Source organism: Nocardia sp. NPDC059195 (genome assembly GCF_042754695.1).
GTDB lineage: Bacteria > Actinomycetota > Actinomycetes > Mycobacteriales > Mycobacteriaceae > Nocardia.
In genome coordinates this window covers 114,324-223,469 of the sequence record NZ_JBHZBG010000012.1, presented here as the reverse complement: position 1 = coordinate 223,469, position 109,146 = coordinate 114,324, and the positions used below count along the sequence as shown (strand labels likewise).

Here is a 109,146-nt window from a genome sequence, read left to right as displayed (position 1 = left end):
CGCCATCAGCGCGTAGCCTCTTTGGAGGCCTTTGCCGGCCAGGGGGCCCAGAAGCGTCTGACCGCTGCTCAAACTAACCGTTACCGATTAAGTAGGGGGCCCGATGACCGGGCCGAATCCGGTCGATCGCGGTAAATCGGGCTCGAAACTGCACGTTTTGTCCGACCGGGCCGGGATACCGCTGACAGTGGCAGTCTCGGCGGCGAACACTCCTGACGCGGCTGCGTTGCGTCCGTTGGTGCGGGCGATTCCCGCGGTGAGGTCCAGGCGCGGTCCACGTCGGCGCAGACCGGGGAAGCTGCACGCGGACAAGGCGTATGACAGTCGCGAGTTGCGGGACTGGGTGCGTGATCGCGGCATCGGTGTCCGCATCGCCCGCCGAGGGATCGAGCCGAGTCAACACTTGGGTCGGCACCGGTGGGTCATCGAACGCACCATCGCCTGGCTGGGCGGTTACCACAGGCTCTCGATCCGCTACGACCGCAAGGACACTCACTATTGCGGGTTCCTCACGCTGGCAGCGGCGTTGACCTGCTACAAGAAGCTGACGAAGGCCCGAGCAGCCACATGAGACACGCTCTAATACTCCAGCCGCACTTCGTGATGTAATCGGTGTCGCCGCTGGTAGTGGGCTTGTTTGGCCCGGTATTGGTGGCGTCGCCGCCAGATCGACCATTGCCAGACCAGGTCGAGGGTCGGGTCGGTAGTGATCAGGTGTGCCAGGAGACGTCGAACTTCGCCGAAGGTGAGCGAGATGAGGCCGCTGCCAATGCTTTTGGGGCAATAGCGGCCGTCACAGCGAGGTAGGTATGGGCGAGCATGGCGAGAGTGACATGCCGATACCAGGCGTCGTAGCGCCGGACCTGATACTGGTCGAGCCCGACCTCGGTTTTCGCGGTCTGGAAACAGTCCTCGACAGCCCAGCGAGCACCGGCGACCCGGACCAGTTCCTCATCACTGGTACCGGTCGGCGCGCAGCACATGTAGTACGCGATCTCCAACTCGCCCTTGGGATTCGGAGACAGAGCGCGGCGGGCGAGTAGCCACCGGCTCCATCCTGGTGCAGTGGTCCACTCATAGACCGGCAACGACGCGACGGCCCAGTCGAACATCCGTGGCCCTTTCGCGCCCGCCCCGCAGCTCAACCGTTTCCACGCCTGCTGTGGGGCGTGCGCAACAAGGTGATCTGCGCGGGTGCTGCCCGCGGTGACCGGGATCGTCTGGTTCTTCGGGACGGCGACCACGTACCCGATGCGGCGGTCTTCGAGCCAGGTCCGGAACTTGTAGTCACCGCCGTAGGCTTCATCCGCGGTCACCCACCGCGCCGGCACTCCAGCATCCAGCGCTCGGGCCAGCATCTGTTTGGCCAGCGTGGCCTTCGTAGCAAACTCCACGTTATCGGGCACGTATGCCTCGCGGCAGCGGTCACGATCACCAGCCCACGACTTCGGCAGATACAGTTCCCGGTCGATCAGCGTGCGACCCTTGCCGGTGGTGTACGCGCAGAACACCCCGAGTTGGCAGTTCTCGATACGACCCGCCGTTCCGGAGTATTGGCGCTGTACCCCAGCTGATTTCAGCCCCTTCTTGATGAATCCGGTCTCGTCGACCACCAGAACACCGTCCGGGTCACCCAGGTACTCGACCGCGTAGGCGCGCACGTCGTCACGTACCCCGTCGGCGTCCCAAGCTGCATGGTTCAACAGCCGCTGCATCCCATCCGGCGTCTGGTCACCGGCGGCTTCGGCAATTGTCCAGCCATTCTTCCCGGCCAGCGGCGCCAACAGGCCGCGCACGTACGCGCGGGCCCGTAATCTCGGCTCTGCCCGGTAGAAACGGCCAGCGACTCGCCCGAACAGGTCATCCAGCCCGGCCACCCACGCGACCAGGTCCTCATCGATCGACACGACGGAAGATGTTACCGCACAACATAACTAAGTGCGGCTGGAGTACTAAGCGGCATGCGCGGATACGCGAGAGATCACGCCACCAATCGATACGTGTTTGAGTTGACGGGCGAGAGCAGACATCGATGGCGCAGTCCACATCGCCTGCATCGCAGGCGGATTCGGCTGGACGTGGACCAAGCCGGATGTGACGCGCTTCTGCCACGCCACGGGATGGAGCCTTCTCCACGAAGATCGAGGCCACGGTCCCACCTTGCGAACAAACCTCGACGTCCACACGCCGCAATGCAGCGTCGACTTCAGCAGCCGAATCGTGGATCGTCAGCCTGGAGGCGGCGGGCTCATCGACGAACTGGCCGTCTACGTCGCAGGTTCCGAACGGGTGAAACCCGCGAAAGCCCAGTCTGCCGCAGCTCATTGCCAACTCCGGGATCGTCTAATCGAGGAGTTGGGACCAGTATCCGAATATGTCTTCAGCTTCCATTGCTTCAGCGTCGAACAGATGTGAAGCAGGCTCCAGACTGTTCTCCACATAGTCAGCTACGGCCCGCGCAGTAGGCGGGCGAACAAACCGAAGCGGAATCCCCTGCTCCGCAGTCGCACCCGAAGCGAGGGACTCCGCCCCGAATACTGCGATCTCGGCCAACCCGGCTGGATTGCGTTCTTCCTGCTTCCGACGGTTGGGCGCAAGCAACCAGTACACTGCGTCCCACGCCCGAGTGGAGAAAGTCCGGTCAAGAATGCCAGGCCGCTGCCCCACGATCTGACGAGCGACCGGGGCCAGCTCCACCCAGATCGGGTCATTCCAGTACTGCGAATCCGCGCCATCGCTCGTAGCCAAACTGCCGAAGAACTGGATGGCGTTCTCGGCGGCTCCACGATCGCGCATCGCGCGTTCGAGCAGCGGTTCGTAAGGAACTGCCTGGTATCGAGCATCGAGGGCCATCCCCAGACCATAAGACTCAGCTCGAGCAGGCCCTACCCGACATCACATAATCGGCATGAGCGGATCTTCGACGACGAAGCCGTCGACGGCCGCTCCGAGTGTCACCACGTTGTCACAAGTACCCCGAACAACCCCAAATGTGGCCGGACAGAATCGGCAGGTCACGGTACGTCGGAAGATTGACGAGTACCGTCATGAACGGTCCGAGGCTGCCTCCGGAGCAGAAGGCCGCAGGTTCGATATGAGCGGGCGGGCTGCGGTGCTCGCACGGACACGATCCCCTATCGGCGAACACGATTGGACACTACGGCGGCGGCGATCAGCGCTACATAGTTGTCGGTCCAGCAGTCCGATTCCTTGGTAGCGACATCGATACCGCAGCCTGCACAGACGAGGTTGGGGCCGTCCTGGCCGTCGAGCCCGCAGCAGCCGTTGCACCGCTTGGAGTCGGGATGGCGAACCGTTCCGGGCGCGTCGTCGGGATGCAAAATGAACTGCGTGGAGTCGTAGTTGATCGCATAGGTGCCTTGCGCGACTAGGGGGTCAGCGATTCGGTGGTCGGACAGGTTATCGCCGGACTCGAAGCACTGCGATTCTTGGAGATCGCCAGTGAGAGGGTGCTCGCACTCGGTGCAGGCGAAGAAGATCACCGGGCCAGTATGACGGGCACGCAGCTCGACGACTGCATCGGCCGCTTCAATCGGCCCGTCCGCAGTCCGTCCGCAGCAATCACGGATGTGCCCACATACAGCCAACGATGCCACCAGTAAAAGCCAGGTTCCATGCCGGTCACCGAGAACGCGGCAAGCGGCAGAAACGGATGGTCGAGTTGGGCTGTCGTAGTGTTGAGTGTGGGGTGATAGTCTGGCGCGCAAAGGAACTCGGATTCTGCACGTGGACGGGGAGCGTTCAGGCGCATCTGCTACTGCCGTGTTAGCGTCGGGCACGTGGGGACAACAACGCAGCAAACTGACTCCGGCGGCGCGGCCGCGTACGACTCGATCGCCAAAGCCTACGCCGAGGAGAACGCGACGAGCCTCCTCAACGAGTACTACAACCGGCCTGCGATCCGGAACCTGCTCGGCGATGTGACGGGTAAGCATGTGCTGGACGCCGGGTGCGGCTCGGGTCCCACGCTCGTCGACCTCATCGAAGGCGGAGCGACTGCGGTCGGAATCGACGGCAGCCAGGTCCTGATCGACATCGCCACAGCCAGAGTTGGGGGCGCCGCAGAGCTACACGTCGGGGACCTGGCTGACCCTCTTCCGTTCGGCGACAACACATTCGACGCCGTTGTCTGCTCCCTCGCGCTGCACTACCTCGAGGACTGGCACTCCCCGCTGGCGGAGATGCGCCGCGTGCTCAAGCCCGGAGGCCGCCTAATCCTCTCGGTCGAGCACCCGCTGGTCATGTGGTTCACGCAACTTCAGGCCGGCGAGACCACAAACTATTTCGCCACGCGCCAACGCAAGGTGACCGATATGGCCGGGCAGACCGCGGACCTCACATTCTGGGATCGGTCCTTGTCGACGATGTTCCAGACATTCTTCGACAGCGGATTCCGTATCACCCGCGTCGAGGAACCGGCACCTGCCCCGGAAGCGGTGGAGCGGTTCCCCGAGTTCTTCCAGGACCGCGAGGACCCGAGGTTCCTGGCCTTCCTGTTCCTGGTGTTGGAGGCCTGACTTCTACGCTGCGGCGGGCCGGTTCTGGGCGATCATCGTGCCGCGCACGGCTTCTGCGATCGTCGCTTCGCCGTGCACCCGGCTCCATCTGATGGTGTGGCTTGAACCTTGCGTAGGAATCAGGCCGGTCTGGCCCCAGCCCGCCGAACTCCGAACAGTCGGACAAGCTCGCTCATCGGCAGTTGAGTGCGTTCGTCGAGTGGTGCCGCGGCCCTCAGGATCGCTCGATCAGCGGCAAAGTAGTGCGGCAAGTCAGTGGACCTTCTGGCCAATTGCCCGCAGTACCTCCGAGAGCCAAACCAGGTGGTATCCGATCGCTCGATCCGGATCGGCCAGTAGATCCGTCAGATGCTCCCACGACCACGAGAGTTGGCCCAGCGCCAGATCGGCCGGAGTGTGGTTGACGTCGTACAGCGCATCCGGCGGAATCGACCAGAAGTAGTCCTGGTCCAAGCGGATAGCGTCGCCGTCGGTGGCAGCCTCGACATGATCCATGAGCAAGTCGATGGACCTGCGCAGCTCAACCAGGGACACATGCAGTTGCCATTCGGTCACCAGCACAATCATCCCCGGATCCAGACAACGCCCTGAAGTGGAGCCATGAGCGGCTTTCGACCGTGGGCAACTCCACTGGAGGACGCCTCCCTCCGTGCCCCATTCGTGCCCCGAGCCAGGGTCAAAGGCGGTGAATCCGGGTACCCCACGCGCAACCTACAGACCAGGTCAGACCGTTATTCCGGCCTGTTCGCCTGCTTCCCAAGGGGATGGCGCGTACTCACGTGCGATCGAATTGCTGAACAGAATCCGCGGTGAGGTTGGTGTGGTCAGCAGTTCAGGTCGCAGCTGGGGGCGAGACCGCGACAGATGCTGTTGTCGCCCAGCTCGCGCCCGTCACGCTTCGAGAAGATGTCGAAGCGTGACGACCAACTTGACGAGAACGCCGACCAACGTCTATAACTGCTGGTCATAGGGGTAATGCGTTGAAAAGCGTTGTGTCCGGAGGCGGTATCGACCAGTACACCAATCACCTGGAAGATCGAAAACTGCCGGTCATCGGCATATAGCGCGGCGAAAGCCAGTGCCCTGGAAGGTCCTGGCGGACGTTTCTGTGCCGGCCAGCACAGCCTGCGCGCTGGGACGTCGTTGCTCGACCGTGGATGCCGCGGCCGCGCGATGGCCCGTCCGACTCGAAATACCGTCTCGTCGACGAGTGCGTATGCTACGTTCTCGTCTGGTCTGGTCAGAAGGCGTCACCCTTAGCTGGGAGGTCGAGACATGGATCAACAAACACTGTTGCAGCTCGCTGCTGACGAGCTTGCGATGCGATCGCTCAAGTATCGCGAGATCGAGGTTCTGGACTACGTTCCTACGCAGCCTGATCGCGCACTGCTTTGCATGCCCGGATCCGTCAGGGTTTTCGTCGCTGCCCAGGATGATCCGATACTGCAGCGAGTTCGAGATGCCGCTACCCTACGAAACGGCGAAGATGTCGCACTGGTCGAGAACGAGCTCCGGCCCCGTTTCGAGGGTCGCACGAGACTTTCGACTTACCAGGCTTGGCGTCTACTTCAACGTGCTCCCGTATTCGCGAGCGTTCGATATGGCGGCCGGACCCTCGCAACGAACATCTTCCCGCCGGACGACCTCGGCGTAGTTATCCTGGACAATCCATACAACGGTGGACAGCTGAGCCCGGAATCTCTGACTCTCGTCGAGCACCGACGTGACGGTACCGACGACGCATTGGCGGCCGTAGCCATCAAACACGAGCCGCCGCTGACCCCTGCTGAACGGGCTGCGTTGGCGCAGGTGCCGGAGGATCAGTTGGAGGCGAACCTGACGGCGGACGCAAGTTGTTGCGAGAACGGCACCTTTGTCGCGTGGGCTGCCATGGCCGTCACCGTCGCTGTCCTATGCACGGCAGCTGTCATGGCCGCAGAGGAAGAAGAGCGGCACCTTTCGGACGAGCAAATTCAGAGATTGGGCCCGGCCACAACGGCACGGGAATTGCTCGATATCCGCCGTGAGGCTCTCGGGCATGTGCATTGATCAAGATGGCGATCGACCATATGGTATTCGCTGCGCTTGCCATATTTCTGTTGGTGTGGTTCTCAGTGTCTGCCATCTGTCAGATACCCAGTAATGTCGAGAAATGGGAAGCTGGCAGAGCGGAGCAGTGGGTTCGCGCGCACGACGTATTCGGATTCATACCGCGCTGGAATTTTTTCGCGCCTACACCGGCGACGGACGATCTTCATCTGCTGTACCGCGATCGACTGCCGAATGGACACATAACTCGTTGGTGCGAGGTTCGTCCGCGCACGTCTTCGAAGTGGATAGGACCGGTCTGGAATCCCGAAAGGCGGCATAACAAGGCGCTGATCGACGTGACAGTCGAACTCGTCAAGGCCAGCTTGTCACTGAACCGTGACACCGCCCAGATGCAACTCACCCTGCCGTATATCGCGACGCTCAACTTTGTCTGCAGTCTGCCCCGAGACTATTGCGCCCAGGCCACCCAGTTTCTCATCATGCGGTCACAGGGGGCTGACGAAGATTCGGATCATCACGTGGTTTTCTTGTCGACCATGCATCTGTCAGAACAGTTGCTCCGCGAGAGGTAAGCAGCCGATGTTCACCAGCTCGGATGCTCTGCATCTTTCGGCGGCTATCGGCTCCGTTGCCGTCATCATCGGGTCGATGGAGAGGCTAGCGATGCATCGGCATCTTTCCGATGGCGCCCTCGCCAGCTGGCCTGTCTCGACTACGAGTGTCGCCATGCTGACGAGAAGGCCCTTCCAACGCAGTGCCGGACGACTGCTGGCGTATCCGAGAGTGCTCGGCCTTGTGGCCGTCTGCCTGGCCTGCGGGGTCCTCTTGGCGCTCCGCCCCTCGTCGGTCTTCAACTCCTTGGCTGCCGGCATGATTGCCGTGACCTACATCTTGCTGAGTATGCGCTCGCGCTTCGGAGGCGACGGGGCAGACCAGTTGACAATCATCGTCTTCGCCTCGTTGGCTCTCGCCTTCGGCATCGGGCAAGAGCGCGCCAACGAGATCGTTCTCTGGTTCTTGGCAGCACAAGTATGTCTCGCGTACTTCACGGCAGGCGCGGCGAAGTTGGTCAGCCCGTCGTGGCGCAGCGGAGCGGCATTACCAGGCATCTTGACGACGCAGGCCTATGGGCACCCGCAGGCCGGCAAGATCCTGGTGCGCCATCGAGGCATCGCGACGGCGGCGTGCTGGTCGGTCATCCTGCTGGAGTGCGGTTTTCCCTTGGCGCTCCTCGGCATTCGACCGCTCACCTACGCCCTCTTGATCAGCGGAGCTCTCTTGCACATCGGTACCGCAGTCCTCATGCGCCTGTCCACTTTCCCCTGGGCCTTCGTCGCCACGTACCCGGCAGTAATCTTCTGCGCGACTGGCACAGGGATGTGACAGTGTCCCAATGCTGTCACCACCGCGGCACGGTGGGCAACGTTGCTTGACGCGGCACTAGCTCCGATCCCGCGCCCCGAACGTCGCGTTCACCCCCACGAGCCGGGAAGCGAAGCTCGCGCTCTGGACGGACACGTCACAATTGAAGCAACGCCGCTGTTCGTTCTTCCTCGATGTGGATACTCTGGAAGACCACAACATCCGCGGTAGCTTCGGTTGATCCTGGGAGGTCAACGGTGCCTTGGAACACGAACATCATCGACTCCGAGATTCTGGCTATCCACGCATCGTTCTTGAATTTCGATCAGCTCGTATACTTCGGTGGAGATCAGCACGATCCGGAATTCAACAAGACCGGAAACATCGACGCGATTCGGCTGTTCGACTGTAACTCGTTCTCGATCCATAAGGTGAAACTCGATCTGTTCGACACCTTTTGCTCCGGTCACGCCCTGACCTACGGCGGGATACTCCTGGTTGCAGGCGGCACGCGAAGATTCCCGGACAAGGTGGCGGCGGGTCCACATCACATACACTTCCCCGGGCTTCGAGACAGTGCAGTGATCAGGCTGGATGAGAACGCGAAGTACCAGGCAAAACGGGTAGCCTCAATGAACCGAGGGCTCCCCTACCGACCCCCGAGTGAACCTCCGGCCGAGCATATCGACCACAGGGGGGATACCGGCGGCAGGTGGTATCCGACGCTGGTCACCCTGCCATCGGGCAACGTGCTGGCTCTCAACGGCCACCCGGGCACCGATGACGCCTGGCACACCAACTACATCCCAGAGGTCTTTACGCCGAACCCTCTCCCGAACGGGCGGTGGCACCGGTTGGGCGATCCTGAGAACGTAATGACACGGGCACATTTCGAGCAATACGACGCCGTCACCTTATATCCGCGGGCCTACGTGATTCCCGGGGGGAAGGTATTGATCGCCAGCCCCAGCAAGGGATACAAGACTGTGACTCTAGCGATCGACGAAAGCGCGATGAAGGGCCAGTATCAGGAGCTGGGTGACTTTGCCCCAGGGCCAACCAATCGGTACGGAGCGTTTTGGGAGTCCTCGGTACTCCTTCCCATGCGGTGGGACTCGACCGAGGCACGTGTCCTGATCACAGGCGCTGAGGACTCCTGGATTTGCACCGTTCCATCGGGTCCCGGTATCCCGCTCTGGCGCAGGACCGCACCGCGCCAGCTGGCCGGCCACCCCAGAAGGATTCACGGACAGGCTATTCTGCTTCCCAATCTCAAAGTTCTCCTGGTGGGCGGGGTCGCGGGAACGCCCCCGGATGCTGCGACACTCGATGCGACGGCGGTGAGGACACCAGAGATCTACGATCCCGAGGTGAACCGGGACGGCGCGACTCCCGGCAACTGGAAAGCGCTCACGCATGCCTCTGAAAAGCAGAGCCAAGTGAGGAACTACCACTCCACCGCAATTTTGATGCGAGACGGTAGGGTCTGGGTCGCCGGCGGGGACAAGGACGGTGCTGCCGGAATCGCCAATGCCAATCTGACAATCGAGATCTACGAGCCCTCCTACTTCGGGAACCCTAACAGGCCGGAGATCCTCGCCGCACCTAACCGCTGGCTCACCGGAACTACGTTCGAAGTCGAATCAACGCAGGTGAGCGAGAACAATATTGAACACGTGATCATCGTCCGGTGTGGGAGCGTGACCCATGCATTCAACGCCGACCAGCGATTGATCCAGTTGGGGTTCAACCGAATCGACGGAGACCGGTTGAAAGTGACCGCCCCCAAAGACGCCACCATCGCTCCACCGGGCTTCTATTTCATGTTCACAGTCAACAAGCAGAACCTGCCCAGCCTGGGAATCAAGGTATACATCACCGAAATACCCGAGTCCGACAGCGAACGCGCCTGGAACGGACTGTTCGCAGGGAGATGACCCGGACCGACTTCAAACCAGCGTGGATCCGATAGCGTCGGCCATCCACTGGACCAGGCGCTGTGGGATGAAGTTCGTGCATGTATCCATGACGGTTCCGGTGTTGACAGGGGAACGGCCGGGACAAAGAGTGGCGTCGGGGTACTCGTCGGGCAGGCCGAGCATGTGCCCGAACTCGTGGGCTGCAAGGTTGCCCGGCGGATTATAAGCGGTGTACCAATCTTTTTGGTCCCACCGGAAGGGGGCCGGAGGCGGCGGTTGGGCATGGACGCGGACGATGTGATCAAAGAGCCCGGTTTCGAAGTGCACTCGAAACGACACGCGGCACGGGACCTCTTTGCCCTTCCCGCATTTCCACTGCTGAGGTGGCGCACCGGGGGTCCGGACGGGGTTGTTCCAGGTCGTTTCGATATCGGTTTTCCACAGTAACCGCAGGGAGTCCATGACGGCGGACGCGATCCCCGCGTCCGGCACCGTCGCGATGTGGACGTCGATATGCGTCCACGTTCGGGTGAAGGCGATCCTGCCGACGACGTTGTCGCATACGGTCTGCGACCATTCGCCCGGTCCGAAGTACTCGCGGGCCAGGGTCTCGAGCGGCGCTCTGACAGAGCCGACGGACGAGCCAAGGACGTCTTTGCCGACACGGAAGTTGTTCAGGTCGCCCACGATGGCCGGATCGGCGGTTCCGTAGAAGTCGATGGCGGGTTCGACCACGTGTCGCCGGTAGATGCCCCGAACGCTGAGATCTCTCATGGTCGACCCTTTTCAGAAGGTTCGCCGAATGCCAGGATCCAGAACTGCTGCAGCGCGCGATCCATCACCGGGGTGATGAATGTGGTCCGGGTGGCGCGCTTCTCCCGTTCGGGCACGAAGCGGAACGACTCCTCCGCGCCGTCCACGACGATGGTCAAGGTACCCATCAATCCGTCGGGGACCCACTGCATGTGTTCCTCCGTAGGTGCCAGGCTCTGCAGACCGTGCCTCACCTCCCGGAACAAGTCGGCAACGTCGAGCCGATCGGGTGATATGGACTCGTATTCAGTGCGATCAGAGATTTGGGTGTTGAGACGTGAAATATCCGCTCCACGCACGGCATCCAGAGTGACGGTGCAGTCCACGCGTTGGGACGGCATACCGCCCGCAACGTGGTAGCGGACCTGAACCTCCGCGCCCAGTTCGCCGCGTTCGATCCTGGCGGCGAATTCCCGCAGTGTGCGCTGATCCATTCGGACGCCTCCCCCGTTCAGCCCAGCAGTACGAGAGTGGGAATCAGGCCGCGACCGCCGTCCCATGGGGCCAAAGCCTTTCCGAGCACGGATCCGAAAGTCCGGTGAGGGTCACTGGCTTTCATGGCACACCCGGGGGTCGGCGAGGTGGTGAGCAGATCACCCGCCACGATGGGTCCGTGCGAGCCGTCGACCTTGCAGAACACTTTGCCGATGAGGGCCACCGACAGCCGCTGCCCTGACGATGGCTGTTGGTCAAGGATCATCCCTGGCCGGTAGTCACCGGCTCCCGATACGACGCCGGCGACCCGGGTGTCGTACTCGGTGTCGCTCTGTCGTAGACCACCGCCGTCGGCGATGATCAGGACGGACCCGGGTTCGATGGGCTCCCCGTCGGGGACGTCGAACTGTTCGGCACAGTCCGCCCCGGAGAGGAGGATGTCGCCGAGAACCTTCACATCGCCGCGGAAATCTGCGACGAATTCCTTACCCGGGGCGACGGCGAGCAGTCCGCCGATCGCGTAGACGCCTGGTTGGTCGTTGGCGCCGGCAAAGCCGACCACTCCGGCTCCAACGTCGCTTACACCGAAGACCCCAGCACGCCCCCCGGCGACGGAGGCGGCCGGCATCGATGTCAATACGTTGGGATCGCCATGAACACCAAGGACACCGCCGTCGCTATTGGCAAACCCAATGACACCAGGACCTTTGCCGTTGCTTCTTCCAAGCACGCCCGGACCAAGGCCCGACGGGTCCGTAGCTATGCCGGCCACACCTGCAATCATTCCGGATGGACCGAATCCCGCCGGATTAATTGCCGCCGTTTCGCCTCTTATGGCTTCCTCATTGGCAGCTTTAATTGTAAACTTCGCCATTCCAAATACCTCCGGATAGCATATTTGCTCAGCGGGTCCGCTCAAGTCCTCCGATGGCAGCGTGCGACCGACTTGTCCGGTCAATGGCGGCCCAGCGGTGGAACGTCCTGGGGTGGTATTTGAACCACCGGCATGTTGCAGGTAGCGAATCCAGTAAATTCAACTTGCTGCCAAGTCGCTGGACCGTCCGAACTTGCCGCTTTGGTGCAGAACCAGACGCTGGCCTTACCTACCTTGGAGGAGTCGAACTCTCCGTGTTTCAAGGGCGTCAGGATCAGCAGATCCCCTACCTCCCCCTCGCAGGGAACAGTGACTTGCTCGAAAGAGGGCTTGAAGTTGAATTGCTCGCCAGTCATTGCAGGCCTTCCAATGATAGCGGGTCTGGATATGACTCAACGTTCTGGATATGACGCCCTAGTCGGCCCATGCGGAAGCATGGAACCGGGACTCCACATAAGATCATTCTTGTTCTAACTCGATAATCCCCCCTATTGCCACCTGTGTCACGGATCCTTAGCTTCCCAAATGAGTTCCTTCGTCTACTGCGTTGGGCGAACAATCGATGCGGGATCCTTCCCCGGTCGACCCCGTGTGACTTCATCGAGCGACGCCGCGACTCTGCACCTCGCGGCCGCCCTGCGTGTCAGGGCGACCTTGACCCTCCGACTGCGCAGATTGCACCCAATGGTGCGAGCCGACGACGGTCGAGACAACTGGCGAAGCGCTCCCGGTCGGCGTTCTGACACGCGTTGCCAAGGACGGGGCAACGTGCAGGTCCGGGTTGGGACAACCGGTTACGATCAGCCACGACTTCCACCGGATACCCGATTTGACCTTCGATTCGACGGTATTTCCGCCGAATGACTAGCGCGTCTGCTGAGCAGCATGTCCTCCCGCAGCGTGCAGGCGCCGTCATCGATCGCCGTAGAGAGGATTTCCGGCAGCGGTTCGGGAACCATCGAGGAGCTTGCGAAGAAGTTTTCGCTCCTCGTCGAGTGAAGACCGCCGCGTCCTTGTCGGTGATCGGGAGACCGATTCGATGGCAGGGCGATCGGTCGATCGCGGCGTACCTGCTCGGCGCCTTGCCAACACTTCTCAGGCGTGTCGCGTCAGACTTTGTGGCAGGGCCCGTTGTTTGCTGGTTTGACCAGTGAGAGTCTGAATCATGGCTAAACCATAGGCTGTTCCGGCCGAGGAGAGACTCGGATCGTGTTGTCGGTCCTGGCCGGGAGCTCACCGTGGCCGAGGTGGCCCGGCGGGCGAAGGTGTCCGAGCAGTCGGTAGGAAACTGGAAGCGGCAGTTCCTCGAAGCGGGCCGCGCGGGGCTGACGGCCGGTAAGTCCGGGGTCTTGACGCGTGAGCAGCAGCTCGAGGCCAAGATCGCGGATCTGACACAGACTTTGGGGGAAACGCACCTGGCGGCGCGGGTATGGAAGAAGAAGCCCGCGGAGAGCCGGAGAGCTGTTGGGCGTGAGGTCGGAATCAGTCGCCGCCGCGGCACCGAAAGCGGCCGGAAATCGAGTAGTAACTACTCGTGTGCCTCTGCTCACCACAGGCGTACCGTCATCACTGGCGACCGACCCGAAATAAATGTCGGCACATTCAGCCGGTCAGGCGCCGATCCAGGCCGACGCGGTCAACAGGAGGAACCATGGAACACACAACGCCATGCGATACCGACTTCGCCGCATCTCCCGCTCGTCCTCGTCCGGACAGGGTTGGTGCACGCGTTCCACAAGGCTACAACCTCAACATACGAATTCGCTTCGGCGCACGGCAGGGTGCGCTGTCTTGCGTCGCCGACGAATCGCACCACCCACGGGTTGGATCCGCCGCCGCAACTACAAGATTGCCGAAGGCGCTCGTGTTCAAGCTCGAGGAATCCGACCCCAAGATCGTCAACTGGCTCGCACAGAATGCCTCGAATCGCCAACTTTTCATCGCCCAGCCGGTCGATGCGCTCGTGGCCGCCGGCGTGGAGCTGACCCGCTACGAGCGCAAGGTACTCCAACGGATTCATCGCGCGGCCGGAGAGACGAACGTCTTGCCCCCGGGGGCGGAGCTAGCCGAGGTAACAGTCACCACCGCAAAGAACCGTGGGAACAAGACAGGTGGTGACTAGCGATGGAACGCACACGTACATCCGATTTCGACGTGCTGCTACAGGTATCCGAGGACGAGCTGAACAATCAGATCGCCAACGTATTTCTCACCGACCCCCTTTTCCCCTCGATTGTATCCAGAACCGGCGAGGAAAGTCCGGTCCAAGCGACCACGTTCCTGAACTTCAGAACGCCGACCGTAGATCTGACGGACACTCGAACCGTCATACGATTGATCGTCGATTTTTCCGATTCCACCCTCATTATCGACGAACCGCAAGAGTTTGCCGGTGAAATCACTGCACTCGGTGGCACTATTCAGATTGTCGAAAGAATCAGAACGGCGGAGGAGGACGGAGAAATCTCTATTTTTCTGGACTTCACTGCTATCACTGACGACGAAATCGACCTCGATTTCGATACGGACTCCATCGATGCCTTCAACCGTCAGGGGATACCGATCGAACAGGTGCGGTCGGAGATGCGCAGAATCATAGCCGAAACGCTAAGGGAAAGCATCCGGCGTATGCCCTTGTCTCCCCCGGTTTCGGCGGAAGAAATCTCCGAAATCCAGGTGACAACCATCAACGACACGGAGTTCACGGATCGCGACTGCATTGCCCTCGGTATACGAATGTCAGCCGATTCCGGCGGTGATCCGAATGCCGGCCGCATCAACGACGTACGGCAGAACTTCATAACACCCGCCGGCTCAGCCCTGCTCATGATCAGTAATCGTTTTCTGTTCGCACAGTTCCGAAGGGAGGCCGCAGACGAACTCGAAATACCACCGGACAGTTTCGCGGCTCCGTTCGAACTGAGGTCCCCGGTGACCATCGAAGATATTACGATAAGAAGATTTACTGGGCGCGTAGACGGTAACAGAATTCGCTTCGACGGGTTCGCAGAGCACACCACCCGCCTCGCAGACATCGAAGCGACCTTTACATTCTTCGCCGATTTCTCGGCAGAAGACGGTGACGTCACCATTTCCTTTACGAGACCGGATGTCGACATAGAAATCGAGCTCCCGCCGAGCGCCTATATAGTAGGAGGCCTGTTCGGTTTTTTATTTCCCGGAGTGGGAACCGCGATCGCGGCATCAATACTCATAGTTCTGCGAGCCGGCGTCGAGTTTCTGGAAATACTCTTGGAACAATTTGTCAACAGACTTTCACGCGGCTCCTCTTCCGGCCTGAGCAGCCTGTTCGGCGGATCTCTGCGAATCGATGGCATTGAGCTCGACGATCTGGAGCTGCGCTGCTCGATCATCCCGGAGGACCGCATACTTGCACGGGAAGAAAGAAGTCATTCCTCCCGAACCGGATTCGCTGTCGATCTCGACTCGGGAACCATCGGCCCGGACACATTTTCGGGCGCCGATCTGGTTTGGTCGCCAATCCGAGGAATTTCCACCGTAGACGGAGCGCGATTACGGATCGTAGCGATATCGTACGAACAGTTGACACCGGAGCGAATGAGTCGGCTAGAGTTTACGGATCGCCGGATACCGCGGACAGATATCCCGATCGGAGGTGAGCAATTCGTTCTCGACCTCGGACGAATATTCCTCGGCGGAGTTGTCTTCGCCGTTCGCACGAGCGCGGGGCGCTTTGCCAGAGTGCGGGCTTGGCAGGATGACGATATCGACCGAGTCCACATGACCTGGGTAACCTACGACAACCCCATTCCGCTGATCGATCTTCGATCTCAATTCTCCGTGCTCGCCAAGGGCGATCAACTCAATCCAGGGGCAACACTCTGTCAGAAGTTCAGCGTACGCTCCCGAACAGCGCTGCATGCCGAGCCGCAACTGATGGCGCTGCCGATCGACTTCGTATGGTCGCTGAACGGCGAGGTACTGACCACTGAAAGGGGTAGCGTCACCGTTCCGAGCGGAACCCTCGACTACACGTTGTCCGCGGAGCGTGATCGGTTGACCGTCGAGACGACCGAGATCGGGCAGATAGTCGACTGCCCGCTGTGTGTGACCGGTACGGACGCCCGTCGACAGGAGGTCGTGACGTGCACCGATCTGCGGCCGACTCCGATCGTCTTCGAGAATTGCAAGATCCCGGATCCACCCCGTCCAATTCCTCGACTCCGGATTATTCCGGCCGGACCGCTGGTCGCGACTTGGCGGCCCCTCCTGCCTGAAATTGCGAAGGCACTTGCGAAGAGGCCGACCTGACCGAATGCCTAAGGGGTGTGCCGTAAGTCGTTGAGCAGCAACAGGTATCGTCTCACCGGTGGTGATCTCGGCAGCTGACCCGGTGACGGTGGAGTTCTTCTCCGGCCTGCGGCCAGCCACGTTCGCTCGCCTGATCACATAGTTGCGGCGCGAGGGCGCTGACCGACCGTTGCGCTGCCGACCGTGGGGCTTGTGCTTCGAAGACCGGGTGCTGCCTACTGGCGAACCAACCTCACAATGCGACAACTCGCGGCCGTGTTCGGCGTCTCGAAATCGGCCGCGGCCCAGGTGATCGAGGACCTCGGAGGATGTGGTGTTTTCCATCCTGCCGCCGGGAGATCTGTCCCCTCAGCTCTCCCCTGCCCGGGCGTCAACAACCTCATGACCTACAACACCTAGCCACGGTCGCCCGCAGCGGACTCGATCGGCAGATATCCTCCACGGTTGGGAGGGTCCATGGCCCGCTGATGTCGCCGGTTTCTTGAGGATCTCTCAGATTGACCCGTGTTGAACCCCCACGGGCTCCTACCTGCGGTTTTGCGATTTTCTCGACTTGACGAGACCGCCGACCAACGTCTATAACTGCTGGTCAGAGGGGTGATGCGTTGAAAAGCGTTGTGTCCGGAGGGGGACTTGAACCCCCACGCCCTAATACGGGCACTAGCACCTCAAGCTAGCGCGTCTGCCATTCCGCCACCCGGACTTGCTGGTGTGCCAAAAGATTATCCGACGCGCTGTCGGAAACCAAATCGCCTAGATGACCTGCTGTTTTGTGTGGGGTCGGCGTGATGTCGATCGGCCCGTAGAGCGGTATCTGAGATTGACGGCGCACCGTGTTGCGGCAGGCGCAAGAGTGCAGCCGGTGCAGCATGGCCGATGATGCCGGGGCTTCGCGCGCAACCGGGCATAGCCCGCGTGTCGGCGGTCGCTGCTAGTGTCGGTCGAGTTCTGACACGGGGTGCTTCGCATAGGGCGAGGCTGAGAACAGACCCGGGAACCTGTTCAGGTAATGCTGACGAAGGGATGTCACGGTGTTGCGCGCCCACACCACGAGTACCGATAGCTTCACCGCCCGCCTATGGGATCAGACGAAAGCCCTCCGTGGCGCGATCGACGACCTGGAGTTCCTGCGCCGCCTCGGCGAGGGCACTTTGCCGCTCGAGGTGTTCCGCACCTACATCGAGCAGGATTCGCTGTATCTCACCGGGTACTCGAAGGCGCTGGCGATTCTCGCCGCCAAGTCGCCGGACCCGCAGACCGCGGCCTTCTGGGCGACCTCGTCCGCGAACGCCGCCGCTGTCGAGTCGGCCATGCACGACCAACTGCTCACCGGTGGCGCGCTGCCGCCGCGGCAGGGCGAGCCGGAGCGTTCGCAGACCTGCCTGGCCTATGTCTCCTACCTGATCGCCGCCGCCGCGACCGAGTCCTACGCCGTCGCCGCGGCGGCCGCGCTGCCCTGTTTCTGGATCTATGCCGAAGTGGGGCGCGACCTGGCCGAGAGCGCCGCGCAGGTGATCGCCGCCGACCCCGCCCACCCGTACGCCCAGTGGGTCACCACCTATGGCGCTGCGGAGTTCCAGCAGTCCGCGGCCACGGCTCGAGCGCTGGTCGACGCCGCTGCCGAGTCGGCGAGCGAGCATGAGCGGGCGGCGATGGAGAAGGCATTCATCCTCGCCGTGCGCTACGAGTTGATGTTCTGGGATACCGCCCTGCATCCGCAGCCCTGGCCTGCCGCATGACCGGGCGGTTTCGCCGCGCGCTCGCGGTCATCGCAACCACCGTCGCGACCCTGTCGCTGGTCACCGCATGCGGTTCGGGCGGCGGCTCCGACCAAACCATCCGGTTCGCGCTGGACTGGACGCCGAACACCAACCACGTCGGGCTCTACGTCGCGTTGCAGCGCGGCTACTTCGCCGACGCCGGTCTGGATGTGCAGGTGCTGCCGTACAACAATTCCTCGGTCGACACGGTCGTCGATGCCGGAAACGCGGAATTCGGGATCAGTACACACAATTCGTCGACCTTCGCCCGCGCGTCGGGTGCGCAGGTCAAGTCGGTTCTCGCTCCGCTGCAGCATTGGGCGACGGGCATCGGGGTGCGTGCCGATCGTGCCGACCTCGCGAGCCCGAAGGACCTCGACGGCAAGACCTACGCCGGTTTCGGCGACCCGGGCGAGCGGGAGGCACTACAGCAGGTCATCCGCAACGACGGCGGCACCGGCGATTTCACGTCGGTGGTGCTGGGTTCGTCGGCTTACGAGGCGGTCTACTCCGGCAAGGCGGACTTCACCGTCTCGTATCTGGCGTGGGAAGGGATCGAGGCCGAACACCACGGCACCCCGATGCGGTACTTCCGGTACACGGACTTCGGTTTTCCGGACTCCTACGCGATCGTGATCGACGCCAACGAAGGCTGGCTGGCCGAGAATCCGGACCGCGCAGCGCAATTCGTGCAGGCTCTGCAACGCGGCTACCAGTTCGCCGCCAACAATCCGGACGCGGCGGCCCAGGATCTCATCGACGCCAATCCGGGCGCGTTCAACGACGAGGCGCTGGTCTTCGAGAGCCAGCGCATGCTGGCCGCGCAGTTCATGAAGGACGCCAAGGGCAAGGTGGGCACCCAGACGGTGGAGCAGTGGTCGGCGAATTCCGGCTTCCTGTACCGGGGCGGTCTGCTGACCGGCCCCGATGGAAAGCCGGTGACCACCGAACCCGACTGGTCGACATATTTCACCAATGAGTACCTCGCCAACCCGTGAGCTGTCCGTAGCCGCGTCGCCGCTGGTCCCCACCGGCGACGACGGCGGGACGGCTCGCTGGGCAGGGATCCGGTGGGCGGCGCCGTCGTTCGTCACGGTGGCGGTGCTCGTCGCGATCTGGCAGGTCTACGTCACGAGCAGTGGTGTCCGTCCGCAGGTGCTGCCGTCACCGCTGCGGGTCGTCGAGCAGGGGTGGGCGCACCGGGACGAGATCAGTTCCCATGCTGCCGCCACCTTGCAGGTGACTCTGGTCGGGTTCGCGGTGTCGCTGTGTCTGGCGTGGGTGCTGGCGGTGGTCGTGGACTTCTCGCCATGGCTGCGGCGGGCATTGGTGCCGCTGTTCGTCGCGTCGCAGACCGTGCCGATCGTCGCGATCGCACCGTTGATGATCATCTGGTTCGGGTTCGGTCTGCTGCCGAAGATCCTGGTGGTCGCGCTGGTTACCTTCTTTCCCATGGCCATCGGCCTGATCGAGGGATTCGCCGCGGCCGACCGTGACGCGGGCGCGCTGCTGCGGAGCATGGGCGCCTCCCGCCTGCAGGTGTTCCGGTATGTGCGGCTGCCGTCGGCGCTGCCACGGTTCTTCACGGCGTTGCGGATCGGGATCACCTATGCGGTTGTCGGCGCGGTGTTCGCCGAGTATGTCGGCGCGAGCGTCGGTCTCGGCATCTATATGAGTCTGCAGAAGAATTCGTTCCGCACCGACCTGGTTTTGGCGGCGGTGCTGGTGACGGCGCTGCTGAGTATCACGCTGTACCTGTCGACGTTCGCGATCGAACGCCTCGTCGCTCCGTGGTCGCGCGTGCAGAAAAGGAGCCGACGTGACTGACGCCGGGGGCGACCGAATCGTCGTCGACCATCTCATCAAGTCGTTTCCGCAGCCCGGTCGGCGCAGCCCGGACCTCGAGGTGCTGGGCGGGGTGTCGTTCACAGTCCGATCGGGCGAGTTCGTCACCGTCATCGGGCCGAGTGGTTGTGGCAAGAGCACCGTGTTCAACATGCTGGCCGGACTCGAATCCCCCGACTCCGGCAGCGTCGGCTTCCGCGCGGCCGACGGCGAGGACACCGCATCGCATTGCGCCTACATGCCGCAGAAGGACCTGCTGTTCCCCTGGCGAACCATCCTCGACAACACCATCCTCGGCTTGCGCGTACAGGGTGTCCCGAAAGCAGAGGCCCGGCGCCGCGCCCGCGAACTGTTTCCGGTATTCGGCCTGTCCGGTTTCGAAGACGCCCGCCCGTCCCAGCTGTCGGGCGGGATGCGACAGCGGGCCGCGCTCCTGCGGACCGTCGTCCAGGAGCGCGAACTGCTGCTGCTCGACGAACCCTTCGGCGCGCTCGACTCCCTGACTCGCACCGAGATGCAGTCATGGTTGCAAGAGGTCTGGCAGCGTTACCGCTGGATGGTCCTGATGATCACCCACGATGTCCGTGAGGCGGTGTATCTGTCGGACCGCGTGATCGTACTGTCGGCGCGTCCAGCCACCGTGCGCTACGAACTGCGCATCGACCTGCCCCGACCGCGCGGGTTGTCCACGATCACCGCCCCCGAATTCGTCGCGCTGGAAGAGAAACTCCTCACGATCCTGCACGAGGAGTCGCGTCGGGCATTCACCGAACAGCGGTAGCTCGACCGATCGGTCGTGGCGGAGCCACCGTGGCGAGTAGGGCGCCTACCCCCGCACCAGCCGCGTTCATGAGGACGTCGTCCACCGAGGACACACGGCCCAGATCCAACGCGTACTGCGCGACCTCGAGTGTGGTCGACAGCAGCGCGCCGACACCGGTCATTCGAATGACACCGGACAATCGGGGAAATCGAAGGGGAAGAAGGAATCCCAAGGGCACGAACAACACGAGATTGGCGCCGACCTGCACCACGACGGTCGAGGGCGCGGCGCCCAGGGTGGCGGCCAGGTCACGCAGCGGCACCAGGCTGACCTCGCTGTCACCGGCGGCGGGCGTCAGGATCATCCAGACCCACGGCAGGATCGCCGCGACGACGCCGATTTCGGCGATCGAGTGCCGCAGCGCGATTCGCCGCGGCGTCCCCGCACCGAGCCGCCAACGGACGAGCAGCGCGGTGGCGGCCAGGACCACGGGCATGGCAAGCGCCCAGACGATCAGCACGTGCCCCCACGAATCCCATACGCTCCGCACCACTCGCTCCACCATAGTTGCGGGAGTGTGGGGCCGGCGCGACCGGCAGACAAAACACGGCGTCACCGGGTCGATAGTTGTTGGCCGTCACCGCCTGAGTGATCAGCGTGCGCCGTGCTGGTTTCGGGGGCCGCGTTGGGTGAGTCGGCCTGTGCCACCGTGGTGATCCAGAGCCCGATCATGTCGGCGGTCTGGTCGATCACCGCATCGCGGTCCATGCCCTCTTCTTCCATCTTGACCGAGCGCAGCGCGGTCGAGAAGCCCGCGTTGAGCACGATGTAGGCCATGGTGTCGACGTCGAGGCCGTGCGTCGGGCCCAGCGACTGGATCAGGTAGAGCTTGATGACCATTCGCAGCCGGGGTTCGAATTCGGGGATACCACTGCCGTAGAACTGCAGATCCGCCACCAGGGCGCGCACGAGCGGGCCGTTGGCTACGAGGATTTCGACCCCGATGCGGATGATCTCGGCAACCGCGTCGCGCCGGTGCCGGTCGACGACCGAAATGGTGAGCAGCCGACTGTATTTTTCCTCCGCCTGCACGAACAGGCTGTCGGTGAGCTCCTTGACGATCTCTTCGCGGTCGGCGAAATACCGGTACAGAGTGCCAATACTCATGCCGGCTTCCGCGGCGATCCGGTTGGTCGAGGTGTTGCTGATACCGCGATCACCGAACAGCTGAGCGGCCACCTCGAGAATCCGTGCTCGTGTCTCCTTCGCGCGATCCTGCTTGGGGCGTTTGCGCGGTGGATCGGCGTGGGTTGGCATCAGGTGGACCTCGAGAGAACGCGAAACAAAAGTGAGCGGGAACTCACATCATGATCACGAAAACGCCGAACTCGGTCAATTCCCCATGCCCGTAGTGATCTGGTCGGCAGCGACGGTGAAGCCGCGGGAGTCCGCTCAGGCGCCGCCGTCCTCAACGAAAGAATGACCACGCACGCCGGCCGCCAAGAGTCGGTGCGCGTCAGCGTTTCCGTCCAGGGCACGGCTCGTGCGGCGACGGACTCTCCAACCGTCGTCGGTACGTGCGAACAGCCAGTGATGCGCGGTTGCCCGTTGTACTACGAAGGAGCCGTCTCGGCGCAGAATCATCACCGAATAGCTTGCCGCGGTGGCGGAATCGCCGTCGACTGTGGCGTGTACCGGCCCCTGGAAATGCGCACATCCGCCTGCGATGAATCCCTGATGAGCCGACGAGCGCACCATCGCCGCGATGTCCGCCCGTCCTGACATGTAGAGGCCGTCGACATCGTAGACACCGTCGTCGGTCCAGATAGCCGCGACATCCTCGGCGGCGCCGTCGTCGACCAGGGGCCCGTAACGTGCGACGAGCCGGTGGATCTCACGCTCGTCCTCCAGTAGCCGCAGCCGTGATTCCAAGGCCGCCAACGCGTCTTCCACAGTCACTCCTTCTCCCCGTCCGATGCCTTCGGTCCACTGGATGGCTGCGACTCGAGCTGAGCCAAGTCGGCCAGCGTGGACAATTGAGCGCAGTAGTCGTCAATCGAGTCGGCAGCGATCGACACGTTCACCGTCGTGGCACCCGCGGCCACCGCTGCTTCGATGAGCTTTCCGGTCTTCGCCGGATCGCGTAATGGATCGAGCACCCCGGCGGACAAGACGACCTCGAAACCGTCCGGTAGATCCACGGATCGGAGCATCGAGTGCACCGAGGCATGCGACAGGCCGAAGGGCGCCCAGCCGTCACCTGATTCCAACGCTCTGCGAAGGGAACGCGCCGATCGACCTCCGATCCAGAACGGCACCCTGGCCTGGACCGCGTGCGGACGAACGAGCATGCCCGAAAACGCGTAGTGGCTACCCTGATATTCCGGCACTTCGTTCGACATCGCGCCACGCAGTGCGCGCAAAGCATCGTCGGCCCTTTCACCCCTTCCCGCGAACTCGACACCCAAGAGATCGAATTCCTCCGCCAACGACCCGACACCGAAGCCGAGGGTCAGCCGTCCCCCGGTGACGACATCGAGAGTGCCGTATCGCTTGGCGATTTCGAGCGGGTGGTGGTAGCCGAGCACCAGCACATGAGTGACGAATCGGATGTGCTCGGTCCGCGCCGCCAGGTACCCGAAGGTCGCCAAGGGGTCCCAATATGTCCCACCGCGTTGTTGTGCGACCTCGACGGGAACCGCGACGTGCTCGCTACAGGTCAGATGCGCGAAACCGAGGGTATCGGCGTGCGCGGCCATCCGAGCCAGGTCCGCGATGCTCGCCGTGGCTTCCCATGGTGAGTGGGCGCCGGGCACTCGAGTGACCACCGGCGTGACGATCCCGATGCGCATGATCAGCCCTGCCGACCGTCGGCCGCAGGCGCTTGCCGTGGCGGCAACAGCCGGAGCATGGCCTTGTGGTTCTTCAGGAGCAGGCCGGCGCGGTCGGGTCCGCTGCGTACCTGCACCATCTCCGCATTTCCACCAGCGATCCAGACCGGTCCGTCTCCGAGGTGTTCGAGCCCTTCCCGCGCGACCTCGTCGGGCTCGCTCACCATCATCCCGGGAATATCGAAATTCAATCCGGCCCGCTCCATGGCGGGTGTCCGTGTCACGCCGAGAATCAGTTCGAGAACGTCTACCCCGTGATCGCGCAGTTCCAGCCACAACGACTCCGCGAAGATCCGCCCGAAGGCCTTCGCTCCACCGTAGATTCCCTGCTGGAATCCGCCGAGGTAGCCACTCATCGAGCCGACCAGCAGCAGACCTCCTCGGCCCCTCCCCCGCATCTGGGCGCCGAAGTGGTGCGCCAGTGAGAGTTGCGCCGTGACGTTCAGATCGATCACGGTGCGGAACCGGTCGAGGTCGCCGAGGACGAATTCGGCGCCGCCGTAGCTGTTGGCGCCTGCGTTGAAGATCAGCAGTCCCACCTCGATATCGGAGGTGGCCGAGATGATCTCGGCGATCGACTCGTTCTCGGTGAGGTCGAGCGAGAGCGTGCGTACTCGAACGCCTTTCTTCCGCGCTCGTTCGGCGGTCTCCTCCAACGGCTGCGGCTTGCGCGCGATGAGAACCAAGTTGAGCCCGGCATCAGCGAGTAGATCGGCGAACGATGCGCCTACTCCCTCCGAACCGCCCGCGATCACCGCCCACGGTCCGTAGCGCCTCAGGTCGGTCACATCGCCTCCTCGTCGTTGCCGCTGTCGCCCGTCAGCATGCAGGGACTCGGCAGCGGCGGAAGGCCGTGTTCCCGCTGAACGGGACCTGAATTCCGTTCGTACCCCGAGGCGCGACGACGGAAGTTTCCGGCGACGGCTTCGGTCATGGGCACCCGATGAAGTACCCGAATCCTCCGAATCGGTCCCACACCGTCTTATGAGTGGTAGCGTCGCGCCATCAGTAACATGGTTACTCGTGGACGCGACTGAGCTGAGCCGCGTCTTAATACTGCAGCCGCCCAACATCTTCCATGAAAGGCGCCCCCACTCACGGGGCCGAAACCAACCCATGACTTCCTTGTTCACCCGGACGGCCCGACGCTGCGCCGCCGTTGCGGCGGTATCGCTGCTGATGCCCCTCGGTGCGGCGTCCACCCAGCCCGCCGCCGGTACACCGCCGGTGCAGGCAGTGGGCCAGGCGGACTGCCTACCCGATTCCCTCCCGGAAACCGGACTGCAGGGTGATGTGCCCGCCGCCGACCGTGACAGCGGGCGCACCCGTGACGGATTCCGATGCAATATGCGCCTGCTCGGTAGTTCGGCAGGCCGTGGTGGCGGCATCACCTCGGTGACCTACGACCACTGCGCCTATATCGGCACCTTCTTTCCTGGCAATCTGCTCGGTCCCGACATGGGTGTGCGCGTGCTCGATGTCGCCGATCCGACCGCGCCGGTACAGACCACGACCCTCACCGAACCAGCCATGCTCGCGGGGACTTGGGAGAGCCTCAAGGTCAACACGGCGCGAAAACTGTTGGTGGGCGCGGGTGTTCCCGCCCTGACCGGTGCCGGCCTGCTGTCGGTATACGACATCTCCGACTGCGCGCACCCGCGACTGCTCAACCCGGGTCCCGGAACCGATCTGGCGCTGCCGGTGCCGATCACCGCCCATGAGGGCGGCTTCTCCCCCGACGGGCGAACCTACTGGGCATCGGGAACGGCGCCCGGGCTGCTCAGCGCCGTCGATCTCACCGATCCGGCGAGCCCACGCGTGATCTGGCAGGGCCTGGCCGGGTTGTCGATGCACGGATTCGGTATCTCACCCGACGGCAACCGAATGTATCTGGCGAACAACATCGGCGGGATGAAGGTCCTCGATGTCAGCGCGGTGCAGCGGCGTGACGCCGAACCGCGCGTGCAGGAACTGGCCGACATGCCGTGGACCGACGGCTGGGCCACCCAGCATGCCATTCCCGTGACCTATCGGGGCGCGCCGTACGTCTTCACCGTCGACGAGGCAGGCTCGGGCGGGGTCAAGCTCATCGACGTCACCGACGACCGCCGACCCCGGCTGGCGCAGTCGATCAAACTCGCGATCAACCTGCCGGAGAACCAGGACAGCATGATCGCCTCAGCTTCGGGCGGCTCACTGTTCGCCTACGACGCGCACTACTGCGCCGCCGACCGACCGGCCGACCCCACCGCGCTGGCCTGCAGCTGGACCTCCTCTGGCATCCGCGTGTTCGACGTGCGCGACCCTGCGGCGATTCGCGAGATCGCCTACTTCAACCCGCCCGCGCGCACCAACGAGCACGCCGAACTGTGGAACTCACCGCACGCGCTCGCCTCGATCATCGGACCACCGCTGCTCGCGGCCCCGACCGTGGCCCAGGCGATGTTGCAGGGGCAGTTCGATCCGCAGCAGGCACTCAGCTCACGCACCGGCACACTGACTTTCGGCGATCTGTCCACGGACTGGTGCTTCTCGCCGCCGGAATGGCGTGGGAACCAGCTGTCGACCACCTGTGCCGACAACGGTTTCGTGGCACTCGAGCTCGCACCGACGGTGTACACCCCGCCTGCCGATCAGGCATCGACCACCGGGTCATGAACCGGCACAGGCTTTTCCGTGTGGCGGCTATGGCCGGTCTCGCCGCCTTACTGCTCGCGATGGGCATGGCGGTGCGGCCGGTGCTGATCTCGGATGAACCCCCGCGGCAGCCGGTGCTGAACGCGACCGAAATCTGCTTCGTGCAGGACATGGTTACCCATCACAGTCAGGCACTGATGCTGGTGCAGCGGCTCGACCCCGGTGTCGAGCCATCGGTGGCGACGTTGGCCGACCAGATAGCCGACACGCAGCGCACCGAGCTGGGAATGCTGCTCGGCTGGTTGCGGCTGGCCGGCGCACCGGTCACCGCCCCACATCCGATGGCCTGGATGCAGCAGTCCGGATCACACCCTCATCGGGCTGCCGCCGCATCACCGGACTCGAGCATGCCGGGAATGGCGACAATCGCGGAACTCGACCAGCTCGCCGCCGCCAGAGGCCCACAGGCCGAGGTGCTGTTCTTACGGCTCATGCAGCGCCATCACTATGGCGGCATCGAGATGGCCGCCGCCGCCGATGCGCTGCTCACCGGCGGCGAGGTTGAGCGCACAGCGCGCGGAATGCTGACCGAGCAGGGCCGCGAGGCCGGTCTGCTCGACCTACTACTCGCTCGACGTGGCGGCTGAACCTCCGCTCCTGTTCGTCGAACTACCCCTGACAATGAAAGTTGCTGACATGTCCGAGTTCACCCGCCGCTCACTGCTGACCGGCGCCGCGGCTGCCGGGCTCGCCCTGGCCACCTCGCGCACCGCCTCGGCACACAGCGGCATCGCGGTCCGCACCGGCGGCGTGCCGCTGACCAGGCACGAGCGCCGGGCCGTCGTCATCGGTTCCGGATTCGGCGGCGGCGTGACCGCGCTGCGGCTGGCGCAGGCCGGCGTCGACGTGCTGATGCTCGAACGCGGCAGGAGATGGGCGACCGGCCCCAACGCGGAGACCTTCCCGCGCGCCTCCCAACCCGACAAACGCCTGCTCTGGCACCGCTCCAACCCGGTACTGTTCGGCCGCCCGCTGGTTTTCGAGCCGTATGCCGGTCTGGTGGAGGCGGTGGCCGGGGCCGGGATGACCGCGTTGTGCGCCGCGGGCCTCGGCGGCGGCTCGCTGATCTACCAGGGCATGTCGCTGCAGCCCACCCGCGAGGTGTTCGAGACGCACTTCCCGGCCGAGCTCGACTGGGGGCTGATGGACCGGGTTCACTATCCACGGGTCGCCCGCATGCTCGGCCTGGCCACCGCGCCCGACGAGCTGGTCAACCACGAGAACTACCTGGCGGCAAGGATTTTCGCCGATCGCGTGCGCGCCGCGGGTATGCCGCTGTCGAAGATCCCGATGCCCATCGACTGGGACTACGCGCTGGCCGAACTGCGCGGCGAGATGAAGCCGTCCTATACCAACGGCGACGGCGCGATGGGTGTGAACAACGGCGGCAAGAACTCCGTCGACGTCACCTATGTCGCGGCGGCCGAGGCCACCGGCCGGGTCGACGTGCAGACCCTGCACGAGGTCACCGATATCGAACGCGCCCCCGACGGCCGTTGGGTGGTGCGGGTCGATCGACTCGACGTCGCGGGCACCGTGCTGGAGAACAAGATCATCACCACGCCCACGCTGGTGCTCGCGGCAGGCAGCCTCAACACCACCCGGCTGCTCGTGCGGGCGGGCGCGAAGGGCCAGATCCCCGACCTGCCCGATGGGCTCGGCGGCGGCTGGGGCACCAACGCGGACCGAATCTATGTGTGGCGCAACCCGTCCGCCGGATTCGGCACCGCACAGGGCGGACCGGTCGTGTACGGCAGCCTGAACTGGGACGACCCGAAGTCGGCGTTCACCGTCATCCAAGCCTCGATTCCGCCGCTGGCCGTCGATCCGGGCAGCACGATGCTGGTCGGCTACGGCGTGAGCAGTGGGCGCGGCGAGTTCGTCTACGAGTCGGGCACCGACAGCGCGACCCTGCGCTGGCCAGGCGACGGCGACCGGGCAATCCAGGACGGTCACATCGACCCCGCCGTGCGCCGCATCGCCGGACCCGACAGCATGCTCCTCGACACCAACTCCGTATTCCCCTCCACCTGGCATCCGCTCGGTGGCGCGAATATGGGCACCGTCTGCGATCTGGACGGCCGGGTGCTCGGTCAGCGCGGTCTCTACGTCATCGACGGCGCACTCATGCCCGGAAACACCGCCGCGTGCAACCCGTCGATGACGATCGCCGCCGTCGCCGAACGCGCGCTCGACAACATCGTCCACACCGACGTGGGCACGGTGATCTGAGCCGTCGACACCCGTCGCCGCACACAACTGCCTGGCGCGCGAGGTCCAGGATCACGCCGGCCCGCGCACGTCGCCGCATTGGCGAAATGCGCGGGCCGGCGCGACCTGACGTCGCGCACCCCGGTGGCCAGGTCCGCAAGCAGCGCGCGGACGAGGTTGGCCGGCCGCAGCCAGGCTCCCTGGCAAAGTTCGGCCAGACGAAGCGAGAGCAGCCTCGCACGCTCGGCCGACGGACGGCCCACAGCAGTGATGACGGCCTGCTCCCAGTCACCGCTCCCCACAATCGCCGGCCAGCGGTCCGCCATCTCGCCGACCAAGTCCAATCACTTCGGGCGACGCCCTCGACTGTGGGATAAACCTCGATATGACGTCGCACCCGAGCCCGGTACCCGGGGCCTCGCCTCGGAATTCCTCCACTGCACCCGTGAAGCACGCTCGGCAAGTCACCGAGGCCTCCAGAACTACTACGCTCGTCCCACATCGGTTCGACCACCCGGTCTCCGTCCAGCTGATGGCGGAGTACGCCAAGGAGCGTCGGTCGATGGTCGGCTTCGACGATCCCCCGAATCTCGATCGACCAGCGCAATACGAACCCCATCAAGGGCTGTTCATAATCGCGTACACCGCAGGCGAGCCGGTCGCCTGCGGCGGACTCCGCACGTCATCACTTACCGAGCGGACAGCCGAGATCCGGAAGATGTTCGTGGTGGCGAACCATCGCAAACGCGGGGTGGCCCGGCTCGTCCTCTCTGGTCTCGAGCGATTCGCGTTCGAGCACGGCGTAGCCCGGATCGTCCTGGAGACCGGCGCGTACAACCAGGCCGCTATGCGCCTCTACGCCTCGGCCGGGTACACACCGATCCCGCCCTATGTGCCAGGTCGGCCTGATTTCAACCGAGCCTTCGCTAAGCCGTTGAAATCAGAGCCCGTCCCGCACCAAACAGGAACGTGCTGAACGTATGGCTGCGGAACGCTGATTGCCCGCGACACGACGCTGACCGAACTACCCGACCCCTGGTTCGCCGAGAAGGCAGCCAGACCACAGGACACACCACGCGGCCGCTCGAGAACTCAGCGAGTCATCGGCGCATGGTTCGGACTACTGTTCATCAAACTGATAACAATACCGTTGCCCTATTGGTAGCGTCTCCGAGAGGCCTACTCGAACCCTCGTCGCGCTCGACAATGCGCCGAACCTCCGCCGAGCCGAGCTTCGCCCACGGCCGAGGCTCCCGCCAGGCGTGGGATCCCCTGTTGCATCCACGCTTGCAGATCGAGGTAGACCATGGCCACCGAACAGCGGCAACTAGATGAGTTGGGTTACTACCTATTGGCCGGCTCAGGCGAGACGGTCCGGTCCACCTCACCGACGACGCCCGCAAGGGCGAGGCACTCGGACCGGACTACCTGCCCGCGACCTCGCCTATTTCACCGGTACCAGCCTGGACCCCGACACGCGAGCGGCGTGCGAGGAAAGCCTCGTAGATGTGTACCACCGGGCACTCCTCGACTACGGCGTCACCGGATACACACCCGAAATGTGCTGGCAGGATTACAGATTCGGGATGGTGCAGGCCCCGTTGATCATCGCTCTCGGTGCCGCCTTCGCAACACCGACAGCGCGTGGCGAAGAAATCTTCCTTGTCATGTTGGAGCGTAGCTGCCGGGCGATTCGGGATCTAGGGACACTCGCATTGATCGGCGCGACGGACTGACGCGCGGGACGAAGACCGCAGCCCGATTGAAGTCGGACTTGCGCAGGGTCGTACCGTAAGGGGTACAGTAAGTCAAACGTTTACGCCCGCGATGGTCTCCCCGGAGGTCTCGACGGCGTCGTCCGTGTCGGATGCCGATCGCCCGGTTTCGACGACGGAACGGCTCCGACGGCACAACCGGTTGCGAAAGGACACAGAATGACAAAGCTGGACTATCAGGCAGTCGATGTCGACAACCACTACTACGAACCACTGGACGCGTTCACTCGCCATCTGCCCAAAGAGTTCAAACAGCGCGGGGTGCAGATGCTCAATGACGGCAAGCGGACGCTGGCGGTCATGGGCGGAAAGGTCAATCAATTCGTCCCCAACCCGACGTTCGACCCGATCATCGAGCCGGGTTGCCTCGACCTGCTGTTTCGCGGCGAGATTCCCGAAGGTGTCGATCCGGCCTCGTTGATGAAGGTAGACCGTCTGTCGGAGCATCCCGAGTACCAGAACCGCGACGCCCGCGTCACCGTCCTGGATCGGCAGAACCTCGAGACCGTCTTCATGCTGCCGACCTTCGCCTGCGGGGTGGAGGAAGCGCTCAAGCACGACATTCCCGCGACGATCGCCTCGGTGCACGCTTTCAATCTGTGGCTCGATGAGGACTGGGGATTCGATCGTCCCGACCACCGCATCATCTCGGCGCCGATCATCTCGCTCGCCGACCCGGTGGCGGCAGTCGAGGAGGTCGAGTACGCGCTGGGCCGTGGCGCCAAGATGGTGCTCGTCCGCCCCGCGCCCGTACCCGGCGTGACTCGCCCACGATCCCTCGGAGACCCGCTCCACGACCCGGTGTGGGCCCGCCTGGCCGAAGCCGGCGTGCCGGTCGGCTTTCATCTGTCCGACAGCGGATATCTCGCCATCAACGCACTGTGGGGCGGCACGGCGACATTCGAAGGGTTCGGGAAGAAGGATCCGCTCGACCAGATCCTCCTCGACGACCGCGCGATCCACGACACCATCGCCTCGATGATCGTGCACCAGGTGTTCACGCGTCACCCGAAGCTCAAGGTGGTCAGCATCGAGAACGGCTCGTATTTCGTCTACCGGTTGATCAAGCGTTTGAAGAAGGCCGCGAATACCGCGCCGTACCACTTCACCGAGGATCCGGTGGAGCAACTGAAGAACAACGTCTGGATAGCGCCGTACTACGAAGACGACGTCAAACTCCTGGCCGAGACCATCGGCGTGGAGAAGGTCTTGTTCGGCTCCGATTGGCCGCACGGCGAGGGGCTCGCCGATCCGACGACCTTCACCGCGGATATTCCGCAGTTTCCGGAGTTCTCTTACGAGGACACACGAAAAGTGATGCGCGACAACGCACTCGACCTGATCGGCTCGAATATCGGCCTGGAATCACCCAGCCGCTGATCAGCGGGATGATCGAGCGCAAGCGTGCGGCTCCCCCGTCACCGACGGGGGAGCCGCATCGCGTTTCGGGGATACTGCGGGCATCGCGTCACAGCACTCGGACAGCCGTCACTTCGCCGTGAACTTGGTGACGTCGAGAATCAGCACGACGCGATCGTCAACATCATCGGGCAGCCCGGCCTCGGTGTCACCGTACAACTCGTTCAGCTCACGATAGAAGACCCCCTCGTCATCTCCCAGGACCGTGACCAGCCATCCCTGCGTCTGCAGCGATCTGCCGGGGATCTCCGGGTCGGTGATCAGAAAGGAGTAATTCGGGTTGGCCTGCAAACTGGTGAACTTGCGCCGTGGGATCGTGTGACTCATCCGCAGATGCGCACCATCCCATTTGAAGCGCATCGGCGCCAGGTCGGGGGAACCGTGCGGGGTCACAGTTCCGAGCACACCGACGATCGGCCGCTGCAGGAGGTCTTCGTACTCCGCTGGCACTCTCGAGTTCATGAGGGACTCCACTATCGATTCGCAGTGAGATATACCGTCCCGCACCAGCGTGCTGCTCTTCGCCGCAGCGAGAATCGGTATACCGTCCTAATTACAGTATGTACTACTGTATACCATCCCCGAGGGGCGGTCGCCTGAAGTTGCCTGCTCGACCCACCAGTCGCATCGCAGGTCAACCCCCTGCGATGACCCGCTCCCCGAAGCACTTCACAAACTGCGCGGCAGCGGTCGGACTCGAGCCGTCGACGTGCACAACAGCCCAGGTGGCGCCACGCTTTTCCAGGTCGGCCAGATACACCGACGCCGCTCGCACGGTATCGGCATCGCCGAAGTCCAGGTGCGGACACACGACCTGGATGTCAACCGCGTCGGCATCTCGGCCCGCTGCCGCCAGGCCATGGCGCAGGTCAGCCACGGCGGCACCGAACACCTCGGCGTTCTCGATAGCGGTCGTTCGCATGGCGGCGGCCATGCCCGCATCGGCGATGATCGGCATCCACCCGTTCCCGTGCCGGACGACTCGACGCCGAGCCGCCTTGCCGTTGCCCCCGATCCAGAGCGGCGGGTGCGGGCGCTGCGCCGGAGGTTGCAACCACAGAGGTCCCGGTGCACCGAAATTCATTCCGGCAACAGGCGTTTCCGGGTCGGTCCAAATATGACGGAGGGCGCCGAGCGCCTGGTCGAGTAGTTCACCGCGCCGCTCATGGTCGACGCCCACCGCGGCGAACTCGGCACGCAGGTATCCAGCTCCGACACCGGCGATCAAGCGACCGCCCGACACGATGTCCAGACTGCCCAGAGCTTTCGCCGCAAGGTACGGGTTACGAAATGGCAGCACATACAGATTGGTGAGCAATCGAATACGTGCGGTGAATCCGGCCATGTAGCTCAGGGCCGCGATCGGGTCGAGAGTGTTGTGACCGCCGTTGCGCCGCCACTTCAGCGAAGGCGCCGGGTGCTCGCTGAGCGCCACCGCGGCAAATCCGGATTCCTCGGCCTGGCTGACGACATCACGGATAACCGCGGGCTCCAAGAATTCGTCGGATGCCGTCGGCAGCTCAGCGGGATACTCGAGAACGTACTTCATTGCGCGAATTCCTTTGTCCAGATCACCGCGCACGCCGTTGTGCACGACAGCGTGCCACTGGCCGACGAACCACATCGAGTGCAACAGTGGCCAACTCGGTCTCTCTTACTGTATACGTTACAGTACAAGGTCCATGCCAGAGCGGCGCGGTGACGAGCGATGATGAGGTGAGCTGTGCACATCCCTGTTCAGGACGAGTCGGGAGGTCCGCTGGCCGGGATTACCGTCGTCGCACTCGAGCAAGCGGTGTCGGCACCGATGTGCACCCGCGCCTTGGCCGATCTGGGTGCCCGGGTGATCAAGATCGAGAACCCACGCGGCGGCGATTTCGCGCGACACTACGACGACGTGGTGCACGGGCTCGCCGCGCACTTCGTCTGGGCCAACCGTGGCAAAGAGTCCATCGCTGTCGACCTCAAGCATCCGGACGGGATGGCGGTATTGCACCGGCTCCTCGCGACCGCGGATGTTTTCGTCGCCAACCTCGCACCCGGGGCGACCGCGGCACTGGGGATCTCACCGACCGAACTCGCGCAGCGGCACCCGGACCTGGTGGTGATGGAGATCGACGGATACGGCGCGGGGGGACCTCTGTCGCACAAACGCGCCTACGACCTGTTGATCCAAGCCGAGTCCGGAGTCTGCGCGGTCACCGGTTCGCCGGGAGCCCCGGCCAAGCCGGGCCCACCCATCGCGGATGTGGGCTCAGGTTTGTACGCCGCGCTGACGATCCTGGCGATGATCTGTGGCAAACGGTCATCCGCCGGGCGCACCGGCGATGGCACCGAACCCGCCCCGTTCACCCGCGCATCGGTGAGCCTGTTCGATACCGCCGCGGAGTTGATGGGCTACCAACTCACCTACACCCGCCATACCGGGGTAGATCAGCAACCACTCGGGATGAGCTCCCCCGCGGTCGCCCCCTACGGCGCCTACCGCACCGCGGACGGCGAGACCGTGGTCCTCGGCACCACCAACGACCGTGAATGGCAGCGCCTCGCCCGGGATCTGCTCGACCGGCCCGACCTTGCCGAGGACCCACGCTACGCGGGCAACCTCGACCGGGTCCGGCTACGGGCCGAACTCGACACCGAGATCGCCCGATGGTGTGCGCGCTACGACGCGGACACCATCCAGTCGCGGGCCGACGCGGCAGGAATCGGGAATTCTCGTTTCAGAACGCCGAGCGAGGTGATCGCGCACCCTCATTTGGCGGCGCGCCGCCGATGGCGGGAGATCAGCACTCCCGAGGGTCCGGTGACCGCACTGTTGCCGCCTCCGGTCATCGCGGGCTTCGCACCGCCGATGGGTGCGGTTCCCGGGCTCGGCGAGCACACCGAAACAGTCTTGGCAGCAGCAGGATTCGCACCATCCGACATAGCGGCACTCCGTGATCGCGGTGCGATCGGCACCACCACTTCCCGCCCGTCCGGCGTGACGGCGACGAAAGGATGATCCAGTGACAGACGAACCTGTGTTGCTCATCGACCACACCGCCGGCGTGCGCACGCTGACACTCAACCGTCCGCGTCGAAAGAACGCGATCAGCACCCCGCTGTGGCACGCGCTGCGGGCGGCACTGGGTGACATCGCGAACGACCCTGCGGTGCGTGCCGTTGTCCTCACCGGGGCAGGCGAATCATTCTGTGCGGGAGCCGATATCGCCGCGACCGAGGGCATGGACGAGTTCCCTGATCCGGCTCGCGAATTGCACACCATCAACGAGACCGTGCGGCTGTTGCACGAGCTACCGGTGCCGACGGTGGCAAAGGTGCGCGGCGTCGCGGTCGGCGCGGGGTGGAACCTCGCGCTGGCCTGCGATCTCGTCGTCGCGACCCCCGAGGCACGGTTCTGCCAGATCTTCGCCCGCCGGGCGCTGTCGGTGGACTGCGGTGGCTCATGGCTGCTGCCCAGGCTCATCGGCTTACAACAGGCCAAGCGCCTGACCCTGCTGACCGAGATGATCACCGGCGAACAGGCCGACGAGCTCGGGCTTGTCACCTGGCTGCAACCGGTCGAGACGATCGATGAGTTCGTCCACGACATAGCCGCCAAGCTGGCGGCGGGACCGCCCGTCGCGCTGCGACAGACCAAAGACCTGCTCAACGCCGGAACCGATCGAACGTTGTCCGAGGCGCTGGATGCCGAAGCGCGGGCCGCCGGTGTCAACCTCACCGGTGCCGACGTGATCGAAGCCTTCGCCGCCTTCGCCGAAAAGCGTGACCCGGTATACGCCGCCGCCGACCAGCAAGTCGCGCCATGACCGGTCGACAAGTCGGGCAGCCACGTCGCAGGCGCGAACGCGGATCGCTCAATCCCGCTGACATCATCGACGGCGCGTTCGAGCTCGCCGAACAGGTCTCGGTCGACGGGCTCAGCATGCCGTTGCTCGGCAAACACCTCGACGTCGGCGTCACGAGCATCTACTGGTATTTCCGTAAGAAGGACGACCTGCTCAACGCCATGACCGATCGCGCGCTGCGCCAGTTCATCTACGCGGTGCCGTATCCTTCCGTCGAAGCACACGACTGGCGGGAGTCGCTGATGCGTCACGCGCGCACCATGCGCCGCGCCTTCCTGAGCAATCCGATCCTGTGCGACCTGGTCCTGATCCGTTCGGCGCTCAGTCAGCATGCGGCGAGACTGGGCGCCGAACAGGTGGAGCGCACGGTCGCGAGCCTCGTCAAGGCCGGGCTCTCCGTCGACGAAGCCTTCACCGTCTACTCCGCGGTCAACCTGCACGTCCAGGGCTCGGTGGTCCTCCAACGACTCCACGACAAGAACCAGGAGCTCGGCAGCGACGCGACCGCCTACTATGACGTCATCCACGTCGACCCCGAGACGACTCCGCTGCTCGCGGCCGCCATGGCCAAAGGCAGGCGGACGGGAGCGCCGGACGACCAGAACTTCGAGTGGGGGCTGCAATGCATCCTGGATCACGCGAAGCGCACGATCGAGGGGCAAGATCGATGAGGCAGCCGAATGACTACGACGAGATGGTGGCCTGAGCGTCCGTGGACGAACGTACCGACTTTCACCCCGACCTCCGTCTGGCCCGATACCTGCCACACACGGCTGTCGGAGCACGGTCGGTAGGTCTCATCAGGAAACTGACCGCTCGCAGCGGCAAACGACCACCGTCGAAAGGCGTGCTCGCGCAGGTCGACACGAATGTCACGGTCCGGCTGTTCCAGCCCCGCCGCCCCCGACCGAAAGCACCCGCGGTTCTGTTCGTACACGGCGGCGGATATCTCATCGGCAATGCGGCGATGGGTGACGGATTCTGCCGACAGGTCGCCGACGAACTCGGCGCGGTCGCGGCCTCGGTCGAGTACCGGCTAGCACCTGAACACCCGTTCCCCACCCCACTAGAGGACTGCTACGCGGCGCTGCGCTGGCTGGCAGCTCGACCGGATGTCGATGCCCGGCGGATCGCGATCGTCGGCGAAAGTGCGGGCGGCGGGTTGGCCGCCGCATTGGCCCACCTCAGCACCTGGAGCACTGAGGTCCGTCCTGTTCTCCAGGTGCTGTCCTATCCAATGCTCGACGACCGGACCACCGGGCGCACCTACCCGTCCCCCGGCCGGCTGCGGATGTGGAACGAACAGAGCAACCGGCTCGGCTGGCGTTCCTACCTCGGCCCTGCCGGTGACGACATATCGCCGCTGGCGGCGCCGGCCCGCTGCGAGAACCTTGCCGCGCTCGCACCGGCCTGGATCGGCGTAGGAACCAACGACCTGTTCTACGACGAAGACCTCGTCTATGCCGAACGCCTTCGGCAGGCAGGCGTTCCCTGCACCCTGCGGGTGGTGCCCGGCGCTTACCACGGCTTCGACCTGGTCGAGAAGTGGACGCCGGTCGCGCGCGCCTTTCAGCGCGCCCGACTCGAGGTACTCGACGCGGCACTCAACGGCGATGCGGGCATCGCGCACGCCGGGTGAAGTCCGAGCCCGGTCCCGCAGCGCTTTCCCCGGGAGCCGATGCTTGCTACCTTGTTCAGCGCTGGCAACGGTAATCTCTACCGTATAGCAAACAGTATTGAGTGAAGATGGAGTGCGAGGCCGATGAGCGATATCGACTACCACGAGCCGATTACGCCCTACTCGTCCACGATCGTCGAGGTGCTGCACCGCACCGCGCGCGCTCATCCCGACAAGCCGCTGCTGCTTTGCGCCGACGAAGAACTGAAGGTTCCGACAGTGTGGGTATTGCTCGACTCCCCCGATCGCGTACCCCGCGGAACGACCGGCGAAGTCGACGTCGTCGGCCTGCGGGAAAGCCTCGCTGCCGCCCAGCCCGCGAGCACCCTCCGATGAACGAGACCGGGAGATCGGCGGCGCGGCCGTTGGCCGGGGTACGGGTGGTGGAAATCTCCAGTTTCGTCGCCGCACCACTGGCAGGGATGACCCTGAGCCAACTCGGTGCCGACGTGATCCGGGTCGACCCCATCGGCGGGGCGGCCGACTACCATCGCTGGCCGATCACCGACGACGGTGCGAGCATCTACTGGACCGGCCTCAACAAGGGCAAGCGCTCGGTCGCGGCCGACCTGCGCTCCGGCGCTGGGCAACAACTGATCTCGCGCCTGATCACCGGCGGCGGACCGGCAGGCGGAATCTTGCTCACCAACACCGTGGGGCGGAGCTGGCTCGACTACGACACGCTCGCCGCGCAGCGTCCTGATCTGATCCGGCTCGAAATCCTCGGACGTGCCGACGGATCGACTGCCGTGGACTACACCGTCAACGCCGCGGTCGGTTTTCCGATGGTTACCGGACCCGCCGAGCACGCGGGGCCGATCAATCAGGTTCTGCCCGCGTGGGATCTGCTCTGCGGAATGTACGCCGCGCTGGCGATCACCGGGGCCGTGCGGCACCGCGAGGCGACCGGGGAGGGCAGCCGGATCACGCTGCCGCTGGAGGATGTCGCGCTGGCGACGGCGGGAAATCTCGGTTTCCTCACCGAGGCGATGCTGTGCGAGACGCCGCGGCCGCGCCTGGGCAACGCCATCTACGGCCAGTACGGTCAGCATTTCACCGGGGCCGACGGTGCCACGTTCATGATCGTCGCCCTCACGTCCCGGCACTTTCACGCACTCACCGAACTCACCGGAACCCGCGCCGTCGTCGACGCGCTCGCCACGGCCTTGGACGCCGACTTCACCGACGAGGGCGCCCGGTACCACCACCGTGATGTCCTCACCGGCCTGTTCACGCCGTGGTTTCGCGCCCGCACGGGCGTCGAGATCACGGCTGCGCTGGAACGGACCTCGATCCTGTGGGAGCGCTACCGGACATTTCACGAAGTCGCCGGTGATCCACGAGTCACCGCGAATCCATTGTTCGCGTCGATGTTGCAACCGGGCATCGGCACCTACCTCGCACCCAGCGCCCCCGCTTCGGTGAACGGCTCCCACACCGCGCCGCAGCCGGCCCCACGGCTCGGCGAACACACCGAAGCCGTGCTGCGCGAGCAACTCGACCTGTCACCGACCGCCCTCGCGGAATTGCGCGACGCGGCCGTCATCGCGACCGAAAGTTGATCTCGCGGCGAGGGCGCGGAATTCCCGCATCCTCGCCGCGTGCCGCATCGCCGCGACCGAGGATCAGGCGTGCCGCCGGGTGGCGAGTAGCGCCTGCGCCCTGGCCAGATGGGGTCGATCCAGCAGAGCTCCCCGATAGCCGATCGCGCCGGCCTCGGGATCGGCGGCGAACAGATCCACGATCTCCTTGGCAGCGGCCACTTCCTGATCGCTCGGCGCGAAGGCCGCGTTGATGACCTCCACCTGGTCCGGGTGAATGGCCAGCATCCCCCGAAAGCCCTCGCGGCGGGCCTTTTCGGCACGCGCACGCACACCGTCCAGATCGCGATAGTCGCCGTAGATGGTGTCGACGGCGGCCACCCCGGCGGTCGCCGCGCCGACCAGACACAGACTCCGCGCCAGTTCGTAGGTGAAGCCGTAGCCTCCGTCGGGACCGAGGTTCGTACTGGCGCCCAGCGACTCGGCCAGGTCTTCCACACCCCAGGTGAGCGCGGTCAATCTCGGTGCGCCCCGATAGGTTCCGGTGGTGAAGACGGCTTCGGCGGATTCCGGTGCCAGCACGATCACGCCGATCTCGCCCGGTTCGGCACCGGAGGCGACCTCCAACGCGGACACATAGTGGTCCAGCGTCCGCACGTCGTGGCCACCACGTGATTTGGGCAGCATGATCCCACCCGGTCGCGCGGGCACGATCGCGGCCAGATCCGCCAGTGTGTACGGCCCGTCGAGCGGATTGACTCGAACCCACAGTCGTCGGCGGTCCGAATCCGAGTGTGCTGCGAGGAAATCCGCGGTTCGTTGCCGGGCGGCGGGCTTCTCGGCGGCCGCGACGGCGTCCTCGAGATCGATGAGCACGATGTCGGCGGGGCCGGCGGCCGCCTTGGCCATCTTTCGGGCACTGTCACCGGGGGCGAACAACCAGGACCTGGCGTCGAATCCGTTGGGTCCGCTACTGGTCATGATCTACCCCTACTGTGTCGAACACATTACTGTATTGAATACAGTAATGCATCTATCGAATGTTTTCGACGCGCTGCCGACACTGGTTCGCCCCCTCCCCATGATCGGCTCGACGACCCGATAGAATGCCCCCCGGTAGCATTTACTGTGGCGCGTACCACCGGTATCGGCGGCACAGCGCCGACAACAGGTGACGTCGGCAACCCAGGGACTTCACAAAGGTGGTTACGGCATGGTGAAACAGCAAGCGGCTGCGGAGAAACGGCAGCGGCGCGAGCGGGGCTCACTCAACCCCGAGGACATCATCGACGGCGCATTCGAACTCGCCGAAGGTGTTTCGCTCGACAATTTGAGTATGCCGATGCTCGGCAAGCATCTCGATGTCGGAGTAACCAGCATCTATTGGTATTTCCGCAAAAAAGACGATCTCCTCAACGCCATGACCGATCGCGCACTGCAACAGTATGCGAGCGCGGCCCCGTTCATCGAGGCCAGTGACTGGCGCGAAACCATGCGCAACCACGCCAGGACCATGCGGGAGACGTTCCTGGGCAACCCCATTCTCTGCGATCTGATCCTCATCCGATCGGCACTCAGCCCGCGAAGCGCGCAACTCGGCGCACAAATGACCGAGCAGGTGATCGCCGGCCTCATGGAAGCCGGTCTGCCGCTCGACGACGCCGTGGATACCTACTCGGCGATCCAGTTGCACACCCGCGGATCCATTGTCCTGCAGCGGCTCTACGACAAGAACAAGGAATCCGGTAACGAGCGCGGTGCGTACTACGAGCACCTCACCATTTCCCCGGAAGCCACACCGCTGCTGACCGACGCGGGCGCGCGAGGCCACCACAGCGGCGCTCCCGACGATCACAATTTCGAGTACGGCCTCGAGGCCATTCTCGAGCGGGCGAGCCGATTGATCGACGGGCCGCCGTCAGCGCCGAGCAAGAAGGCCACTCCTGCCAAGAAGGCGGCCGCCGGACCGGCGAAAAAGACCGTGGCCGCGAAAAAGACCGTGGCCGCAAAGAAGACCGTAGCGGCCAAGAAAACAGTGGCAGCGAAAAAGGTCGCCGCCCCGCGACGCAGCAAGTCCGCCGCCAGGGCCGAATAACGGGCGAGCTATCGGTCGCCGTCGGGTCGGCGGACGTTCCACGCCCCGGTGAAGGCGGCTTCTCGTTTCTGCGCGAACGCCGCATACGCCTCGGGGACATCGGCTGTCGCGAAGTTGACTGCTTGCGCACGCGATTCACTGGCAAGCGCCTCGTGCATCGTCCGGTCGACGCCCTCGTTGAGCAGCGCCTTGGTCTGTGCGACGGCGATCGGCGGGGCGGCCGCCAGCCGGTCGGCGACCCGGTCGACGAAGTCGTCGATCTCGGCCTCGGGGGTGACCCAGGTGAGCAGGCCGAGCGCGAGCGCCGTGGCGGCATCGATCGTCTCGGCCAGCAGTGCCAGCCGCTTGGCCTGTTGCACGCCGACGAGCTTGGGCAGCACCCACGATCCGCCGCAGTCGAGCGAGAGCCCGCGGCGGGCGAAGACCTGGGAGAACGTCGCATCCGGTGTCGCGACGACGAGGTCGCACCCCAACGCCAGATTCCAGCCGGCGCCGACGGCGACACCGCGCACTTTGGCGATGGTGGGCACCGACAGATCGTGCAGCCGCTGGGCGACCTCCGAGATCGCCTGCAGTTTGGTGAACGGCGCGGCGTAGGGATCGCTGTCGACGACGTCGGCGCCGGAGCAGAACGATCCACCTGCCCCGGTGAGGACGACCGCTCGCACGGTGGGGTCGTGCGCGATCGTGTCCAGCGCCTCGCGCAGGGCGATCCACAGACCGATATTGATCGCGTTCTTGCGATGCGGGCGATGCAGTGTCAACGTGCACACCCCGCCGCGCCGCAACTGTTGCAGCACAAGCTCTTCCGTCATCGTCTCGGACTTCCTGCGCTAGAGGAAAAGATCGACGGTCAGCGGAGCATCGCCGGGAACGGCCCGATACCTGTCGAGGTCGGTGATCCCGTGCTCGGCCAGCACCTCCTCGTCGATCAGGAAGTTGCCCGTCATGTGTTCGGCGGGCGAGGTGAGCACCAGATAGGCGGCATCGGCACAGATGGCGGGCGTGCGTGAGGTGGCGATCCGCTGCTCGCCGCCGGGCCGGTTCCGGATCGCCGCCGTGGCGATCGTGGTGCGCGGCCACAGCGAGTTCACGCCGATACCGTCGGCGCGCAGTTCTTCGGCCAATCCCAGCGTGGTCAGCGACATACCGTATTTGGCGATGGTGTAGCCGAGATGGGCACCGGCCCAGCGTGGATCGAGATTCAGTGGTGGCGACAGAGTCAGGATGTGCGGGTTGCGTCCGGCCAGCGCGGACTTCTTCAATGCCGCGAGGGCGAGCTTGGACAGCAGGAAGCTGCCTCGGCAGTTGATGTCGAGCATCAGGTCGTAGGCCTTCATCGACAGGGCCTCGGTGGTGGACAGGTCGATCGCCGAGGCATTGTTGACCACGATGTCGATCCCGCCGAAGCGTTCGACCGTCCGATCGATCGCCGCCGCGACCACCGCGTCGTCGCGCACATCACCGACGACCTTCAAAACGGTTCCACCGGCCTGTTCGAGTTCCGCTGCCGCGGTGTGCACAGTGCCCGGCAACTTCGGGTGGGGCTGATCGGTCTTGGCGACGAGGGTGATGTTCGCCCCGTCTCCGGCCACCCGCTTGGCGATCTCGAGGCCGATGCCGCGGCTACCGCCCGACATGATCAGGGTCTTGCCCGCGAGTGGCTTGTCACTGTCCGGCATCACCGGCTCCCATCTGTTCGACCTTCCGGGCCGCGCGTCGTCGCCGAGGAATGACTACGAATGCCTTCCAGTTGCCATTACAGTAATACCACCAGTCACCATTGCGCGCCAGCAGTCGGAGACCCGATCGGCCGGAGTGACTGGGCATTTCACTCTCCTGAAGGAGCAGCACACATGGCCTATGTCATCACCCAGCGTTGTTGCAACGACGCCACCTGCGTCGCCGAGTGCCCGGTCGATTGCATTCGCCCTCGGCCGGACCACCCCGAATTCGCGACGGCCGAAATGCTCTACATCGACCCCGACACCTGCATCGATTGCGGTGCGTGCGCGGATGCGTGCCCGGTCGAGGCGATCTTCCCCGAAGACAGCCTGACCGCGTCGCTGGCGCGATTCCGCGATATCAACGCCACCTATTTCCAGCATCATCCGCTCGGCCCGACGTTCGATTCGATCGTGCCCGCGACCCGCCCACCGAAGGATCTGGGCACGCTTCGGGTCGCGATCGTCGGCGCCGGACCCGCCGCGTGCTACGCCGCCGATGAGCTACGGCGTCGCTGCGCCGCCGAGGTCGAGATCTTCGACAGGCTGCCGACACCGTGGGGCCTGGTGCGCGCCGGGGTCGCCCCCGATCATCCGGGCACCAAGACCGTGACACGGTTGTTCGAGTCCGCGTTCCGTGGCGACGCGGTGGGCTTTTACCTGAATGTGGAAGTGGGCAAGCACATCTCCCACGAGGAACTCATGGTCCACCATCACGCGGTGCTCTATGCCGTCGGCGCGTCGAGCGACCGTCGGCTGGGTGTGCCCGGCGAGGATCTGCCGGGTTCGCATTCGGCCACCGAATTCGTCGCCTGGTACAACGGCCACCCCGACTACGCCGACCGCGTATTCGACCTCTCCGGGCCGCGCGCGGTGATCGTCGGCAACGGCAACGTCGCCCTCGACGTTGCCCGCGTGCTGACCGTTGCGCCGGACGAGCTGGCCGGGACCGATATCGCCGACCACGCCCTCACGGCGCTGCGCGACAGCAACATCCGCGAGGTCGTGCTACTCGGGCGGCGCGGCCCGTTGCAGGCCGCCTACACCGGTCCGGAGTTCATGGCGCTGCGCCATCTCGACGGTGTCGACGTGATCATCGACGAGGCCGATCTCGCGCTGGACCCGCGCGACCGTGCTGTCCTGGACAATCCGGACGCCGGGCCGTCCCTGCGTTTGAAGTACGCCCTGGCCGAGGAATACGCGGGCGACCGAACCGACCCCGGGAACAAGCGGATCGTGTTCCGCTACTTGACTTCTCCGACCGGGATCCGCGGCAGCGGTCGGGTCCAATCCCTCGAGTTCGCCCACAACGAACTGGTCGACCGGGACGGACAGCGGGTGGCGCGGGCCACCGATCGCATCGAGCGTCTGGAGACCGGCCTCGTACTGCGTTCGATCGGGTATCGCGGAGCCGCTGTGCCCGATCTGCCCTTCGATGAGGCCCGAGGTGTGGTGCCCAACGAGCACGGGCGCGTCATCGGCGCGGACGGGTCCTCGATCGCCGGCGTCTATGTCAGCGGCTGGATCAAGCGTGGGCCGCGCGGTGTCATCGGGTCCAACCGCGTCGACTCGGCGGAGACCGTCGAGCACCTCGTCGCCGACTTCGTCGCGGGCCGACTCACCGCGCCCACCGGTGATCGGGCCGCACTCGCGGCCCTCATCGACGAGCGGCAGCCCGATGTCGTCGACCGCGCGGGATGGAAAGCCATCGACCTGGCCGAGCAGGCCGCGGGCACGCCGGACGGCAGGCCACGGGTCAAACTCACCGACCACGACGATCTGCTCGACGCGGCACGGACAGCGAAGGTGCCGTCCTGAACGAACCGACCGCCGCTTCGATCGGCGAAGCGGCGGTCGGTCGAGTTCTGCGGGTGAACGTTATCCCGCGCTGTCGCGCCGAAATCTGTCGCAATCGGGCCGCGTCGTGCAGGTGGCGCAGCGTATCGGCCGCGACATCGTCACCGATAGACCTCCGCCATGTCGAACTCGGCCTTCTCGGCGCCGCAGTCCGGGCAGGTCCAGTCCTCGGGGATGTCGTCCCAGCGGGTGCCCGGTTCGATCCCGTCGTCCGGCCAGCCAAGTTCCTCGTCGTACTCCCATCCGCAGATGACACAGCGGTAGAGCTTGTACACCGTCGTCGTGTCGGTCATCGCTCACTTCCCCCAGGGCACGGCCTTGACGAAACCACCCGCATCCACCCGCAACTGGCTGCCGGTGATGTATCGAGCGTCGTCGGAAGCGAGGAACACCACCAGGTTCGAGACGTCCTGTGGCTGGATGTAGGGGACGGGCATGGCCTGCATCGCGGGGAAGGCAGCCTCGGCGTCGGCGCGGGTCGGAGCCTCGAGATCCGGGCGGAAGATCTTGTACATGCCGTCGTTGTGCAGCATGTCGGTGTCGACGTTGGTGGGATGCACCGCGTTGACACGAATCGACTTCTTCGCGAGCTGGATCGCCAGATCGTTCACGTAGTGCGCGACAACCTGTTTCGCGAGGCTGTACGCGGAACCGCCCGGCCCCTGCTTGGTCGAACTGCCCAGCTGCGCGGCGAGGGAGCCCGTGGCGATGATCGACGACCCGGGGCCCAGATGAGCAAGGCTCGCCTGCACGACGTTGAACACGCCGACGAGATCGGTGTCGATGGTGTCCGACCAGGACTGGATGGTCTGACCGCGCCCCAGCGGGGCGATACCCGCGTTGGCGACCACGATGTCGAGCCGCCCCAGCGCTTCGACACCCTGGGCTATCGCCTGCCAGACCGCGCCGCGCTCGCGCACGTCGACGATCACCGGATGGAAACGCGCACCTTCCTTCTCGACCAGCCTGCCCGTCTCCTCCAGGTCCTCGGGCCGCGAGAGCGGGTAGGTATTGCCTTCGAGGTCGGCGCAGATGTCCAAGGCGATGATGCTCGCGCCCTCAGCGGCGAGGTTCACCGCGTGCGAGCGTCCCTGACCTCGCGCCGCGCCCGAGATGACCGCGACCTTGCCGTCCAATTTTCCCACTGGTGACAACCTTTCCGTACTTCGATGGTGAATTGTTCTGCCCGACAAGCAATTCAGCGCTGTCGTGGCAACCGGGAGCCGATGGTCTTGGTCTCCAGGTACTGCTGGAATCCCTCGATGCCGCACTGGCGACCGACGCCGCTGTTCTTGTAGCCGCCGAACGGTGCGTCGGCGCCGTAGAACATGCCGCCGTTGACGCCGACCGCGCCGGTCCTGAGCCGACGGGCGATCCCCATGCTGCGTTCGTCGGACTGTGACAACACCGCGCCCGCCAGCCCGAAGGCGCTGTTGTTGGCGATCCGCACCGCCTCCTCGTCGTCGGAGAACGGGATCATCACCAGGACCGGACCGAAGATCTCGTCCTGGGCGATGGCCGATTCCGGGTTCTGGGTGACGAACACCGTCGGCTCGACGAAATGGCCGTCCGCCAGATGAGCGGGCAGATCGGCGGGCAGACCACCGCCGGTGACCAGCTGCGCGCCGTCACGAATGGCCTGCGCGCACGCGTCGAGTACCCGGGTTCGCTGGGCCGCGTTGATGACCGGGCCGACCAGCGTGTGCCCCAGCACCGGATCGCCCACCGGTACCGCCGCGAACGCCGCCCCGACCGCCGCGACCATGTCGTCGAACATCGAGCGGTGCACCAGCATCCGGCTCGTCGCCGCGCAGGCCTGGCCCGCGTGCACGCACACACCGATGGCGCTGCGCACCGCGTTCTCCGGTTTCGCGTCGTCGAGCACGATGAGCGCGGACTTTCCACCGAGCTCGAGGAAGGTGCGTTTCATCGTGCCCGCGCCGTGACGCAGGAGGGTGCGGCCCACCGCGGTCGAGCCGGTGAAGGAAATGAGGTCGACCCTGGGGTCGGTCGCCAGCAGACCGGCCACCTCGTTGGAGGGGGTAGTCACGACATTCACCACGCCGGGCGGGAAGTCGGTGTGCTCGGCGATCAGCCGGCCGAGTCGGGTGGCGTTCCACGGCGTGTTCGGGTCCGGCTTGAGCACGACGGTGTTCCCGGCCGCCAGCGCCGGACCCAGCTTGTTGAGGATGACCTCGATCGGGAAATTCGACGGGCAGATCGCGGCGACCACGCCCACCGGCTCCTGGACAACGGTGCGCCTGTTGCGATCACCGAACAGGCCACCGCCCTCGAGCACCCGCTCCCACTCGAAGTCATCGATCAGACCCGCCGGATACCGCAGCGCCTCGGCGAGCGGCCATTCCAATTGCGCGTTCTGCGTGGTCATCACCGGGCAGCCGACCTCGGCGACGAGTTCGGTGCGCAACAGCTCGATCTCCGATTCCAGCGCGCGCTGGAGTTGTTCGAGACACCGGCGACGCAGGTCGCCGTCGGTCGACCACGTGGTCTCGTCGAAAGCACGCCGAGCGGCGGCGATCGCGCGCAGCATGTCCTGCTCCTCGGCTGCCGCGGTAGTGCCGAGCAACAGCCCGGTGGCCGGGCTGTGGTTGTCGAACGAGCCACCCGACGCCGCTGCCGTCAACTCACCATCGATGAGCATGCGGTGCTCGGCTCCAGCGGCTGCCCGGCGACCCCACTCCGGACTCAGGGCCGTCCGCTCTTCGACGACGTCGCTCACATTGCCTCCCGATGGCCATCCTGGATGAGTAACTGTAATGATTACCGTATAGTACTTCACTACACGTATCAATCGCGGGAGAGGAGCGCCGATGTCCGGTTTGCTCAATGGCGTCACAGTGATCGAATTGGCATCGTGGACCTATGTGCCGAGTGCGGGAGCCGCACTGGCCGACTGGGGCGCGAATGTGATCAAGATCGAGGACACCAGTGGCGGCGATCCGTGCCGCAACCTGACCATCGGCGGTCTCGACGGAACCGGCACCGCGGTGCGCGCCAACTTCATGATGGAGCTCGGCAATCACGGCAAACGCAGCATCGGTGTCGACATCAAGTCCGAACAGGGCAGGCAGATCCTCGGCCGGTTGATCGCCGGTGCCGATGTGTTCCTGACCAATTGGCTGCCCGGCCCGCTCGAGCGAGCCGGATTCACCGTCGAGCAGATCCGCGAGTTCAACCCGAACGTGATCATCGCCAGGGGCAGCGGCGCAGGCAGCCGTGGTCCGGAGAAGAACCGGGGCGGGTTCGATGCCGCGAGCTATCTGGCCCGCGGCGGCGTCGCCTACGCATTGACGCCGACGAACGCCGAATTCCCGATGATCCAGGGGCCGGCCTTCGGTGACCTCCAGGGCGGCATCACCCTGGCCGGTGGCGTCACCGCGGCGCTGTTCCATCGCGAACGCACCGGACACGCCCCGCTGGTCGACAGTTCGCTGCTGGCGCAGGGCATGTGGGCTGTCGCACCGGATATCGCGGCCGCGGACTACTACGACATCGACCGCATTCCGATCGGTGTGGCAGGCACCGCCCCGAATCCCGCGGTGAACCGGTACCGAACCCGGGACAATCGCTGGGTCCAACTCGTCCTGCTCCAAGCCGATCGCTACTGGCGTGGATTCTGCGAGCGCATCGGCAGACCGGATCTCGGTGTCGACGAACGATTCGTGCCGCTGGCGAACCTGGTCGTCAACCAGGAGGCCGCGACAGCCGAACTGCGCAAGACCTTCGCCGAGCGCGATCTCGCCGACTGGCAGAAGGCCCTCGCCGACGAGCCGGGCGTGTGGGCGACCATCGCGAGCCCGCGCGAAGTCCTCGACGATCCGCAGGTCGTGGCCAACGGCTATCTCATGACGGTGACCGACAGCGCGGGCAACGACTACCGAACCGTCGCCGCCCCGGTGCAATTCGATGGACTGCCCGCACCGGCGAGCCGGGCCCCCGAGTACGGCGAGCACACCGAGACGATCCTGCTCGAGCTCGGCCTGGAATGGGACGACATCATCGCCGCCAAGGAAAGCGGGGCGATCCTGTGACCGCCGCCAGGGGCCGGGCCGAGCGATGAAGCGCTACCTGAGCTGCCCGTGCGGTGAATTCCTGAGCGGCGCCGATGAAGACGATCTGGTCGCCGCAGCTCAACGACATCTCGCCGAGCAGCACCCCGACCACGAATACAGCCGCGAGCAAATCCTGTTCATGGCCCACTGAGCCGACCATCGGCTATATTGTAAGCCTTACTGTAATAATATAAGGAGTGTGATCGTGGATAAGAACGACATGATCCTGATCAGCGTCGATGACCACATCATCGAGCCGCCGGACATGTTCAAGAACCACCTGCCCGCGAAGTACGCCGCCGAGGCGCCGCAATTGGTGCGTACCGACAACGGCGCCGACGTCTGGAAGTTCCGCGACACCGTCATCCCCAATGTGGCGCTCAACGCCGTGGCGGGGCGCCCGAAGGAGGAGTACGGGCTCGAGCCCGACGGCCTCGACGAGATCCGCCCTGGGTGTTTCGACGTCCACGAGCGCATCAAGGACATGAACGCGGGCGGCGTGCTGGCGTCGATGAACTTCCCGTCCTTCCCCGGTTTCGCCGGACGGCTGTTCGCGACCGAGGACTCGAACTTCTCCCTCGCCCTTGTACAGGCCTACAACGACTGGCACATCGACGAATGGTGCGGCGCCTACCCCGGCCGGTTCATCCCGATGGCGCTGCCGGTGATCTGGGACGCCGAGTTGTGCGCCGCCGAGGTCCGCCGGGTCGCGGACAAGGGCGTGCACTCGCTGACCTTCAGCGAGAATCCCGCCGCACTGGGATACCCGAGCTTCCACGATCCGTTCTGGAATCCGCTGTGGAAAGCCCTCGTCGACACCGACACCGTGCTCAACGTCCACATCGGATCCTCGGGACGGCTGTCGATCCCCGCGGTCGACTCGCCGCCGGATGTGATGATCACCTTGCAGCCGATGAACATCGTGCAGGCCGCGGCAGACCTGCTCTGGTCGCGCCCGGTCAAGGAGTACCCGGACCTCAAGATCGCGCTGTCGGAGGGTGGCACCGGCTGGATTCCGTATTTCCTCGAGCGCGTCGACCGTACCTTCGAGATGCACTCCACCTGGACGATGCAGGACTTCGGCGGGAAGGTGCCCTCGGAGGTGTTCCGCGACCACTTCATGACCTGCTTCATCAGCGATCCGATCGGCGTGCGGCTGCGCCACGAGATCGGCATCGACAACATCATGTGGGAGATGGACTACCCGCACAGCGATTCCATGTGGCCCGACGCTCCCGAGGTGCTCGAGCAGGTCCTCGGGCGCGAGCAGGTGCCCGACGACGAGATCGACAAGATGACCCATCTCAACGCGATGCGCTGGTACTCCTTCGACCCGTTCCAGCACATTCCGCGCGAGCAGGCCACCGTCGGTGCGCTGCGGGCGGCCGCGGCCGACCACGACGTCAGCATCCAGGCCCGCAAGCACAAGAACTCCACGTCCGAGGCCAAGCTCCAGGCGTTCCAGGCCCAGATCAAAGCGGCTACCGCCCAGAACGCGGGCTGACCGCACGACGACGCGGCCACTCTCGGCATGCACGCCAGGGTGGCCGCCTCCTTCTCTGAAACCGATGAGGTGATGTAGTGAGCATTTCGGTGATGCTCGAGATGGTCGCGGCCAGTGAACCGGAGCGGGCCGCGGTCGTCTCCGACGGCACGCGAACGAGCGCGGCGGAATTGAGCGAGCTGGCCGATCGGGCGGCCGGACTGATCGGTTCCTCGGGCGCCGAGCATGTCGCGTATGTGGGAACCGGCGGCATCATGCTGCCGCTGTTGCTGTTCGGATCCGCGCGCGCCGCGGTGGCGTTCACGCCGCTGAACTACCGCCTCAGCGCGGCGGCGCTGCGCGAGCTGATCGACCGGCTGCCCACACCGCTGATCGTTGTCGACGCCGAATACCTCGACATGGTGGCGGGTTGCGGCAAACAGGTCATCGACTCCGCGTTGTTCTTCGCCGCCCTCCGGACCGCGAGCGGGGACAACACAGTCCAGGACGCCTCACCCGATGACGTTGCCGTGCTGCTGTTCACCTCCGGCACGACCTCGCGGCCCAAGGCCGTCGAACTGACGCACGCCAACCTCACCGGCTATGTGATGGGGACCGTCGAGTTCGCCTCCGCTGAACCCGACGACGCGGCGCTGGTGTGCGTGCCGCCCTATCACATCGCCGGGGTCGGCGCGGCGCTGTCGAATCTGTACGCAGGCCGACGGACCGTGTACCTGCGGCAGTTCGACCCGGCCCGCTGGATCGACCTCGTCCGCGCGGAACGGATCACCAACGCCACGGTCGTGCCAACCATGCTCGACCGCATCGTCACCGTGCTCCGTGCGAGGCCCGGTACCGATCTGCCGACGCTGCGCACCCTCGCCTACGGCGGATCCAAGGCACCGCTGCCGCTGGTCCGCGCGGCCATCGAGCTGCTGCCCGAAGTCGGCCTGGTCAACGCCTACGGTCTCACCGAGACCAGCTCGACCGTCGCCGTGTCGACTCCCGAGGATCACCGGATCGCCCACGGCTCCGGCGATCCCGTAGTCGCCAGGCGGCTCGGCTCGGTCGGCCGGGCTGTGCCCGGTGTCGAGTTGCAGATCCGCGACGGGACCGGCACCGTCCTCGGGCCGGGCGAAGTCGGCGAACTGTTCGTCCGGGGACCGCAGGTGTCGGGCGTGTACGCCGAGATCGGTTCGGTCCTCGATCCCGACGGCTGGTTCCCCACCAAGGATCTCGCCGAACTCGATACCGACGGCTTCCTGTTCATCGGTGGACGTTCCGACGACACCATCATTCGCGGTGGCGAGAACATCGCGCCCGCCGAACTCGAGGACGTTCTCGTCGAACATCCGCAGGTGCGCGAGGTCGCCGTGATCGGTGTACCCGACGAGCAGTGGGGACAGATCATCGTCGCCGTCGTCGTGCCCTCCCCCGGCATCGCGCCGAACCCGGAACTGCTGCGCGCGTATGTGCGCGAGAATCTGCGCGGCTCGCGCACACCGGACCGAGTCGTCTTCCGCGACCAGCTGCCCACCACGCCGACCGGAAAGATCCTGCGGCGCACGCTCGTTCAGGAATTCTCGGCCGTCCCATCTACCGCCAAGGAGGCATCGTGATCAAGAGCGGCACCCGGCTGGCGAGCCAGGTCTGTCAGACACAGGTCATCGTCATCAAGTCCACCGAGGCCATCGACGGCCTGCGCTGCGGCGGCGTCCCGATGGTTCCGCTCGGCGCGGTGTCCGACACCGGCGCGGTTCTCGATCCCGCATTCGCCGGCGGTACGGCGGTCGGCAAGCGCTATGTGCACGAGACCGGCGCCGAAATCCTGGTCACGCAGGCAGGCAGCGGCACCCTCGACGTGAACGCGGTGCCGCTCGATCTCAAGGAGGCCAAACAACTTCCGTCCAGTGACTGACCACGACGTGCGCATAGGGCGCTCCTGCCTCGCGGAGGCTGGAGCGCCCTGTGTCGTCCTGTGGTCGGCTGGTGCTCAGCGCCAGGCGGCCAGCAACTCCTCGGTTGTGGTGACGGTGGCGATCAACGACAAAGTGTTGTCGATGATCGCCTCGCCGTATTCGCGCGGAATGCCCGCCACCGCATCGCGCGGCAGCACCACGTCGTAGGCGGCGTTGACCGCGTCCATCACCAGATTCGGTATCGCTACGTTCAGCGAAACCCCGACCGCCACAATGGTCTTGATGCCGAGATTGCGCAGCACCGCATCGAGGTCGGTGCCGCCCATCGGCCCGAGCCCGTGCTGGCGGCCGAGCACCAGATCGGCAGGCTCCGGCCCGAATTCGGGCAGCAGGCTAGCGCCCTCGCTGCCCGGGGTCACCGCGACGCCACGGCGGCCGAGGGCGAACAGTTTCGCATTGTGATTGGAGCCGAGGCCGTCGACGCGTCGCCACACCAGACAGTGCACGACCTGCACCCCGGCAGTACGGGCCGCCGGCAGCAGTGCTCCGATATTGGGCAGCGCCGTGCGGCGTGCCTCCTCGGCGAGCGCGGGCAGTCCGGCGGCGGCACCGACCACCGCACCCTGGCATTCCTGGGTGATCACGGCGGTGTGCGCGGGGGCCACGAGCTCGGCCAGCGGCCGGGCACTCACCCGGGCGCCGCGCCGTCTACGGCGCGCTTCACGACGACACCGTGGTGGCGTCCACCGGCGGAACATCGTAGAACTGGGTGGCCCACTTGCGCAGTGACAGATAGGGTTTGGCGTCCTTCGGCGAGAGCGGTGGTCGCTCGACGTACTTCTGGTAGCGCCAGATGCTCAGATCCTCCCAGACCGTCACCAGGAACTGTTTCTCCACCCGCGCACGAACTTCCGGTGGCGGTACGTCGGAATCATCGCCCGGATTCTTCGGCCACCAGATCGAGTAGAACAGGTCCGAGCACTCGTCGTCGACCGGTGTGGTGGCAAAGATCAGCCGATGTTTCGACGATCCATCGAACGCGCTGATCGAACCGCCGAGCCCGAACATCTGCGCGTGGATCTTCAACGCCATCTTGTCCGGATCATCGCTGCGCGCGTCGGGCCACCCGGTCAGGAAGTTCCAGGTGTGATCGACCGCGCTGTAGTCCAGCATCTGCGGGGTGACCGTCGCGCCGTGAACGTATTCGAAGTGCAGGCTGTCGGGGCCGTTCTCGAGCACGACCTGCGGGTGCACCGGCTCGCGTTCGGTCTTGCTCGAGAACTCGGGATAGGGCCGGTAGTACTGCGTGGGATCGGAACCCAGCTCAGGGAACATGGTGAGAATGTCGGGCATCTCCCACTGCGGAGCCTTTCCCTCCGGGTGGTGCCACATGAACACGCACCCGTTCTGCTCGTTGACGGGATATACCTGCAGTTTCAGGCCACGGTTGACCCGGTTCTCGCCGGGGATATTGCGATTGGTGCCGTCGGGTCCCCACCGCCAGCCGTGGAACGGGCATTCCACGCAGTCGCCGACGACCTTGCCGCCGTGGCCGATATGGGCGCCGAGATGCCGGCAATGCCCGGTCAGAATGTGTACCTCGCCCGCCTCGTCACGATAGGCGACCAGGTCCTCGCCGAAGTAGCGCAGCGGCCGGGCCTCGCCGAGCGGGAACTCGGCCGACCAGCCGACCATGAACCAGCCGGTGACCTTCCAGGTGAACGGAACTTTCACAACGCACCTCCAGTGCGGGACGATTCTTCGAGGCTTCGGCACCGGGTAGCGGACCCGGCCGGTTCATGTGGTGACGATGGTGGCGCCCGCGGTCCCGGGAGCGCCGTAGAGCAACGCGAACCCCGCCTTGGGGGCACCGGCGACTTGACGCTCCCCGGCGGTCCCGCGCAGTTGCAGGACCAGCTCGTGGAGTTGGCGCATGCCCGAGGCGCCGATCGGTTCGCCGTTCGCGATGAGACCGCCGTCGGTGTTCACCGGCAGGGAACCGGAGATCTCCGTCGCGCCCTCGGCGATCAGCCGCTCCTGGTCGCCGTCGGCGCAGAACCCGGCTTCGGCCATGTGGATGATCTCGGCGCCGGCATCGGTGTCCTGCAACTGGACCACATCGATGTCCTCGGGCGCGATGCCCGCGGATTCGAAGGCGCTGCGCGACGCGTAGACCGAGGGCGATACGTCCTCCTGCACCGGCGCGTAGGTCGTGTTGACTTCGTAGGCACCGTAGGAGCGGGTCCGTACCTCGACGGCTCGCACATAGACGGGCTTGCTCGTGTACCGGTGTGCGATATCGGCACGGCACATGATCACCGCGGCGGCACCTTCGTCCGGCGCGCAGAACATGTAGTGGGTCAGTGGGTAGTTGAACATCGGCGAATCGAGGATGTCGCGCTCGGCGATCGGCTTGCGCCGGAACGCATTCGGATTCAAACTGCCGTTGCGGTAGTTCTTGGCGGCCACCTTGGCCAGGGTTTCCTGGGAGATGCCGTGATCGTGGAGGTAGCGATTGGCCTTCATTCCGAAGAACTTCGTGGTCAGGTACTGGCCGTTCTCGCCGTACCACTTGGGCATCCCGACGAGCGTGGGATCCACGGTGAACGCCCCGCGCGGATGCTTGTCCATGCCGATCGCGATACCGATGTCGTACTTGCCGAGCCGGATCGCGTCGGCGCACGCCTCGGTGGCGCTGGCCGAGGTGGCGCACGCGTTGAAGACGTTCGTGAACGGAATGCCGGTCAGTCCCATCATCCCCACGATCGCGTCGGGGTTGGCGACCTCCCAGCTGCCGCCGACGGCGAACTGGACATCTCGCCATTGCAACCCGGCGTCGCCCAATGCGGCCCGAATCGCGTCGGTACCCATCTGCATGGCGGTCTTGTCGAATCGGCCGAAGGGGTGCATACCCACGCCGATGATCGCTACCTCGTTGGTCATCTCAGAACTCCTGTCCCTCAGACGGGTTGGAAGGCGAAGGTGATGACCTCGGCGCCTTCGGGGTCGGTGCCGAGCGACACGGTCGTGAGCTCGACGTCCATGCCGAACTCGAGCTTGGCCGGGTCGTTCTCGGTGAGCCTGGCCTCGACCCGGATCACGTCACCGAGCTGCACGAGTCCGACGCCGAACGGAACAAAGGTCTTCGGCGTCTCGTCGCCGAGATAGGGAGCGCCCGGCAGGAATCCCTGCGTCGTCCAGGCCACCAGCGTTCCGGTGCGCGGTAGCGTGATCTGCTCGATCGAGGGGAGGCTGCACCGCGGGCACAGGTCCTGGATCGGGAACACCGAGGCGCCGCAGTCGGCGCACGCGCCACCGACGAGCCGGAAGTCCTCGGCCGGCCAGTTGGAAATCTCCGGGGCGATCATTCGTTGCATCTGTGGTTCCTAAACGTCGAATTGGTTGCGAGCGGGGGCAGACCGCAGGCCGCATTCCTCCACGAACGACAGCAGGCCGAGGTGATAGGCCGCGGCGCCGAAGCCGACGCTCACGTTGTGCCCGGATCCGGCTTGCTGGTTGTGCGCGAAATGTGGTGTCGCGGTGAAGAATCCTTCGATCTCGGCACGTGCCGCGGGGTCGGTCCGCCATACCTGCTCGTATTCGGCGTCGGTCAGCCGTACCGGTACCCGCACCTGCGCCGCCAGCACCGGGAAGTCGGTCGGCCAGTCGTGCACGACGGCTACTTCGTAGCCCGGTGTACCCACGGTGAGCGAACGCCCGCCCACCACCTCGGGCGGATAGCTTTCCGCCGGACTCCACAGCAGTTCCCGAATCCCGCCAGCCTTGCGGGTCTTGCGGATCTGTTCGATGACCTGGATCGCCTCGGGGCGTTTGTGAACGCCGGTGCCCGCCAGTTCGAGACCGAGCAGTTCGTCGCCGCGATCGTCGGCGGCCATCCGTGCGGCCAGATCGCAGCCGGCCGAATGCCCCGCGAGGAATACCCCCGCGCCGCGCCCGCTCGAGCCGAGGAGCGCGTCGATCGCGGCGTAGCTCGCGTCGACGCGGCGCTGCGGCACATCGAAGCTCGCATCCCATGGCTCGGAAGCGCCGTATCCCGGCCGGTCGAGGGCGAGCACGGTGAAGCCGAGTCGTGCGCCGAGCCGCAGCAGCGACAGCCACGGCCGGCCAGGAACATCGAAGTAGCGCGCCGAGGTCGCGCCACCGTGTACCGCGACGAGCACCGCGCGCGGATCGGCGACCTCGGCGCACAGGGCCGACATCCGGATCCCCGCCACGTGGACTTCCCTGGCCACCACAGCATCCACAGCCGTCGGCTCACGCAGCAGGCCGGTCCCCTCGGCGCTCATACGTCCGCCCGCAGGAGCATGACACCGCTGGGGGTGAGTCCCCCGCTGCTGACAACGGCGACCCGCGCATCCGGAATCTGGCGCTGCTCGGCGCGACCACGCAATTGTGTGATCGCCTCGTGGATCAGGCCCATGCCGTGGGTGCGCCCGTGGGAGAGTTGCCCGCCATGGGTGTTCAGCGGTAGCGATCCGTCGCGGGCGATGTTCTTGCCGCCCTGGAGGAAGTCCTTGGCCTCGCCGATTCCGCAGAAGCCCAACGCCTCGATCCAGGACAGGCAGTTGAAGGTGAAGCCGTCGTAGAGCTCGGCGACATCGACGTCCTCGGGGCGCAGTGTGGTGCGAGACCACAGATGCGCCGCCTGACCCAGGACCTGTGGCTCGTGGGTGAGTGTGCTCTGGTCCCATTCGAGCCGTTCGATGATCTGGGTGCCGACCGCCTCCACCAACACCGGCGGTTGGGCCAGGTCGGCCGCGGTCTCGCGCGCCGAGACGATCACGGCGACCGCACCGTCGCACGGCACGTCACAGTCGTAGAGACCGAAGGGCGTGGTGACCGGTCGGGCGGACAGATAGTCGTCCATGGTCAGTGGCTCCCGGTAGATAGCGGACGGATCGAGCGCCGCGTTGGCGCGCTGATTCAGCGCGATCCAGCCCAGCGTTTCCCGATCGGTGCCGTAGCGATGGAAATGGCGTTGCGCGGTCTGCGCGAGCAGGTGTGCTGCCGAGATGGCCCCGAACGGGGCGAGCCATGGGTCGGTGATGCCGCCGGACGGTGAAATCGTCCCGGCGCGAACGTGTTCGGCGTAGCTCGACTCCCACACCGTGCGGAAGCACAGCACGTGGCGAGCCAGCCCACTCGCCACCGCCAGCATCGCCGCGATCACCGAGCCACCGGGGCCGAAGGTCTCCGCGCCGCCGTTGTACCAGGTCGGACGGATACCCAGCGCCGATTCCACCGCCGTGACGCCACCTTCGGAGAAGGGCCCGAAATCTCCCGAGCCCGGATAGGTGGACAAGCCGTCGATGTCGTCGAGGCCGAGTCCGGCATCGGCGACCGCGTTGCGACAGGCCGTCAGAGTCAACGTCAGCGGGTCGGTCATGAGCCGTCGCCCGATCCGGGACCTGCCGATGCCGGTGAGCGCGACCTTGTCCTCGAACTTCTCCCGCGACGCCATCGGCCGGACGTACTCGCGAACGGCCGCTGGTTCGATCGGATCCACCGGCAGCGGGACCGGCGGCGACTGCGGGTCCGCGGGCCGGAACAGCGGTAGCCAGGCCGTGCATGTCTGCTCGAACACCACCTCCATCCGCTGCCCGAGTACGAGATCGGCGGGGTCGCAGCCGATCACATTGGTGGTCAACCGGACCCGCGAGTCCTCCTCGAGCGCGACCTGCGCCACGACGTAGGGCGCGGACAGCCCCGCAACGGCGAATCGGTGGTTGACGGTGAAGCCGATCAGTGTGGCGAATCCGGAGACCGCGCCGACCTCGAGGTCCTCGCTACGGCAGTATCGGCACACGGGTTGCGGCGGGTGGATCAGCGCCGTACAGGACCGGCACTGCGTGATCCGCAGTCGACCGTCGGCGCCGGAAGCCCAGTAGAACTGGGTTTCCGGCGTGATCGTCGGCGGCGGCCGTTGAGTGGACTCGGCCACGGTGCTCCTTCCGAGCTGAGTCAGCTCGCCGTTGCCTTCGGCTTGGCAGGCAGCGAATAGTTGGGCCGCCCGAGCCCGAGGATGTGCTGGGCGATCATGTTGCGGAACACCTCGAGCGTGCCGCCGTAGATGCCGCACAGCGGGGCCCAGCGGTAGATGTACTCCATGGCGCCGTTGTCGACGGCGCCTTCGGTGTCCACCGGCAGCGCGGCGGCGGGGCCGAGGATGTCCATCAGGTCCGGCGAGATGTCGCGCATGGTCTGCGCGATGGCGACGCGGCCGAACATGTGCGGAGCCGACAGCGCTGCCTCCATCCGCGCGATGCTGCGGCCGAGGCGATGGGCGACCGCCCGGTCGTCGAGCAGGCGCCGACCGTCAGGTCCGGTGGCCGCCGCGATCGAGACCACCTTGTCGACCGAGGTCGCCATCATGGTGCCCTGATGGATGAGGATCGAGACATCCTGCAGGCCGTCGTCGTCGGCGCCGACCACGCCGTGTTCCTCGTTGAGCGGGCCCATCAGCACCGCCCAGCCGCCGTTCACCTCGCCGAGGCGGTACTTGTCGTCCACCCGGACATCGCTGTAGTAGACGATGTTGGTGCGGTCGCCGTCCACGGTGCGGATGTCCTGGATCTCGATGCCCGGGCTGTCCAGCGGAACCAGGAACATGGTGAGGCTCTTGTGTTTCGACCCGTCGGGGTCGGTGTTGGTGATCAGGAAGACGTACTGGCAGTTGTGCGCGCCGGTGGTGAACATCTTCGAGCCGTTGATCACCCATTGGTCGCCGTCGCGCACCGCGCGCGTCTTACACATCGCGACATCGGACCCGCCGTCGGGCTCGGTGTATCCCAGGCACAACCGGACCTCACCGCGCTCCAGTGCGGGCAGGACCTCCTTCTGCAGTTCGACGGACCCGTGTTTGCGGACGGACTTGGAGACGATCGCGGTCGTTCCCCAGGTGACCCAGGGAGTGTGGACCCGGCGCCGCTCGAGGTCCCACAACCGGCGCCGCAGGCGATTGAGCCCGCCTTCTTCCTCGGAGTTCAGTTCCGCGCTCAGCCAGCCGGCCTCGCCGAGAGCCAGGTGAACTCCCTCGTCGAAGTTGTCGCCGGTCTCGCGGTCGCGACGACGGACCTCGTCGGTGACGTGGGTGGTGAGGAAAGCCCGTGCCCCGTCCAGGAATTCCTGGTCATCGGCAGAGAGTTCGACTCGTGAGAAATCCATGTTCTACTCCGTCCTAGGCCGACGCTGCGGCGAAGAGTTCAGCGACCTGCACTGCGCTGGCGCCCAGATCGCCCGCGGCCAGCGGCCAGCCCCTGGCGCGCACCAGATACGCCGACGCGGCCGCTTCCGTCGCGACCCCGAGTCCGCCCTGCACCTGGACCGCCGTGGTCGCCGCGCGGGGCGCTTCCTCGGCGATGTAGACGAACGCCGCGGCAGGCAGACCGGGCTGCACGTCGGGCTCGTGTTCGAGGAACCACGCGGCGCGGCGGGTCAGATTGCGGGCGGCGTTGACCGTGATCGCGATATTGGCCAAGGGATGGGAAATGCCCTGCAGGGTCGAGATCGGGACACCCATGGTGTAGCGGGTGGTAGCGAATTCCGCTGCTATCCGCAGGGTCTCGTTGATCAGCCCGACCAGCGCGGCGGCAGTCAGCACGCGCCATTCGTCGAGCGCCCGGTCGTACTCGGCGAGCGCCTCGGCACCACTGGCCAGCACGGTCCGGCGGTCGGCGGCGGCCGGGTCTACCCAGGCCATCGGCAGACGACCGATGTTGTCGACCTTGGTCGGCCGGGTGTCGAAACCCAACCGCACAATGTCATCGCCGTCCCGCATGACGATGTCGTCGGCGACCGAGCCCGCGGCGATGAGCCGAATACCGGTCGCGGAGTCGACGCGGGTGTCCAGCGCGACCAGGCGCTTGCCCTCTACCACGTCGGCACTGTCGCGATCACCCACACTCAACGCACCGAGGCGAGCCAGCAGCCGCGCCGCGCACAGATGATCGATCCACGGCAGCGGCGCGATCACCCGCCCGAGTTCCTCAGCGACCAGGGACAATTCGACCAGCGTCGCACCATCGCCGCCGACCGATTCCGGCAGCGCCATCGAGGTCGCGCCGGTCGCGCACAGCTGCTCCCACAGATCCTTGTCGAATCCGGTCTCCTCGGCCGCGCGGACGGTGTCGAGTGAACACCGCGAGCGGAAGAACTTCGCGTAGACGGCTTGGAGTTCGGTTTGGTCCGCCGACAGGCTGTAGTCCTGCCGGCGCAATTCGTAACGGTCCATCATCGTATTTCTCCTGATTCCGGCGCGTCAGTCGCCGACGGATCGGTCGCCGAAGAAGAACTCCTGCGCGTTGTTGTAGAGGTAGTTGTCCAGCACGTCCGCGGGCAGATCCAGCGCTTCGGCTTCGGGCACGACCCTGCGCAGGGCGAGCACCGGCCAGTCCGAACCGAAGATCACCTTGTTCTTGCCTCGCGTGCGCATGAAGTGAACGAGACTGTCCGGCAGCCGTTTAGGCGACCACGCCGAGGTCATCAGGCGCAGATTCTCGTACTTGATGAGCAGCCGGATCGCGGTGTCCCACCACGGATCGGCGCCGTGGATCATGCACAGCCGCAGTTCGGGAAACTGGTAGCACACCCGGTCCAGATAGATCGGATTCTGCACCTCACCGGGAATCGGCGGGCCCGGGATTCCGGTGTTCATGCACAGCGGCAAGCCGATTTCGGCGCATTTGTAGTAGAGCGGGTAGTACACCGCGTCGGTCGGCGGATAGCGCCCGTCACCCCAGAAACTCGGGCCGGTCGTGGTGTAGGTGACGGGGAGATCGCGCACCAGCGCGGTGAGTTCGCGCAGCGAGGCGACCGGGCGCAGCAGATCGACGCCGTTGACCGCCAGCGAGAACCGATCCGGTCGTGCCTCGACGAACTCGAGCGCGGTCTTGGACGGTTTCACCATCGAATACATCAGGACGGCCTTCTCCACGCCCTGTTCGTCCATCTCGTCGAGCAAGGCGGTGAGTTCGACCTGGGCGTACATCGAATCGGCGCCCTTGAAATAGTCGTCACGGACTTTGAGCATCCAGCTGGGTTGCTCGAGCTCACCGAAGTGAACATTGACCAGGCAGTCGTTGACCTTGCGCATCGTCATGCTCCGATTCCTTCGGCGGCGGCCTCGCCGGCTTCTTCGACGGCCCGCCGCATCGCCCAGCGGTAGTCCGGCTTGCCGTTGCCGAGCCGACGGATCTCCTCGACATAGATCACGGCCTTGGGCACCTTGAAGCCGGCCAACCGCGATCTGCACAACTGCTGCAACGCCGTTGGACCGACCCGGTCCGCCGCGTCGACGAGGTCGCCGGCGTCGACGCAGACCAGCGCGACCACCTCGTTGCCCCATTTCGCACTCGGTCTGCCGACCACGAGCGCGTCACCGACAAGGGGATTCGAACGCAGCACCTCCTCGACCTCTTCGACGAACACCTTCTCGCCGCCGGTGTTCACCACGAGGGCGTCGCGCCCGAGCAGTCGCAACGACCCGTCGGCGTCGACGGTCGCCCGGTCACCGGGGATCGCCATCCGTACGTCGTCGATGATGGGGAAGGTCCGCTCGGTGGCCTCGCGGTCGTCGAGGTAGCCCAGCGGAACGCGGCCGGAACGGGCTGCCCAGCCGACCTCGGCCTCGCCCGGTGTCAGGAATCGGGTGCGGTCGTCGGAGACGGCTGTCCCGCCGGGCATCGGGGCGAAGCTGTCGACTTCGTTTCCCTTGGTACTACGACCGAATCCCATGCCGCCGGTTTCGGATGACCCGTAGCCCTCGACGACGAACGCGTGCGGAAGCAGGTCGAGCAGGTCGCGCCTGTGCACGGGGTTGGTCGCCGCGCCGCCGGTGCCGATCGCCATCAGCGCGGACAGATCGTAGTTCCCTTCGCGCAGCGCGCGCACCAGCGGTCCGGCATAGGCGTCGCCGACGATCGTCATGAGCGCGGCCCGTTCCTGTGCGGCCACCCGGAGTGCGTTGTGCGCGTCGAACTTTCGCTGGTCGTCGTAGAGCACGACCGTCTGCCCGGCGAGCAGTCCGGAGAACGACGTCCAGATCCCGGCCGCGTGCGACAGCGGCGACACCGCGAACCAGACGTGACCGGTCATCAGCGCCAGCTGGCGCAGACCTTCACCCGACTCGTGGTCGGCACCGTTCATCGACGAGACGTACATGTCGCTCTGGCGCCAGAGCACACCCTTGGGCCTGCCCGTCGTGCCACCGGTGCACAACATGACCAGATCGTCGGGCGAGGTCTCGATGACCGGTTCGTCGGCGCCGAGCGCCACCGCGTCTTCGTACCCGATCGCCCCTGCCAGCTCCGCGACGTCGCTACCGTCGTCGACCGACACCAGCAGTTCGACTCCCGCGGGCGCGGCCTGCTCGACCACCGGGCCGAAGGACCGGTGATAGACGATGCCACGCGGCTTGATGTAGGCCAGCAGATCCCGGATCTCGTGCGCGGTGTAATGGTGGTTGATGTTGACCGGCACGACGCGCGCCTTCATCCCGGCGAGCATCACATCGAGGTACTGGTCGTTGCGCATCACCAGCGCGATCCGGTCCTGACCGCATTCCCAGCGGTCGAGTTCCGCGCGCGGGGTGTGCGCACCGAATCCGCGCTCGGCGAGGAAGTTCGCGAACTTCCGCGTCCGCAGTGCCGTCTCGCCGAAGGTGCGGCGGCGTTCGCCACACACCGTCACGGTCCGATCCGGTACCGCCGCCGCGACCTCGTCGAACACGGCACTGATCGTCCATTCGGTCAACAGAGCGCTCCGATGTCGACGCGGGGATTCGATTGTTCTGTCTGCATGGTTCGGTCCTCGATGTCCTAACGGGAGGTGGCGGGAAAGCTTGCCGCAAACCGAATAGATATGACTACTGTATACGTAACAGTAGCGGCCTGCGCAAGACATCGGGCCAGGATTACCTCCGAACCGTTGAACGAGGAACGCGAGTACGAGCCCGCCGAATCGGCCGACGACTCAGATACCCGACGGTACTATTTACTGTATACCTAACGGTATGAATCACCGATACCGATCGACCTGGAAGAATCGGGGACGACAGTGACCACCGAGAACCCGTCCGTCGACAGCGCCGGGACCGTGGGCGTCGAGCACGGCGGACCGATTCTGCGCCTCACCATCGACCGTGCGAGCCGACGCAACGCACTGTCCCCCAGCATGATCGACACCCTCGTCGCCACGCTCACCGCCGCCGCGACCGACGCCGAGCTGCGCGTCGTGCACATCACCGGGGCCGGCGCGGATTTCTGCTCCGGTGTCGACTGGGTCGCGACCAACAGTGCGGGCGAGCGCCCACCGACCGGCGATCTGGTCCGGCGCATCCCGCACACGGCCCACCGCGTCATCGAACTGGTGCACACTCTGCATCTGCCGGTGGTGTGCACCGTCCGAGGCTGGGCCGCCGGGCTCGGGTGCAATCTCGCGATCGCCGCCGATTTCACCCTCGCCGACACCGACGCGGTGTTCTGGGAGCCGTTCCTGCCGCGCGGATTCAGTCCCGACTCCGGCTCCACCTGGCTGCTCCCTCGCTTGATCGGGCTGGCCAGGGCCAAGCGGATGCTGCTGCTCGGCGAGAAGGTCGGGGCGACCGACGCCACCGACTGGGGGCTGATCCACGAAGCCACCGCTCCCACCGATCTCGACCGGGCCACCGAGGAACTGCTCACCCGTTTGGCCACCGCGCCGACCGTCGCCTTCGGCCTGGCCAAACAGTCCATCCACCGCAATCTCGTCACCGGACTCACCGAGTCGATGGACAACGAGCTCTACGCACTCGAACTTGCCTGCCGTACCACTGATTTCAAGGAGGGGCTGGCCGCGTTCCGGCAACGCCGTGCTCCCGAGTTCCACGGCCGGTGACACCACCGGGCCGACCGACACCACTGCTCGAGAGTATGAAGAGGTAACCGATGAAGACCAGAGGCGCGTTGATCTGGGACCGCAATCAGCCGTGGTCGATCGAGGACATCGAGATCGGCGAGCCGCGAACGGGCGAGGTCAAGGTCAGGATGGAGACGGCGGGGCTGTGCGATGCCGACCACCATCTCGTCACCGGCGATATCGCCATGGCCGGCTTCCCGATCCTCGGTGGCCACGAGGGCGCGGGGGTGGTGGTCGAAGTCGGTGCGGGCGTGCACGATCTCGCCGTCGGCGACCATGTGGTGATGTCGTTCGTGCCATCCTGTGGCACGTGCCCGCCGTGCCGTGCCGGACTGTGCAATCTGTGCGACCTGGGCGCCGGTCTGCTCGGCGGCGCGGCTGTCGCGGACGGCACCTTCCGGGTCACCGCGCGGGGACGCGGAGTGCATCCGATGGCGCTGGTCGGCGCGTTCGCACCCTACGCGGTCGTCCATCGAGCGTCGGTGGTGAAGATCGACCCGTCGATCCCATTCGAGATCGCCTGCCTCGTCGGCTGCGACATCACCACCGGCTACGGTTCGGCCGTGCACACCGCACGGATCCAGCCGGGCGAGGATGTCGCGATCATCGGGCTCGGCGGCGTCGGCGCGTCCACGCTCCAGGGCGCGGTGCTCTCGGGCGCGTCGCGGATCTTCGTCGTCGATCCGGTCGAGTGGCAGCGCAAGCAAGCCGAGAAACTCGGAGCCACCGACGTCTATCCCGACCTCGCCACCGCCACCGCAGGCATCGCCGCCGCGACCGGGGGACGCATGTGTCACAAGGTGATCGCCTCGATGGGGCGGCGAGACGGTGACGACCTCGAAGCGTGGATGGACCTCACGGCCAGAGCGGGCACCTGCGTACTCACCGCCATGGGCACCACGCTGGCCGCCGAGGTGCCGCTCAAACTGTCGATGCGGACACTGTTGCAGAAGAACCTGCAGGGCAGCCTGTTCGGCGGCGGGAATCCGCACGAGGACATCCTCGAGGTGCTGGCCCTGCACAAACTCGGCGACCTCGACCTGGATGGCACCCTCACCAAGGAGTACCGGCTCGACCAGATCAACGAGGGCTACGACGAGATCCACCGCACCCACGATCTGCGCGGCATCATCCGCTTCACCGACGCCGACCGTTAGCCCACACGAAAACGGGGGCCGGACGATTCGTCCGGCTCCCGTTCTGTCGGCGGTTCAGGGGCGGTTCAGGGAATGATGACGGTGCGCTGCACCGGCGCCGCGGGGGTCTGGCGCCCGTAGAGGCCCCGCTGCAGCGATCGAAGCAGGACGTTGCGTGTCTCCTCGGGCCGGATCAGTTCGTCGAAACCCATGTGCTCGGCGGAATGGTAGGACGCCTTCAGCTCCATGTCGCGCAGTTCGGCGGCCAGATCGGCTTCGGCGTGGGAGGCGTTGCTCAACGCGGCGGCGCCCATGGCGCCCATCGTGGCGCCCGGGTAGGCGAACGTGCCCGCCTGACCGTCGAATCCGATCAGCGACATCACCATCGAGCCGAATCCGTAGGCCTTGCGCAGTGTCACATGCAGTTTCAGCGTCGTCGCCGCGGTCTGTGCGACGAACATCCGCGCGCCGCTGCGCAGCACACCTTCCCGCTCGGACTCGCTGCCGGGCAACATGCCCGGGTTGTCGGCGAGGAAGATGATCGGCAGGTGGAAGGAATCGGCGACCATGATGAAGTGGGCCGCCTTGTCCGCGGCCTCGGCGTCGATCGAGCCGGCCAGGACCTGCGGCTGATTGGCCACCACCGCGACCGGGTGCCCGCCCAGATGTGCCAGCGCGCAGATGATCGGCGTACCGCGTTCGGGCTGCACCTCGAACCAGTCGGTGCCGTCGAATACGACATCGAGCACGGCCCGCATGTCGTAACTCTGCACGTTGTCCCGGGAGACGATGTCGAGCAACTCCGGTGTCGCGCGCGGCCCCGTCGTCTCGTCGGCGAGGTACACCGGCGGATAGGACCACGCGCTCGGCGGGAAATAGGACAGGTAGCGGCGGATTTCGTCGAGGACGTCCTCGTCGGTCTCGGCGACGTTGTGGACCACACCGCTGGGCAGCGCGACGTCGGGCCCACCGAGGTCTTCTTTCGAGATGTCCTCGCCGGTCGAGACTTTCACGACCGGCGGTCCCGCGGTGAAGATACAGCCCTGCCTGCTCATGATGGAGAAGTCGGCGACCGGGGCGACCAGCGCGCCGTGGCCCGCCGAGGGCCCGAGCACGCCGGTGACCATCGGCACCTTGCCCGAGCATTGCGCCTGGGCCAGCAGGTCGGTGGGCGTTCGGCCGTAGTGGTCGCCGGTCGGCCGGAATCCGGCGCCCTCCAGCAGCATCACCAGCGGAACCTTGTCGCGCACCGCCAATTCGGCCAGCCGATACCGCTTGGAGTTGCTGCCGGGTGCGATCGAGCCCGCCAACGTGGTGAAGTCCTCGGCACCGACCATCACGGGGACACCGTTGATCAGGCCGGAACCGGTCACGATGGCGTCGGCGGCCACATCGCCGCCGACGAGGGTGCCGAACTCCTGGAACGTCCCGGGGTCGAGCAGCCGTTCGATGCGTGCTCTGGCGTCCAGTTTTCCCTTCCCCCGATGTTTGGCGACCCGGTCGGGGCCGCCCATCTCCAGCACACGCGCGCGGCGACGGCCGAGATCATCGAGGGTCTCGTTCCAGGTGTTCGCAGTTGTCATGTCGGGCCTGTCTTCCGTGATCGGGTACGCCGGAAACGGCGCGGGAATTCGGGAAAGCGGGACTGTTCGCTCAGTCGACGGCTGATCCACCCGCAACGCGGTCAACGCCGCAGGCAACCTCGCCTCGTCGGCATAGGCGGCCGGATCCGCCAGAACGTTCGCAGCCTCATCAACGATCGGCATCCCTATCAGCACCTTTTCGCGTTCCGAGCCGGCAACCCAGCAATCCACCACCTCGCACGCACCCGTACCGATGGCGTTGTCTCGGTCACAAGACTGATTTATAGTTGCCCTTACTGTCAAGCTTTCCATAACATCGGCGACCGGTCGCCCCACGGCGACCCCGGGCCGCCCGCTCGCGCCCCTCGCCTCGACAGTCGCATTGCCGACCCAGACGTCGCTCATATACTGTATGGCTTACAGTAAGTATTACTCCGAATAGTCGTACGGTGTGACGAAGCCAGAGGTGAGCTGTGAACAGCCCAGTCGAGGACCAATCAGAGACGATCGGGGAAGTTCCCGATCCCCACGATCCCTACCCCTTCTTCGCCGCGCGGCGGCGAGCGGGCGGCGTGTTCCACGGGACGGTGATGGACTACTCCAGAACCCCGAAGGAGCTGCGCCCCACCGACACCTACGCCGCCATGTCCTGGACCGCGGTGAACAAGGTCTTGCGCAACAACACGGTGTTCAGCACGAAGCTCTACGACACGACGATCGGCGTGTTCATGGGGCCCACCATCCTGGCGATGGACGGGTCGCCCCACCGCGCGCACCGCAACCTCGTGTCCGCGGCCTTCAAGCCGCAGTCGCTGGCCGTGTGGGAACCCGAGGTCGTGCGCCCGATCTGCGAGGAACTCATCGACGAATTCATCGACGAGGGTCGCGCGGATCTGGTCCGCGACTTCACTTTCGAGTTCCCCACCCGGGTCATCGCCCGCCTGCTCGGACTGCCCGCCGAGGACCTACCGTTCTTCCGCGACGCCGCGGTGGCCATCATCAGCTACGCGGGCAATGTGCCGAGGGCGCTGCAAGCCTCCAAGGAACTGAAGGAATACTTCCTCGGTCATATCGACAAGCGACGGAACGCACCCAGCGACGACATCATCAGCAATCTGGTCACCGCCGACATCGACGGTGAGAAGCTCAGCGATCGCGCGATCTATTCCTTCCTGCGCCTGCTGTTGCCCGCCGGTCTCGAAACGACCTACCGCTCATCCGGGAACCTGCTGTACCAGTTGCTCAGTCACCCCGAGCAATTCGCCGCGGTACAGCGAGATCCCAGCCTGCTCCCGCAGGCGATCGAAGAGGGTTTGCGATTCGAGACGCCGCTGACCCTGGTGCAGCGATACGTCACCGAGGACACCGAATTGGAGGGCGTCGCGATCCCCGCGGGCGCTGTCGTCGATGTCTGCCTCGGCTCGGCGAACCGCGATGAGAGCCGTTGGGAACGGTCGGAGGAGTTCGACATCTTCCGTCCCCATATCCCGCACATCAGCTTCACCGCGGGCGCCCACACCTGCCTCGGCCTGCACCTCGCCCGCCTGGAGACTCGCGTCGCCATGGAGTCACTGCTCGCGCGCCTGACCGACATCACCCTGCTGCCCGACGGCGACCCGCACATCTTCGGCCAGCCGTTCCGTTCGCCGAGCGCGCTGCCGGTGACCTTCAATGCCGTCCGAGGAGCCTTGTGACCACCCGCAACATCTTCGATCTCACTGGCCGTTCGGCGCTGGTCACCGGTGCGGCGGGCGGTATCGGCGCGGCGGTCGCCGCGGCCCTGGCCGCCCAGGGCGCCGCGGTGCTCGTCACCGATATCGACGGAGCCGCCGCGGCGGTCACCGCCGAGAAGATCCTCGCCGACGGTGGCCGAGCCGCCGCGGTGGCTCTCGATGTCCGCGACCGGGCCGCCGCCGACGCGGCGGCGAGTGCCGCCGCGGCGCTGGCCGGCGGGACACTGCACATCGTGGTGAACAACGCCGGAGCCACCGAGCCCGCGATGTTCGGCGCCACCACCGAGGAATCGGTGCTGCGGATGCTCGACATCCATCTGCTCGGCGCGTTTCGCTGCACGCAGGCCGCGTTGGCGTATCTGCCGACCGACGGCACCGGTCGCGTCATCAACGTGACCTCGTCGGCGGGGTTGGTCGGCACGCTCGGACAGGTGAACTACTCGGCGGCCAAATCCGGGATCGTCGGCATGACGAAGTCGCTGGCGCGTGAACTGGCGCGCAAGCAGATCACCGTCAACGCGCTCGCGCCTGCGGCGGCGACACCGATGACTGAAACGATCCGTACCGATCCCAAGTTCGCCGAACAGATGCTGAATCGAATTCCCCTGCGCCGCTGGGCCGAACCGCAGGAGGTGGCGGGCGCTTTCGTCTTCCTCGCCTCCGACGCGGCATCGTTCGTCACCGGTCAGGTACTGCCGGTCGACGGTGGTCTGGTGATGTGACCGCACCGAATTCTCAGGCCCGGGCCGTTCGGCCCGGGCCTGAAGTCGTTGTGTGGACGGCAGATCGCGACACGCTTTGTTGGGCCGACACGATCGTGTCGGCCCAACAAGTGGATGTCGCGCTAGCCCAGATCCGGTTCCGGCACGTGGAAGTGCGCGTCCCGCAGTCGGAATGCCTCCTTGGTGCCGTGTTCGGCTCTGGTCTTCACGAAATTGAATTCCCCCGGGGAGAATTGCAGATTGGTGCCGTAGGCGTGGAACAGATAGCTGGCCACCTCCTCGCCCTGATAGGCCTGGCTCTGCTCCACCATCCGGAACGCCTCCTTCGCGATGACGACACCGTCGGCCGGCATCTTCGCCGCCTTCTCGGCCCAGTACCGCGCACGGGCGGTGACGGCGTCCGGGTCGCAGGTCTCGGTGAAGACGCCGAGATGTTCCAGCGTTGCCGCCTCGATGATGTCGCCGGTCAACAGCATTCGGCGCGCGAGAACCGGGCCGAGCCGATGGAAGAACATGTGCAGGCTACCCAGCGCCGGACCCAGGAAACGCGCTGCGGGCATGCCGATCTTCGCGTCCCGCGCGATGACCGAGATATCGGTCATCAAGGCCATCTCGAACCCGCCACCCAGCGCATAGCCGCTGATCTCACCGACGGTGACCTTCGGGAAGCCCATGAAATTGTGATAGAAGCCGAAAGACTTGCGATCCACCGTGAGTCGCCTGCGCTGACTCGGTCTGCTCTTGGCGGGCCGGTCACCGGTGGCCGCCGGTCGCGCGCCGTACCAGCCGTAGGCGTTGTTCATATCGGCACCGGTGCTGAACACCCGCTCGGCACCGCGCAGCAACACGACGGTGATGTCGTCGTCCTCGGCCACTTCGTCGAGGTAGCGCGCGATCCCGTCGCGCATGGCCGCGTCGTAGGAATTGCGCTGCTTCGGATTGTTCAGGGTGATGGTGGCGATCCTGCGGTCCGGATCCACCTCGTAGAGCACACGGCCCTCGGCGGTGCTGGAACTGGTCATCGGATGTCTCTTCCTTCTCGTTCGAGGGGGATGTGCGCGCGCTGCCCGTAGCGCGCCGTGGTCGGTATGGCCATCAGACGACCTGCCGCTCGCGCAGGTCCGCCACCTCGTCGGGGCTGTAACCGAGATCGGCCAGGATCTGCCCGGTGTGCTCGCCGAGCAGCGGCGCGCGCCGACGAATCCGTCCCGGCGTGCGCGACAACCGGAACGGCGTTGCGACGATCGGCACCGGCTTCGACGCTCCCGGATAGTCGATCCGCTCGAGGTAGCCCAGCTTCTCGACGTGCGGGTCCTCGAGCACGTCGTGGGTGCTGTGCATCGGCGCCGCGGGCAGTTTGAACTGCTCGAGCGCCGCGAGCACCTCGGCCTTGGTGCGACCCCGGCACCAGTCCTGCATGAGGTCGTTGAGGAAGTCGCTGTGCTGCCAGCGCAGGTCGTCACCGGCGAAGCGCGGATCGTCCATGAGGTCCTCGCGACCGATCAACCGGCACCACCGGCGGAACATCGGCTGCCCGGCCACCTGGAGCAGCACCCAGCCGTCGGTGACCTCGTAGAGATCACACGGCGCGACCGAGGTCCCCCGATTGCCCATGCGCGGTTTGTCGACGCCGAGCAGGTCGCGCTCGATCAGGAACGCGTTGCTCATCATCAACGCGGTCGGCAGCAACGCGCCCTCGACGTGCTGGCCCTCGCCGGTGGCGCGATGGTGGAACAGGGCCATCATGACCCCGATGGCCAGCGTCATCGCGGTGCCGAAGTCGGTGTAGGGGACCGTGGTGCGGATCGGCTGCTCAGGCAGGCCCTGGCGGTGGGTGGCGCCCGACATGACCTGGCCCGCACCGTCGAAACCGATCCGGTCGCTGTAGGGACCGCCCTCGCCGTAGGCCGTGGCGCTGGCCAGGATGATGTCGGCCTTGACCGCGCGCAGGGTGTCGTAGTCGAGTCCGCTGGCCCGCATTCCGGCCAACGGCATGTTGGCGACGACAATGTCGGCGCCTGCCACGAGGCGCCGGGTGATCTCGGCGCCGTCGGGTGTGGTCGAGTCGAGGGTCAGCGACCGCTTGTTGCGGTTGCACTGCAGGAACGTGCCGCCCTCGCCGCCCTCGGTCACCGCCTGCACCCAACGGTCCTCACCGCCCTCGCGCTTCTCGACCCGGACGACATCGGCGCCCATGTCGGCCAGGATCGCGCTGCACCACGGGGCGGCGATGAACCGGCCGTAGTCGAGTACCCGCACACCGTCGAGAACGCCCCTGGTCGTACTCCCCCCGGCGGGCCGGTCGGCCCCCGTGCCGTCCGAAGGTGTGCTCCCGTTCTCGGCCATCGCCACTCTTTCCTCGTCGGTACTTCACGTCACCTTGGCAGAACGATAACGGTATTGTCTACTGTATATCTAACAGTATGGGCCACGCCCTGTCCCCTAGGAGGAATGCATGCCGTTCGATACCATCGGCTACGAGGTAGACGGGCACACGGCCACCATCACACTGAACCGGCCCGAGGCCCTCAACGCGCTGAGCCCGCACATGATCACCGAACTGCGCGCCGCCTACGACGAGGCCGAGAACGACGACAAGGTCTGGCTGCTCATCGTCACCGCGAACGGTCGCGCCTTCTGCACCGGCGCTGACGTCAAGGCCATCCCCGGCGACGGCAAGGTCCTCAACGAGAAGCCGTACCTGTCGACGTACGAACAGTGGGAGGCTCCGCAGGAGGGCACCCCACCCTTCCGGACCATGACCAAACCGATTCTCGTCGCGATCAACGGAATCTGTTGCGGAGCGGGTTTGGACTGGGTGACCACCGGCGACATCATCATCGCCTCGGATCGAGCGACCTTCTTCGATCCCCATGTGACCATCGGGCTCGTCGCCGGCCGAGAGGTGGTCCGCCTGGCCCGGGTGCTCCCGCGCACCGTGGCCCTGCGGATGGCGATGATGGGCAAGCACGAGCGGATGAGCGCCCAGCGCGCCTACGAGCTGGGCATGATCACCGAGGTCGTCGAGCACGACCGCTTGCTCGAGCGGGCCAACGAGATCGCCGATATCCTCAATTCCAATGCGCCGCTGGCGGTTCGCGGCACCAGACTGGCGATCGTCAAGGGCCTTGATGTGCCGATGCACGAGGCCGAGATGCTGGCCGAGTCGTTCCGCGAACGGGTCACCCGCACCGAGGACGCGCTCGAGGGACCGCGCGCGTTCATCGAGAAGCGCACCCCGGAATGGCAGTGCCGATGAGCGCCGACTACAGCACGATCACGCTCGACGTCGACGCCGACGACCGGGTCGCCACCCTCACCCTCAACCGCCCCGAACGGCTCAACGCCTTCGACCGCACCATGTGCGAGGAGGTCCGCGACGCGTGGCGCCGGATCAGGCTCGACGACTCGGTCAACGCGGTCGTCCTGCGCGCGGCGGGCACTCGCGCCTTCAGCGCGGGACTCGACATCAAGTCCGCCTACGGCCAACCCGACGGGATCTGGCATCACGAGGACCCCGGCGAGCTGTTGAGCCCCAAGTGGCAGAAGATGTGGAAACCGGTGGTCTGCGCGGTCAACGGCCTGTGCACCGCCGGCGCGTTCTACTTCGTCAACGAGTCCGACGTGGTGATCTGTTCCGACGATGCCACCTTCTTCGACTCCCATGTGTCGGCGGGGTTGGTCTGCGCACTGGAACCGATCGGACTCATGCGCCGGGTCGGGCTCGGCGAGACCCTGCGCATCGCGTTGATGGGCAACGACGAACGAGTTTGCGCCGAGACCGCGCTGCGCATCGGCCTGGTGACGGAAATCGTGACCCGCGAACAACTTTGGGAACGCGCGCACGCCATCGCCGCCGGCATCGCGGCCAAGCCGCCGACGGCGACCCAGGGCACGGTCAAGGCGATCTGGGAATCGCTGGACAAGCCCTATCGGGCCGCACTCGATCAGGGCCTCATCTACACCCGCCTCGGCAACCCGATCGCCAAAGCGGAACTCGCCGCGGCTGCGGAAGATCAACAACGCCGCGGCATTTCGACCGAACCGAGGATTCGTTGATGACCGACACCCATGACCATCCACTGAGCGGGCGCATCGCCGGAGTCCTCGAGCTGGCGCCGAGTTCACGGGCCCTCGAATTCGACGGGGCCTGGCACAGCTGGGGCGAACTCGCCGAGACCGCGCGGCGCGTCAGCGCGCTGATCACCACACCGTGCCAAGTCGGCATCCTGTTGCGCAACCGCCCCGAACACGTGGCCGCGTTCCTCGGCGTTCTGCTCAGCGGCGGCACCGTGGTCGTGATCAACCCCGCGCGTGGCGACGACCGCACCCGGTCCGATATCGCCGCGCTCGACCTGCCACTGGTGATCGGCGGGCAGGCGGACCTGGCCCGCCTCGTCGGGCCAGGGGCCGCGACCGTGACCATCGCCGACCTCGACACCACGCCGATCCCCAGCGAGTCGGTCGGCGAGCACGACGCGGGCACTCCGCTGCCGGGGATCGCCGTCCGCATGCTCACCAGCGGGACCACCGGGCCGCCCAAGCGCGTCGAGATCACCTACGACATGCTCGCGCGCAGTGTCCTCGGCACCGACTTCGAGCAGGCCACCGCACCGACCGCGCCGCGCGGTGGCGTCGCGATCGTCAATGCTCCGCTGGTGCACATCGGCGGTATCTTCCGCATTCTGCAGTGCGTCGTCGATGCCAGGCCGTTCGTCTTCCTGCCGCGCTTCGATCTCGACCGCTGGACGGCGGCGGTGCGAGCGCACCGGCCGGGCGCGGTGTCACTGGTACCCGCCGCCCTGCGGATGGTGCTGCACTCGGACCTCGGCCCTGCGGATCTGGACGGCGTCCGGGTGGTCACCTCGGGCACCGCGCCGCTGTCGGCCGCCGACGCCGACGCCTTCCAGGCCAAATTCGGCATTCCGGTCCTGACGTCGTATGCCGCCACCGAATTCGGCGGCGGCGTCGCCGGCTGGACGCTTCCCGACCACCGGCAGTTCTGGAATACCAAGCGCGGCAGCGTCGGCCGTGCCAGTGGCGGCGCCCGCCTGCGGGTAGTCGACGAGGACGGCACCGCGCTCGGGCCGGATGTGCCCGGCCAGCTCGAGGTCGCGCCCGGCCAGCTCGGTCCCACCGCCGGCTGGGTACGTACCACCGATATCGCCCGCATCGACGCCGATGGGTTCCTCTGGATTCTGGGACGTGCCGATCAGGCCATCATCCGAGGTGGATTCAAGATCATGCCCGATGATGTCCGCGCCGCGCTGGAGGAACATCCTGCTGTCGGTGGTGCCGCGGTCGTCGCCAGGGCCGACGACCGGCTCGGCGAGACCCCGGTCGCCATGGTCGAGCTGCGCGCGGGTCGCCACACCGAGGTCGATGAGTTGGCGGCCTACCTGAGCACTCGATTGGCCCGCTACGAGATCCCCACCGATATCGCTGTCGTCGACGCGATTCCGCGCACCCCGTCGGGCAAGGCAGACCTGTCCGCGGTCCGTGAACACTTCACCGCAACCCCCATCGGCCGACGGCCACATTCCGAAAGTGGTGATCCGACATGATGTCGACCATCCGAGAGATCAGCGGGCTACTCGACCATATCGGCTTCCGCAAGGCGACAGACGCCGACGGCTCGCTCGTCTGGGAGCTGCCCGTCGCGCCACACGTGGTCAACACCTCCGGTGGGCTACAGGGCGGTCTGATCGCGACACTCGCCGACATCGCGGCAGGCACGCTCGCTCTGGAGTCCCGTCCACCGAACACCGGCGTGGTCACCTCGGATCTCAGTGTGCGGTACTTCCGCCCGATCACCGACGGCACGGCGCGCGCGGTGAGCAAGGTCGTGCACGCGGGTAAACGGTCGATCGTCGTCCAGGTCGAGGTATTCGACGTCGTAGACGGCGCGCTGGCCGCTCTGGCGACCGTCAATTTCGCCACGGTGAGCTTCGCGACCGACCGATCAGCGGCAACGAACAGCTAGAACCGCAGCCGGTGCACGACATTCCGGCGTCGGTCACACGATGCGGAGGCCAGCAGTCGGCGGCGGCCGGTTGGTCGGCGGCGGCCGGATCGGAATTGCCCCGATCCGGCCTCATCGAATCCGGTTGGCGCAGAGATGCTCTGGTGGTCGGATACCGCTGACGTCACGCTGTGGTCCGGTACCGCCATCCGTCGTCCTCGTTCACTCAGGACTCGCTGGGCGCCGGTGGCCGGTAGAACAGCGCGAGCTGGCCGAGGCCCGCGGCCAGACCGAGGCAGACGGCGATGCCGAAACCCCACCAGCCGTCCAGCTGATCCGAGCCGAAGATCAGCTGATCGAGACTGATCCGGCCGGGGCCGATAATGGCCACGCTCACCGCGCCGACCGCGAGCACCAGGTTGTATTCCCAGCCTTCGCCGACGATGAAGAAGCCGTTGGACCGGTGCACGGTCCAGGCGGCCACGAGCATGAGCGCGACGAACCCCGCGGCGGCAGCCGGCGTGAGCAGCCCGAGGGCCAGCGCGATGCCGACGCCGACCTCGCTACCCGCGGCGAGGCGCGCGTGCACGATGCCCGGTTTCATCCCGATGCTGTCGAACCATCGGGCGGTACCGGGAATCCGGCCACCCCCGAAGAATTTGTTGTACCCGTGCGCGGCCATGGTGAGGCCGAGGCACACCCGCAGAATCAGTACACCCGCGTCGTACGCTGCCATCTCCACACCACTCCGTCAATCGAGGTCAACGCCGTGAGCGTAACGCTCGAAGCGATTCCCGTATCCCATACCGCTAGTATTACAGTAATGTTAGACATTGCGAGCGCGTGGTCAAGACGAGACATCGCCGGACACGCTCGCCCACACCACGCAACGAGCACGACGGCGCCAGGTCGCCGCGAACGAGGAGGCCCTGCCATGACGAGCGCACCCACCGGAGTCGGCGCTGTCAGCGCGGAGGACTTCCGCGAAATACTCGCGCAGACCAAGGATTTCGTGCGAAACGTGGTCATGAAGCGGGAGCGGGAGATCGCCGAGCAGAACCGGATGCCCGACGAGATCGTCCAACAGGCCAAAGCCATGGGCCTGTTCGGTTACGCCATCCCGCAGCAGTGGGGTGGGCTCGGGCTCGACCTCGCGCAGGATGTCGAGCTGGCCATGGAGCTCGGCTACACCACGCTCGCGCTGCGATCGCTGTTCGGCACCAACAACGGCATCGCCGGACAGGTCCTGGTCGGATTCGGCACCGACGAGCAGAAATCCCAGTGGCTCGAACAGATCGCCTCCGGCGCCGTCGTCGCGTCGTTCGCACTCACCGAATCCGGTGCGGGGTCCGATCCCGCCGCGCTGCGCACCACCGCAGCCCGGTCCGGGACGGACTGGATCATCAACGGCGAGAAGCGATTCATCACCAACGCACCGGTTGCCGATCTGTTCGTCGTCTTCGCGCGCACCCGCCCGGCCGACGAGCACGGCGCGGGCATCTCGGTCTTCCTGATCCCCGCCGGCACACCCGGCGTCGAGGTCGGCCCGAAGGACCGCAAGATGGGGCAGGAGGGCGCATGGACCGCGGAGGTCTACTTCCGCGATGTCCGCGTCGGCGACGGGGCACTCGTCGGCGGCAACGAGGACATCGGCTATCGGGCCGCGATGACTTCGCTGGCGCGCGGCCGCGTGCACATCGCGGCGCTCGCGGTCGGCACCGCGCAGCGGGCGCTCGACGAATCTGTCGCCTACGCCGCGACCGCCACTCAGGGCGGCACACCCATCGGGCGGTTCCAATTGGTCCAGGCGCACCTGGCCGACATGCAGACCGGAGTAATGGCGGGCCGCGCGCTGGTTCGCGATGCCGCGCGAGCATGGGTGGCCGAACAGGACCGCCGGATCGCGCCGTCGGTAGCCAAGCTGTACTGCACCGAAATGGCAGGGCGGGTAGCTGATTCGGCGGTGCAGGTGCACGGCGGCACGGGGTACATGCGCGATGTGGCAGTGGAACGGATCTACCGTGATGTCCGGCTGCTGCGGCTGTATGAGGGCACCAGTGAGATCCAGCGCCTGATCATCGGCGGCGGGCTGATCAGGAATGCCGAGCGAGCCGCGAAGTAGCGGACCGGCAGGGTCGGCCACCGCACGGAGAGCGGCCGACCCCGGTCGCCGGACGTCAGCTCAAGTCGAGCGGACCGTCTGCGATCGCGGCCCCCAGGCCGCTCAGATCGATACCGAGGTCGGCGGTCGCGGTCAAGCACGCCGCGACGTCCTTGCGCAGGAACGGCGCGGCGCGTTTCTCGAACTTCGCCAAACCACCGGTGCGCCGAATCGAATCGGCCGCGTAGCTGTTGCCGCTGGCCACCGACAGCGCCGCCAGCAACTGCCCTTCCTCGATTCCCAGCTGTCGGCCGACGTCGGCGGCCACGGCCACCAGTTGCGCGTTGGCGGCGAACAGCGCGTTGTTGACCAGTTTCACACCGAGCGCACTACCGAGCGCACCGGTGGCCAAAACCGTACTCGCGTAGGCGGACAGCACCGACCGGACGGCCTCGACCGCGACGGACGGACCACCGAGCAATACCGTGAGACGCCCCGCGGCGATATCGTCGGCCGATCCACTGACTGGCCCGTCGAGCAGGACCGGACCGCCGGGTCGCTCGGCGGCCAGCTCGGTGATCGTCGAGACCGCGCCGGTCGTGTGCGAAACCACGACCGCGTCGGCCGGCGCCGTCGCCAGCACCCCGTCCGGACCCGACAGCACCTCGCGTAACTGGTGATCCGAGAACAGGCACGCGATGATCACCTCGCTGGATACCGCGGCCTCCCGCACCGAGTCGACGACCTCGGCTCCCGCCGCCCGCAGCCGCTCCCGCACCGCATCCTGGCGCGCATACACCACGGCCCGATGACCAGCCGTCACCAGTCGAACCACCATCGGCTCGCCCATCTGGCCTGCTCCGATGAACCCGACAACCTTGGACATCCGCCCCGCTCCTCACTCGCGATGAACCCGTTCGCTACCGAGAACGATGCGACGAGCCGCGAATCGATAACACTCCAGTAATTCCAACTGTAACAGCGTCATCGGGCGCGTTGCAGCAGCTTCTTGCGCCGCGAACGACCGGACCATAAGGTGGCCTGACACAGTACCGTTGTCTTTACGATATGACATACGATAATGACTTCTGGTGCGCTGGTCCGCCGACACGGGATCGCGATCCCTGTCCCACACGATCCGCGATCATCCGACAGCCCCGAGGAGAACACGTGACCGGCCGACACAGCGACAAAGTCGCCTTCATCACCGGCGCAGCGCGCGGACAGGGCCGTGCGCACGCGGTACGCCTGGCGCGCGAGGGCGCCGATATCATCGCTGTCGACCTCGCGGGCCCACTGCCCGCTGCGGTTCCCTACGATTCGGCGACGCCGCAGGACTTCGAGGAAACGGTTCAGCTGGTCGAGGCGACCGGCCGCCGGATCGTCGCCGCGACCGTCGACACCCGGGACCTGGATGGGCTGCGCAAGGCCGTCGACGACGGAGTGGCCGCCCTGGGACGACTCGACATCATCGTCGCCAACGCAGGCATCTGCATCCCGCATGCGGTGGAACGAGATCACCCCCGAGTCGTTCCGCGACGTCATCGACATCAATATCACCGGCACCTAGAACACCGCGATCGCCGGGGCCGACCACATCATCGACGGTGGGCGCGGCGGCTCGATCATCCTGATCAGCTCCGCCGCCGGGCTGAAGATGCAGCCGTTCATGGTGCACTACACCGCCAGCAAGCACGCGGTGACCGGCATCGCCAGGGGGTTGGCCGCCGAACTCGGCAAACATCGGATCCGGGTCAACAGTGTGCATCCGGGCGCCGTGTTGACACCCATGGGCAGCGGGGACATGGTCGCCGCGCTCGGCCGTTCGCTCGAGTCCAATCCTCAACTCGGCCACATGACGACACCGTTCCTGCCCGACTGGGTGGCCCAGCCCGAAGATGTGGCCGCCACCGTCAGCTGGCTCGCCGACGATGAATCCCGTTACATCACCGCCGCCCAGATCGCGGTCGACCTGGGCTCGACTCAGTACTGAATGCCCGTCACGCCGAAAGGATTTACACCATGTCACTTCTCGAGGGCCGCGTCGCAGTCGTCACCGGCGGTGCGCAGGGCATCGGCCTCGCCATCGCGTCGACCTTCCTGCGTGCGGGCGCGCGGGTGGTCGTGGGTGACCTGAATCCCGATGCGGCCCGGGAAGCGCTGGGCTCGGACGGTGTTCGCGCGGTCCGCTGCGACGTGACCAGCGCCGAGGACGTCTCGGCGCTGCTCGCCACCGCGCACACCGAATTCGGTTCGGTCGACGTCATGGTCAACAACGCGGGCATCACCAGGGACGCCTCCATGCGTACGATGAGCGAAGACGATTTCGACCAGGTCGTGGCGGTGCATCTGAAGGGCAGCTGGCACGGTACAAGGCTCGCCTCGGCGATCATGCGGGAGCAGCGCCGCGGCAGCATCGTCAACATCTCGTCGCTGTCGGGCAAAGTGGGAATGGCGGGCCAGACCAACTATTCGGCCGCTAAGGCGGGCATCATCGGTCTGACCAAGGCCGCGGCCAAGGAGACAGCCCGGTTCGGCGTGCGGGTCAACGCGATCCAGCCCGGCCTGATCCGCTCCCCGATGACCACGGCGATGCCCGCCGATATCTGGGACAAGAAGATGGCGGAGATCCCGATGTCGCGAGCAGGTGAACCGGCGGAGGTCGCCGGTGTCGCGCTGTTCCTCGCCTCGGACCTGTCCTCGTACATGACGGGGACCACGCTGGAAGTGACGGGCGGGCGGTTCATGTGACCGGCTGGCAGGCACACACCGTCGTCACCGACGAATACGTCGACCCCGCACCGGTCGCGGCGCTGAGCGCGGTCCTCGACTCGGGTGCGCCGCCGATCGGTGTCGGCGATCCCCTACCGCCGCTGTGGCATTGGGCGGCGCTGGCGCGCTGGCCCGTGTCGTCGGAGATCGGAGCCGACGGGCACCCGGCCCGTGGATCCTTCCTGCCTCCGGTGGATCTGCCGCGCCGCATGTTCGCCGGCGGTGACGTGGTGCTGCACGAAGCGGTGACCATCGGGTCGACGGTGCGGCGCGTGGCGCGGGTCGTCGCGGTGACGCCCAAGAACGGGCGAACGGGGCCACTGGTGGTGGTCGATGTCGAGATCCGGCTCTACACCGGCGCGGACACCCTCGCCGTGGTGGAACGTCAGAATCTGATCTACCGCGAGGCCGTGGAGCCCGGACCGATCGGTCCCGCGACGCCGTCCGCGCCCGAGCCCGCGGGCACTCCCCTGCGCCGCGTGGCCGAATGGGACTGGGAATTGCGCACTGATCCCATCGTCTTGATGCGGTTCAGCGCCGCGACGGCCAACCCCCACCGCATCCACTACGACTGGCCGTACGCGACCGGCGTCGAGGGATACCCGGCGCTGGTGGTGCACGGACCGCTCATGACCCTGGCCATAGCCGAGACCATCCGACGGGAACGGCCCGATCCGGCGCCGGTCGGGCTGCGGCACCGCAACCTCGCGCCGCTGTTCTGCGCCGAACCGGCCCGCATCCAGCGTCGCGACACCGCCGACACCGACTTCGAACTCGCCGTCCGCACCGGTGGCGGCACCGACCGAACCGTCGAACACACCGTTCTGACCGCCGATTTCGACCATGACGGAGACCGAACCCATGCGTGAAGCAGTGATCTGCGAACCTGTCCGTACCCCCATCGGACGCTACGGCGGGGTGTTCTCCTCGCTCACCGCGGTCGATCTCGGTGTCACCGCCCTGCGCGGGCTGCTGGAACGGACCGGGATCGACCCCGAGGTCGTGGACGACGTGATCCTCGGCCACTGCTACCCCAGCAGCGAGGCTCCCGCCATCGGCCGGGTCGTCGCCCTCGACGCCGGACTACCGGTGACCGTCGGCGGCATGCAGATCGACCGGCGCTGCGGATCCGGATTGCAGGCGGTCATCCAGGCCGTCATGCAAGTCGCCTGCGGCGCAAGCGAAGTGGTGGTCGCCGGCGGTGTGGAGAGCATGACCAACACCCCGTTCTACTCGCTCGACATGCGCTGGGGCGGTGCACGAGGTGGGGTCCGCGTTCACGACGCGCTGGCTCGCGGACGTGAGACCGCCGGTGGCAAGACCTATCCGGTGTCGGGCGGCATGCTCGCGACCGCCGAGAACCTGCGCCGGACCTATTCGATCCCCCGGGAGGAACAAGATCGGCTCGCGGTGACCTCCCATCAGCGTGCCGTCGAGGCCGCGCGCAGCGGTGCCAGCGCCGAGCAGATCATTCCGGTCACGGTGTCCGCGCGCCGGGGAGATTCGGTGGTCGACACCGACGAGCATCCCCGCGCCGACACCACCCTCGAATCCCTCGCCGTGCTGAAACCGATTCGGGCGCAGATCGATCCGGACTCGACGGTGACCGCGGGCAATGCCAGTGGCCAGAACGACGCGGCGTCGATGTGTCTGGTGACCACCCGGGACAACGCCGAACAACTCGGCCTCACCCCCCTGGTCACCCTGAAGTCGTGGGCCGTGGCAGGGGTGCGACCCGATGTCATGGGTATCGGACCGGTCCCCGCCACCGGCGCCGCCCTCTCTCAGGCGGGGCTCTCGCTCGCCGACATCGACCTGATCGAACTCAACGAAGCGTTCGCGGCGCAGGCACTCGCGGTCATGCGGGAATGGAAGTTCGGCGAACGGGATCTCGACCGCACCAATGTGCACGGTTCCGGCATCTCCCTCGGACATCCGGTGGGCGCCACCGGCGGACGGATGCTGGCCACCCTCGCCAGGGAACTGCACCGTCGCGAGCTGCGCTACGGGCTGGAGACGATGTGCATCGGCGGCGGCCAGGGCCTGGCCGCTGTCTTCGAGCGGGTGGTGTGAGCATGGCCGCACGCTCCTTCACCTCACTCGTTGATCTCTCGGCCGCGATCGGCGACACCGTTGGTCCCGGACCGTGGTGCACGATCGGCCAGGACCGAGTCGACGCGTTCGCCGAGTGCACCGGCGACGATCAGTGGATCCATGTAGACCCCACCCGCGCCGCCGACGGCCCCTACGGCGCCACCATCGCGCACGGCTACCTCACCCTGTCGATGCTGCCCTTCCTCGGCCGCGACCTCTACGCCATCAAATTCGGCTCGGCGCGAATCAACTATGGCAGCAACAAGGTTCGGTATCCCTCCGCCGTGCGTGTCGGCACCCGGGTGCGTGCCTCGGCCACTCCTGTCGACTTGTCGGTCGAGACGTCGCGGTGCCTGCTCACCGTGCGATGGGTCGTCGAGAACGAAGGACAGGACAAACCGGTGCTGGTCGCCGAAACCCTCACGGTGGTCGTGTTGTGACCCGCGCCGAGCCCATCGCATCCGCCGACCCACACCGCGAAGGCGCCGATTCCACCGAACGGATCTCCCGATGAAACTCGGACAAACCCACGGCCTCACCGAGGTGCAGACCGAAATCCTCACCACTGTGCGCACGTTCGTGGACAAGGAGATCATCCCGGTCGCGCAGGAACTCGAACACGCCGACACCTATCCGCAAGCCATCGTCGATCGGATGGCAGAGATGGGTTTGTTCGGGCTGATGATTCCCGAAGAGTACGGGGGTCTCGGTGAATCCCTGCTGACCTACGCATTGTGTGTCGAGGAACTGGCGCGCGGCTGGATGAGCATCTCCGGTGTCATCAACACCCATTTCATCGTCGCGTACCTGCTCGCCCAGCACGGCACCGTGCAACAGCGGCGACATTTCCTGCCGCGCATGGCCACCGGCGAGGTACGCGGGGCGTTCTCCATGTCCGAACCCGAACTCGGCTCGGATGTGGCCGCTATCCGCACCAGGGCCGTCCGCGCGGAGTCGGGCGAATACACGCTCAACGGCCGAAAGATGTGGCTGACCAACGGATCCACGGCCACGGTGGTCGCCACTCTGGTACGCACCGATGAGGGTCACGAACGCCCGCACGACAATCTCACCGCCTTCCTGCTCGAGAAGCCCGCCGGCTTCGGTGAGGTCGCACCCGGACTGACGATTCCCGGCAAGATCCACAAAATGGGTTACAAGGGCATCGACACCACCGAGATGCTCCTCGATAACCATGTCGTGCCCGCGGACGCCGTCCTCGGCGGCGAACCCGGTCACGGCTTCAAACAGATGATGGACGGCATCGAGGTCGGCCGGGTCAATGTCGCGGCTCGCGCCTGCGGAATCGCGCTGCGCGCGTTCGAACTCGGCGCGCGCTACGCCCAACAGCGCTCAGCCTTCGGCAAACCCATCATCGAACACCAGGCCATCGGGTTCTCACTGGCCGAGATGGCCACCAAGGTCGAGGCGGCCCATCTCATGATGGTCAATGCGGCTCGTCTCAAGGATTCCGGTCTGCGCAACGATGTCGCGGCGGGCATGGCCAAGTATCTGGCCAGCGAGTTCTGCAACGAGGTCACCCAGGCCAGTTTCCGGATCCACGGTGGCTACGGCTATTCCACCGAATACGAGATCGAACGTCTCATGCGCGAGGCGCCGTTCATGCTGATCGGCGAGGGCACCAGCGAGATCCAGAAACGGATCATCGGCAAGGGTGTGCTGCGCGACTATCGGCTCTGAGATCGTCGTGGGCGGGTGACGGCCGGACCAGTCGATGGTCCGGCCGAAACCATTGCGGCTCAGACGAAGTCGGAGCCACCGTCGACATTCACATTCGCACCGGTCATATAGGAATTGCGGCGCGAGGCCAGGAATGCGGCGACCGGGCCGATCTCCTCGGGCAGCCCCGCCCTCGGCATCTGCGCGGGGTGCCCGTAGTGGTCGCCGATCGCCTCCATGAGGCGGTAGGGATCGTCGTCCTCGATGCCGACCGAGCGCGCCCAGTCGGTGAGAGCAGGGGTGACGAAGGTGCCCGGAGACACCACATTGACCAGGATCTCCTCCTTGGCCAGCAACAGCGACAGGTTCTTCGAGATACTGGTCACCATCGCCTTCGCCGCGGTGTAGGCGACCAGGGACACGGTCTGGCGCTGGGTCGAATGCGCGGAGAAGTTCACGATCCGTCCCCACTCGGCCTGGCGCAGCAACGGCAGCGCCGCGTTGACGCAGTGCACGATGGCGAGCGCCCCGTGGTCGACTGCCTCGTGCCACTGCTCGTCGGACAGTTCCTCCACCGTCCCCTGCACATTCGGGCCGACAGTGGTGGTCAGCGAGTTGAGTTCACCGCCCCACCGTTGCCCTAATCGGGTGAAGACCGATTCCACCTGCGCGAGGTCGCGCGCGTCGGCGACGAGACCGACCGCGTCCGGACTCCCCCGATCCACCAGACTCGCGACCGCGCGCTCGACATCCTCGGCGGACCGGCCGACGACCGCGACCCTGGCCCCCTCCTCCGCCAGGCACTGCGCCGTGGCCAGCCCCATCCCACGACTACCACCGACCACGACGGTCGCCGCGTCCCGCAATCCCAGATCCATACCGCTTTCCGCCTCACGTCGAGAGAGCCGCTGTTCTGGATTGGACCGCGGCGGACTCTCGTCGGCCCACGGCACGACCGAACAGCTCGAGCCACTACTGTAATACACTCAGTATGGCTTACGGGAGTTCGGTGGGGATTACCCGACGGCGTTTTCCTCGATGCCGTCGATCAGCTTCCACCGCAACGCGGTTGCGGTGTCGACGCGATCGCCGGTCAGCATCATCCATGCCGCGCGCCAGCGCCCGATCCGCCGTGGGACGCTGACGGTACCGCCCGCCCCCGGCACCAACCCCATCTCGATCTCGGGCAGTCGGAAGTAGGTGTCCGGCGCCGCGATCAGCTGCCCCGCGAAGGCTGTCATCTCGATGCCGGCCCCGATGCACGCCCCGTGCACTCGGGCGCAGACATGGTCGCGCAGTCGGTCGATGATCCGCCACGGCGCGCGTTCGAGTCGCACCTGATATGCGGCCACCACATCGACGGCGGTACCGAACTCGTCGAGATCGCCACCGCTGCAGAACACCGGACCCGCGCCGCGCAGGAGCACCCGGGCGATGCCGTCGTCGAGTTCGGCGAGCCGAAGCGCCTCCAGAAGTTGTTCGCGCAGCGGCGAACTCAGTGCGTTTCGACGCTCCGGATGGTCGAGAGTCACCGACAGCAGGTCGGCATCGCGGTCCAGCCGCACCAGCGGTCGATCGGGAAAGTTCACCGGTTTCGGCCCGCCGCGTTCGGCCAGCCACCGCTCGAACTCGCTGCCCGCCAGCAGCATCGAGTAGACCGCGGCCTCCGCTCCGAGTCCTGCGGTCGTATCCGACACCGCCGTCTGGCGCAGCAGTCGCCCCAGCGCCACACTCGCCTGCGGATTGCGCAGCACCGCTTCCGTCAGGTGCTCCACCGCGACGCCGGGGTCGGGATGTTCGACGATCATCGGCGAGGTTCCGGCGTCCTCGGCCAGCGTCAGGGTGAGCGCGCGCAGCAGCGGCACCAGGCTCGGCGAGGCCGGTCCCCGCAACACCCCGATCGACAGCCGCAGCGAACCGGCCAGCGCGTCGGCGAACCGTGCGATCCGCTCCGTCGATTCCCCCGCCCACACGTCCAGCGGGACGACCAGGATCGGGTTTCTCGGCGTGCCCTCCGGGCCGATATCCAGTTCGAGGGCATCCAGGGCCAGATCGGTAGCGTCACGGCTCACCGCGCAATAGTGACACGGTGTCGGCCCCGTAGTGACCGAGACCGCGCGGGCCCCTCGACCTAGTATCGAGCCGTGCACCCTACGACAGCGTCGGTTCCCGGTCCGCCCGCAGCGGACTGGGCGGCGAGCGGGGTGGTCGCCCTCTCCGGTCGCCCCGACGGACCGATGCTGGTGCCGCCGGGGCGCGCGGCCACCAGGGCCCGCGAGCTGACCTCGACGCTGGCCGCCGTCTCAGGCCAAATGATCACCGTCGACGGTGCCCACCTACTGGGCGAACGCGCCGCACTCGCCGACCTGCGGCGCCGGGGAGCGGTGTCGGCGGGCGGCCGTTGCCGCTTGCTGCCCACCGCCGACGGGTGGGCCGCGATCTCCTGCGCCCGGCCCGATGATCCGCTCCTGCTCGGCGCGCTGATCGGGGACGAGCTCGACGCGGCGAATCCGTGGCCCGCGCTTGCCGACTGGGTGCGCGCGCATCGCGGCGCCGAACTCCTCGAACGCGCCGAACTCCTCGGCGTGGCGGCCGGGCCGGTGCGGCATCACGAACGCGTGCACTGCCCGGCACCGATGACGCCGAGGCCGGTCGAAGGGCTGCTCGTCGTCGACTTCAGCGCCTTGTGGGCGGGTCCGCTGTGCGCCCACCTCCTCGGGCTGGCAGGCGCGCGCGTGGTCAAGGTCGAGACCCCGGGACGGCCCGACGGCGCCCGACGCGGAAACCCGGAGTTCTACGCACTACTGCACCATGGGCACGAGTCAGTGGTTCTCGATCCTGCCGACAGCGCGGGAAGGTCGGCGTTGTCGGCCCTCGTCGACGCCGCCGACATCGTCATCGAGGCGTCCAGGCCCCGCGCGCTGGCCGGTTTCGGACTCGACGCCGAGGCGGCCGTCGGACGCGGGGCGAGTTGGGTGTCCATCACCGCAGCCGGTCGAGCGTCGAACCGCATCGGTTTCGGGGACGATGTCGCCGCGGCCGCCGGACTGGTCGCCCACGAGCCCGGTTCGGGCACACCGGCTTTCGTCGGCGACGCCATCGCCGATCCACTCACCGGCCTGACCGCCGCCATGCTCGCGATGTCCTCGCCCGCCGACGGTCGCGGAGTGCTGTGGGACATCTCGATGACCGATGTCGTCGCGAGCACGCTGACAACCGATCCGGTTCCACGGACCTCACAGCGCGGCGACAGCTGGTTCATCGAGTCCGACGCCGGACCGATTCCGATCGCACAACCACTGTCTCGCACCCCGATCGGCCCCGCCGCGGATTCCGGTGCCGATACTGCGCAAGTACTCGAATCGCTCCGGATCCCAGCGCCGTGACCGATTCCCACCTGCCTGCGGCTGGCCGGACCACCATCGTGCGCGACGCAGAAATCGACGGCATTCCAGGTCTCGATCTGCGGGTGCGGGACGGCAGGATCGACGACATCGGGCCGTCGCTGTCCACGGACGGGGCCACGGAGGTGATCGACGCGCGCGGCGGTGCCGTCATCCCCGGACTGCACGATCACCACCTGCACCTGCACGCCACGGCCGCCGACGCGGCGTCGGTGCACTGCGGCCCACCGGCAGTCCTCGACCGCCGCGCGCTGGGCACGGCCCTCGCCGAGGCACCGGGAGACGACCATGGCTGGGTCCGCGGCGTCGGCTACGTCGACACCGTCGCGGGCGATCTCGACGCCGTCGCCCTCGATGCCCTGCACGCGACCCGACCGGTGCGAGTACAGCACCGCAGTGGCGCGATGTGGATCCTCAACTCCGCCGCGCTCGCCGCGGCGGGCATCACCGACGCGGCACATCCCGGTGTCGAGTGCGCTGCCGATAGCGTTCCGACCGGCCGGATCTGGCGCGCGGACACCTGGTTACGCACCCGACTGCCACCCGCGAGGCCACCGCATCTCGGCTCGCTCGGCTCCACCCTCGCCGAGTACGGCATCACCGGCGTCACCGACGCGACCCCTGATCTGTCGACCGGGTCGCAGGCCGCGCTGGTCGCCGCCGTGACCGAGGGCGACCTGCCGCAACGGTTACACCTGCTCGGAGCCCCCTTGGGCAGCGCGCCTGCGCTGCCGGAGCGGATCGGTGTCGGACCGTACAAGATCGTCATCGCCGACTCCGGACTCCCCCTGTTCGACGCGCTGGTGGAGCAGATCAGCGCGGCCCACCGCGACGGACGGGCCGTGGCCGTCCATTGCGTCAGCCGCGAAGCACTGCTCCTGCTGCTCGCGGCCCTGGATGTGGCGGGCGATTTCCCCGGCGACCGCGTCGAACACGCGGCGCTGGTGCCCGCCGACAGCATCGGCGATCTCCACCGCCACGGCCTGCGGGTGGTGACCCAACCAGGTTTCCTGTCCCGGCGCGGCGACTACTACCTCGACCATGTCGAACCCGACGACCTCGACGATCTGTACCGCTGCCGAAGCCTGCTCGCGGCGGGCGTCCCCCTCGCCCTGTCCAGCGACTCCCCCTACGGCCCGCTCGACCCGTGGGCGGTGATCGCCGCGGCCAGTCGCCGATCCACCGAAACCGGCGCGACCATCAATACCGGCGAATGCCTCACGCCCGCACAGGCGCTCGCGGGATACCTCACCCCAGCCGAAGACCCGGGCGGGCGCCCGCGCCGGATCCGACGCGGGGCGTCTGCCGATCTCGTCCTGCTGCGCGCACCGTTGGAGCAAGTACTACGCGACCCGTCGGCCGATGTCGTCGCTCGCACCCTGTTCACGCGAGCGCCGGCGCAGCTGTGATCGGCAGCTAGGTGGCGGGTAGCGCAGCCGCCGAAACCGTGTCGGCGACCTCGAAAGTCGAATCGTGCCAACCACACGGCAACCCACACGTGCGATACAGCCCGCGCTCGACCAACCCGCTGGAATAGGCGCGGACCGTCTCCGACGCCTGCGCCGCGTAGCCGCATCGTGGACATTTCGCAAAGTAGTCGAGCAGGTCATAGCTGGTGGTACGAACCACCTCGCCGGGGATCCGCGCACCGTGCTCGTAGGCCGTGCCGGGTGGCGCGGCCGATCGCGGGTGAGCGATTGTCGGTGCCCTGCGTCGCGGGTCCTTGTATTTCGTCATCGACCGATCACCTCGACACTCGCGGAAATCCCAGAGGGAGTTACTGTTGCTACGACAGTAGTCGAGAATGTTCGAGCCCGAGCGCTGATCAGGGATATACTGTAAACCTTCCCGTATGGCTTATGATCGGCATGTGCCGGATACCTGGAACGACCTCATGGCTTGCCTCGACCTCCGCTCGCTGCCCACCGATGCCACGTCGCCGAGTCCGGCCGATCCCCTTCTCGCCTTCGAGGGATCGAATCAACAGCTGCCCCATCGGCGCCTCTTCGGCGGGCAGCTACTCGGCCAGTTCGTGCGCACGGCGAATGCGGCGAACCCGGACAAGGCAGTCAAGTCGCTCCATGCGTCGTTCTTCCGGGAAGGCACATCCGACACTCCCATTCACTACATCGCCGACCCACTCCACGACGGACGCTCGTTCGGCGCGCTGACCGTGACCGCGACGCAGGGCTGCCGCCCGATCGCCACCTGCGCAGTCTCGCTGCATGCCACCGAAGCGGGCCCGACACACCAGCCGGTCCGCCCCGCCGCCGCACCGCCGGGTCCCGAGAACCGCGTCCGGTTCGACCTGCTCCCGTGGGACACCCGGTCGATCACCGATCTCGACGCCCACGACGACGGGCGAGCCGACTACGACCTCTGGATGCGAATTCCCGACACGGAGGACGCCGGAACCGCCGCCGCACTGCTCGCCTATTCCACGGACCTGAACGTCATCGGCACCGCGCTACGCCCGTTCGACGGCATCGACCAGCGCGGCAACGGCACCGCCTTCACCTCGGCTACGACCTCGCACACGGTCTGGTTCCATCGACCGTTCACCACCGGCGATTGGCTGCTCCTGCGCCACTACAGCGCGATGGTCGCGCACGGGCGCTGCTTCGGCCGAGGCGATGTCTTCACCGCGGACGGCTCGCTGGTCGCCTCGTTCGCCCAGGAGGCCCTGCTCAGGTTTCACGCCGACGCCATCCCGGCCACGTGAACCACGACTCATACTGTATGAACTACAGTAGATAAGACTGCAGTGATGGAAGGGAACCAGATGACGAACACCGCCGACCCGGCCGCAAGCTGGACCGAGGGACAATTTCGCGATGCGCCGATCTTCGACGCCGACCAGCACATGTACGAGACCCCGGACTCGCTGACGAAGTACCTGCCGGAGAAGTACGCACGTGCGGTGCAGTTCGCGCAGATCGGGCGGCAGACCCGGATCGTGATCAACAACAAGGTCACCGACTTCATCCCGAACCCGACCTTCGAGCGGGTCGCCGCGCCCGGCGCGCACGAGAAGTTCTTCGCGGGCGAGAACTCCGACGGGCTCACGCTGCGAGAGATGCAGGGGCCCGCGATCGAGGCACCCGCGGCCACCCGCAACCCGGTCGACCGGATCACCGAGCTCGACCGCCAGGGTGTCGTCGAGGCACTGAACTACCCGACGCTGGCCAGCCTGGTCGAGCATTCGGCGGCCGACGATCCACAGCTCACCCTGGCGATCATCCACGCACTCAACCAGTGGATGGCCGAGCACTGGTCCTACAACTACGCCGACCGCATCTACTCGACCCCGATCATCAATCTCTCCGAGGTCGACGCCGCCCAGCGCGAACTGGAATACATCCTCGACAACGGCGCGAAGGTCGCCTTGATCAAGCCGGGCCCGGTGAACGGCTTGCACGGCTGGCGCTCACCCGCGCTGCCCGAATTCGATCCGTTCTGGCGTGATGTCGAAGCCGCGGGCCTGCCGATCGTGCTGCACGCCAGCTACCCGCCGCTGGACGGCTACATTGCCTCCTGGGAACCGCCGCACACCGCGAACTTCATGGCGCAGAGCCCATTTCGCTGGATGGCGCTGGGGCATCGCGAGATCTCCGACATGATCACCAGTCTCATCTGTCACGGCACCTTGACCCGGTTCCCGAAGCTGCGCGTGGCCAGCGTCGAGAACGGCAGTTCGTGGATCTACCCGCTGTTCCACGACTTCGAAGACCTGTACAAGAAGATGCCGCAGAACTTCCCCGAGCATCCGCACGAGGTGTTCCGCCGCAACATCTGGGTCAGCCCGTTCTGGGAAGGGTGCGTGGCCGATGTCGTCGACACGGTCGGCTGGGACAAGGTCCTGTTCGGTTCCGACTACCCGCACCCGGAGGGTCTGGCCGAGCCGAAGGGCTTCTGGAAGTACGCCGAGGGCATGGACGTCCAGCGCACGTATGACTTCATGGGCGACAACGCCCGCCGCTTCCTCGGACTGCCCATCGCCAACCCGGATCCGAGCGCCGCTGCCCCGACAACCGCCTGATCCAGGCGACTTCAGCCGCCGCCGAATCGGATTCGGCGGCGGCTGTTCTCATCGGGTCGCCTGATGCTCAGACGCGCATGTCATCGAGAAGCGCGGCCAGCAGTGCGAGGCTGTCATGTGCCTCGACGCCCGCGACAGCCCGCGCCACGCCACAGCGGGTCACCGCCGGCGACTGCATTCGTTCGCCCGCCTCAGCGGTGCAGACGATAGCGAGCAGCAACTCGGCGATGCCGACCTTGTACAGCGTCCACAGCTGCTCCGGGTCTGCCGTGATGCCCGCGGCGTCGAGCCGGGCGGCGTAGCGCTCGACAAGTCCTCGTTCGATCTCGCGCAGCAATTCCGGCTCCAGCGACGAGTTCGCGAAGTAGGCGACATCGCGCATGCCGCAACCGGTCGTCGAGATCTGCCAGTCCAGGAAGCCCGGCGTCGAGTCTTCGAAGAACAGGTTGCCCAGATGCGGGTCCCCGTGGATCAGGGTCTGCGGTTGGTTGGCCCAGAAGGCGTCGATCTCCCTGCCACGCTGATAGAAGATCCGGATCTGCTCCCGGACCGTCGCCGGGACCAGGTCCGCGGCGTGCCCGGTGAGTGTGCCGAGCAGCCGGCGCCGGATCAGGATCCCGAGTTGGGTTTCCACCTCCGACCGTGTGGCCGACGTGGTGCCCGCCTCACCTGCTCGGTCCTGCCAGAAGGCGGCGTGCAGATCCGCCATGGCGTCGACGACGGCCTCCGCTTCGCTTCGGTCGAGCGGATCGCCGACCGTGCGAAACCGCGCGGTCGGCGACAGATCCTCCAGGACCAGCACAGCGCGACCCCGCACCGGGTCGAACCGCGTCGCGTAGCAGTGGGGCACCCGGATCGGTGGTGCGTCGCCTAATGCGCGATAGGCGTCGATCTCTCGCGCCCCGAGGCTGAACAGGTTCATCAGGACATGCTGAAAGTAGTTGCGCGGCGGCATTTTCAGGAACAGGGAGGCCGGAATATCGGCATCCGAGGTCACTTCGATGCGCGCCCGCGCCGCCGTGCCGGAATGGGCGTCCACGACCCGTATGTGGTGGATCGTCTCCGGTGCCACGCCGAAGACTTCGGCGAGCCAGGCCGCGGTCACGTCCTCCACGCGCAGCGGTGCGCGCGCACCACCCGTCGGCACAGAGCGATCGAACGCGACCCGCAATGCCTGCCCGGCCACCGAACCGATGGCTCGGGCAGTGCGGACCGAAGCCCGCACTATCTCCCTCCGCCTTCTCGGGCGATCCGCTCGTCGTGGCGACGGACCAGTTCCCGGAACCCGATGGGTTCCCAGCCGGGTTTGGGTTGGACGCTCCATTCGTCACGTGCGGTGGTCTGCCCGGCCGCTTCGGCCTGCCCGCCGAGCGGTGGTGCGTTGAAGTCGGCGGGATACTGGCATTCCAGGGTGTCGTCGGAGTAGCGGACCTTTATCATCTCGTGGCAGATCTCCTGCAGTGACAAGGTCGGCCAGCCGTACCAGATCGCGAGCGCGGGTACGGTGAACGCCCCTTCGACCACCAGCGCCACCAGGCAGATCATGATCCCCCGCTTGAGCCAGCGATGCATGCGCGCGAAAGGTGGCGTGGTGCCCAACGGAAGTTCTTCCGGCGGAACCGATCCCGATTCGGACGACGGTGTACTCATCGCGAAATTCTCCTTCAGCAGATAAATCGAGTCGAACCGCGGTCAGTCGGCGAATATCTCGCGATTGACCGTATGCAGATAGGGGATTGCCAGGAATGGCGTGATGTAGAAGATGTCGTAGAGCCACCAGCCGAACACCGGCAGCACGACACCGTCGAAGCGGATATCGGCGTACACGGTCATATTCACGATGTAGCCGACCCAGATGACCACACCGAACCAGCAGGTGACCGTCAGCCACTGATGACCCCACCGCTTCATCTGCAGGAAGGCGATCGCGGCGGCGATCCGCATCGGGAAGACGACGAGCACACAGGCGATTTCCCAGCCCTTCTCGCCAGGCGCACCCGACCCGCCGATCCACAGCTCGTTGTAGTGCCACCAGTAGCCACCGTCGAAGAAATTGCCCCAGGCGGTGAAGAAGACCCGCGTGACCAAGGTGTGGCTGGCGAAAACGTCGAGCACCCAGCCGACACTGTTGAGGAAGGCGTCGAGAATGACGAGATACCCGATCAGCGTGACGATGAGCGGGCGCACGGATAATCCTTCTCGCTGCGCTCGGCGCTGCAGCCACACGCCGCGCAGAAAGACCGGCAGACCCACCAGGCCCAAGATGTAGGTGCCCATCAGTGCCGTACCCGCGGTGAGCCAGATATCGGCGCGTCGCTGACTCGCCCGGCTTTCCGCTTCGTGCTCGTCATAGCTTCCGGCGGTCCGGATATCCGCGCTCGGTGGATTCGCCGATCCGGTGCGGCGCTTGACAAATGTCGGCAAATTCACGATTTTCTCCTACCAGTCACTGTTCATCAACATCTGCACCTGGATGAGGAACATCAGCAGCAGAAACCCATAGATGGTGATTTGGAAGACGATCAGCGCACGCTTACGTCTACGGTCTTGCTCGTTCATATGAGCGTTCTCCTCGAGGTGATCACACGGGTTCTTCGTCGGCGAGCAGACCGGCGGTGGCGATCTGGCGCAGGCCGTCACCGATGGCGGCATCGGTGCTCAGCGGCGCCAGCACACAGGCCTGCACCGCATCGATTTCGCGCGCGCCGGCGACGATGAGCTGCGCCGCCGCCACCAGCACGCGCGTCGACGGTGGCTCGAAATGGAATATCTCGTCCGCGCCACGAATAGTGTTCGCGCAGTGGACCAGTCGGGTCGCAACCGCCGGATCGACGCCGGATTCCGTCACCACCACATCGGCTTCCCGTTCGGGCGGCAGGTAGTCCATGGTGATGGTGACGAAGCGCTGCCGAAATGACGGTTTCAGCACTTTGAGTGAACTGCGGTAGGCCGGGTTGTAGGAGCAGACGAGCATGAACGATTCGGGGGCTGCCACCACCTCGCCCGCGCGGTCGAGGAACAGCGCACGCCGATGGTCGGCGAGCGAATGCAGCACGGCCAGTGAATCGTGGCGGGCCTCGATCACCTCGTCCAGATAGCAGATGGCTCCGTCCTTCACGGCCCTGGTGAGGGGCCCGTCGCTCCAGACCACGTCACCGCCGGTGACGAGCAACCGCCCGACCAGGTCCGAGCTGGTGATGTCGTCATGGCAGCTGACGGTGACCACCGGTCGACCGAGCAGCGAGCCCATGTGCTCGACGAATCGCGTTTTGCCACACCCGGTCGGCCCGGCGAGCATGACCGGAAGGCGCTGCTGGAACGCTCGTTCGAACAGTTCGACCTCGCCGCCGCCGGCGAAATAGGAATCAGATGTCATAAATCGACCAACTCTCGGTGAATATGTGCGAGAACGCGGGGAAGTTCCTCCACCCGCCGAATGCGTTGCGAGCGTGTGGGTCCGAATACCTCGGGCAGTGGATCGACGCGAACCGGGCCGATGCCGATGTAGTAGACGGCGATCCCGGCGGTGACGGCCTCCTCGACGGCATGGGCCACATCGGCCCACGCGTAGCGGCCCTCGTACCCTTCGTCGGAGATGAGGCCGTCGCCGATGATGATGAGCTGGCGACGCTGCGCCGGTTGTTCGAGCAGCCGACCGGTCAGGTGCCGCAGTGGCGCGCCGAGGCGGGTGTAGCCCCCGGCCATCAGCCCGAGACCGCCGATATCGACGAAGTTCCGGTCGTCGAAGTCCTTCAGACACCGGACTTCCACGCGGTGGCGGGTATTGCCGGTGAACACGAAGATCCCGTGCCGTTCCCTGGCGACCGTCATGGCTCGGGAGAGGGCGTCGGCGCAGGCCAGTTCCAACCGGAAGGTCGCGCCGCCGTTGATGCCGAGCGAGGAGCTGCCGTCGAGCAGCACAGCGGTCGTGACATCGCGGGCGCTGGGCAACAATTCACGAAACACCCGTGGCTGCGGCGTCGCGCCGACCTGCGTGTCGACGTAATGGCTGATGTAGCGGTCGATGTCGATATCGGACCCGTCCACCAGGCCGCCGCGCATGGAGCGGTGGGTGAGTTCCTCGAACCAGCGACGCACCTCGGGCGAGGCAGGCGCGATCGGGCTCGACGAGGTGGGTTGACGGCGCTCCATGACCGCGACGTGGTCGCGCAGGAAGCTCATCGTCCACTGGTTCCACTCCGGGTACGGAATCCCCGCGCGTTGATCGGCGCGGATCTCGATGTCCTCGTTCTCGGGTCGGCTCGGTGGCGGCATATTCGAGGCCCGGCTGCCGCCTTCACCACCGACCGGTACCGACCAGACGCGGTAGCTGTCGCTGCGATTGGATGTCCACGGCATGCGGCCGTATATCCGCCGCGCCGCGAGCGCCATGCGGCTGCGCGGCGGCGCGGCCAGTGGCACACTCCCGAGCAACGGATACTCCCCCAGAGCCCGCGGCGACCGTGCGAGCGCGACGGCGCGCTCGATGATGTCGTCGCCGGGCAGGTCGGGATCGGTGAACTCGAGTGCCGGCAGCCACCGGCGCAGTTCGGGCACCAGTCCGGGAAACCGATCGGCCACCCAGGTCGCGGCGACGTCACCCTCGACGATCGAGAGTGCAGCACGCTCACGCGGTGACAACTCGTGCAGCAGATACTGCGCTATCCGGTCTTTGGAAGGCGAACACTGCAGTGCGACACCGCAGGTCATGGTGATGCGGTTCCAGTCGGCCGACGGCGGATACGGCACGTGCACGAAGCTGAGACCCGGGCTCAGGCCGAAGCCGCGCCGCTCGCCGGTTACCAGGCGGACGCCTTGGCGGCGACGGCCCGACAGCGCAACCGCCGTCACCGCGTAGCTGCGCTCGATCGACGCCGCCGGCCCGGTCGCGGTCATCCTGGATCTCCGCGGGTACACGCCGACGCACGAACAGCACCCATGATCAGAATGTCCCGATATTGCTCAGGATCCAGTACCAGAACGCGATGATGAGAACCACCGCGCCCCAGGCGAGGACAAGTCGGATGATGTCGAGCAGCATGATCGGGATTCCCTATCTGTCGGCGAATGGTGGGTTGCGTCGCGGTCATCGGGGCTCCAAGCTCCGCAGAGTCGCCGTCACGTAGTCGGCCAGCGCCGCTGTGCGGACGGCTTTCGAGCCGCTCGTGGTGGTGAGCAGGGCGTAGAGGCCGAGGAGGAAGAACACGGCGCTGTGGTAGGACTGGACGACGAGTTGGGCTTGTCCGCGCGCGGCGGCCTGTTCGATCTCCACGGCGACCAGTCCGATCACGGAATGTTCCCGCCAGGTCTCATCCAATGGTCGCGCCGGCGAGAAGTGCACGGCGAGTAGATCTTTGAACAACTTGCTGCCTAGGCGCCGTTCCATCGCCGAGACCAACCGGACGACTTTCGCCAGTACGTCCGCCAGATCGTGCGGCGTACGGAGGTACCGTTCGAGCTCTCCGGCGATGCGCGCCTCCTCGCGCTGCTCGAGTTCGAGGAGCACGTGTTCCTTGGTCGGGAAGTGGAAGTAGAAGGTCCCGCGTGCCACGCCCGCGTCCTCGACGATCGTCGCGATGTCGGCCTCGGCCGCGCCGGCTCTACCGAATTCCGCAACCGCCGCATCGAGCACTCGCTTCCGTGTGAGTAGACGCTGCGCCTGTCGCCCCTGGGGCTTGTCCTGGATTTCGCTCATGCCGCGAGCTAACTCCCGTCATTGACTCGCGTCAATCAGGCGCGCAAAGAGGCACGGCGAGATTCGCCAGAGCCCTTCTCCTGCTTGCTGATCGAGTCAGCTCGAGTGAATCCCGGCTGGTCATCGACCGCGTGACCCAATACTGACATATGTCATTGAAATTCGTCAATAGATTTTCGGATCGCGAACCGGCGGTTCACGGACGCCCGGTCACGCCCACCGAAAACACCCCAGGGTGACATACCGGAAGGCATACTGTATTCATGCGAATGAGACTCCCCGGTGGAGACAGTGCCGGGGAGCGCATGTGCGGCAGGGGTGTTGCCGGACGCGGCTATCCGGCGCGGTGACGAACCCTCGTGAGGACGGCGGTACCGACGAGCAGCAGCCCCACCACAGCCAGACCGATCGGCAGCCACACGAAGAGCCACCGGATCAGCTGACGACCGTCCTTCGCATCACCGAGCAGGGCGTCGAGGGTGGGCTGGTCGAATCGGAGCTCCCCGGCGAACGCGGTCACCTGGTGCGGATTGTCCGCGGTCTGCGCGTAGTAGATCCGCGGGCTGGTCACCAGGTCGACGGTCGCACCGGTAGTCGGCTCCACCCACATATCGCGGACATTGGCGTAGTACTGGTTCATCGTCACCATGTCCATGCCGCCCGGCAGGCCCCATTTCGCCGCGGGCAAGGTCAGTTGGGTCTGCTGCGTGACGCCCACGGTCTTCGTCATATCCACCGGCGGCAATTCGGAACGGAAGTGATACAGCCGCATCCCGTCGATGCTGCGGTCATCGTCGATGTAGCGCGCCGTAGTCGGCGTGTGCGCCATGAGTTCGTAGAAGCGGTGATCCGATTTCTGTACATCAGGGGTGAACGAGAACAGCGTCCCGATGCGGGCAGGCTCCTCCGCCGGCGGAGCGGGCGGGCCCGTCCACGTCGGTACCGGTTCGGCGCCGACCAGATAATTCTGCCGGTCGACCTGCACGACATCGGTCGAGTTGATGAATACCGCGGAGTCTCCGGCGACGTCGCTGCGTGCCCCGAGGAGACTGCCATGGATCACGGCCGACGAATTGTCGGCCGATTCGGCCAGCGTCGTTCGCGCGGTAATGGATACCGGGACATCCCTCGATGTCCGCACCGGTGTCGCCGAGAGGAAACTCGACCGATCGATCAACTCACCCCTACCGACAACAACGGTGGTCTGGTCCAGCTCGTCCGGTAGACCGATGACCGAATCCCGTACGAATGTCGGTAGCAATGCGGCGGCAACGAGAAAGGAAACTCCCGTAACGCCTGCCGCGATCCCGGTAAATGACCTCTTTGTCATGAAATCCTCTATCCCTGGCGGAGATGTCGTGGCACCCGATTTTTTCGTTCATGGATGACCACTGTGATCCAACACACTGAAGATAGTTCAACAGTTGGCCTCACGGGATAGATTGCGATAAGTATTCCGATATCGATTCGAACGCGGCCGCGCGGGCCGTGTCCGAGTCGAAACCCACTCGAACAGCCGACGACCGCCGCCCCGTAATTCGGAGCGGCGGTCATCGACGGCTATCCGTCACGACGAGAAAAGCGCCGGAACTACTTCGGCTGAAAACGCTGCCCGCCGTCGATACGAATGACTTCACCGTTGATATACGGATTCTCGAGCAGATGCTGAGCCAGCAACGCGTATTCGGCCGGTGCGCCCAGCCGCTTCGGGAACGGCACCGCCGCAGCGAATTTCGCGAGCTTCTCCTCACCGAGGAAATCCATGATCGGGGTGTGCATCGTTCCCGGAGCGATGCTGTTCACCCGGATGCCGACAGCGCTGAGGTCGCGGGCGCCGGTCAGGGTCAACGAGATCACGCCACCCTTGGCCGCCGCGTAGGCCGACTGACCGATCTGGCCCTCGTACCCGGCGATGGAGCTGGTCATGACAATCGCGCCACGCTCGCCGCTGTCCTTCGGCTCGAGCTTCGCGATCTTCGCCGCCGCGAGCCGAAGCACGTTGTAGGTGCCCGTCAGATACAGCGCGATGGTGTCGGTGAAGCCCTTCAACGTGTGCGGTGTGCCGTCCCGGTTGACGACCTTCTCCAGCACACCGAACCCACCGTGGGCGATCACCGCGTAGCGCAGCGTGCCGAGTTCGTCGGCCGCCGCGAACGCTTCCTCGATCGTCGAATCGTCCAGCACGTCGGTGCGCACATAGACGGCCTTGTTGCCCAGCTCCTCGGCCAGTGCCTTGCCCTTGTCGTCGTTGACATCGGCGATCACCACGGCCGCGCCTTCGGCGTGCAGCCTGCGCACCGCCGCGTCACCCAGCCCACCGGCACCACCGGTCACCAGTACTACTTCACCTTCGAACGACACTGCGTCTCCTCACTTGATGGGTTGATGGTGGACGGGCAGCTCACTGCCTCACTTGCCCGTCCAGTTGGGGGTTCGCTTCTCGGCGAACGCTTTCGCGCCTTCCTGCGCGTCCTGCGTGCCGAAAACCGGGGCGATGAGCTCGAGCTGCTTGCGCCACATCTCGCCGGTGCTCCACTCGGCCGCCTTGACGATGACCTCCTTGGTCACCGCGACCGCGATCGGTCCGTTGGCCGTGATCCGTTCGGCCAGAGCCAATGCCCGGTCCAGCGCTTCCCCCGGTTCGGCTACTTCGTTGACGAAGCCCCACGCGGCGGCGTCCTCTGCCGTGAAACTGTCACCGGTCAGGGCCAATTCGAGTGCTTTCTGGTACGGAATGCGCTGCGGCAGCCGCAACAGCGCACCGCCGCCCGCCACCAGACCGCGTTTGACCTCGGGAACCCCGAACCGCGCGGTCTTGGAGGCGACGACCAGATCTGTAGCCAGGACCAGTTCGGTGCCGCCGGCCAGCGCGTAGCCTTCGACGGCGGCGATGATCGGCTTGGCCGGTGGCTTCTCGGTGAATCCGAGGCCTTTACCGGCGACATACGGGTACTCCCCTGCCGCGAAGGCCTTCAGATCCATTCCGGCGCTGAAGTTTCCGCCGCTGCCGGTCAGGACCGCGACGGACAGCTCGGGACTTTCGTCGAGCTCGTCGACGGCGTCGGCGAGTCCCTGACTGACCGCGAGATTGATCGCGTTGCGCGCGTCCGGCCGGTTGATCGTGATCACCAGCGTTCGCCCGCGCCGTTCCACTAGCACTGCGTCCGACACAGATATCTCCATTCTCTCGGTGAAAGCACTCAGACTTCGATGACGAGGGCGCCGCCCATACCGCCACCCGCGCACATCGCCGCGACGCCGATACCGCCGCCGCGACGCCGGAGCTCGTAGATCAGGGTCGCCACCTGGCGGGCACCCGAGGCCGAGATCGGATGGCCGAGGCTGCATCCGCTGCCGGAGAAGTTCACCCGCTCCTCGTCGATGCCGTGCGCGCGGCACGCGGCGATCGGCACCGAGGCGAAGGCTTCGTTGATCTCCCACAGCGCCACGTCATCGACGGTCAGTCCCGCACGGTCGAGCACCTTGCCGATCACGTTCACCGCGGCGATGCCGTTATCCGCGGGCGTCACACCCACGTTCGCCCAAGCTCGCACTGTCGCGAGAACATCCAGGCCCGCACTCGCCGCATAGTCGTCCGCGGTCACCGTCACCGCGGCGGCGGCGTCGTTGATGCCGCTGCTGTTACCCGCGGTGATCGAGAACCCCTCGATCTCGGGATGCAGAACGGGCAGCGCCGCCAACCGCTCGGCGGTCGTCTCCCGGCGCGGATGCTCGTCGACTGCGAAATCGAGCACCGAGCCGTCGGGCTGGGCGACCTTCAACGGCAGGATCTCGTCGGTGAACTTGCCCTCGTCGATCGCCGCGACAGCCCGCTGATGCGACCGCAATGCCCAGTCGTCCATTTCCTGACGGCTGATCCCGACCTTCTTGGCGGTGTTCCAGCCGACCGTGATCGCCATATCCATCGTGGGCGCGTCCGGGGTCTCCGGGTGTGACGGCGGGATCCACGGTTCCTTGAATTCGAGCTCGGGCCCGGACCCGGGCACCCGCCACTTCATCAGCGGAGCCGTCGACAGCGATTGCACACCGCCGGCCACGATCACCCGCTCCATTCCGACGCCGATGTGCGCGGCCGCGTTGGCGATGGAGGTGAGGCTGCCCGCGCAATGGCGATTCACCGCTTGGCCGGGCACATTCAGCATTCCCGCGGCCACGGCCGCGTGCCGCGCGAGGTCGCCGCCGCCGTAGTTCAGTTCGGCGAAGATGACATCGTCGACGTGGGTCGGGTCGATGCCCGAGCGGCGAACGGCCTCGGTGAGGATCTCGATGGCGAGTGTCTCCGACGCCACGTTCACGAGCGCACCCTTGAACGATCGCGCGATCGCGGTGCGGACCGCACTGACAATGACTGGTGTGGGCATGTCTCTCAACCTCTGAGTTCCGGCTGCACCCATCGATGCGGCCTGGTGTGTAGTGCGATGAATTACAGGTCGTGTATTCGGTCAGTCGATGGTGAAGCGGATCGGCAAATGCTTCAAACCACCCACGAAAGTCGTTGCCGTCAACTCCGGCTCGCCCGCCAACTCGATCGACTTCAAGCGCGGCAACAACTCTCCCAGGAACTTGCCGATCTCCATCCGAGCCAAGCCCGCACCGAGACAGAAGTGCACGCCGTAACCGAACGCCACATGCTTGTTCGGCTCACGCCCGATGTCGAAGCGGAACGGATCTTCGAAAACGTCCTCGTCACGATTCGCCGACGCGTACGACAACAACAACGAATCACCCGCCGGAATAGACACCCCGTTGACGACCGAATCCTCAGCGGCAGTTCGCATGAACGCCTTCACCGGTGTCACCCACCGAATGATCTCTTCGACTGCGCCCGGCATCAGACCCGGATCAGAACGCAAACGATCGAGCTGGTCAGGGTGCTCGATCAACGCCCGCAGACCACCCGAGATACTGCTACTCGTCGTATCGTGGCCCGCCGTGGCGATGATGGCGTAGTACGAAACAATGTCCACATCCGACAGTGGCTCACCGTCGATCTTCGCGTTCGCGATCATCGACGCCAGATCATCGGTCGGATTCGCCCGCCGCGATTCCGTCAATGCCTGGAAGAACGTGAACATCTCCACCAACGCGTTCATCGCCTCATCCGGTGGCGTCGACCGCTTCAACTCGTCATCATCAGAACCCACGAGTTCCTGGGTCAGCTTCAGCATCAGCGGAAAATCCGACTCCGGTACCCCGAGCAGCGACATGATCACGTACAGCGGGAAATTCACCGCGATCTCGGACACGAAATCGCACTCACCCCCCGTATCCCGCATCCGATCCACGTACCGCTTGGCGAGCTCCTCGATCCGGACCCCCATCGCCTTCATCGCCTTGGGCCCGAACCAATCCGCCGCGATCGCACGCACCACCCGATGCTGCGGATCATCCATGTGAATCAGCGTCCGGATCCCCACCGCGGCCTGCATCTCGTCCGACTTCGCGGTCATCAACACCGGACGCGGCCAGTTCGTGAACCGGCGATTCGCCCGCTCCACCGCCATCACATCGGCGTGCTTGGTAATCGCCCAGAACGGTTCGTAACCGGCGACTTCCGCCCGCGCGACCGGCTTCTCCGCTCGCAACGCGGCCAACGCGGCATGCAACCGCGGCTCATCGGCATAGGCGGCCGGATCCGCCAGAACGTTCGCGGCCTCATCAACGATCGGCATCCCTATCAGCACCTTTTCCCGTTCCGAGCTGGTAACCCAGCAATCCACCACACCGCACGCACCCGCGCAGATGGCGTTGTCTCGACCTCAAGACTGATTTATAGTTACCCTTACTGTCAAGCTTTCTGTAACAGATGCCGTATTGGGCATCGGAACGGTGGAAACCCATGGTCGCCCAGCAACGCAGGATCGTCGTCGTCGGAGCAGGGTCCGGCATCGGAGCGGCGACGGCGACGCACTTCCACGAGCAGGGGGACCACGTACTCGCGGTCGATCTGCACGCGAACGACACACCGGCCACCCAGCACGAACAGTGCGACCTGCGCGACGCGAGCGACATCGCGGCCCTGCTGGACCGCATCGGTGCCGACTGGGATGCGCTGGCCTACGTCGCGGGCGTGCCGGGCACCGCATCGGCGGCCGATGTCCTCGGGGTGAACTACCTCGGCATGCGGCTGTTCACCACCGGAATGCTGCCGCTGCTGCGTCAGGGCGGCGCGATCGTCACCGTGGCCTCGGTCGCCGCTCTCGGCTGGCAGCAACGGATCGACGATCTCGCGGGCTTGCTGGCCGCGACCGACGCCGATGCCGTGGCGCAGTGGCAGGCGACGCAGGACCCGGCCTATCCCGTCTACAGCACCTCGAAGCAGGCGTCGATCATCTTCGCCAAGCGCCTGGCGCCGACCGCTTGGCAGAAGTACGGCATCCGGGTCAACTCCGTGAGTCCCGGTCCCACCGAGACACCGATTCTCACCGATTTCGAAGCGTCGATGGGCAAGGAAGTCCTCGACTCGGTCAAGGCCACCGTCGGCAGGCACGCGAGGGTCGCCGACATCGTGCCGGTGATCGCGTTCCTCGCCGGCCCTGACTCCCGCTGGGTCAACGCCCAGGACATTCACGTCGATGGTGGATTCGTGGCCCCGTTGACCGTCGGCCCGGCCATCGGACTCTGAACCGTTCCCACTCGCCCGTACGGCGCCACAACTCATAGCGCCGTACGGGCGGCACGTTCGGAAACAGGCGTCATGCCGAAACCCCGGACGCCACATCGAGATCGGTGCCGCCCGAGGTCGTTCGATCAGAGTTCGGCGACAGCCTGTTCACGAGCCCAGCGATAGTCCGCTTTCCCCGCGGGACTGCGACTGATCGTGGAGCGGAAGACCACCGCCTTGGGCAGCTTGTAGCGGGCGAGCGACTGCGCGGCATGGCCGACCAGCTCATCGAAATCCACGGTCGCGTCTTCCACCAGTTCCACGACCGCCACGACCTCCTGACCCCACCGCTCGTTCGGACGCCCGACAACCAACACATCAGCGACCGCGGGATGAGAAACGATCGCCGACTCGACCTCTTCCGCGAAGATCTTCTCGCCGCCGGAGTTGATGGTGACGGCGTCGCGACCGAGCAGCTCGATCGTCCCGTTCTCGAGGTGGCGCGCACGATCACCGGGCAGCACGAAGCGCACGCCGTCGATGACGGGGAAGGTCGCCGCGGTCTTGGCCGCGTCACCCTTGTAGCCCAGCGGGGTGAACTGACGTTTCGCGAGCCAACCGAGACCGGCGTGGCCGGCTTGGAGGACAGTGCTGAGATCCTCGGCGACGACCCTGGTGTCCAGACCCGCGGAGAACGTTCCGGTCGAGACGAAGCCCGCCGCCGAGACATGGTGCAGCTGGGTTCCGGTTTCCGAAGATCCGACACCATCGAGCACCACCAAACCCGGCACCGCTTCGATCCATTGCTGCTTGACCTGCGGCGTGAGTACCGCTCCACCATTGGCGAGCGCGGCCAGCGACGACACATCGGCGATCTTCGACTCCACCGCGGCGAGCAACGGTCTGGCCATGGCGTCACCCACCACGATGGCGATCGCGACTCGTTCGCGCTCGATCGTCCGCACGATCTCGGGCCCGTCGATCCGATCCACCACCGGGGAGAACACAATGGATTGACCGGTGGTCATGGCGGTGAGCACCGCCCACTGCGCCGCGCCGTGGATCAGCGGCGGCAACAGCATGAGTTTGACGCCGGGGTTCGCGGCGGCCCGCGCACCGATCTCTTCGTAGGAGTTCACCTGCGTGCCGGTGTTGATGTCACGCCCGCCGCACGCTGCCATGTAGATGTCGTGCTGGCGCCACAGCACGCCCTTCGGCATCCCGGTGGTGCCGCCGGTGTAGAGCACATAGAGATCGTCCGGTGAGGCTGTCACCGGCAGCACCACAGGTTCCGTTGTGGCGATGATCGTTTCGTAGTCGACGGCACCGTCGAGCAGATCGTTTCCGGAGTCGTCGGCGATCTGGATGAGGACCCGCAGATGCGGCAACTCGGACCGAATCTCGGCCACCCGCGGCGCGAAGGTCGCGTGGTAGACCAGTGCTGTGGCGCCTGCGTCGGCCAGCAGATGCTGGAGTTCGCTCTTGACGTAGCGGTAGTTCACGTTGAAAGGCGCGACGCGCGCGCGAAACGCCCCGATCAAACTCTCGACATACTCGTTGCCGTTGTAGGCGTAGATGCCGAGCAGGTCCTGGCCGACCTCATGCGGTTCGAGCTCGGAACGTTCGGTGTGACAACCCAGCCCCTGCGCATGCAGGTAGGCAGCGAGCCGCCGGGACCGTTCGGCCACCTGCGCATAGGTGTGGCGGCGGTCGCCCTGGATGATGATGTCGCGATCCGGGAGCGCCGCGGCGGCGGCGTCGGCAGCGCCGACGAGAGTCAATTGCGTCGAGTCGGACCCGGTCGCGGAAGGGGACAACGTAACTCCTCAGTGATCGTTCGCAAGCGCTCACGCGCCCGAAAATTGTGGTGGAAGAAGTGGATTGAACGGCTTCTGTGGCTAGCGTCGCGGCAGGCGTCCGCGCACCCGGCGCTGAGAGCGCCAGCGCGCGGCCCGCAACGCGAGATCGATGAATTTCGCCGTCCGGAGATCGAAGGGCGGCGCCGCTATCCCGGTGATCGCGAACGGGAGATCGGTCCCCGCCACCGTGCGCAGGTGACTGAACGTGTCGAACCCGGTCTTCCCGTGATAGGCACCCATCCCGCTGTGCCCGACACCACCGAACGGCGCGTTCTCGGAGAACATGTGGATCGCGAACTCATTGCGCGCGATCCCGCCGCTGCGGGTGCCCTCGACGAACCTGCGGAAGTCCTTGCGGTCCGGGCCGAACCAGTAGGCGACCAACGGCGAAGGCCGCGCGTTGACGTAGTCGATGACATCGGCGAGGTCCGCGTAGGGCCTGATCAATAGGACCGGACCGAAGATCTCCTCGGTCGCGATACGCATGTCGTCGCCGACGTCACGGATGAGCGTGGGCGCGATCTTTCGCGCAACCGGATCGGGCAGTTCCTCACCCGCCGGTGCGAGCGATTCCACCCTGGCACCGCGAGCTCTGGCATCGGCTACGAGGGCTAGCACGCGGTCGTAGTTGGCGGCGTCGACCGAGGCCGTGTAGTCGTCGTTGTCCAGGATCGTGGGGAACATCGCGCGCAGTTCGGCACGCAGGCGGTCGACAAAGCGGTCGATCTCGGCTTCCGGAACGAATACGTAATCGGGACAGACGCAGACCTGTCCACCGTTGACCATTCTGGCGCGGGCAACCCGGTTCGCGGCACGGTCGATGTCGGCGTCGGGCGCGACCACGACGGGATTCTTTCCGCCGAGTTCGAGGGTCACCGGGACCAGGTTCTCGGCCGCGGCTCGCTGCACGAGACGCCCGACTCCGGTCGAACCGGTGAAGAAGAGGTGGTCCAGCGGCAGCCGGGTGAAGGCGGCACCGATGTCGGGTCCGCCGGTCACCACCGCGAGTTCGTCCTGGTGGAAATATCGCGCGGCCAGCGAACGGGTCAATTCGGCGGTGTGCGAGGTGATCTCCGACATCTTGATCATCACGCGGTTGCCCGCGGCGAAGGCCGACGCCGCGGGCACCACGACCAGCTGCAGCGGGAAGTTCCACGGGCCGATGATGCCGACGACCCCGAGGGGTGCGGGATGGACTTCGGTGCGGATGCCGTACAGGCGTGCGAGCCGGTTCGGGCGCACCGGTCGCATCCAGCGCTCGGTGTGTGAGCGGGTGTGCTCGAATGCGGTGAGCATCCCCATGATCTCGGCGAATAGCGTCCCGGTCCGCGAGCGGGTGCCGAAATCGCGTGACATCGCATCGACGAAGTCGTCGATATTGTCCAGGACCATGGCCAGCAGCCGGTCGATCCGATCGCGCCGGACTGCCGCCGACGCCGGACCCTCGCGCAGGAAGGCCTGCCGTTGCCGGGCCAGAATCGCGACCAGCTCGTCCGGATCTGTTGTTTCGCCGGTTCGACCGGCCTCACTGAACCCGACAACCTGTGACATCCGCGCCCTCCGCACTCACATCGAACCCGCCGCCGCCTTCGCCAGGGAGGTCAACAACCGATATCGTTCCAGTAATACCAACTGTAACAGTGTCAGCTCTGCCCGAACAGTGTTTGTGCAGCGTTCGATGTGACCCGCACAGGGTCAGGGCAGCGACACCCGACTCGCGAGCCAGCGACCATCGACGAGTTCCATCGTCATCATCACCCGGCTGCGGTCCACCCGGGGATCGGGCGAGGCTGTGTTGGTCACCGTCTGGTCGACGAACAGGATGGCCTCGACCTTCGTCGCGGTCGCCGACTTCACCGCCGCGTCGAGCACCGTGCCCTTGCCGGTCGCCTTGTTCTCCAGCAGCAGCTGACGCAACTGCCCGCTGGAGCGCGTGTAGGTGTCCTTGAACTCCCCGGTCGACCCGTCGAGCACTGCGGTGAAGTCACGATCGAGATTGCCGGAGTCGACGCTGGTCAATGTGACCGCATACGCTCTGGCCGCCTCGAGTCCGGCCGCGGCCGCGGCGTCGGTGTCGTTCTCCTGCTTCAGTTTCCATCCGAGAATCGCCGCGGTGACGACGGCCACCACGGCTACCAGCGCCAGCAGTGGAATGCGGATCTTCTTCCAGATCAACGCCGCGATCATCCGACGGATCGCCCATTTGGACGGCATCACGAATTCGGGCTCAGCCGCCGGGGTCGCCGAATCATCGACGGACGGGTCCACGGGCTCGCCCGAGCTCTTCTCCACCGAGACAGCTGCCACAGTGGCTGTTTCGACGGGCTCGTCGGTGGTCGTGGTATCGGTGGGGTCGGTCTTGGGATTCATCACAGATTCCTCATCGGGGTGGTGCGGGGACCGTCTGGCCGGAGTCGACCAACGGCAACGGCAGGGGCAATGACCAGGGCCCGATCGGGGTGGGGCCGGCCGTTCGATCGGCGGGTTCGCCCGCGGGTGGCCGACCGGGCAGGCGTTCCCCCGGCGGTCGCGGCGCATTGTCGGCGCCGCGGACCAGGACCGCCGGGTTGTCGTCCGAGCAGTGGGTATAGAGATACGGTTCGGAATAGTCACCGAGCGACGGTGGTTTCCGCGGCAGGTCGTACACGCACGTGTAGCGCGGATACATGCTGACCAGCCCCCAGAATCCGCCGTCGTGCATCACCGTCGCCAACGCGTCGAGGGCCGATCCGGCGCGCTGGGTCGGGAAGAAGAACTCCTGCATGGCCGGTACCCGGGTATTCGTCACCTGGGCGACCGTCGACAAGCTGGTCAACAGCCCGACCACCGCGGCGGAATTGTCGGCCAGCACGGTGTCCAAGGCGGTGAGGGTCCCTGGGGTCGCATCGAGGAATTCCGCGAAACCGCCGGTTTTCGCTTCGACGCCGCGCATGAAATGCGCGGTGTCGGCGGAGAACCGTTGCAGCCCTGCTGATCCCGTTCCCAGAGTCGCGAGAACTGTTTTGCTGTCGTGCACCAGCGCGACGGTCTGCGGAAGCACCGCATCCAGCGTCGACACCAGGAAGACCCCGCCGTCGAGGATGTCGATCAGCTTCTGTGGCCCCTCCGGTCCGACCCCGAGCTCGTCGACCACCGAGGCGAGTTGGGCCGGATCCACCTGCGCCAAGCTCGAATCGAGGGTGCCGAGCATCTGCCACAGCGGTGTGGGCGTGGAGGTTTTGTCCGAGGAGATCTCGGCCCCGTCGCTCAGATACGGGCCGGTCGATCGGGTCGGCCGGAAGTCCAGGAACTGCTCGCCCGCCGTGGACAGGCTGGTCACGTCGACCGTTCCGTCGTCGGGCACCCAGATTTTCGCGTCGATGCTCGCGATGGCGACCACGCCGTCCGGTGCGAACTCGACCGACCGGACTTCACCGATCGGCACACCGCGCAAGGTGACATCCTGGCCGGGCAGCAGCCCACCGGACTGGGTGAGATGCACCCGCACCGCGATGGTCGAAGCCGACGGATCGAAGCCGAGCGCACCGAACACCAGATATGTCGACCCGGCCACCGCCACCATCGCCAGCGCCACCGCCGAGAGCGCGAGCCGATACGGATGCCCGCCGCGCACTCCCCCGACCAGCAGCCGGGCGGGCAGATCCGCCACCGCCGACCCGAAGGAAGCGAGTCCACCGACGGCGCTCATCGGCCCGGTCCCAGGACCCGCTCACGCAGGGTGAGCAGGGTGTAGGTGAGCGAACCGACGAGCGCGTGCCAATCGCTCGCATCCGGTATCCGGCTGCCGGGATCCGCCTGGTGACCGGGGTCGGCGAGCGCCCCGATCGCGAAATCCTCCAGGTCGACGTTGCCGTGCGCCGAGGTACCGCTGGAGAGCCTGATGACGGTGGGCAGCATGGCATTCATCGCGGCCAGGCTCGCGTTCGGATTCAAGATGGCGTCATTGAGCCCCGCGGAGAT

At 65.8% G+C, this 109,146-nt stretch carries 105 protein-coding genes, 1 tRNA gene, 3 pseudogenes and 1 riboswitch (1 of these 110 cut by a window edge); of the genes and pseudogenes, 52 read left to right on the top strand and 57 right to left on the bottom strand.

Annotation, left to right across the window (positions count from 1 at the left end; genetic code table 11):
• Positions 1–94: 94 nt before the first annotated feature.
• A pseudogene (locus ACFXKN_RS18180) lies at positions 95–571 on the top strand (IS5 family transposase); the annotation flags it as partial.
• A 139-nt stretch (positions 572–710) separates the two neighbouring features.
• Here the strand turns inward: ACFXKN_RS18180 and ACFXKN_RS18175 are convergent.
• Complete coding sequence (locus ACFXKN_RS18175) at positions 711–1,901, bottom strand: IS701 family transposase (RefSeq protein WP_378974702.1); 1,191 nt, start codon at positions 1,899–1,901, stop codon at positions 711–713.
• Positions 1,902–2,094: 193 nt separating this feature from the next.
• Here ACFXKN_RS18175 and ACFXKN_RS18170 point away from each other — a divergent pair, with 193 nt between their 5' ends.
• Positions 2,095–2,415 (top strand): hypothetical protein, encoded by a 321-nt coding sequence (locus ACFXKN_RS18170; RefSeq protein ID WP_378974697.1) that lies wholly within the window; start codon positions 2,095–2,097, stop codon positions 2,413–2,415.
• Here ACFXKN_RS18170 and ACFXKN_RS18165 read toward each other — a convergent pair.
• Together ACFXKN_RS18165 and ACFXKN_RS18160 are read right to left on the bottom strand one after the other, a co-directional pair.
• Complete coding sequence (locus ACFXKN_RS18165) at positions 2,344–2,853, bottom strand: hypothetical protein (RefSeq protein ID WP_378974694.1); 510 nt, start codon at positions 2,851–2,853, stop codon at positions 2,344–2,346. The two genes, ACFXKN_RS18170 and ACFXKN_RS18165, sit on opposite strands and share 72 nt — an antisense overlap.
• 281 nt (positions 2,854–3,134) lie before the next feature.
• The gene (locus tag ACFXKN_RS18160) at positions 3,135–3,503 is read right to left on the bottom strand and encodes a hypothetical protein (RefSeq protein ID WP_378974689.1); all 369 of its coding nucleotides are present in this window, start codon (positions 3,501–3,503) and stop codon (positions 3,135–3,137) included.
• 297 nt (positions 3,504–3,800) lie between these two features.
• On the opposite strand from ACFXKN_RS18160, the gene ACFXKN_RS18155 reads away from it, so the two are divergent.
• Positions 3,801–4,538 carry a class I SAM-dependent methyltransferase gene (locus tag ACFXKN_RS18155; protein ID WP_378974686.1) on the top strand — a complete coding sequence of 246 codons (738 nt, stop codon included), beginning with the start codon at positions 3,801–3,803 and terminating at the stop codon, positions 4,536–4,538.
• 252 nt (positions 4,539–4,790) lie between these two features.
• On the opposite strand, the gene ACFXKN_RS18150 is transcribed toward ACFXKN_RS18155, so the two are convergent.
• Positions 4,791–5,093, bottom strand: coding sequence for a hypothetical protein (locus ACFXKN_RS18150; RefSeq protein ID WP_378974681.1), 303 nt, complete (start codon positions 5,091–5,093; stop codon positions 4,791–4,793).
• A 720-nt stretch (positions 5,094–5,813) separates the two neighbouring features.
• Between ACFXKN_RS18150 and ACFXKN_RS18145 the strand changes: the two genes are divergently transcribed.
• The 4 genes from ACFXKN_RS18145 (at position 5,814) to ACFXKN_RS18130 (ending at position 9,889) form a co-directional block, all read left to right on the top strand.
• Positions 5,814–6,587: a hypothetical protein gene (locus ACFXKN_RS18145; RefSeq protein ID WP_378951000.1), complete on the top strand. Its 774-nt coding sequence runs from the start codon at positions 5,814–5,816 to the stop codon at positions 6,585–6,587.
• Between the two features lie 5 nt (positions 6,588–6,592).
• Positions 6,593–7,162, top strand: a complete 570-nt coding sequence (locus ACFXKN_RS18140; RefSeq protein WP_379433421.1) for a hypothetical protein — start codon at positions 6,593–6,595, stop codon at positions 7,160–7,162.
• A 7-nt stretch (positions 7,163–7,169) separates the two neighbouring features.
• Positions 7,170–7,973, top strand: coding sequence for an HTTM domain-containing protein (locus ACFXKN_RS18135; RefSeq protein WP_379433420.1), 804 nt, complete (start codon positions 7,170–7,172; stop codon positions 7,971–7,973).
• 236 nt (positions 7,974–8,209) lie between these two features.
• On the top strand, positions 8,210–9,889 hold the full coding sequence (locus ACFXKN_RS18130) for a galactose oxidase-like domain-containing protein (RefSeq protein WP_378951009.1): 1,680 nt from the start codon (positions 8,210–8,212) through the stop codon (positions 9,887–9,889).
• Between the two features lie 12 nt (positions 9,890–9,901).
• Here the strand turns inward: ACFXKN_RS18130 and ACFXKN_RS18125 are convergent, their stop codons facing one another.
• The 4 genes from ACFXKN_RS18125 to ACFXKN_RS18110 form a co-directional block, all read right to left on the bottom strand.
• Complete coding sequence (locus ACFXKN_RS18125; protein ID WP_378951012.1) at positions 9,902–10,606, bottom strand: hypothetical protein; 705 nt, start codon at positions 10,604–10,606, stop codon at positions 9,902–9,904.
• 35 nt (positions 10,607–10,641) lie between these two features.
• Positions 10,642–11,118: a hypothetical protein gene (locus tag ACFXKN_RS18120; RefSeq protein WP_378951015.1), complete on the bottom strand. Its 477-nt coding sequence runs from the start codon at positions 11,116–11,118 to the stop codon at positions 10,642–10,644.
• Positions 11,119–11,135: 17 nt separating this feature from the next.
• The gene (locus tag ACFXKN_RS18115) at positions 11,136–11,993 is read right to left on the bottom strand and encodes a hypothetical protein (protein WP_378951018.1); all 858 of its coding nucleotides are present in this window, start codon (positions 11,991–11,993) and stop codon (positions 11,136–11,138) included.
• Between the two features lie 80 nt (positions 11,994–12,073).
• On the bottom strand, positions 12,074–12,349 hold the full coding sequence (locus tag ACFXKN_RS18110; protein WP_378951021.1) for a hypothetical protein: 276 nt from the start codon (positions 12,347–12,349) through the stop codon (positions 12,074–12,076).
• A 1,295-nt stretch (positions 12,350–13,644) separates the two neighbouring features.
• Here ACFXKN_RS18110 and ACFXKN_RS18105 point away from each other — a divergent pair.
• The 3 genes and pseudogenes from ACFXKN_RS18105 to ACFXKN_RS18095 all read left to right on the top strand — a co-directional run.
• Positions 13,645–14,115: a hypothetical protein gene (locus ACFXKN_RS18105; RefSeq protein ID WP_378951024.1), complete on the top strand. Its 471-nt coding sequence runs from the start codon at positions 13,645–13,647 to the stop codon at positions 14,113–14,115.
• Between the two features lie 2 nt (positions 14,116–14,117).
• Positions 14,118–16,286, top strand: a complete 2,169-nt coding sequence (locus ACFXKN_RS18100) for a hypothetical protein (RefSeq protein ID WP_378951027.1) — start codon at positions 14,118–14,120, stop codon at positions 16,284–16,286.
• A 58-nt stretch (positions 16,287–16,344) separates the two neighbouring features.
• A pseudogene (locus ACFXKN_RS18095) lies at positions 16,345–16,592 on the top strand (transposase family protein); the annotation flags it as partial.
• Between the two features lie 312 nt (positions 16,593–16,904).
• Here ACFXKN_RS18095 and ACFXKN_RS18090 read toward each other — a convergent pair.
• Positions 16,905–16,989 (bottom strand) — tRNA-Leu (locus ACFXKN_RS18090).
• 241 nt (positions 16,990–17,230) lie between these two features.
• Positions 17,231–17,327, top strand: a riboswitch (TPP riboswitch).
• On the opposite strand from ACFXKN_RS18090, the gene ACFXKN_RS18085 reads away from it, so the two are divergent.
• The 4 genes from ACFXKN_RS18085 to ACFXKN_RS18070 all read left to right on the top strand — a co-directional run bounded on the left by ACFXKN_RS18085 (position 17,318) and on the right by ACFXKN_RS18070 (position 20,672).
• Entirely contained in the window at positions 17,318–18,025 is a 708-nt protein-coding gene (locus tag ACFXKN_RS18085; protein ID WP_378951030.1) for a TenA family protein, read from the top strand. It overlaps the preceding riboswitch by 10 nt.
• Positions 18,022–19,044 carry an ABC transporter substrate-binding protein gene (locus ACFXKN_RS18080; protein ID WP_378951033.1) on the top strand — a complete coding sequence of 341 codons (1,023 nt, stop codon included), beginning with the start codon at positions 18,022–18,024 and terminating at the stop codon, positions 19,042–19,044. Before ACFXKN_RS18085 ends, ACFXKN_RS18080 begins: the two co-directional genes overlap by 4 nt.
• Positions 19,022–19,873, top strand: a complete 852-nt coding sequence (locus ACFXKN_RS18075) for an ABC transporter permease (protein ID WP_378951036.1) — start codon at positions 19,022–19,024, stop codon at positions 19,871–19,873. The genes ACFXKN_RS18080 and ACFXKN_RS18075 overlap by 23 nt, the downstream gene beginning before the upstream one ends.
• Entirely contained in the window at positions 19,866–20,672 is an 807-nt protein-coding gene (locus ACFXKN_RS18070) for an ABC transporter ATP-binding protein (protein ID WP_378951039.1), read from the top strand. Before ACFXKN_RS18075 ends, ACFXKN_RS18070 begins: the two co-directional genes overlap by 8 nt.
• Here the strand turns inward: ACFXKN_RS18070 and ACFXKN_RS18065 are convergent.
• From ACFXKN_RS18065 to ACFXKN_RS18040, 6 genes are all read right to left on the bottom strand, one after another.
• Positions 20,656–21,207 (bottom strand): VanZ family protein, encoded by a 552-nt coding sequence (locus tag ACFXKN_RS18065; RefSeq protein WP_378951042.1) that lies wholly within the window; start codon positions 21,205–21,207, stop codon positions 20,656–20,658. The genes ACFXKN_RS18070 and ACFXKN_RS18065 overlap by 17 nt on opposite strands.
• Positions 21,208–21,266: 59 nt before the next feature.
• Positions 21,267–21,971 (bottom strand): TetR/AcrR family transcriptional regulator, encoded by a 705-nt coding sequence (locus ACFXKN_RS18060; RefSeq protein ID WP_378951046.1) that lies wholly within the window; start codon positions 21,969–21,971, stop codon positions 21,267–21,269.
• A 135-nt stretch (positions 21,972–22,106) separates the two neighbouring features.
• Positions 22,107–22,607 (bottom strand): nuclear transport factor 2 family protein, encoded by a 501-nt coding sequence (locus ACFXKN_RS18055; protein WP_379433419.1) that lies wholly within the window; start codon positions 22,605–22,607, stop codon positions 22,107–22,109.
• A gap of 2 nt (positions 22,608–22,609) precedes the next feature.
• On the bottom strand, positions 22,610–23,506 hold the full coding sequence (locus tag ACFXKN_RS18050; RefSeq protein ID WP_378951052.1) for an LLM class F420-dependent oxidoreductase: 897 nt from the start codon (positions 23,504–23,506) through the stop codon (positions 22,610–22,612).
• Positions 23,507–23,508: 2 nt separating this feature from the next.
• Positions 23,509–24,333, bottom strand: coding sequence for an SDR family NAD(P)-dependent oxidoreductase (locus ACFXKN_RS18045; RefSeq protein WP_378951057.1), 825 nt, complete (start codon positions 24,331–24,333; stop codon positions 23,509–23,511).
• Positions 24,330–24,479 (bottom strand): hypothetical protein, encoded by a 150-nt coding sequence (locus ACFXKN_RS18040; protein ID WP_378951060.1) that lies wholly within the window; start codon positions 24,477–24,479, stop codon positions 24,330–24,332. The genes ACFXKN_RS18045 and ACFXKN_RS18040 overlap by 4 nt, the downstream gene beginning before the upstream one ends.
• 182 nt (positions 24,480–24,661) lie before the next feature.
• Here ACFXKN_RS18040 and ACFXKN_RS18035 point away from each other — a divergent pair, with 182 nt between their 5' ends.
• The 5 genes from ACFXKN_RS18035 (at position 24,662) to ACFXKN_RS18015 (ending at position 31,608) form a co-directional block, all read left to right on the top strand.
• The gene (locus ACFXKN_RS18035; RefSeq protein WP_378951063.1) at positions 24,662–26,203 is read left to right on the top strand and encodes an LVIVD repeat-containing protein; all 1,542 of its coding nucleotides are present in this window, start codon (positions 24,662–24,664) and stop codon (positions 26,201–26,203) included.
• Between the two features lie 29 nt (positions 26,204–26,232).
• Complete coding sequence (locus ACFXKN_RS18030; RefSeq protein WP_378952012.1) at positions 26,233–26,829, top strand: DUF305 domain-containing protein; 597 nt, start codon at positions 26,233–26,235, stop codon at positions 26,827–26,829.
• A gap of 49 nt (positions 26,830–26,878) precedes the next feature.
• Complete coding sequence (locus ACFXKN_RS18025; RefSeq protein WP_378951066.1) at positions 26,879–28,474, top strand: GMC oxidoreductase; 1,596 nt, start codon at positions 26,879–26,881, stop codon at positions 28,472–28,474.
• A gap of 424 nt (positions 28,475–28,898) precedes the next feature.
• Positions 28,899–29,429, top strand: a complete 531-nt coding sequence (locus ACFXKN_RS18020; protein ID WP_379433418.1) for a GNAT family N-acetyltransferase — start codon at positions 28,899–28,901, stop codon at positions 29,427–29,429.
• Between the two features lie 958 nt (positions 29,430–30,387).
• Positions 30,388–31,608 (top strand): amidohydrolase family protein, encoded by a 1,221-nt coding sequence (locus ACFXKN_RS18015; RefSeq protein ID WP_378951072.1) that lies wholly within the window; start codon positions 30,388–30,390, stop codon positions 31,606–31,608.
• 108 nt (positions 31,609–31,716) lie between these two features.
• Here ACFXKN_RS18015 and ACFXKN_RS18010 read toward each other — a convergent pair whose 3' ends face one another.
• Positions 31,717–32,109 carry a pyridoxamine 5'-phosphate oxidase family protein gene (locus ACFXKN_RS18010; RefSeq protein ID WP_378951075.1) on the bottom strand — a complete coding sequence of 131 codons (393 nt, stop codon included), beginning with the start codon at positions 32,107–32,109 and terminating at the stop codon, positions 31,717–31,719.
• A gap of 172 nt (positions 32,110–32,281) precedes the next feature.
• Positions 32,282–33,196 (bottom strand): TIGR03619 family F420-dependent LLM class oxidoreductase, encoded by a 915-nt coding sequence (locus ACFXKN_RS18005; protein ID WP_378951078.1) that lies wholly within the window; start codon positions 33,194–33,196, stop codon positions 32,282–32,284.
• A gap of 258 nt (positions 33,197–33,454) precedes the next feature.
• Here ACFXKN_RS18005 and ACFXKN_RS18000 point away from each other — a divergent pair, with 258 nt between their 5' ends.
• The 6 genes from ACFXKN_RS18000 (at position 33,455) to ACFXKN_RS17975 (ending at position 38,738) form a co-directional block, all read left to right on the top strand.
• Positions 33,455–34,651 (top strand): CaiB/BaiF CoA transferase family protein, encoded by a 1,197-nt coding sequence (locus tag ACFXKN_RS18000; RefSeq protein WP_378952015.1) that lies wholly within the window; start codon positions 33,455–33,457, stop codon positions 34,649–34,651.
• 4 nt (positions 34,652–34,655) lie between these two features.
• The gene (locus ACFXKN_RS17995; protein WP_378951081.1) at positions 34,656–35,459 is read left to right on the top strand and encodes an enoyl-CoA hydratase/isomerase family protein; all 804 of its coding nucleotides are present in this window, start codon (positions 34,656–34,658) and stop codon (positions 35,457–35,459) included.
• Positions 35,456–36,169 (top strand): TetR/AcrR family transcriptional regulator, encoded by a 714-nt coding sequence (locus tag ACFXKN_RS17990; protein ID WP_378951084.1) that lies wholly within the window; start codon positions 35,456–35,458, stop codon positions 36,167–36,169. The genes ACFXKN_RS17995 and ACFXKN_RS17990 overlap by 4 nt, the downstream gene beginning before the upstream one ends.
• A 176-nt stretch (positions 36,170–36,345) precedes the next feature.
• Positions 36,346–37,137, top strand: a complete 792-nt coding sequence (locus tag ACFXKN_RS17985; protein ID WP_379433417.1) for an alpha/beta hydrolase — start codon at positions 36,346–36,348, stop codon at positions 37,135–37,137.
• A gap of 123 nt (positions 37,138–37,260) precedes the next feature.
• The gene (locus ACFXKN_RS17980) at positions 37,261–37,512 is read left to right on the top strand and encodes a hypothetical protein (RefSeq protein ID WP_378951090.1); all 252 of its coding nucleotides are present in this window, start codon (positions 37,261–37,263) and stop codon (positions 37,510–37,512) included.
• A complete protein-coding gene (locus ACFXKN_RS17975; protein ID WP_378951093.1) occupies positions 37,509–38,738 on the top strand; it encodes a CoA transferase in 1,230 nt (409 codons plus the stop codon). The genes ACFXKN_RS17980 and ACFXKN_RS17975 overlap by 4 nt, the downstream gene beginning before the upstream one ends.
• Before the next feature lie 63 nt (positions 38,739–38,801).
• Here the strand turns inward: ACFXKN_RS17975 and ACFXKN_RS17970 are convergent, their stop codons facing one another.
• Positions 38,802–39,698, bottom strand: a complete 897-nt coding sequence (locus tag ACFXKN_RS17970) for an HpcH/HpaI aldolase/citrate lyase family protein (RefSeq protein ID WP_378951096.1) — start codon at positions 39,696–39,698, stop codon at positions 38,802–38,804.
• Between the two features lie 235 nt (positions 39,699–39,933).
• Here ACFXKN_RS17970 and ACFXKN_RS17965 point away from each other — a divergent pair, with 235 nt between their 5' ends.
• Positions 39,934–40,812, top strand: coding sequence for a TetR/AcrR family transcriptional regulator (locus ACFXKN_RS17965; RefSeq protein ID WP_378952018.1), 879 nt, complete (start codon positions 39,934–39,936; stop codon positions 40,810–40,812).
• Between the two features lie 8 nt (positions 40,813–40,820).
• Here the strand turns inward: ACFXKN_RS17965 and ACFXKN_RS17960 are convergent, their stop codons facing one another.
• Both ACFXKN_RS17960 and ACFXKN_RS17955 read right to left on the bottom strand, forming a co-directional pair.
• The gene (locus ACFXKN_RS17960; RefSeq protein WP_379433416.1) at positions 40,821–41,627 is read right to left on the bottom strand and encodes an enoyl-CoA hydratase/isomerase family protein; all 807 of its coding nucleotides are present in this window, start codon (positions 41,625–41,627) and stop codon (positions 40,821–40,823) included.
• Positions 41,628–41,645: 18 nt separating this feature from the next.
• Positions 41,646–42,494 (bottom strand): SDR family oxidoreductase, encoded by an 849-nt coding sequence (locus ACFXKN_RS17955; RefSeq protein WP_378951102.1) that lies wholly within the window; start codon positions 42,492–42,494, stop codon positions 41,646–41,648.
• 174 nt (positions 42,495–42,668) lie between these two features.
• Here ACFXKN_RS17955 and ACFXKN_RS17950 point away from each other — a divergent pair, with 174 nt between their 5' ends.
• Positions 42,669–44,354, top strand: coding sequence for an FAD-dependent oxidoreductase (locus ACFXKN_RS17950; RefSeq protein WP_378951105.1), 1,686 nt, complete (start codon positions 42,669–42,671; stop codon positions 44,352–44,354).
• Between the two features lie 140 nt (positions 44,355–44,494).
• Here ACFXKN_RS17950 and ACFXKN_RS17945 read toward each other — a convergent pair whose 3' ends face one another.
• Genes ACFXKN_RS17945 through ACFXKN_RS17935 form a run of 3 tightly spaced genes read right to left on the bottom strand, consistent with a single transcriptional unit; the run spans position 44,495 to position 47,133 of the window.
• Positions 44,495–44,686, bottom strand: coding sequence for a rubredoxin (locus tag ACFXKN_RS17945; protein WP_378951108.1), 192 nt, complete (start codon positions 44,684–44,686; stop codon positions 44,495–44,497).
• Between the two features lie 3 nt (positions 44,687–44,689).
• A complete protein-coding gene (locus ACFXKN_RS17940; protein WP_378951113.1) occupies positions 44,690–45,538 on the bottom strand; it encodes a mycofactocin-coupled SDR family oxidoreductase in 849 nt (282 codons plus the stop codon).
• Positions 45,539–45,591: 53 nt separating this feature from the next.
• On the bottom strand, positions 45,592–47,133 hold the full coding sequence (locus ACFXKN_RS17935; RefSeq protein WP_378951117.1) for an aldehyde dehydrogenase family protein: 1,542 nt from the start codon (positions 47,131–47,133) through the stop codon (positions 45,592–45,594).
• A gap of 91 nt (positions 47,134–47,224) precedes the next feature.
• Here ACFXKN_RS17935 and ACFXKN_RS17930 point away from each other — a divergent pair, with 91 nt between their 5' ends.
• The 5 genes from ACFXKN_RS17930 to ACFXKN_RS17910 all read left to right on the top strand — a co-directional run bounded on the left by ACFXKN_RS17930 (position 47,225) and on the right by ACFXKN_RS17910 (position 51,867).
• Positions 47,225–48,445, top strand: a complete 1,221-nt coding sequence (locus ACFXKN_RS17930) for a CaiB/BaiF CoA transferase family protein (protein WP_379433415.1) — start codon at positions 47,225–47,227, stop codon at positions 48,443–48,445.
• A gap of 25 nt (positions 48,446–48,470) precedes the next feature.
• On the top strand, positions 48,471–48,617 hold the full coding sequence (locus tag ACFXKN_RS17925; protein ID WP_379433414.1) for a DUF1059 domain-containing protein: 147 nt from the start codon (positions 48,471–48,473) through the stop codon (positions 48,615–48,617).
• A 54-nt stretch (positions 48,618–48,671) separates the two neighbouring features.
• Complete coding sequence (locus ACFXKN_RS17920; protein WP_378951126.1) at positions 48,672–49,970, top strand: amidohydrolase family protein; 1,299 nt, start codon at positions 48,672–48,674, stop codon at positions 49,968–49,970.
• A gap of 77 nt (positions 49,971–50,047) precedes the next feature.
• Positions 50,048–51,568 carry a class I adenylate-forming enzyme family protein gene (locus ACFXKN_RS17915; protein ID WP_379433413.1) on the top strand — a complete coding sequence of 507 codons (1,521 nt, stop codon included), beginning with the start codon at positions 50,048–50,050 and terminating at the stop codon, positions 51,566–51,568.
• Positions 51,565–51,867 carry a hypothetical protein gene (locus ACFXKN_RS17910; RefSeq protein WP_379433412.1) on the top strand — a complete coding sequence of 101 codons (303 nt, stop codon included), beginning with the start codon at positions 51,565–51,567 and terminating at the stop codon, positions 51,865–51,867. Before ACFXKN_RS17915 ends, ACFXKN_RS17910 begins: the two co-directional genes overlap by 4 nt.
• A gap of 75 nt (positions 51,868–51,942) precedes the next feature.
• On the opposite strand, the gene ACFXKN_RS17905 is transcribed toward ACFXKN_RS17910, so the two are convergent.
• From ACFXKN_RS17905 to ACFXKN_RS17860, 10 genes are all read right to left on the bottom strand, one after another.
• Positions 51,943–52,560: a cysteine hydrolase gene (locus ACFXKN_RS17905; RefSeq protein ID WP_379433411.1), complete on the bottom strand. Its 618-nt coding sequence runs from the start codon at positions 52,558–52,560 to the stop codon at positions 51,943–51,945.
• 28 nt (positions 52,561–52,588) lie between these two features.
• Positions 52,589–53,602: an aromatic ring-hydroxylating dioxygenase subunit alpha gene (locus tag ACFXKN_RS17900; protein ID WP_378951141.1), complete on the bottom strand. Its 1,014-nt coding sequence runs from the start codon at positions 53,600–53,602 to the stop codon at positions 52,589–52,591.
• Between the two features lie 63 nt (positions 53,603–53,665).
• Positions 53,666–54,811, bottom strand: a complete 1,146-nt coding sequence (locus tag ACFXKN_RS17895; RefSeq protein WP_379433410.1) for a thiolase family protein — start codon at positions 54,809–54,811, stop codon at positions 53,666–53,668.
• Positions 54,812–54,828: 17 nt separating this feature from the next.
• Positions 54,829–55,245 (bottom strand): Zn-ribbon domain-containing OB-fold protein, encoded by a 417-nt coding sequence (locus tag ACFXKN_RS17890; protein ID WP_379433409.1) that lies wholly within the window; start codon positions 55,243–55,245, stop codon positions 54,829–54,831.
• 9 nt (positions 55,246–55,254) lie between these two features.
• Positions 55,255–56,175 carry an alpha/beta hydrolase gene (locus tag ACFXKN_RS17885; RefSeq protein ID WP_379433408.1) on the bottom strand — a complete coding sequence of 307 codons (921 nt, stop codon included), beginning with the start codon at positions 56,173–56,175 and terminating at the stop codon, positions 55,255–55,257.
• On the bottom strand, positions 56,172–57,830 hold the full coding sequence (locus ACFXKN_RS17880; RefSeq protein WP_379433407.1) for an OB-fold domain-containing protein: 1,659 nt from the start codon (positions 57,828–57,830) through the stop codon (positions 56,172–56,174). The genes ACFXKN_RS17885 and ACFXKN_RS17880 overlap by 4 nt, the downstream gene beginning before the upstream one ends.
• Positions 57,831–57,850: 20 nt before the next feature.
• Entirely contained in the window at positions 57,851–59,053 is a 1,203-nt protein-coding gene (locus tag ACFXKN_RS17875) for an acyl-CoA dehydrogenase family protein (protein WP_379433406.1), read from the bottom strand.
• Positions 59,054–59,066: 13 nt separating this feature from the next.
• On the bottom strand, positions 59,067–60,119 hold the full coding sequence (locus ACFXKN_RS17870) for an acyl-CoA dehydrogenase family protein (protein ID WP_379433425.1): 1,053 nt from the start codon (positions 60,117–60,119) through the stop codon (positions 59,067–59,069).
• A 27-nt stretch (positions 60,120–60,146) separates the two neighbouring features.
• Positions 60,147–60,986 carry an amidohydrolase family protein gene (locus ACFXKN_RS17865; RefSeq protein ID WP_378951160.1) on the bottom strand — a complete coding sequence of 280 codons (840 nt, stop codon included), beginning with the start codon at positions 60,984–60,986 and terminating at the stop codon, positions 60,147–60,149.
• Positions 60,983–62,638 carry an AMP-binding protein gene (locus ACFXKN_RS17860; protein WP_379433405.1) on the bottom strand — a complete coding sequence of 552 codons (1,656 nt, stop codon included), beginning with the start codon at positions 62,636–62,638 and terminating at the stop codon, positions 60,983–60,985. The genes ACFXKN_RS17865 and ACFXKN_RS17860 overlap by 4 nt, the downstream gene beginning before the upstream one ends.
• Positions 62,639–62,941: 303 nt before the next feature.
• Between ACFXKN_RS17860 and ACFXKN_RS17855 the strand changes: the two genes are divergently transcribed.
• Positions 62,942–63,760, top strand: a complete 819-nt coding sequence (locus ACFXKN_RS17855; protein ID WP_379433404.1) for an enoyl-CoA hydratase/isomerase family protein — start codon at positions 62,942–62,944, stop codon at positions 63,758–63,760.
• 50 nt (positions 63,761–63,810) lie between these two features.
• On the top strand, positions 63,811–64,938 hold the full coding sequence (locus tag ACFXKN_RS17850) for an NDMA-dependent alcohol dehydrogenase (RefSeq protein WP_379433403.1): 1,128 nt from the start codon (positions 63,811–63,813) through the stop codon (positions 64,936–64,938).
• A gap of 65 nt (positions 64,939–65,003) precedes the next feature.
• Here ACFXKN_RS17850 and ACFXKN_RS17845 read toward each other — a convergent pair whose 3' ends face one another.
• Positions 65,004–66,500: an acyl-CoA carboxylase subunit beta gene (locus ACFXKN_RS17845; protein WP_379433424.1), complete on the bottom strand. Its 1,497-nt coding sequence runs from the start codon at positions 66,498–66,500 to the stop codon at positions 65,004–65,006.
• Positions 66,501–66,973: 473 nt separating this feature from the next.
• On the opposite strand from ACFXKN_RS17845, the gene ACFXKN_RS17840 reads away from it, so the two are divergent.
• Both ACFXKN_RS17840 and ACFXKN_RS17835 read left to right on the top strand, forming a co-directional pair.
• Positions 66,974–68,194: a cytochrome P450 gene (locus ACFXKN_RS17840; RefSeq protein WP_379433402.1), complete on the top strand. Its 1,221-nt coding sequence runs from the start codon at positions 66,974–66,976 to the stop codon at positions 68,192–68,194.
• Complete coding sequence (locus ACFXKN_RS17835; protein ID WP_378917773.1) at positions 68,191–68,955, top strand: SDR family NAD(P)-dependent oxidoreductase; 765 nt, start codon at positions 68,191–68,193, stop codon at positions 68,953–68,955. Before ACFXKN_RS17840 ends, ACFXKN_RS17835 begins: the two co-directional genes overlap by 4 nt.
• A gap of 122 nt (positions 68,956–69,077) precedes the next feature.
• On the opposite strand, the gene ACFXKN_RS17830 is transcribed toward ACFXKN_RS17835, so the two are convergent.
• Together ACFXKN_RS17830 and ACFXKN_RS17825 are read right to left on the bottom strand one after the other, a co-directional pair.
• Positions 69,078–69,977, bottom strand: a complete 900-nt coding sequence (locus tag ACFXKN_RS17830) for an enoyl-CoA hydratase/isomerase family protein (protein WP_379433401.1) — start codon at positions 69,975–69,977, stop codon at positions 69,078–69,080.
• 73 nt (positions 69,978–70,050) lie between these two features.
• Complete coding sequence (locus ACFXKN_RS17825; RefSeq protein WP_379433400.1) at positions 70,051–71,301, bottom strand: CaiB/BaiF CoA transferase family protein; 1,251 nt, start codon at positions 71,299–71,301, stop codon at positions 70,051–70,053.
• Between the two features lie 109 nt (positions 71,302–71,410).
• Here ACFXKN_RS17825 and ACFXKN_RS17820 point away from each other — a divergent pair, with 109 nt between their 5' ends.
• Genes ACFXKN_RS17820 through ACFXKN_RS17805 form a run of 4 tightly spaced genes read left to right on the top strand, consistent with a single transcriptional unit; the run spans position 71,411 to position 74,938 of the window.
• On the top strand, positions 71,411–72,214 hold the full coding sequence (locus ACFXKN_RS17820) for an enoyl-CoA hydratase/isomerase family protein (protein ID WP_379433399.1): 804 nt from the start codon (positions 71,411–71,413) through the stop codon (positions 72,212–72,214).
• Positions 72,211–73,014 (top strand): enoyl-CoA hydratase/isomerase family protein, encoded by an 804-nt coding sequence (locus ACFXKN_RS17815; protein ID WP_379433398.1) that lies wholly within the window; start codon positions 72,211–72,213, stop codon positions 73,012–73,014. Before ACFXKN_RS17820 ends, ACFXKN_RS17815 begins: the two co-directional genes overlap by 4 nt.
• Positions 73,014–74,519 carry a class I adenylate-forming enzyme family protein gene (locus ACFXKN_RS17810; protein ID WP_379433397.1) on the top strand — a complete coding sequence of 502 codons (1,506 nt, stop codon included), beginning with the start codon at positions 73,014–73,016 and terminating at the stop codon, positions 74,517–74,519. Before ACFXKN_RS17815 ends, ACFXKN_RS17810 begins: the two co-directional genes overlap by 1 nt.
• The gene (locus tag ACFXKN_RS17805) at positions 74,516–74,938 is read left to right on the top strand and encodes a PaaI family thioesterase (RefSeq protein ID WP_378951193.1); all 423 of its coding nucleotides are present in this window, start codon (positions 74,516–74,518) and stop codon (positions 74,936–74,938) included. Before ACFXKN_RS17810 ends, ACFXKN_RS17805 begins: the two co-directional genes overlap by 4 nt.
• 205 nt (positions 74,939–75,143) lie before the next feature.
• Here the strand turns inward: ACFXKN_RS17805 and ACFXKN_RS17800 are convergent, their stop codons facing one another.
• Positions 75,144–75,653: a DoxX family protein gene (locus ACFXKN_RS17800; RefSeq protein ID WP_378951196.1), complete on the bottom strand. Its 510-nt coding sequence runs from the start codon at positions 75,651–75,653 to the stop codon at positions 75,144–75,146.
• 198 nt (positions 75,654–75,851) lie between these two features.
• On the opposite strand from ACFXKN_RS17800, the gene ACFXKN_RS17795 reads away from it, so the two are divergent.
• On the top strand, positions 75,852–77,039 hold the full coding sequence (locus ACFXKN_RS17795) for an acyl-CoA dehydrogenase family protein (protein ID WP_379433396.1): 1,188 nt from the start codon (positions 75,852–75,854) through the stop codon (positions 77,037–77,039).
• Positions 77,040–77,094: 55 nt separating this feature from the next.
• On the opposite strand, the gene ACFXKN_RS17790 is transcribed toward ACFXKN_RS17795, so the two are convergent.
• Positions 77,095–77,904 carry an NAD(P)-dependent oxidoreductase gene (locus tag ACFXKN_RS17790; protein ID WP_379433395.1) on the bottom strand — a complete coding sequence of 270 codons (810 nt, stop codon included), beginning with the start codon at positions 77,902–77,904 and terminating at the stop codon, positions 77,095–77,097.
• Positions 77,905–78,188: 284 nt separating this feature from the next.
• On the opposite strand from ACFXKN_RS17790, the pseudogene ACFXKN_RS17785 reads away from it, so the two are divergent.
• From ACFXKN_RS17785 to ACFXKN_RS17760, 6 genes and pseudogenes are all read left to right on the top strand, one after another.
• A pseudogene (locus tag ACFXKN_RS17785) lies at positions 78,189–79,011 on the top strand (mycofactocin-coupled SDR family oxidoreductase).
• A 29-nt stretch (positions 79,012–79,040) separates the two neighbouring features.
• Entirely contained in the window at positions 79,041–79,769 is a 729-nt protein-coding gene (fabG, locus tag ACFXKN_RS17780; protein WP_379433394.1) for a 3-oxoacyl-ACP reductase FabG, read from the top strand.
• Positions 79,766–80,659: a hypothetical protein gene (locus ACFXKN_RS17775; RefSeq protein ID WP_379433393.1), complete on the top strand. Its 894-nt coding sequence runs from the start codon at positions 79,766–79,768 to the stop codon at positions 80,657–80,659. The genes fabG and ACFXKN_RS17775 overlap by 4 nt, the downstream gene beginning before the upstream one ends.
• On the top strand, positions 80,652–81,863 hold the full coding sequence (locus ACFXKN_RS17770; RefSeq protein WP_379433392.1) for an acetyl-CoA C-acetyltransferase: 1,212 nt from the start codon (positions 80,652–80,654) through the stop codon (positions 81,861–81,863). Before ACFXKN_RS17775 ends, ACFXKN_RS17770 begins: the two co-directional genes overlap by 8 nt.
• 2 nt (positions 81,864–81,865) lie before the next feature.
• Positions 81,866–82,324, top strand: coding sequence for a MaoC family dehydratase (locus ACFXKN_RS17765; protein ID WP_379433391.1), 459 nt, complete (start codon positions 81,866–81,868; stop codon positions 82,322–82,324).
• Between the two features lie 70 nt (positions 82,325–82,394).
• On the top strand, positions 82,395–83,585 hold the full coding sequence (locus ACFXKN_RS17760; RefSeq protein WP_379433390.1) for an acyl-CoA dehydrogenase family protein: 1,191 nt from the start codon (positions 82,395–82,397) through the stop codon (positions 83,583–83,585).
• 59 nt (positions 83,586–83,644) lie between these two features.
• Here ACFXKN_RS17760 and ACFXKN_RS17755 read toward each other — a convergent pair whose 3' ends face one another.
• Both ACFXKN_RS17755 and ACFXKN_RS17750 read right to left on the bottom strand, forming a co-directional pair.
• Entirely contained in the window at positions 83,645–84,442 is a 798-nt protein-coding gene (locus tag ACFXKN_RS17755; RefSeq protein ID WP_379433389.1) for an SDR family NAD(P)-dependent oxidoreductase, read from the bottom strand.
• A 138-nt stretch (positions 84,443–84,580) separates the two neighbouring features.
• Positions 84,581–85,636, bottom strand: coding sequence for an enoyl-CoA hydratase/isomerase family protein (locus ACFXKN_RS17750; RefSeq protein ID WP_379433388.1), 1,056 nt, complete (start codon positions 85,634–85,636; stop codon positions 84,581–84,583).
• 165 nt (positions 85,637–85,801) lie between these two features.
• On the opposite strand from ACFXKN_RS17750, the gene ACFXKN_RS17745 reads away from it, so the two are divergent.
• Both ACFXKN_RS17745 and ACFXKN_RS17740 read left to right on the top strand, forming a co-directional pair.
• Entirely contained in the window at positions 85,802–86,950 is a 1,149-nt protein-coding gene (locus tag ACFXKN_RS17745) for a CoA transferase (protein WP_379433423.1), read from the top strand.
• Positions 86,947–88,377, top strand: a complete 1,431-nt coding sequence (locus tag ACFXKN_RS17740; protein WP_379433387.1) for an amidohydrolase family protein — start codon at positions 86,947–86,949, stop codon at positions 88,375–88,377. The genes ACFXKN_RS17745 and ACFXKN_RS17740 overlap by 4 nt, the downstream gene beginning before the upstream one ends.
• 7 nt (positions 88,378–88,384) lie before the next feature.
• Here ACFXKN_RS17740 and ACFXKN_RS17735 read toward each other — a convergent pair whose 3' ends face one another.
• Positions 88,385–88,705 (bottom strand): hypothetical protein, encoded by a 321-nt coding sequence (locus tag ACFXKN_RS17735; RefSeq protein ID WP_379433386.1) that lies wholly within the window; start codon positions 88,703–88,705, stop codon positions 88,385–88,387.
• Between the two features lie 115 nt (positions 88,706–88,820).
• Here ACFXKN_RS17735 and ACFXKN_RS17730 point away from each other — a divergent pair, with 115 nt between their 5' ends.
• The gene (locus ACFXKN_RS17730) at positions 88,821–89,690 is read left to right on the top strand and encodes an acyl-CoA thioesterase (protein ID WP_379433385.1); all 870 of its coding nucleotides are present in this window, start codon (positions 88,821–88,823) and stop codon (positions 89,688–89,690) included.
• A 60-nt stretch (positions 89,691–89,750) separates the two neighbouring features.
• Positions 89,751–91,007, top strand: coding sequence for an amidohydrolase family protein (locus ACFXKN_RS17725; RefSeq protein WP_379433384.1), 1,257 nt, complete (start codon positions 89,751–89,753; stop codon positions 91,005–91,007).
• Positions 91,008–91,074: 67 nt separating this feature from the next.
• On the opposite strand, the gene ACFXKN_RS17720 is transcribed toward ACFXKN_RS17725, so the two are convergent.
• From ACFXKN_RS17720 to ACFXKN_RS17670, 11 genes are all read right to left on the bottom strand, one after another.
• Entirely contained in the window at positions 91,075–92,232 is a 1,158-nt protein-coding gene (locus ACFXKN_RS17720) for a phosphotransferase (protein ID WP_379433383.1), read from the bottom strand.
• The gene (locus ACFXKN_RS17715) at positions 92,232–92,657 is read right to left on the bottom strand and encodes a hypothetical protein (protein ID WP_378951246.1); all 426 of its coding nucleotides are present in this window, start codon (positions 92,655–92,657) and stop codon (positions 92,232–92,234) included. The genes ACFXKN_RS17720 and ACFXKN_RS17715 overlap by 1 nt, the downstream gene beginning before the upstream one ends.
• 42 nt (positions 92,658–92,699) lie before the next feature.
• Positions 92,700–93,437: a hypothetical protein gene (locus ACFXKN_RS17710; protein WP_378951249.1), complete on the bottom strand. Its 738-nt coding sequence runs from the start codon at positions 93,435–93,437 to the stop codon at positions 92,700–92,702.
• Positions 93,438–93,588: 151 nt separating this feature from the next.
• On the bottom strand, positions 93,589–94,383 hold the full coding sequence (locus ACFXKN_RS17705) for a CbbQ/NirQ/NorQ/GpvN family protein (protein ID WP_379433382.1): 795 nt from the start codon (positions 94,381–94,383) through the stop codon (positions 93,589–93,591).
• Positions 94,380–95,903 (bottom strand): nitric oxide reductase activation protein NorD, encoded by a 1,524-nt coding sequence (locus tag ACFXKN_RS17700; protein ID WP_379433381.1) that lies wholly within the window; start codon positions 95,901–95,903, stop codon positions 94,380–94,382. Before ACFXKN_RS17700 ends, ACFXKN_RS17705 begins: the two co-directional genes overlap by 4 nt.
• 190 nt (positions 95,904–96,093) lie before the next feature.
• The gene (locus tag ACFXKN_RS17695) at positions 96,094–96,702 is read right to left on the bottom strand and encodes a TetR/AcrR family transcriptional regulator (RefSeq protein ID WP_379433380.1); all 609 of its coding nucleotides are present in this window, start codon (positions 96,700–96,702) and stop codon (positions 96,094–96,096) included.
• A gap of 334 nt (positions 96,703–97,036) precedes the next feature.
• Positions 97,037–98,032, bottom strand: coding sequence for a DUF3068 domain-containing protein (locus ACFXKN_RS17690; RefSeq protein WP_379433379.1), 996 nt, complete (start codon positions 98,030–98,032; stop codon positions 97,037–97,039).
• Positions 98,033–98,292: 260 nt separating this feature from the next.
• Complete coding sequence (locus tag ACFXKN_RS17685) at positions 98,293–99,063, bottom strand: SDR family oxidoreductase (RefSeq protein ID WP_378951264.1); 771 nt, start codon at positions 99,061–99,063, stop codon at positions 98,293–98,295.
• 48 nt (positions 99,064–99,111) lie between these two features.
• Positions 99,112–99,873: a crotonase/enoyl-CoA hydratase family protein gene (locus tag ACFXKN_RS17680; protein ID WP_378951267.1), complete on the bottom strand. Its 762-nt coding sequence runs from the start codon at positions 99,871–99,873 to the stop codon at positions 99,112–99,114.
• A 29-nt stretch (positions 99,874–99,902) separates the two neighbouring features.
• Complete coding sequence (locus tag ACFXKN_RS17675; RefSeq protein ID WP_378951270.1) at positions 99,903–101,084, bottom strand: thiolase family protein; 1,182 nt, start codon at positions 101,082–101,084, stop codon at positions 99,903–99,905.
• 81 nt (positions 101,085–101,165) lie between these two features.
• Positions 101,166–102,395 (bottom strand): cytochrome P450, encoded by a 1,230-nt coding sequence (locus ACFXKN_RS17670; RefSeq protein ID WP_378951274.1) that lies wholly within the window; start codon positions 102,393–102,395, stop codon positions 101,166–101,168.
• 167 nt (positions 102,396–102,562) lie between these two features.
• Here ACFXKN_RS17670 and ACFXKN_RS17665 point away from each other — a divergent pair, with 167 nt between their 5' ends.
• Complete coding sequence (locus ACFXKN_RS17665; RefSeq protein WP_378951277.1) at positions 102,563–103,348, top strand: SDR family oxidoreductase; 786 nt, start codon at positions 102,563–102,565, stop codon at positions 103,346–103,348.
• Between the two features lie 125 nt (positions 103,349–103,473).
• On the opposite strand, the gene ACFXKN_RS17660 is transcribed toward ACFXKN_RS17665, so the two are convergent.
• The 5 genes from ACFXKN_RS17660 to ACFXKN_RS17640 form a co-directional block, all read right to left on the bottom strand.
• A complete protein-coding gene (locus ACFXKN_RS17660; RefSeq protein WP_378951280.1) occupies positions 103,474–105,144 on the bottom strand; it encodes an acyl-CoA synthetase in 1,671 nt (556 codons plus the stop codon).
• 81 nt (positions 105,145–105,225) lie between these two features.
• Positions 105,226–106,737, bottom strand: a complete 1,512-nt coding sequence (locus ACFXKN_RS17655) for a coniferyl aldehyde dehydrogenase (protein ID WP_378951283.1) — start codon at positions 106,735–106,737, stop codon at positions 105,226–105,228.
• Between the two features lie 144 nt (positions 106,738–106,881).
• Positions 106,882–107,556, bottom strand: coding sequence for a hypothetical protein (locus ACFXKN_RS17650; RefSeq protein WP_378951286.1), 675 nt, complete (start codon positions 107,554–107,556; stop codon positions 106,882–106,884).
• A gap of 10 nt (positions 107,557–107,566) precedes the next feature.
• On the bottom strand, positions 107,567–108,874 hold the full coding sequence (locus ACFXKN_RS17645; RefSeq protein WP_378951289.1) for an MlaD family protein: 1,308 nt from the start codon (positions 108,872–108,874) through the stop codon (positions 107,567–107,569).
• A protein-coding gene (locus ACFXKN_RS17640) for an MlaD family protein (RefSeq protein ID WP_378951292.1) crosses the window boundary here: on the bottom strand, positions 108,871–109,146 show its 3' end. Its footprint extends 834 nt past the window's final position; 276 of the gene's 1,110 nt are visible here — the last part of the coding sequence; its start codon lies beyond the right edge, outside the window — the gene reads right to left on this strand; it ends in the stop codon at positions 108,871–108,873. Before ACFXKN_RS17640 ends, ACFXKN_RS17645 begins: the two co-directional genes overlap by 4 nt.

Bases quoted from the DNA above. Each gene is read 5' to 3' on its own strand.
- ACFXKN_RS18000 (WP_378952015.1), top strand. From the start codon at position 33,455: ATGTGCACCCGCGCCTTGGCCGATCTGGGTGCCCGGGTGATCAAGATC.
- ACFXKN_RS17645 (WP_378951289.1), bottom strand. From the start codon at position 108,874: ATGAGCGCCGTCGGTGGACTCGCTTCCTTCGGGTCGGCGGTGGCGGAT.
- ACFXKN_RS17770 (WP_379433392.1), top strand. From the start codon at position 80,652: ATGCGTGAAGCAGTGATCTGCGAACCTGTCCGTACCCCCATCGGACGC.
- ACFXKN_RS17825 (WP_379433400.1), bottom strand. From the start codon at position 71,301: ATGGCCGAGAACGGGAGCACACCTTCGGACGGCACGGGGGCCGACCGG.
- ACFXKN_RS17810 (WP_379433397.1), top strand. From the start codon at position 73,014: ATGACCGACACCCATGACCATCCACTGAGCGGGCGCATCGCCGGAGTC.
- ACFXKN_RS18015 (WP_378951072.1), top strand. From the start codon at position 30,388: ATGACAAAGCTGGACTATCAGGCAGTCGATGTCGACAACCACTACTAC.
- ACFXKN_RS18120 (WP_378951015.1), bottom strand. From the start codon at position 11,118: ATGGATCAGCGCACACTGCGGGAATTCGCCGCCAGGATCGAACGCGGC.
- ACFXKN_RS17890 (WP_379433409.1), bottom strand. From the start codon at position 55,245: ATGCAACGAATGATCGCCCCGGAGATTTCCAACTGGCCGGCCGAGGAC.
- ACFXKN_RS17830 (WP_379433401.1), bottom strand. From the start codon at position 69,977: ATGACCAGTTCCAGCACCGCCGAGGGCCGTGTGCTCTACGAGGTGGAT.
- ACFXKN_RS17695 (WP_379433380.1), bottom strand. From the start codon at position 96,702: ATGAGCGAAATCCAGGACAAGCCCCAGGGGCGACAGGCGCAGCGTCTA.
- ACFXKN_RS17990 (WP_378951084.1), top strand. From the start codon at position 35,456: ATGACCGGTCGACAAGTCGGGCAGCCACGTCGCAGGCGCGAACGCGGA.
- ACFXKN_RS18035 (WP_378951063.1), top strand. From the start codon at position 24,662: ATGACTTCCTTGTTCACCCGGACGGCCCGACGCTGCGCCGCCGTTGCG.
- ACFXKN_RS17805 (WP_378951193.1), top strand. From the start codon at position 74,516: ATGATGTCGACCATCCGAGAGATCAGCGGGCTACTCGACCATATCGGC.
- ACFXKN_RS17790 (WP_379433395.1), bottom strand. From the start codon at position 77,904: ATGTCCAAGGTTGTCGGGTTCATCGGAGCAGGCCAGATGGGCGAGCCG.
- ACFXKN_RS18110 (WP_378951021.1), bottom strand. From the start codon at position 12,349: ATGACTGGCGAGCAATTCAACTTCAAGCCCTCTTTCGAGCAAGTCACT.
- fabG (WP_379433394.1), top strand. From the start codon at position 79,041: ATGTCACTTCTCGAGGGCCGCGTCGCAGTCGTCACCGGCGGTGCGCAG.
- ACFXKN_RS18115 (WP_378951018.1), bottom strand. From the start codon at position 11,993: ATGGCGAAGTTTACAATTAAAGCTGCCAATGAGGAAGCCATAAGAGGC.
- ACFXKN_RS17705 (WP_379433382.1), bottom strand. From the start codon at position 94,383: ATGACATCTGATTCCTATTTCGCCGGCGGCGGCGAGGTCGAACTGTTC.
- ACFXKN_RS17795 (WP_379433396.1), top strand. From the start codon at position 75,852: ATGACGAGCGCACCCACCGGAGTCGGCGCTGTCAGCGCGGAGGACTTC.
- ACFXKN_RS18165 (WP_378974694.1), bottom strand. From the start codon at position 2,853: ATGGCCCTCGATGCTCGATACCAGGCAGTTCCTTACGAACCGCTGCTC.
- ACFXKN_RS18005 (WP_378951078.1), bottom strand. From the start codon at position 33,196: ATGAAGTACGTTCTCGAGTATCCCGCTGAGCTGCCGACGGCATCCGAC.
- ACFXKN_RS18030 (WP_378952012.1), top strand. From the start codon at position 26,233: ATGGCCGGTCTCGCCGCCTTACTGCTCGCGATGGGCATGGCGGTGCGG.
- ACFXKN_RS18050 (WP_378951052.1), bottom strand. From the start codon at position 23,506: ATGCGCATCGGGATCGTCACGCCGGTGGTCACTCGAGTGCCCGGCGCC.
- ACFXKN_RS17665 (WP_378951277.1), top strand. From the start codon at position 102,563: ATGGTCGCCCAGCAACGCAGGATCGTCGTCGTCGGAGCAGGGTCCGGC.
- ACFXKN_RS17885 (WP_379433408.1), bottom strand. From the start codon at position 56,175: ATGAGCGCCGAGGGGACCGGCCTGCTGCGTGAGCCGACGGCTGTGGAT.
- ACFXKN_RS17925 (WP_379433414.1), top strand. From the start codon at position 48,471: ATGAAGCGCTACCTGAGCTGCCCGTGCGGTGAATTCCTGAGCGGCGCC.
- ACFXKN_RS17960 (WP_379433416.1), bottom strand. From the start codon at position 41,627: ATGACGGAAGAGCTTGTGCTGCAACAGTTGCGGCGCGGCGGGGTGTGC.
- ACFXKN_RS17735 (WP_379433386.1), bottom strand. From the start codon at position 88,705: ATGACGAAATACAAGGACCCGCGACGCAGGGCACCGACAATCGCTCAC.
- ACFXKN_RS17930 (WP_379433415.1), top strand. From the start codon at position 47,225: ATGTCCGGTTTGCTCAATGGCGTCACAGTGATCGAATTGGCATCGTGG.
- ACFXKN_RS17760 (WP_379433390.1), top strand. From the start codon at position 82,395: ATGAAACTCGGACAAACCCACGGCCTCACCGAGGTGCAGACCGAAATC.
- ACFXKN_RS18140 (WP_379433421.1), top strand. From the start codon at position 6,593: ATGGCGATCGACCATATGGTATTCGCTGCGCTTGCCATATTTCTGTTG.
- ACFXKN_RS17970 (WP_378951096.1), bottom strand. From the start codon at position 39,698: ATGACCAGTAGCGGACCCAACGGATTCGACGCCAGGTCCTGGTTGTTC.
- ACFXKN_RS17865 (WP_378951160.1), bottom strand. From the start codon at position 60,986: ATGACGATGCGCAAGGTCAACGACTGCCTGGTCAATGTTCACTTCGGT.
- ACFXKN_RS17850 (WP_379433403.1), top strand. From the start codon at position 63,811: ATGAAGACCAGAGGCGCGTTGATCTGGGACCGCAATCAGCCGTGGTCG.
- ACFXKN_RS17715 (WP_378951246.1), bottom strand. From the start codon at position 92,657: ATGAGTACACCGTCGTCCGAATCGGGATCGGTTCCGCCGGAAGAACTT.
- ACFXKN_RS17800 (WP_378951196.1), bottom strand. From the start codon at position 75,653: ATGGCAGCGTACGACGCGGGTGTACTGATTCTGCGGGTGTGCCTCGGC.
- ACFXKN_RS17820 (WP_379433399.1), top strand. From the start codon at position 71,411: ATGCCGTTCGATACCATCGGCTACGAGGTAGACGGGCACACGGCCACC.
- ACFXKN_RS17955 (WP_378951102.1), bottom strand. From the start codon at position 42,494: ATGCCGGACAGTGACAAGCCACTCGCGGGCAAGACCCTGATCATGTCG.
- ACFXKN_RS17975 (WP_378951093.1), top strand. From the start codon at position 37,509: ATGAACGAGACCGGGAGATCGGCGGCGCGGCCGTTGGCCGGGGTACGG.
- ACFXKN_RS17845 (WP_379433424.1), bottom strand. From the start codon at position 66,500: ATGACAACTGCGAACACCTGGAACGAGACCCTCGATGATCTCGGCCGT.
- ACFXKN_RS18145 (WP_378951000.1), top strand. From the start codon at position 5,814: ATGGATCAACAAACACTGTTGCAGCTCGCTGCTGACGAGCTTGCGATG.
- ACFXKN_RS17745 (WP_379433423.1), top strand. From the start codon at position 85,802: ATGCTGGTGCCGCCGGGGCGCGCGGCCACCAGGGCCCGCGAGCTGACC.
- ACFXKN_RS17870 (WP_379433425.1), bottom strand. From the start codon at position 60,119: ATGGACCGTTACGAATTGCGCCGGCAGGACTACAGCCTGTCGGCGGAC.
- ACFXKN_RS17670 (WP_378951274.1), bottom strand. From the start codon at position 102,395: ATGCCGATCGTTGATGAGGCCGCGAACGTTCTGGCGGATCCGGCCGCC.
- ACFXKN_RS17815 (WP_379433398.1), top strand. From the start codon at position 72,211: ATGAGCGCCGACTACAGCACGATCACGCTCGACGTCGACGCCGACGAC.
- ACFXKN_RS17675 (WP_378951270.1), bottom strand. From the start codon at position 101,084: ATGCCCACACCAGTCATTGTCAGTGCGGTCCGCACCGCGATCGCGCGA.
- ACFXKN_RS17725 (WP_379433384.1), top strand. From the start codon at position 89,751: ATGACGAACACCGCCGACCCGGCCGCAAGCTGGACCGAGGGACAATTT.
- ACFXKN_RS17875 (WP_379433406.1), bottom strand. From the start codon at position 59,053: ATGGATTTCTCACGAGTCGAACTCTCTGCCGATGACCAGGAATTCCTG.
- ACFXKN_RS18075 (WP_378951036.1), top strand. From the start codon at position 19,022: ATGAGTACCTCGCCAACCCGTGAGCTGTCCGTAGCCGCGTCGCCGCTG.
- ACFXKN_RS18060 (WP_378951046.1), bottom strand. From the start codon at position 21,971: ATGCCAACCCACGCCGATCCACCGCGCAAACGCCCCAAGCAGGATCGC.
- ACFXKN_RS17950 (WP_378951105.1), top strand. From the start codon at position 42,669: ATGGCCTATGTCATCACCCAGCGTTGTTGCAACGACGCCACCTGCGTC.
- ACFXKN_RS18010 (WP_378951075.1), bottom strand. From the start codon at position 32,109: ATGAACTCGAGAGTGCCAGCGGAGTACGAAGACCTCCTGCAGCGGCCG.
- ACFXKN_RS17690 (WP_379433379.1), bottom strand. From the start codon at position 98,032: ATGACAAAGAGGTCATTTACCGGGATCGCGGCAGGCGTTACGGGAGTT.
- ACFXKN_RS17895 (WP_379433410.1), bottom strand. From the start codon at position 54,811: ATGACCAACGAGGTAGCGATCATCGGCGTGGGTATGCACCCCTTCGGC.
- ACFXKN_RS18135 (WP_379433420.1), top strand. From the start codon at position 7,170: ATGTTCACCAGCTCGGATGCTCTGCATCTTTCGGCGGCTATCGGCTCC.
- ACFXKN_RS17655 (WP_378951283.1), bottom strand. From the start codon at position 106,737: ATGTCACAGGTTGTCGGGTTCAGTGAGGCCGGTCGAACCGGCGAAACA.
- ACFXKN_RS18025 (WP_378951066.1), top strand. From the start codon at position 26,879: ATGTCCGAGTTCACCCGCCGCTCACTGCTGACCGGCGCCGCGGCTGCC.
- ACFXKN_RS17650 (WP_378951286.1), bottom strand. From the start codon at position 107,556: ATGAATCCCAAGACCGACCCCACCGATACCACGACCACCGACGAGCCC.
- ACFXKN_RS18100 (WP_378951027.1), top strand. From the start codon at position 14,118: ATGGAACGCACACGTACATCCGATTTCGACGTGCTGCTACAGGTATCC.
- ACFXKN_RS17730 (WP_379433385.1), top strand. From the start codon at position 88,821: ATGGCTTATGATCGGCATGTGCCGGATACCTGGAACGACCTCATGGCT.
- ACFXKN_RS17700 (WP_379433381.1), bottom strand. From the start codon at position 95,903: ATGACCGCGACCGGGCCGGCGGCGTCGATCGAGCGCAGCTACGCGGTG.
- ACFXKN_RS17945 (WP_378951108.1), bottom strand. From the start codon at position 44,686: ATGACCGACACGACGACGGTGTACAAGCTCTACCGCTGTGTCATCTGC.
- ACFXKN_RS18040 (WP_378951060.1), bottom strand. From the start codon at position 24,479: ATGACCGAAGCCGTCGCCGGAAACTTCCGTCGTCGCGCCTCGGGGTAC.
- ACFXKN_RS18080 (WP_378951033.1), top strand. From the start codon at position 18,022: ATGACCGGGCGGTTTCGCCGCGCGCTCGCGGTCATCGCAACCACCGTC.
- ACFXKN_RS17980 (WP_378951090.1), top strand. From the start codon at position 37,261: ATGAGCGATATCGACTACCACGAGCCGATTACGCCCTACTCGTCCACG.
- ACFXKN_RS18105 (WP_378951024.1), top strand. From the start codon at position 13,645: ATGGAACACACAACGCCATGCGATACCGACTTCGCCGCATCTCCCGCT.
- ACFXKN_RS17755 (WP_379433389.1), bottom strand. From the start codon at position 84,442: ATGGATCTGGGATTGCGGGACGCGGCGACCGTCGTGGTCGGTGGTAGT.
- ACFXKN_RS17765 (WP_379433391.1), top strand. From the start codon at position 81,866: ATGGCCGCACGCTCCTTCACCTCACTCGTTGATCTCTCGGCCGCGATC.